General features: G+C 62.1%; 85 protein-coding genes. 45 read left to right on the top strand and 40 right to left on the bottom strand.

The window, feature by feature from the left end; genetic code table 11:
• Window positions 1-365: 365 nt before the first annotated feature.
• The 8 genes from ASD64_RS05925 to sppA form a co-directional block, all read right to left on the bottom strand.
• Window positions 366-1,355: an MDR family oxidoreductase gene (locus ASD64_RS05925; RefSeq protein WP_056102182.1), complete on the bottom strand. Its 990-nt coding sequence runs from the start codon at window positions 1,353-1,355 to the stop codon at window positions 366-368.
• A 48-nt stretch (window positions 1,356-1,403) separates the two neighbouring features.
• Window positions 1,404-1,901: a signal peptidase II gene (gene lspA, locus ASD64_RS05920; RefSeq protein ID WP_082549868.1), complete on the bottom strand. Its 498-nt coding sequence runs from the start codon at window positions 1,899-1,901 to the stop codon at window positions 1,404-1,406.
• On the bottom strand, window positions 1,898-2,767 hold the full coding sequence (locus tag ASD64_RS05915; protein WP_056102177.1) for a TrmH family RNA methyltransferase: 870 nt from the start codon (window positions 2,765-2,767) through the stop codon (window positions 1,898-1,900). Before ASD64_RS05915 ends, lspA begins: the two co-directional genes overlap by 4 nt.
• Window positions 2,764-3,708, bottom strand: a complete 945-nt coding sequence (locus ASD64_RS05910; RefSeq protein ID WP_413813584.1) for an RsmD family RNA methyltransferase — start codon at window positions 3,706-3,708, stop codon at window positions 2,764-2,766. The genes ASD64_RS05915 and ASD64_RS05910 overlap by 4 nt, the downstream gene beginning before the upstream one ends.
• Before the next feature lie 196 nt (window positions 3,709-3,904).
• A complete protein-coding gene (locus ASD64_RS05905) occupies window positions 3,905-4,870 on the bottom strand; it encodes an ornithine cyclodeaminase family protein (RefSeq protein ID WP_056102170.1) in 966 nt (321 codons plus the stop codon).
• 37 nt (window positions 4,871-4,907) lie between these two features.
• Window positions 4,908-5,243, bottom strand: coding sequence for a hypothetical protein (locus ASD64_RS05900; RefSeq protein WP_056102166.1), 336 nt, complete (start codon window positions 5,241-5,243; stop codon window positions 4,908-4,910).
• Window positions 5,244-5,265: 22 nt separating this feature from the next.
• Window positions 5,266-5,550, bottom strand: a complete 285-nt coding sequence (locus ASD64_RS05895; protein WP_056102164.1) for an integration host factor subunit beta — start codon at window positions 5,548-5,550, stop codon at window positions 5,266-5,268.
• Window positions 5,551-5,633: 83 nt separating this feature from the next.
• Window positions 5,634-6,590 (bottom strand): signal peptide peptidase SppA, encoded by a 957-nt coding sequence (sppA, locus tag ASD64_RS05890; protein ID WP_056102161.1) that lies wholly within the window; start codon window positions 6,588-6,590, stop codon window positions 5,634-5,636.
• A 278-nt stretch (window positions 6,591-6,868) separates the two neighbouring features.
• On the opposite strand from sppA, the gene lptC reads away from it, so the two are divergent.
• The 6 genes from lptC (at window position 6,869) to ptsN (ending at window position 12,032) form a co-directional block, all read left to right on the top strand.
• Window positions 6,869-7,603 (top strand): LPS export ABC transporter periplasmic protein LptC, encoded by a 735-nt coding sequence (gene lptC / locus ASD64_RS05885; protein WP_413813582.1) that lies wholly within the window; start codon window positions 6,869-6,871, stop codon window positions 7,601-7,603.
• The gene (locus ASD64_RS05880) at window positions 7,590-8,162 is read left to right on the top strand and encodes an LptA/OstA family protein (RefSeq protein ID WP_056102155.1); all 573 of its coding nucleotides are present in this window, start codon (window positions 7,590-7,592) and stop codon (window positions 8,160-8,162) included. Before lptC ends, ASD64_RS05880 begins: the two co-directional genes overlap by 14 nt.
• The gene (lptB, locus tag ASD64_RS05875; protein ID WP_056102152.1) at window positions 8,162-8,974 is read left to right on the top strand and encodes an LPS export ABC transporter ATP-binding protein; all 813 of its coding nucleotides are present in this window, start codon (window positions 8,162-8,164) and stop codon (window positions 8,972-8,974) included. The genes ASD64_RS05880 and lptB overlap by 1 nt, the downstream gene beginning before the upstream one ends.
• Window positions 8,975-9,141: 167 nt before the next feature.
• On the top strand, window positions 9,142-10,668 hold the full coding sequence (gene rpoN, locus ASD64_RS05870) for an RNA polymerase factor sigma-54 (protein WP_056102149.1): 1,527 nt from the start codon (window positions 9,142-9,144) through the stop codon (window positions 10,666-10,668).
• Window positions 10,669-10,920: 252 nt separating this feature from the next.
• Window positions 10,921-11,499 carry a ribosome hibernation-promoting factor, HPF/YfiA family gene (gene hpf, locus ASD64_RS05865; RefSeq protein ID WP_056102147.1) on the top strand — a complete coding sequence of 193 codons (579 nt, stop codon included), beginning with the start codon at window positions 10,921-10,923 and terminating at the stop codon, window positions 11,497-11,499.
• 68 nt (window positions 11,500-11,567) lie between these two features.
• Window positions 11,568-12,032: a PTS IIA-like nitrogen regulatory protein PtsN gene (gene ptsN, locus ASD64_RS05860; protein WP_056102144.1), complete on the top strand. Its 465-nt coding sequence runs from the start codon at window positions 11,568-11,570 to the stop codon at window positions 12,030-12,032.
• A 72-nt stretch (window positions 12,033-12,104) separates the two neighbouring features.
• On the opposite strand, the gene ASD64_RS05855 is transcribed toward ptsN, so the two are convergent.
• Window positions 12,105-12,374, bottom strand: coding sequence for a DUF1150 family protein (locus tag ASD64_RS05855; protein ID WP_056102141.1), 270 nt, complete (start codon window positions 12,372-12,374; stop codon window positions 12,105-12,107).
• A 63-nt stretch (window positions 12,375-12,437) separates the two neighbouring features.
• Window positions 12,438-12,863, bottom strand: a complete 426-nt coding sequence (locus tag ASD64_RS05850; protein ID WP_056102221.1) for an Hsp20 family protein — start codon at window positions 12,861-12,863, stop codon at window positions 12,438-12,440.
• A 128-nt stretch (window positions 12,864-12,991) separates the two neighbouring features.
• On the opposite strand from ASD64_RS05850, the gene ASD64_RS05845 reads away from it, so the two are divergent.
• The gene (locus tag ASD64_RS05845) at window positions 12,992-13,933 is read left to right on the top strand and encodes a nucleoside hydrolase (protein WP_056102139.1); all 942 of its coding nucleotides are present in this window, start codon (window positions 12,992-12,994) and stop codon (window positions 13,931-13,933) included.
• Window positions 13,934-13,935: 2 nt separating this feature from the next.
• On the opposite strand, the gene ASD64_RS05840 is transcribed toward ASD64_RS05845, so the two are convergent.
• The 4 genes from ASD64_RS05840 to ASD64_RS05825 all read right to left on the bottom strand — a co-directional run bounded on the left by ASD64_RS05840 (window position 13,936) and on the right by ASD64_RS05825 (window position 17,850).
• Complete coding sequence (locus ASD64_RS05840; protein WP_200957802.1) at window positions 13,936-15,396, bottom strand: amidase; 1,461 nt, start codon at window positions 15,394-15,396, stop codon at window positions 13,936-13,938.
• Between the two features lie 4 nt (window positions 15,397-15,400).
• Window positions 15,401-16,297, bottom strand: a complete 897-nt coding sequence (locus tag ASD64_RS05835; RefSeq protein WP_056102136.1) for a ribokinase — start codon at window positions 16,295-16,297, stop codon at window positions 15,401-15,403.
• 84 nt (window positions 16,298-16,381) lie between these two features.
• Window positions 16,382-17,278: a methylated-DNA--[protein]-cysteine S-methyltransferase gene (locus ASD64_RS05830; protein WP_056102135.1), complete on the bottom strand. Its 897-nt coding sequence runs from the start codon at window positions 17,276-17,278 to the stop codon at window positions 16,382-16,384.
• 77 nt (window positions 17,279-17,355) lie between these two features.
• Window positions 17,356-17,850: a DUF2244 domain-containing protein gene (locus ASD64_RS05825; RefSeq protein ID WP_056102130.1), complete on the bottom strand. Its 495-nt coding sequence runs from the start codon at window positions 17,848-17,850 to the stop codon at window positions 17,356-17,358.
• A gap of 22 nt (window positions 17,851-17,872) precedes the next feature.
• Here ASD64_RS05825 and nth point away from each other — a divergent pair, with 22 nt between their 5' ends.
• Window positions 17,873-18,679 carry an endonuclease III gene (gene nth, locus ASD64_RS05820; protein WP_056102127.1) on the top strand — a complete coding sequence of 269 codons (807 nt, stop codon included), beginning with the start codon at window positions 17,873-17,875 and terminating at the stop codon, window positions 18,677-18,679.
• On the opposite strand, the gene ASD64_RS05815 is transcribed toward nth, so the two are convergent.
• Window positions 18,674-19,129, bottom strand: a complete 456-nt coding sequence (locus ASD64_RS05815; RefSeq protein WP_056102125.1) for a DUF2214 family protein — start codon at window positions 19,127-19,129, stop codon at window positions 18,674-18,676. The genes nth and ASD64_RS05815 overlap by 6 nt on opposite strands.
• A gap of 119 nt (window positions 19,130-19,248) precedes the next feature.
• Between ASD64_RS05815 and ASD64_RS05810 the strand changes: the two genes are divergently transcribed.
• Both ASD64_RS05810 and ASD64_RS05805 read left to right on the top strand, forming a co-directional pair.
• Window positions 19,249-19,479, top strand: a complete 231-nt coding sequence (locus ASD64_RS05810) for a YdeI/OmpD-associated family protein (protein ID WP_056102122.1) — start codon at window positions 19,249-19,251, stop codon at window positions 19,477-19,479.
• A gap of 33 nt (window positions 19,480-19,512) precedes the next feature.
• Entirely contained in the window at window positions 19,513-20,055 is a 543-nt protein-coding gene (locus ASD64_RS05805) for a GNAT family N-acetyltransferase (protein ID WP_156460027.1), read from the top strand.
• A 107-nt stretch (window positions 20,056-20,162) separates the two neighbouring features.
• Here the strand turns inward: ASD64_RS05805 and ASD64_RS05800 are convergent, their stop codons facing one another.
• Window positions 20,163-20,936: an IclR family transcriptional regulator gene (locus tag ASD64_RS05800; RefSeq protein ID WP_056102115.1), complete on the bottom strand. Its 774-nt coding sequence runs from the start codon at window positions 20,934-20,936 to the stop codon at window positions 20,163-20,165.
• A gap of 206 nt (window positions 20,937-21,142) precedes the next feature.
• Between ASD64_RS05800 and ASD64_RS05795 the strand changes: the two genes are divergently transcribed.
• The 5 genes from ASD64_RS05795 (at window position 21,143) to ASD64_RS05775 (ending at window position 26,281) form a co-directional block, all read left to right on the top strand.
• Window positions 21,143-22,084 carry a Bug family tripartite tricarboxylate transporter substrate binding protein gene (locus ASD64_RS05795; RefSeq protein WP_413813583.1) on the top strand — a complete coding sequence of 314 codons (942 nt, stop codon included), beginning with the start codon at window positions 21,143-21,145 and terminating at the stop codon, window positions 22,082-22,084.
• A gap of 129 nt (window positions 22,085-22,213) precedes the next feature.
• Window positions 22,214-22,717 (top strand): tripartite tricarboxylate transporter TctB family protein, encoded by a 504-nt coding sequence (locus ASD64_RS05790; protein WP_056102109.1) that lies wholly within the window; start codon window positions 22,214-22,216, stop codon window positions 22,715-22,717.
• 3 nt (window positions 22,718-22,720) lie between these two features.
• Complete coding sequence (locus tag ASD64_RS05785) at window positions 22,721-24,244, top strand: tripartite tricarboxylate transporter permease (protein ID WP_056102107.1); 1,524 nt, start codon at window positions 22,721-22,723, stop codon at window positions 24,242-24,244.
• A 13-nt stretch (window positions 24,245-24,257) separates the two neighbouring features.
• Window positions 24,258-25,436, top strand: coding sequence for a CaiB/BaiF CoA transferase family protein (locus tag ASD64_RS05780; protein WP_056102105.1), 1,179 nt, complete (start codon window positions 24,258-24,260; stop codon window positions 25,434-25,436).
• The gene (locus ASD64_RS05775) at window positions 25,433-26,281 is read left to right on the top strand and encodes a citryl-CoA lyase (protein ID WP_056102102.1); all 849 of its coding nucleotides are present in this window, start codon (window positions 25,433-25,435) and stop codon (window positions 26,279-26,281) included. Before ASD64_RS05780 ends, ASD64_RS05775 begins: the two co-directional genes overlap by 4 nt.
• A 95-nt stretch (window positions 26,282-26,376) precedes the next feature.
• On the opposite strand, the gene ASD64_RS05770 is transcribed toward ASD64_RS05775, so the two are convergent.
• The 6 genes from ASD64_RS05770 to ASD64_RS05740 all read right to left on the bottom strand — a co-directional run bounded on the left by ASD64_RS05770 (window position 26,377) and on the right by ASD64_RS05740 (window position 31,686).
• Window positions 26,377-27,621: a saccharopine dehydrogenase family protein gene (locus ASD64_RS05770; protein WP_056102099.1), complete on the bottom strand. Its 1,245-nt coding sequence runs from the start codon at window positions 27,619-27,621 to the stop codon at window positions 26,377-26,379.
• A gap of 73 nt (window positions 27,622-27,694) precedes the next feature.
• A complete protein-coding gene (gene nspC, locus ASD64_RS05765; protein WP_056102213.1) occupies window positions 27,695-28,792 on the bottom strand; it encodes a carboxynorspermidine decarboxylase in 1,098 nt (365 codons plus the stop codon).
• Between the two features lie 410 nt (window positions 28,793-29,202).
• Window positions 29,203-29,664, bottom strand: a complete 462-nt coding sequence (locus ASD64_RS05755; protein ID WP_056102091.1) for an NUDIX hydrolase — start codon at window positions 29,662-29,664, stop codon at window positions 29,203-29,205.
• Between the two features lie 119 nt (window positions 29,665-29,783).
• Entirely contained in the window at window positions 29,784-30,101 is a 318-nt protein-coding gene (locus ASD64_RS05750) for a hypothetical protein (RefSeq protein ID WP_056102088.1), read from the bottom strand.
• 182 nt (window positions 30,102-30,283) lie between these two features.
• Window positions 30,284-30,481, bottom strand: a complete 198-nt coding sequence (locus ASD64_RS05745) for a Flp family type IVb pilin (RefSeq protein WP_056102087.1) — start codon at window positions 30,479-30,481, stop codon at window positions 30,284-30,286.
• A 278-nt stretch (window positions 30,482-30,759) separates the two neighbouring features.
• Window positions 30,760-31,686, bottom strand: a complete 927-nt coding sequence (locus tag ASD64_RS05740) for a phosphatase PAP2 family protein (protein ID WP_082549867.1) — start codon at window positions 31,684-31,686, stop codon at window positions 30,760-30,762.
• Window positions 31,687-31,835: 149 nt separating this feature from the next.
• Here ASD64_RS05740 and ASD64_RS05735 point away from each other — a divergent pair, with 149 nt between their 5' ends.
• From ASD64_RS05735 to ASD64_RS05725, 3 genes are all read left to right on the top strand, one after another.
• Window positions 31,836-32,159 (top strand): hypothetical protein, encoded by a 324-nt coding sequence (locus ASD64_RS05735; protein ID WP_056102203.1) that lies wholly within the window; start codon window positions 31,836-31,838, stop codon window positions 32,157-32,159.
• Window positions 32,160-32,199: 40 nt separating this feature from the next.
• Complete coding sequence (gene msrA / locus ASD64_RS05730; RefSeq protein WP_056102200.1) at window positions 32,200-32,865, top strand: peptide-methionine (S)-S-oxide reductase MsrA; 666 nt, start codon at window positions 32,200-32,202, stop codon at window positions 32,863-32,865.
• A gap of 208 nt (window positions 32,866-33,073) precedes the next feature.
• Window positions 33,074-34,063, top strand: coding sequence for a BMP family lipoprotein (locus tag ASD64_RS05725; RefSeq protein ID WP_056102084.1), 990 nt, complete (start codon window positions 33,074-33,076; stop codon window positions 34,061-34,063).
• 88 nt (window positions 34,064-34,151) lie between these two features.
• Here ASD64_RS05725 and ASD64_RS05720 read toward each other — a convergent pair whose 3' ends face one another.
• Window positions 34,152-34,562 carry a hypothetical protein gene (locus ASD64_RS05720; RefSeq protein ID WP_056102081.1) on the bottom strand — a complete coding sequence of 137 codons (411 nt, stop codon included), beginning with the start codon at window positions 34,560-34,562 and terminating at the stop codon, window positions 34,152-34,154.
• A 37-nt stretch (window positions 34,563-34,599) separates the two neighbouring features.
• A complete protein-coding gene (locus tag ASD64_RS05715; RefSeq protein ID WP_200957803.1) occupies window positions 34,600-34,806 on the bottom strand; it encodes a SlyX family protein in 207 nt (68 codons plus the stop codon).
• Window positions 34,807-34,989: 183 nt separating this feature from the next.
• Here ASD64_RS05715 and ASD64_RS05710 point away from each other — a divergent pair, with 183 nt between their 5' ends.
• From ASD64_RS05710 to deoA, 6 genes are read left to right on the top strand one after another with little or no spacing between them, the layout of a single operon-like run.
• Window positions 34,990-36,522: an ABC transporter ATP-binding protein gene (locus ASD64_RS05710; RefSeq protein ID WP_056102076.1), complete on the top strand. Its 1,533-nt coding sequence runs from the start codon at window positions 34,990-34,992 to the stop codon at window positions 36,520-36,522.
• Window positions 36,519-37,658: an ABC transporter permease gene (locus ASD64_RS05705; RefSeq protein WP_056102073.1), complete on the top strand. Its 1,140-nt coding sequence runs from the start codon at window positions 36,519-36,521 to the stop codon at window positions 37,656-37,658. The genes ASD64_RS05710 and ASD64_RS05705 overlap by 4 nt, the downstream gene beginning before the upstream one ends.
• A 1-nt stretch (window position 37,659) precedes the next feature.
• Window positions 37,660-38,631 carry an ABC transporter permease gene (locus ASD64_RS05700; RefSeq protein ID WP_056102070.1) on the top strand — a complete coding sequence of 324 codons (972 nt, stop codon included), beginning with the start codon at window positions 37,660-37,662 and terminating at the stop codon, window positions 38,629-38,631.
• 60 nt (window positions 38,632-38,691) lie between these two features.
• Complete coding sequence (cdd, locus tag ASD64_RS05695) at window positions 38,692-39,084, top strand: cytidine deaminase (RefSeq protein ID WP_056102067.1); 393 nt, start codon at window positions 38,692-38,694, stop codon at window positions 39,082-39,084.
• Window positions 39,081-39,887 (top strand): purine-nucleoside phosphorylase, encoded by an 807-nt coding sequence (locus ASD64_RS05690; protein WP_056102064.1) that lies wholly within the window; start codon window positions 39,081-39,083, stop codon window positions 39,885-39,887. Before cdd ends, ASD64_RS05690 begins: the two co-directional genes overlap by 4 nt.
• A gap of 33 nt (window positions 39,888-39,920) precedes the next feature.
• Complete coding sequence (gene deoA, locus ASD64_RS05685; protein ID WP_056102061.1) at window positions 39,921-41,240, top strand: thymidine phosphorylase; 1,320 nt, start codon at window positions 39,921-39,923, stop codon at window positions 41,238-41,240.
• A 4-nt stretch (window positions 41,241-41,244) separates the two neighbouring features.
• Here deoA and ASD64_RS05680 read toward each other — a convergent pair whose 3' ends face one another.
• From ASD64_RS05680 to ASD64_RS05670, 3 genes are all read right to left on the bottom strand, one after another.
• The gene (locus ASD64_RS05680) at window positions 41,245-41,808 is read right to left on the bottom strand and encodes a TIGR02281 family clan AA aspartic protease (RefSeq protein WP_056102057.1); all 564 of its coding nucleotides are present in this window, start codon (window positions 41,806-41,808) and stop codon (window positions 41,245-41,247) included.
• 117 nt (window positions 41,809-41,925) lie between these two features.
• Window positions 41,926-42,555: a uracil phosphoribosyltransferase gene (gene upp / locus ASD64_RS05675; RefSeq protein ID WP_056102054.1), complete on the bottom strand. Its 630-nt coding sequence runs from the start codon at window positions 42,553-42,555 to the stop codon at window positions 41,926-41,928.
• A gap of 92 nt (window positions 42,556-42,647) precedes the next feature.
• A complete protein-coding gene (locus ASD64_RS05670; protein ID WP_056102051.1) occupies window positions 42,648-43,625 on the bottom strand; it encodes an adenosine deaminase in 978 nt (325 codons plus the stop codon).
• Between the two features lie 102 nt (window positions 43,626-43,727).
• On the opposite strand from ASD64_RS05670, the gene ubiE reads away from it, so the two are divergent.
• The 3 genes from ubiE to coaBC are packed head-to-tail and all read left to right on the top strand — an operon-like array spanning window position 43,728 to window position 47,628.
• On the top strand, window positions 43,728-44,504 hold the full coding sequence (gene ubiE, locus ASD64_RS05665; RefSeq protein WP_056102049.1) for a bifunctional demethylmenaquinone methyltransferase/2-methoxy-6-polyprenyl-1,4-benzoquinol methylase UbiE: 777 nt from the start codon (window positions 43,728-43,730) through the stop codon (window positions 44,502-44,504).
• 13 nt (window positions 44,505-44,517) lie between these two features.
• A complete protein-coding gene (ubiB, locus tag ASD64_RS05660; RefSeq protein WP_056102046.1) occupies window positions 44,518-46,095 on the top strand; it encodes a 2-polyprenylphenol 6-hydroxylase in 1,578 nt (525 codons plus the stop codon).
• A gap of 51 nt (window positions 46,096-46,146) precedes the next feature.
• Complete coding sequence (gene coaBC, locus ASD64_RS05655; RefSeq protein ID WP_056102197.1) at window positions 46,147-47,628, top strand: bifunctional phosphopantothenoylcysteine decarboxylase/phosphopantothenate--cysteine ligase CoaBC; 1,482 nt, start codon at window positions 46,147-46,149, stop codon at window positions 47,626-47,628.
• Between the two features lie 85 nt (window positions 47,629-47,713).
• Here the strand turns inward: coaBC and ASD64_RS05650 are convergent, their stop codons facing one another.
• From ASD64_RS05650 to ASD64_RS05635, 4 genes are all read right to left on the bottom strand, one after another.
• Window positions 47,714-48,190 carry a DUF992 domain-containing protein gene (locus ASD64_RS05650; RefSeq protein ID WP_056102043.1) on the bottom strand — a complete coding sequence of 159 codons (477 nt, stop codon included), beginning with the start codon at window positions 48,188-48,190 and terminating at the stop codon, window positions 47,714-47,716.
• Between the two features lie 240 nt (window positions 48,191-48,430).
• Complete coding sequence (locus ASD64_RS05645; RefSeq protein WP_056102039.1) at window positions 48,431-49,276, bottom strand: tetratricopeptide repeat protein; 846 nt, start codon at window positions 49,274-49,276, stop codon at window positions 48,431-48,433.
• A 255-nt stretch (window positions 49,277-49,531) separates the two neighbouring features.
• The gene (gene rpsU / locus ASD64_RS05640) at window positions 49,532-49,789 is read right to left on the bottom strand and encodes a 30S ribosomal protein S21 (protein WP_056102195.1); all 258 of its coding nucleotides are present in this window, start codon (window positions 49,787-49,789) and stop codon (window positions 49,532-49,534) included.
• A gap of 154 nt (window positions 49,790-49,943) precedes the next feature.
• Window positions 49,944-51,452, bottom strand: coding sequence for a helicase HerA domain-containing protein (locus tag ASD64_RS05635; RefSeq protein ID WP_413813581.1), 1,509 nt, complete (start codon window positions 51,450-51,452; stop codon window positions 49,944-49,946).
• A 223-nt stretch (window positions 51,453-51,675) separates the two neighbouring features.
• Between ASD64_RS05635 and ASD64_RS05630 the strand changes: the two genes are divergently transcribed.
• The 5 genes from ASD64_RS05630 to ASD64_RS05610 all read left to right on the top strand — a co-directional run bounded on the left by ASD64_RS05630 (window position 51,676) and on the right by ASD64_RS05610 (window position 57,097).
• Window positions 51,676-52,929 carry a sarcosine oxidase subunit beta gene (locus tag ASD64_RS05630; RefSeq protein ID WP_056102192.1) on the top strand — a complete coding sequence of 418 codons (1,254 nt, stop codon included), beginning with the start codon at window positions 51,676-51,678 and terminating at the stop codon, window positions 52,927-52,929.
• 9 nt (window positions 52,930-52,938) lie between these two features.
• Window positions 52,939-53,235 carry a sarcosine oxidase subunit delta gene (locus ASD64_RS05625; RefSeq protein WP_056102031.1) on the top strand — a complete coding sequence of 99 codons (297 nt, stop codon included), beginning with the start codon at window positions 52,939-52,941 and terminating at the stop codon, window positions 53,233-53,235.
• Complete coding sequence (locus tag ASD64_RS05620; protein ID WP_056102029.1) at window positions 53,232-56,225, top strand: sarcosine oxidase subunit alpha; 2,994 nt, start codon at window positions 53,232-53,234, stop codon at window positions 56,223-56,225. Before ASD64_RS05625 ends, ASD64_RS05620 begins: the two co-directional genes overlap by 4 nt.
• The gene (locus ASD64_RS05615; RefSeq protein WP_056102027.1) at window positions 56,218-56,805 is read left to right on the top strand and encodes a sarcosine oxidase subunit gamma; all 588 of its coding nucleotides are present in this window, start codon (window positions 56,218-56,220) and stop codon (window positions 56,803-56,805) included. The genes ASD64_RS05620 and ASD64_RS05615 overlap by 8 nt, the downstream gene beginning before the upstream one ends.
• A gap of 64 nt (window positions 56,806-56,869) precedes the next feature.
• Window positions 56,870-57,097 (top strand): hypothetical protein, encoded by a 228-nt coding sequence (locus ASD64_RS05610; RefSeq protein ID WP_056102024.1) that lies wholly within the window; start codon window positions 56,870-56,872, stop codon window positions 57,095-57,097.
• 87 nt (window positions 57,098-57,184) lie between these two features.
• On the opposite strand, the gene ASD64_RS05605 is transcribed toward ASD64_RS05610, so the two are convergent.
• The 6 genes from ASD64_RS05605 to ASD64_RS05580 form a co-directional block, all read right to left on the bottom strand.
• Complete coding sequence (locus ASD64_RS05605) at window positions 57,185-57,418, bottom strand: hypothetical protein (protein ID WP_056102189.1); 234 nt, start codon at window positions 57,416-57,418, stop codon at window positions 57,185-57,187.
• Window positions 57,419-57,612: 194 nt separating this feature from the next.
• Window positions 57,613-58,257, bottom strand: a complete 645-nt coding sequence (locus tag ASD64_RS05600; RefSeq protein WP_056102021.1) for a TetR/AcrR family transcriptional regulator — start codon at window positions 58,255-58,257, stop codon at window positions 57,613-57,615.
• A 119-nt stretch (window positions 58,258-58,376) separates the two neighbouring features.
• The gene (locus ASD64_RS05595) at window positions 58,377-58,856 is read right to left on the bottom strand and encodes a MaoC family dehydratase (protein WP_056102018.1); all 480 of its coding nucleotides are present in this window, start codon (window positions 58,854-58,856) and stop codon (window positions 58,377-58,379) included.
• Between the two features lie 111 nt (window positions 58,857-58,967).
• Window positions 58,968-62,096, bottom strand: coding sequence for an efflux RND transporter permease subunit (locus ASD64_RS05590; RefSeq protein ID WP_056102186.1), 3,129 nt, complete (start codon window positions 62,094-62,096; stop codon window positions 58,968-58,970).
• A gap of 13 nt (window positions 62,097-62,109) precedes the next feature.
• On the bottom strand, window positions 62,110-63,267 hold the full coding sequence (locus ASD64_RS05585) for an efflux RND transporter periplasmic adaptor subunit (RefSeq protein WP_056102015.1): 1,158 nt from the start codon (window positions 63,265-63,267) through the stop codon (window positions 62,110-62,112).
• A gap of 160 nt (window positions 63,268-63,427) precedes the next feature.
• Window positions 63,428-64,255 (bottom strand): MurR/RpiR family transcriptional regulator, encoded by an 828-nt coding sequence (locus ASD64_RS05580; RefSeq protein ID WP_056102010.1) that lies wholly within the window; start codon window positions 64,253-64,255, stop codon window positions 63,428-63,430.
• Between the two features lie 156 nt (window positions 64,256-64,411).
• Here ASD64_RS05580 and ASD64_RS05575 point away from each other — a divergent pair, with 156 nt between their 5' ends.
• The 11 genes from ASD64_RS05575 to ASD64_RS05525 all read left to right on the top strand — a co-directional run bounded on the left by ASD64_RS05575 (window position 64,412) and on the right by ASD64_RS05525 (window position 76,593).
• Entirely contained in the window at window positions 64,412-65,269 is an 858-nt protein-coding gene (locus tag ASD64_RS05575; protein ID WP_082549866.1) for an N-formylglutamate amidohydrolase, read from the top strand.
• Window positions 65,270-65,288: 19 nt separating this feature from the next.
• On the top strand, window positions 65,289-65,792 hold the full coding sequence (locus ASD64_RS05570) for a TRAP transporter small permease subunit (protein WP_056102007.1): 504 nt from the start codon (window positions 65,289-65,291) through the stop codon (window positions 65,790-65,792).
• Window positions 65,789-67,114, top strand: a complete 1,326-nt coding sequence (locus ASD64_RS05565; protein WP_056102004.1) for a TRAP transporter large permease — start codon at window positions 65,789-65,791, stop codon at window positions 67,112-67,114. Before ASD64_RS05570 ends, ASD64_RS05565 begins: the two co-directional genes overlap by 4 nt.
• Window positions 67,115-67,245: 131 nt before the next feature.
• Entirely contained in the window at window positions 67,246-68,310 is a 1,065-nt protein-coding gene (locus ASD64_RS05560; RefSeq protein ID WP_056102001.1) for a TRAP transporter substrate-binding protein, read from the top strand.
• A 96-nt stretch (window positions 68,311-68,406) separates the two neighbouring features.
• A complete protein-coding gene (locus ASD64_RS05555) occupies window positions 68,407-69,777 on the top strand; it encodes a glutamine synthetase family protein (protein ID WP_056101999.1) in 1,371 nt (456 codons plus the stop codon).
• 68 nt (window positions 69,778-69,845) lie between these two features.
• Window positions 69,846-71,234 carry an aldehyde dehydrogenase family protein gene (locus tag ASD64_RS05550; protein ID WP_056101998.1) on the top strand — a complete coding sequence of 463 codons (1,389 nt, stop codon included), beginning with the start codon at window positions 69,846-69,848 and terminating at the stop codon, window positions 71,232-71,234.
• Window positions 71,235-71,252: 18 nt separating this feature from the next.
• Entirely contained in the window at window positions 71,253-72,425 is a 1,173-nt protein-coding gene (locus tag ASD64_RS05545; RefSeq protein ID WP_056101994.1) for an iron-containing alcohol dehydrogenase, read from the top strand.
• 217 nt (window positions 72,426-72,642) lie between these two features.
• Window positions 72,643-73,749 (top strand): ABC transporter substrate-binding protein, encoded by a 1,107-nt coding sequence (locus ASD64_RS05540; protein WP_056101992.1) that lies wholly within the window; start codon window positions 72,643-72,645, stop codon window positions 73,747-73,749.
• A gap of 59 nt (window positions 73,750-73,808) precedes the next feature.
• A complete protein-coding gene (locus ASD64_RS05535; RefSeq protein WP_056101989.1) occupies window positions 73,809-74,723 on the top strand; it encodes an ABC transporter permease in 915 nt (304 codons plus the stop codon).
• On the top strand, window positions 74,720-75,511 hold the full coding sequence (locus ASD64_RS05530; protein ID WP_056101986.1) for an ABC transporter permease: 792 nt from the start codon (window positions 74,720-74,722) through the stop codon (window positions 75,509-75,511). The genes ASD64_RS05535 and ASD64_RS05530 overlap by 4 nt, the downstream gene beginning before the upstream one ends.
• Window positions 75,512-75,528: 17 nt before the next feature.
• The gene (locus tag ASD64_RS05525; protein ID WP_056101983.1) at window positions 75,529-76,593 is read left to right on the top strand and encodes an ABC transporter ATP-binding protein; all 1,065 of its coding nucleotides are present in this window, start codon (window positions 75,529-75,531) and stop codon (window positions 76,591-76,593) included.
• A 138-nt stretch (window positions 76,594-76,731) separates the two neighbouring features.
• Here ASD64_RS05525 and ASD64_RS05520 read toward each other — a convergent pair whose 3' ends face one another.
• Window positions 76,732-77,388: a class I SAM-dependent methyltransferase gene (locus ASD64_RS05520; RefSeq protein WP_056101979.1), complete on the bottom strand. Its 657-nt coding sequence runs from the start codon at window positions 77,386-77,388 to the stop codon at window positions 76,732-76,734.
• Window positions 77,389-78,250: 862 nt separating this feature from the next.
• Entirely contained in the window at window positions 78,251-79,366 is a 1,116-nt protein-coding gene (locus tag ASD64_RS05515) for an ABC transporter ATP-binding protein (protein WP_056101976.1), read from the bottom strand.
• Window positions 79,367-80,082: 716 nt separating this feature from the next.
• On the opposite strand from ASD64_RS05515, the gene ASD64_RS05510 reads away from it, so the two are divergent.
• Window positions 80,083-80,346, top strand: coding sequence for a hypothetical protein (locus tag ASD64_RS05510; protein ID WP_056101974.1), 264 nt, complete (start codon window positions 80,083-80,085; stop codon window positions 80,344-80,346).
• A gap of 47 nt (window positions 80,347-80,393) precedes the next feature.
• Entirely contained in the window at window positions 80,394-80,558 is a 165-nt protein-coding gene (locus tag ASD64_RS20915) for a hypothetical protein (RefSeq protein WP_156460026.1), read from the top strand.
• A gap of 655 nt (window positions 80,559-81,213) precedes the next feature.
• Here ASD64_RS20915 and ASD64_RS20910 read toward each other — a convergent pair.
• A complete protein-coding gene (locus ASD64_RS20910; RefSeq protein ID WP_156460025.1) occupies window positions 81,214-81,603 on the bottom strand; it encodes a hypothetical protein in 390 nt (129 codons plus the stop codon).
• Window positions 81,604-82,287 lie beyond the last annotated feature (684 nt).

Below are 82,287 nucleotides of genomic sequence, written 5' to 3'. Positions count from 1 at the left end.
GCCAGGGCCGAAAAGGCAGCGTGGCAATGAATAAGTATGCCTTCCCTTCGTCATCCTAGGGCGGAGCAGGCCGAAGGCCGTCGCGCAGACCCTGGGATCCATGCCGTGATGAAGCGGCAGCGCAATACGGTGCAGAACATCCCTCGTTCTGACGCCCCCGAGCCTCCCGGCCATTACGGCATGGATCCTCGGGTCACGCCTTTCGCTGCGCTCAGGCTTGCTCGAGGATGACGAAGGAAAAAAGCGATGTGTCCCTATCGCTCCCCAAGTGGCACGAAGAAGCGTCCCCGCCAGCGACGAGCGCAGCGGGCAGTCAAAAGGGAAGAGATGGCCGGCCTCATCGAAATGCGGCTACGGCACCCGCCTCACATATCGACGACGACGCGGCCCCGGATCTTGCCCTCGACGATGTCGCGCGCCGCACCGATGATGCCGTCGAAGCCGATCGTCGTCGACAGGGCGGCAAGCTTGCCGACGTCGAGGTCGGTTCCGATGCGCCGCCAGGCTTCCAGCCTCAGCTCCTTCGGCGCCATGACCGAGTCGATGCCGAGCAGCGAAACGCCGCGCAGGATGAAAGGCGCGACCGACGACGGCAGGTCCATGCCGCCGGCCAGCCCGCAGGCGGCGACCGCGCCGCCATAGGAGGTCATCGACAGCACATTGGCCAGCGTGTGGCTGCCGACCGCGTCGATGCCGCCGGCCCAGCGCTCCTTGCCGAGCGGCTTGCCCGGCCCCGACAGGTCTTCACGCGCGATGATCTCGGCGGCACCCAGTTCACGCAGATAATCGGCCTCGGCGCTGCGTCCGGTCGAGGCAATGACGTGATAGCCAAGGCTGGACAGGATCGACACGGCGACCGAACCGACGCCGCCCGCCGCTCCGGTGACGATGACCGGGCCGCGCTTCGGCACGATGCCGTGGCGCTCCAGCGCCATGACGGACAGCATCGCCGTATAGCCGGCGGTGCCGACGGCCATGGCGTCGTGAGCGCTCATGCCGTCTGGCAAGGGCACCAGCCAGTCGCCCTTCAGCCGGGCGCGTCCGGCATAGGCGCCATGATGGGTCTCGCCGACACCCCAGCCGTTGAGGATGACCTTGTCGCCCTTGCGCCAGTCGGGGTGGTCGGACGACAGAACCGTGCCGGCCAGATCGACGCCGGGAACGAGCGGCCAGCGGCGCACCACAGGGGCCTTGCCGGTGATGGCCAGGCCATCCTTGTAATTCACCGTCGTCGCCTCGACGGCAACGGTGACATCGCCCTCCATCAGGTCGGCTTCGGTCAGGTCCGTCACCGCGACGGACTGGTTCTTGTCCGCGTCGCGCGACACGAGGATGGCTTTGAATGTATCCGGCATTTCTTGACCCTTGTTTGCGGCAGACAGTGCGTCGCCGAAGGTCTGAAATCAATCGTTCGATGGTCTAGTTTCGCGCCGCCAGCCGATGAATTCCTCGATCACGACAAGCGCTGCGCCAACGGAGATGAACGCGTCGGCGAGGTTGAACACGGCAAACGACCAGCTTGGCGTGTGGAACAGGATATAATCGATGACATGTCCGTAGACGCTGCGGTCGATGAGGTTGCCGAGCGCGCCGCCGACAATCAGGGCAAAGCCGGTGCGGGCCAGCACCTGTCGGGGTTCGGTACGGGTTGCGAGGTAGATGACGAAGGCCGAGACCAGAACCGACACGACGATCAGGCCGGTATCGCCGAAGGACGACAGCATCGAAAAGGCGATGCCGGTATTGTAGGTGCGGTAAAGCGCCAGGAACGGAACGAGGTCGATCTTCTGCTGGAATTCAAGGCCGGTCTCGACCAGGTACTTGATCCACTGGTCGAGCGCCATCGCAACGACCGCCATCACGGCATAGGGCATAAGCGATCTAAGGATGCTCGACTTCACTGGAAGGCCGCCTCCAGTTTCAGCGCGCCGCGCCGGATCTCGAACAGCATGACACCCGTTGCAACGGCCAGATTGAGCGAATCGGCGCGGCCTGCCTGCGGGATGCGCAAGAGACGGTCGCAACTGGCCGCGAGATCGTCGGGCAGGCCCTGCTGCTCGTTACCCATCAAAAGCAGCACCGGCCGGCCGGAAAAATCGACTGATCGATAGTCGACCGCACCTTTCAGATGCGTGCCGGCGACAAGGCCGGCAAAGCCCTTGCGCCAGGCGAGGAAGGCCTCGACGCTGACCTTGGCGACGGGCACGGCGAAGATCGAGCCCATGGTGGCGCGCACCGTCTCGACCGAAAACGGGTCGGTGGTGTCGCCGACAAGGATGATGCCCTTGGCGCCGACTGCATCCACGGTGCGGATGACGGTGCCGAGGTTGCCCGGATCGCGGACCCGGTCGAGCGCTACCCAGACATCGCCGCCCTTGGGGTGGATGTCCTTCAGCGGCACGAGCCTTTGCGAAAAGACGCCGACCACCATTTGCGGGTTGTCGCGGCGGGTGATGGCGGAGAGCACCTTCTCGGAAACTTCGAGTACGGTGCCGCCGCTGGCGACGGTACGGGCCGCGACCTTCTCGACCGCCGGATTGCCGCGCCCCGCCTTGGCGAAGACCAGTGTGCGGATTTCCCAGCCGAGATCGAGTGCGTCGATGACAAGCTTCAGGCCCTCGGCCATGAAGGCATTTTGGCTATCGCGGAATTTCTTGAGCGCCAGCGCCTTGATGTCTTTCACCAGCGGGTTGGCCAGGCTGGTAACCTCCTTCACCTGTCCAACGGCGCGGCGGCCTTGATGTTCGCTCCCATGATGGTTGCTCATTGGGCCACCCAACGCGAAAAGAGGGATGTGGAAAGCGCCCGTCCGGCCGATTGCTCTCGGATGATCAGTTCGCCCGATTCCACCCGCCCGCCCATGCCGGCGAAGGTATCGCGCATCAGCGCATGAATGGCGAAGAACGAAGCCCTGATGGAATAGGCGGTGAGCACGACGGCGAGCGGCTTCGGCGTCAGGATCGAGCGGCAGATGTCGGTCAGCGCCGGCAGGTGTTCGAACAATTGCCACACCTCGCCCTTGGGGCCGCGGCCATAGGCGGGCGGGTCGAACAGGATGATGTCGTAGCGGCTGCCGCGGCGCTCCTCGCGCTCGGCGAATTTCATCGCATCCTCGACGATCCAGCGGATCGGCTTGTCGGCCAGCCGGGCAATCTCCTGGTTCTCGCGCGCCCAGCCGATCGCCTTTTTCGAAGCGTCGACATGGGTGACTTCGGCCCCGGCGCGGGCGGCGACCAGCGAGGCAAGGCCGGTATAGCCGAACAGGTTGAGCACCTTCACCGGACGTTTCGCCGCTACGATGAGGGAAGCCATATGGTCCCAGTGCGAAGCCTGTTCGGGAAAGACGCCGACATGGCGGAAAGACGTGAACCGGCCGAGGTAGTCGAGACCGTCATGCTTCATCGGCCAGGTTTCGCCGAGGGGCGTCTTCGGAAAGCGCCAACGGCCCATGCCTTCCTCGTCGGTATCACCGGTGAAGACGGCATCGGCGCGGTCCCATTCCCTGGCCGGCAGGGCGCGTTGCCAGATCGCCTGGCCTTCGGGGCGGACGATGCGATAGGGGCCGTATTGCTCGAGCTTTTCGCCGCCACCGCTGTCCAGCAGGGCATAATCGGCGTTGGGTGCGACTTCGAGGACCAGCGGCAATCTTTCGCCGGGTAAGGCGCCTTCGCGACGTGCAAGGACGCGCAGTTCCGGCTTGGGTTGCAGGCGCTCCTCGCGCTTTGGCTTAGGGCCTCCCTGCTGCGGGCCGGCGTCGCGCTGACCAACCTGACCGGCGCGCGGCTTGACGGCCTGGTGCTGGCGGTTGTCGCGGCGTTGATCGCGAAAGGATTTCAAGGGCGTACATCTCCCGGACGACAGCGCCGCTTTTGGCACAGGCGCCGAGCCTCCGCAACAAACTGCGTCAGGAACGCAGGGCCTTGTAGACAGCGATACCGGCGGCGAGGTCTTCGAGTGCGGCCCCTACCGATTTGAACAGGGTGATCTGGGCAGCGTCCGTGCGGCCCCTCTTTTCGCCGCGCGCCAGTTCGTGCAGGTCGGCGACGATGCCTTCCGACTTGAGGATGCCGGAAGCCAACGGCTGGACAATGTCGCCGGCTTCCTTGGTCGCACCGGCGCGGGTATCGACAAAGACAGCGGCGCGCGAAATGGCGGCATCGTCGCTCTCTCGCATGTCGGGCGTAAAGCCGCCAACCAGATCGACATGCACGCCGGCCTTCAGCAAAGCGCCCTTGACCAGTGGGGTGGTCGAGATCGTCGCGGACGAGATAATGTCGGCCTTGGCCAGTTCGCTATCGAGGTCGGTAGCGGCTTCTGCGGGCAACCCTTCGGCGCGCAGTTGCGTTGCAACCTTTTCGGCGTTGGCCGGCGTGCGGTTCCAGATGCGGATCGTCTTGATCGGGCGCACTGCGGAATGCGCCCTGGCGAGGAAATGCGACAGGGCACCGGCGCCGATGACCAGTAAACGCGAAGCATCTTCTCGCGCCAGATAGGACGCGGCTAGGGCGGAAGCACAAGCGGTGCGCCACTGCGTCAGGCGCTGGCCGTCGATCAAGGCCTCCGGTTCGCCGGTCGCACCGTTCAAAAGCAAGTAGAGCCCCATCACGGCTGGCTTGCCGACGGCGTTGTTGTCGGTCGACACCGTCACGATCTTGACGCCTATATGGCCGTTGGCCGAGGTGCCGGCTGCGTTGAAATCCGTCCAGGCCGGCATCAGCAGCAAGGTCGAGGCAGCACCATCGGGCCGCTCGACGGTATGGTGATGGCGCACCGGCTGCACGGCGCCTTCACGAAAAGCCGTGCGCAAGGTCTCGACCAAGGTTGGGAACGTCAGGGCGCGATCCACATCGGCGGCCGAGATTGTGAGCATTGAAAACTCCGCGACGGATGGACTGGCGGCTACCGTATCAGTTGGCTGGCCCCGGCAAAGCCGGACCTTGCCGAGGGGCGGCAGCCGGCCGGACGGCGGCTTGCCTGAGGCTTTCGGCCTCGACGCCGCGCTGGCGTGCCAGCTTGCGGTAACGCCCCTGTCTAACCCAGGTGGCAAGGCTGCCGACGAGCATACCGAGAGCAAGAGCGGCGAACAGGAAAACAAAGAAAGGCAGCGTGTAGGTCAGCGCCGGATTGCCGGGATTGAACGGATCGACGGTGAAGGCGACCAGTTCGCGGTTGGCAACCGCCAGCGCGATCAGGATAATCGCCAGCGGCACGATGATAACGACCAGTGCAACACGGTTGACCATGGATTTCCCGCCGGTTCGGCGCCTACTTGGCGCCGTTCAGCTTTTCACGCAACTCCTTGCCGGTCTTGAAGAACGGCACCCACTTCTCTTCCACGTCGACGGATTCGCCGGTGCGCGGGTTGCGGCCAGTGCGGGCAGGGCGGTTCTTGACCGAAAAGGCTCCGAAGCCACGCAGCTCGACGCGGTTGCCTTCGGCGAGAGCATCGGTGATCTCATCGAACACCGCGCCGACGATATTTTCGACATCGCGCAGGAAAAGATGCGGATTGCGCGTGGCGATAATTTGCACGAGTTCAGACTTGATCATGCGAGCGATCCCCTTCCTCAAAATACGCCATTTAAAATTATGCGAATGATTTTATTTGCTTTTTTCACTCCGCAGAGGGCCTGTCAAGGGTGCCAGACCGAGACGAGACCGTCAAGGAACAAGCGGTCGGCTCCCAATTCCTGAAGCACCTCCCCACTGTATTCTGGCAATCCGAGCGCGCGCGAGACAGTGCGGGACAACGCCTTGGAAAACAGCAGCCCCGTTCCGCTACCTGTGTCCTTCCACTCGATTACCTTGAGCTTGGTATCGACGCCCTTGGTGGCAAGCCAGTCAAGCGCCACGTCCTCGCCGCCGACAGCATCGACCAGCTTGTTTTCAAGCGCTTGCCTGCCGGTGAAGATGGAGCCATCGGCCAGGGCAAGCACCTGCGGCCTCGTCATCTGCCGCCGCTCCGCGACAATGCCGACAAACCAGTCGTAGCTGTCCATGATGAGTTTGCGCACCATCGTGCGCTCGTCTTCGGTTGTCGGATTGAAGGGCGACGGTTCGGCCTTTAGCGGTGAGGATTTCACCTCTTCGAGCTTGACGCCGATCTTGTCCATCAAGCCGGTCACATCGGGAAACTGGATGAGGACGCCGATCGAGCCGACGATCGAGGACTTGCGGGCCACGATATGGTCGGCGGCGCTGGCGATCATGTAGCCGGCCGACGCCGCCAGCGTGCCGACCGATGCCACGACAGGTTTTTCTGCCGCGATCTTGCGCACTTCTTCATAGATTGCTTCACCACCGGCGGTGGTGCCGCCGGGCGAATCAATCTGGAGGATCACGCCCGCCACGCGCGGCGACTGTCGAATCTTCTCCAGCCGTCCGAGCAATTCCTCGTCTTCGGTGATGGTTCCTTCGATCTTGACCTTGGCAATATGGGTGGCGCCGGTTCCGGTGAACTCGTCGTCGTAGACCCATGCCGCGAAGGCGATCAGGCCGATGGCGGCGACGGCCATTGCGGCTGCGCGCCAGAAGGTCAGCTTGCGCCGCAACCTGCGGCGGTCGATCAAGTCATCGGCTCTCAGCGGCATGTCTAGCCTCGTTCGGAACTTGGGCCAACACATCTAGTGCATGCGCAGGCCTGCCGCCACCGCTTTCCGCCATCAACATTCCGCGCAGCCATCCGCACCACCCTCTTGCGCGGGTTTTTGAGCATCGTGTATCCTTGCAGGCGATAATTCCTGTGCGAGTGCACGGGCAAACGTCATATTTTTGCAGTTTTAGTTCGCTTGTGGTTGTTTGAAAGCCTCGGCGTGCCGAACTATAGGTCGGCATTCGAGGGGCTTATTCGCTTGAGAAAGCAGCAATAGTGGCGCGATCGACAAAACCGGCCAGCCAGGATGGCGCGCACATCGCGCCATCGGCCAATGGCGATTTTGAGGACGGTTCAGCGGCGGATCGTGCCGCTGCATTCGGCCGCGCACAGCAGCACTCACGCCGGGTGAGGCGGCTGAAGTTCGTTTTGCCGCTGGTGGCGTTGGCGATCATGATCGCTTTTCCGATTTATTCCTATCTGGTCACGCCGGTCACCGTTGTGGTCAAGACCGATGACAGTGCGTTTTCCGACGGCAAGCTGGTGATGGCCAATCCCAAGCTGGAGGGCTTCACCAAGCATAACCTGCCTTATGCCATGACCGCGGTCAGGGCGATCCAGGAAGTCTCGAAGGAAAGCGTCATTGCGCTGGAGGGCATCAGCGCCCGGCTTCCAATCGACGCCGAGACCACGGCTGTCGTCGACGCCTCGACGGGGATATATGACCGCGAGAAAAATACGCTCGATCTCAATAGCGCAATCACCATCACCACGACGGACGGAATGGTTGCGAAACTGAAATCGGCCTTTCTCGACATGGGCAAAGGCAATATGAAGACAACCGAACCCGTCGACATCAGCCGCGCCGGATCGCGCATCACTTCGCAGGCGATGTCGGTCGAAGACAACGGCAAGGTGTTGATCTTCGAGAAACGTGTTCGCGTCAATATCGACCCCGCCAAAGCCAAGGCGGCCAACAAGACAAGCGGAGAGCCGAATGCAACGCAGTGATTCGATGAGGCGTGCAGCCCTTGCATCGGTCTTGTCCCTTGTTGTGATGGCGCCGGCATTGGCTCAGTCGAGCGCAACCAGCAAGATGTCCGGCCTCAAGCTCTCGGGCGACCAACCCATTCAGATTGAAAGCGACAAGCTCGAGGTGCGTGAAGGCGACAGCGTCGCCATCTTCACCGGCAATGTGAACGTCGTCCAGGGTGCGACGGTGCTCAAGGCCGGCAGCATGAAGGTCTATTATGCCAAGGACCAGGGGGCTGCCTCCGGCTCCAGCGCCGCTGGCTCGGCCACCACCGGAACCGCCAGCATCGATCACCTCGAGGTCGACGGCAAGGTCTACATCAAGTCCGACACCCAGGTCGCCACCGGCGACAAAGGCACGTTCGACATGAAGAGCGAGGTACTGGTTCTTTCCGGCGAAAAGGTCGTTTTGTCCGATGGCGCCAACGTGCTGGTGGGTTGCAAGCTGACCGTTCAGATGAAAACCGGGTTGGCGCAGGTCGATGCCTGCGGCGGCCGCGTCATGATGTCGATCACCCCGGGTTCGCAGAAACCCTGATGATTTCATTTCCCAAGTTGCGCCTGCCGACGTGGGGAGCCTCAAGGTCGGCCACCCCTGCGAAGGCCCAGTCCTCGTCTCCCAAGCTGAAGGGCACCCTGATCGCCAGGGGTCTGTCGAAGAGCTACAAGGGCCGCAAGGTGGTGAGCGGCGTGTCGCTCGGCGTGCGGGCTGGTGAGGCTGTCGGGCTGCTTGGCCCCAACGGTGCCGGCAAGACGACTTGCTTCTATATGGTGACGGGCCTTGTGCCGGTCGATGAGGGCACCATCGAGATCGATGGCTACGATGTCACCTCGATGCCGATGTACCGGCGTGCAAGGCTTGGCATCGGCTATCTGCCGCAGGAAACCTCGATCTTCAGGGGTTTGACTGTCGAGCAGAACATTCGGGCTGTCCTCGAAGTGGTGGAGAAAAGCCGCAAGGAGCGCGAGAAGAACCTCGACGAACTGCTTGAGGAATTCCACATCAGCCATCTGCGCAATGCGCCGTCCATGGCTCTTTCGGGCGGCGAGAGGCGGCGGCTGGAAATCGCCCGCGCGCTGGCCAGCCGGCCCGCCTACATGCTGCTGGACGAGCCTTTCGCCGGCATCGATCCGATTGCCGTGGCTGACATCCAGCAGCTTGTGCGCCATCTTACGGCGCGCGGTATCGGTGTCCTGATCACCGACCACAATGTGCGCGAGACGCTGGGTCTCATCGACCGGGCCTACATCATCCATGCCGGCGAGGTGCTGACGCATGGACGTGCGGAGGAGGTTGTCGCCAATCCGGACGTGCGGCGGCTCTATCTTGGCGAGGGTTTCACGCTGTAGGCTGTTCCTGCGCGGCCAGTCCCAGGCGTCCTGTCCCGGCTAACGCTCCGGTAAGCCTCATCTGCTAAGCCTTCTCTTGACAAGCAAAAGACGGGCCAATTTCATCGCTCGACCCAAATTGCTCGGTTGCCGGCCAACTGCCGACAAGGAGGCATTGACCTTACACGATGGCACTCGCGGCCAAGCTACAGCTGAGACAAGCACAGTCGCTGGTGATGACGCCGCAACTGATGCAGTCGATTCGGCTGCTGCAATTCACACAGGTCGAGCTTGAACGGTTCATCGACGAGGAGATCGAGCGCAATCCCTTGCTTGAACGAGCCGAATTGCAAGACGCCGCGCCAGGCGAAGCAGAACCAGGAGCCGAAGCCACCCCTGCCGCCGCGAGTGACGGCGATTGGTTCGACAACGAGACGGAATGGACCTCCGAGGCGATTTCGCAAAAGCTGGATACCTCGCTGGAAAACCTGTTTCCGGACGATCCGGGCACCAGAGAACGTCTCGGCCCGGACCTTGCGGCCCAGTGGAAATCGACCTCGGGTAGCGGATCTGGCGGAGCGTCCGAGGGTTTTGACATGGAGGACATGGCGGCTGCAGCGGTGACGCTGCGCGACCATGTCGGCGAACAGATCGCTTTTGCCTTCATTGATCCCGCCGCTCGGCTGATCGCCGCCGAATTGGCCGACGCCCTCGACGAAATCGGCTATCTGCGCGCCGAGCTTGTCGAAATTGCCGAACGGCTTGGCACCGACGAGGCAACGGTCGCCGGCGTGCTCGCCACCTGCCGGACCTTCGATCCCGCCGGCATCTTCGCACGGGACCTGGCCGAATGCCTGTCCCTGCAGCTTGCCGCGCGCAATCGGCTGGACCCCGCGATGCAGGCGCTGGTGGCCAATCTCGATCTGTTGGCACGCCGCGACTTCCAGGCGCTCAAGCGCATCTGCGGCGTCGACGAGGAAGACCTGCTCGATATGCTGGCCGATATCAAGGCGCTCGATCCGCGTCCGGGCCTGGCCTTTTCCAGCGGCGTCAGCGACGCCATCGTTGCCGATGTCGAAGTGCGGCCCGCCAGCGACGGCAGCTGGGCGGTCGAACTCAATCCCGACACCTTGCCGCGTGTTCTTGTCGACCAGGTCTATTTCGCCCATGTCTCCAGCCACGCGAGGAACCAGGCGGAGAAGGATTTCCTCAGCGAATGCCTCCAAAGCGCCAATTGGCTGACACGCAGCCTCGACCAGCGCGCCAAGACCATCCTCAAGGTGACCTCCGAGATCGTACGCCAGCAGGATGCCTTCCTGGTTCATGGCGTACGCCATCTGAAGCCGCTTAACCTGAAGGCGGTGGCAGACGCCATCGGCATGCATGAATCCACGGTCAGCCGGGCAACGGCCAACAAATACATGCTGACGCCGCGTGGCGTGTTCGAACTGCGCTATTTCTTCACAACGGCGATCGCGGCGTCCGGAGGAGGCGACGCGCATTCGTCGGCGGCGGTGCGCGATCGCATCAAGCAAATGATCGATGAGGAACCGGCAAGCGATGTGCTGTCGGACGATATAATTGTCGATCTGCTCAAGGACGATGGCATCGATATCGCCCGACGTACGGTCGCCAAGTACCGGGAAGGCATGAATATTCCGTCATCGGTGCAGCGCCGTCGCGAAAAAAAGGCGATTGCCAAGGCTGCGCGCTGATCGGTCCTACTTTCCACAACCCTTGCGTTTCGTTGACAAGCCGCGGTGAAGTGGCTAGAAGCCCGCCCGCATGGAGCGGGCAAGACGTCCGCCACTGGGATGGCCAGCGAAGCGTGGGCAACGGGCTGTCTGTAACCGTCAGGAAGTTCGGACGTAAATTCGGCGCAAGGGGCGCCGCGCGGCTTGTACGAACAAACCACGGGTATAAACTCCAGATAGCTTGAAGCCTGAACAAGGAAGGTCAGTATTCAGATGGTACTGCGCATAGCGGGAAAACATATGGATATCGGCGATGCGTTCCGTACGCGCATCAACGACCGTGTCGGTGAAGCGATCGGCAAATATTTCGATCGCGGATTTTCAGGGCAGGTCACTGTCATCAAATCGGGCTCGCGCTTTTCAGCCGATTGCATGATTCGGTTGGATTCGGGCACCTCGCTGCACGCGACGGGAGAGGCTCAGGATCCTTCCCTGGCTTTCGATGCGGCTGCTGAGCGCCTTGAAACGCGGCTTCGACGCTACAATCGCCGGGTGAAGTCACATTCGCCTGTGAATTCAGCGGCTGTTTCCACCGACATGGCTTATGCGGTGATGGAACCGCTTGCCGATGACGACGAGGACATTCCAGCGGATTTTGCTCCCACGATCGTCGCCGAATCGACCATGGCGCTGAAGACCATGTCGGTCGCCTCAGCGGTCATCGAACTCGACACCACGGGCATTGCGGTCCTGGTGTTCCGCAATGGCGGCAACGAACATCTCAACATCGTCTATCGTCGGCCCGATGGAAACATCGGCTGGATCGATCCGGCAGCGGTCAAGACCGCGTAAGGATAGCAGAGACAGCCGGTACGCTAAGGGCGGCCGGCTGCGGCAGGCGAAGCAGAGGAATTTCAAGAATGGCTCTGAACGATCTTGTCGACGTTCCGGCAATCATGCCGGCGTTGAAGGCGAACTCCAAGAAGCAGCTCTTGCAGCTCTTGTCGGAGCGTGCAGCCGCGATTTCCGGTATTCCGGAGCGCGATATATTCGACACGATCCTGCAGCGCGAGCGGCTGGGCTCGACCGGCGTCGGCAACGGCATCGCCATACCGCACGGCAAGCTGGCCGGCGTGAAGCGCATTACCGGCGTGTTCGCACGTCTCGAGACCCCCGTTGATTTCGAGGCGCTCGACGACCAGCCCGTCGATCTGGTGTTCCTGCTTCTGGCGCCGGAAGGTGCAGGCGCCGATCACCTCAAGGCGCTGTCGCGCATTGCGCGCGTGCTGCGTGATGGCGACACCGTGGCCAAGATTCGCGGCACGCGCGATGCGACCGCCATCCACGCGCTTTTATCGGATACGCCGGCCTCGCACGCCGCTTGAAAAGCCGATTGGAATTAAAGGCATCTCAGGGCCGCCGACAGCGGCCCTCTTTCGTTGCGCACCAGCGCATCTCTAATGGATCGCGACCGTGGTCAGGTCGTTTTCCATGGCGCCGGCCAGGGCGCGATCACGCGCATCCGACAAAAGAATGGGCTGGCCGTTGGCAGAAAAGAGAGCCCAAAGCTCCATGCCGGGTGCTATTTCGTCGAGGCCGGGAAAGCGCCCGCGCAGGTCGTCGCTCGACACTTTTCTCAAGTAAGCCACCGACCCTTCGCCGAGATGGGCGAATTCACCGTTGGTCATGGCCATTTTCTCGATGCTTCTTGCAGCAGTCCTGGTCATTTCAAGCCTCCTATCCGCGAGGCGCCAACATTGGCCGTCTCGCCTGAGAGCCATCGGCAAAGATCAGTCTTTCACCGATATGTTTATTTTTCGTACCAGTCTTTCGGCCTCCGGGCGGTCCAGGTCGATCGACAACAGACCGTTCTTCAGTTCCGCCGCGATGACGCGCATGCCGTCGGCCAGCACGAAACAGCGCTGGAATTGGCGTGCGGCGATGCCACGGTGGAGAAAATCGCGCTCTGTGTCGTCGCTTTGGCGGCCACGCACGACCAACTGGCTTTCCTCGGTGGTGACGTCCAGGTCGCTCTCAGCAAAGCCTGCCACCGCCAGCGTGATCCTTAACCGTTCAGCGGCGCCATCGGTTCCACGCAGGCGTTCGATATTGTAGGGCGGATAGCCGTCGCCGGATTTCGCCAAGCGCTCCAGCGTCTTTTCCATCGCATCGAAGCCCAGCAGAAGCGGGCTGGAAAAGGGCGTCATTCGAGTCATCACTTCCTGTCCTCTTGAGAGCGACATCGTCCGAAAAAACCCTGTTGGCATTTTTCCGTTTGTTGTTGATATGGTCCGCCGCGCCGACAAGTTCAAGCGGCCACGGTTTCGCTGCACAAGGAATTGAAATGTCCCAGAAACGCAGGATCATCATCGACACCGACCCCGGCCAGGACGATGCCGTCGCCATCATGCTGGCGCTGGGAAGCCCTGAGCTTGAAGTGACCGGTATCACGGCTGTCGCAGGCAACGTGCCGCTGAAACTCACCGAAAAGAATGCACGCAAGATCTGCGAACTGGCGGGGCGGCCTGAGATCAAGGTCTATGCGGGCGCGGTCAGGCCGCTGATGCGCCATCTCGTCACTGCCGAGGAAGTGCACGGCAAGACCGGGCTGAACGGGCCGGAACTGCCGGAACCCAGGATGAAGCTGCAGGACGAGCATGCGGTCGATTTCATCGTGCGCACATTGATGCACGAAGAAAGCGGCACCATCACGCTCTGCCCGCTGGGGCCTCTCACCAACATCGCGCTGGCCTTGATCCGCGAGCCTAAAATCGCGCCGCGCATCAAGGAAATCGTGCTGATGGGCGGCGGGTTCTTCGAAGGCGGGAACGTCACCCCAGCGGCGGAATTCAACATCTATGTCGATCCTCACGCCGCCGATATTGTGCTGCGATCCGGCGTGCCGATCGTCATGATGCCGCTCGACGTCACCCACAAGGCGCTGACGTCGGCGAAACGGACCCAAGCCATTCGCGCGCTTGGCACAAGGGTCGGAGAAGCAACCGCACAGATGCTGGAGTTCTTCGAGCGATTCGACGAGGAGAAGTACGGCACCGACGGCGGCCCGCTGCACGACCCTTGCGTCATCGCCTATTTGTTGAAGCCGGACCTGTTCAAGGGCCGTTCTTGCAATGTCACGGTGGAAACCGCTTCGGAACTCACCATGGGCATGACCGTCATCGACTGGTGGGGCGTGACCAAGCGGCCGAAGAATGCGCTGGTCATGCGTCACATCGATTCCGATGGTTTCTTTGCGCTGCTGACAGAAAGGCTGGGCAGGTTGTAGGTTCAGGCAGGTCGGGCGCCTGTTTGCCACGGCAAGACGGTCTCGTAGGCAGCGGCAGCCTTGAGTACCGCCAGATCGCCGCGTGGCGGCCCGATCAGTTGCATGCCCATCGGCCTGCCTTGCTCGTCGAACCCCACCGGCACGTTGACAGCCGGACAGCCGCCAAGCGTGGCGAACGCCGAAACCTGCATCCAGCGATGGTAGCTGTCCATGGCGCGTCCGGCTAATTCGCTCGGCCAATGCATGGCCCCATCGAACGGGAACACCTGCGCAGTCGGCAATGCCAGCAGATCGAACCGCTCAAACAGCGACAACAGGGTCCGGTACCAGGCCGAACGGGTGACCGAGGCGGCATAGATTTGCGGAGCCGTCAGGTTTCGCGCGCGCTCGGCCTCCCATATTGCTTCGGGCTTCAGCAAGCGGCGACGGGCCGGATCGCCACAAAGAACGTTGAGCGCCGAACCGCTCGATGCCTGTCGCAATGTGACGAATGCCTGCCACAGGGCTTCGAAATCGAACTCCGGCAGCAGTGGCTCGGTTGAAGCGCCCGGAAAGCGGGCCAACGCCGCTTCGCACAGGTCGAGGATGCCGGTCTCCAGCGGCAAATGTTCGCCGAGGTCGCCCAGCCAGCCGATATGGCCCTGCAAAGCAGGTTCCCGCAGTTCGACGAGGAACGAAGCTGGATGAACGTAGGAGAGCGGTGCTAGCGGATGGTAGCCGCACTGCACATCAAGCAGCAGTGCCATGTCGCGGACGCTGCGGCCCATCGGCCCTTCCACGCCCATCTGGGCGTAGAACAAATCCGGGCTGCGACCCGCAGGCACCAAGCCTTGCGAGGGGCGGAAGCCGAAGATATTGTTGTAGGCGGCCGGATTGCGCAGCGAACCGCCGAAATCGCTTCCGTCGGCCAGCGGCAGCATGTCGAGGGCGAGCGCCACAGCAGCGCCGCCGCTCGAACCGCCTGCCGTCAGGGCCGGATCGAAAGCGTTCAAGGTCGGTCCGAACACCGGATTGTAGGTGTTGGAGCCGAGCCCGAATTCCGGCACGTTGGTCTTGCCAATGATGATGGCGCCGGCATTGCGGATTCGCTCGACGAAAATTTCGTCTTGATCCGGCACGAAATCGGCGAAGATCAGCGAACCGAACGTCGTGCGCAAACCCTTGGTAAGCGCCAAATCCTTGATCGCGATGGGCAGGCCGAACAGAGGTCCGGGCTCACCGCCCCCGGCCAGATGAAGGTCGGCTGCATCGGCTTCGCGCAGGATATCGTTGCGGTCGCGGAGCGAGACGATGGCGTTGACCTTGGGATTGACCGCCTCGATGCGGTCGAGAAAAGCCGTGACCACCTCCCGGACCGAAAGGGCGCGATGCCTGATCGCTGCCGCCAATTCCACCGCCGGCATACGGCAAACCGCATCGGCCTGCGGGATGTCGTGCTTTGTCGGCGGAGATATGATGCTCATGTTGCTAGCCAATAGCCTTGTCCACATCGGCTGCCAGCGGGATTGCCGGCTGGGCGCCCGGCTTCAGGCACGCCAGCGAACCTGCCGCAGCCGCGCGCCTCAACGCCTGTTCCAGAGGCAAGCCGGCGGCAAGCGCTGCTGCGAAATAGCCGCAGAACGTGTCACCGGCCCCGACCGTATCTACGGGCGTTATCTTGAGCGCCGGCACCTGACGGAAGCCATCGGGAGTGGCGGCCAGCACGCCGTCGCCGCCCAAGGTGACAACGACTGCATGGCCGGTCCGGGTAGCGAACGCGCGCATGCGCTCGGCGCGGTCGCCGCCGCTAAGTTTCAGCAAGGCGCAGTTCAGGTCGAACTCGGTTTCGTTGGCGACGACATAATCGGCCTTGGCCAGATAGGTCGCCGCCTCGCCGCGGTAAGGGGCTGTGTTGAGCACGCTGACTGCGCCCGCCTCTCGCGCGGCATCGAGCGCGACCTCCACCGTGTTCAGTGGGATTTCGTGTTGGAGAAGCACGATATCTCCCTTGCCGAGGCGTGCCTTGGCTAGGTCGCCCGGCAGCACGGCGCCATTGGCGCCGGCCACGACCGCGATCATGTTCTCGCCATCGCCGCCAACCAGGATCAGGGCTGTTCCGGTCGAAGCGGAGCTTTCCATCACGCCGGTCAGGTCGACCTTGCCGGTTTGCAGGAGGGAAAGCGCCTCGGCAGCGAAGCTGTCCTTGCCGACTGCGCCGATCATGCGCACGTCAGCCCCGGCTCGTGCCGCAGCCAACGCCTGGTTGGCGCCCTTGCCGCCGGGAGCCGTGGCGAAGCTGGTTCCTTGCAGCGTTTCGCCGGGAGCGGGCAGGCGCTCGACATTGGCAATCAGGTCGAGGTTGATCGAGCCGATGACGATGATCATGGACGAGAAAGCCTCCAGGGGTTTCCTGAAGGCTTATCGCGTGGGAAGCGGATTGGAAATATGGCGCGTGCAAAGCCGGGTATTTCAACCGGCAGTCAGTTGCCCCGCTTCCCAGCCAAGGATCGCCCGTTTGCGGGTCAAGCCCCAGTGGTAGCCGGTCAGCGCGCCCGACTTTGCCAGCGCCCGGTGGCAGGGCACCACGAAGGAGATCGGATTGGCGCCGCAGGCAGCCCCCACGGCGCGTGAGGCCTTCGGTTCGCCGATATCGGCGGCAAGGGCGGAGTAGGTGCGGGCTTGGCCCAAGGGAATCCTGAGCAACGCTTCCCAGACGCGGACCTGGAAATCCGTGCCGATCATGACGACGCGCAATGGCTGGTCGTTCCGCCAGCGCGTCGGATCGAAGATGCGCGCCGCATAGGGCTGGGTAGCGCCCATGTCCTCGACATAGTTGGCGTTTGGCCAGCGGCCCGACATGTCGGCGAAGGCGACTTGTTCTTCGCCCGGATCGTTGAACGACAGGCCGGCGAGGCCGCGGTCGGTGACCATGATCAGCGCAATGCCGAAGGGCGAGATGTGATAGCCGTAGCGGATGGTGAGCCCCGCGCCGCGGGTCTTGTAGTCGCCGGGCGACATCGCCTCGTGGGTCACGAACAGGTCGTGCAGGCGGCCGGGCCCCGACATGCCGACCTCGAGCGAAGCTTCCAGCAGAGGTAGGCCCGAATCCAATAGCCTGCGGGCATGATCGAGCGTCACCGCCTGCAGGAATGCCTTGGGCGACAGGCCGGCCCAGCGCGTGAACAGCTTCTGCAAGCCGGTCGGCGTCTCGCCGACCGCTTCGGCCAGTGCCTCGAGGGAAGGCTGGTCGCGGTAGTCGAGGCTGATCTTTTCAATCGCCTTGCGCACGACCTCGTAGTCGTTGCCCGAAGGCGTGATGTCCTTTTCGAGAATGGCGGATGGCTTCATCTGGGTCTGGGCGTTCATGGGATTTTCTCCTTGAATGCCAATATCGTTGGGATGAGGAGCTTTCTCCACCCGTTTCCTGCAAGGACGCGGAATATTCAGCGCATTTTCGCTTTCGCCAGCGCGCGCGAAAAGGCGGTTGCGAAGCTTTCGCGGTCGTCCGGATTGAGGAAGCCGCCGATCGGCACGCTTTGGCCACGGGCTTCCACGGCCATTTGGGTAATACCGATCTCGGAATGGCGCGCCACCGAGAAGCGGGCCCAGAACGGATTGAAATGGTGTGCTTCCGATTTGCCGGAAGGGGCGACCTTGCGGATATCGAGCGCGGTGCGTGACACCGACACCTCTTCGAGCGCGCGGGCGGCACGATAGTTGAGGCGGAACGCGACATACACGGCGAGCACGTCCAGCCCGAAAAAACCGAACACCGGCCAGGCGCCATGGGCCAGGAAGAACGCGCCGGTGATCGCCCAACTGAACAGCAGCGCGCCGATCAGGATCGTGAAACCGGTGCGGCCGAGCGACCTGTGCGGCGTCAGAAGCGCCTTGAAGAAGGGTTCGTCAGCGGCGAAGTCGGCATTTGTCTCGGTCATGCGGCGATACTATAGGAAGGGCATGACCAAGCCCAAGTCAAAAGATCGACCTGTATCCAAAGAAGGACATGCACTGGCCCCACGCACCACGCCAAAGGCCAGGCCCCGTTTCCGTCCGGTCCGCTCGAAGTCGCTCTACAGTGCGGCCGAAGTGCATGAGATATTCCGGCGCTTTTCGGTGCAGAGGCCGGAGCCCAAAGGCGAGTTGGAACATGTCAATGCCTACACCTTGCTGGTCGCCGTGGTGTTGTCGGCGCAGGCGACCGATATTGGTGTCAACAAGGCGACGCGCTCCTTGTTCAAGGTTGCCGATACGCCGCAAAAGATGCTGGCCCTCGGCGAAGCCAGGGTTGGCGAGTTCATCCGCACCATCGGCCTGTGGCGCAACAAGGCCAAGAACGTGATCGCGCTATCCGAAGCTCTCATCCGCGATCACGGCGGCATGGTGCCTGACGACCGCGAGGCGCTGGTCAAGCTGCCGGGCGTCGGGCGAAAGACCGCCAATGTCGTGCTCAACATGGCTTTTGGGCAGCATACGATGGCCGTCGATACCCACATCCTGCGCATCGGCAATCGCTTGGGGCTGGCTCCGGGCAAAACGCCCGAACAGGTCGAGCGGGGGCTGGTCAAGATCATCCCGGACGAGTTCATGCGTCATGCGCATCACTGGCTGATCCTGCACGGACGCTATGTCTGCAAGGCGCGCAAGCCCGATTGCCCTTCCTGCGTCATTGCCGACATCTGCAAGGCGGCGGAAAGGACCACCAGCATACCGGCGCCGCTTGTCGAGATCGCAACGCTGGATCAGATGGCGGCGGAAGCCTTATAGACCGAAGCCGCGCGCCATTGCCGCCGCGAAGATCGGGATGAGCAGGAAGACGATCGCTTGCGCCAGAATGGTCTTGCGCACCGCCGCAAGCTCGCCAGCCGGCACATTGAAGGCGGCATCGGCGGCAGTTTGGCGGCTCCACGCGATGAAGCGCCTGGTCGGTTTGATGGACAGAATTCCGACGATGGCGAAGGCGACCATCTTTGCCCAGAACACCCAGTTGTAGACGTAGAATTCCCACCCCTTGAGGCCGTAGACGACGCGTGCCGCGCCGGCGAGGATGACCAGCATTGCAATCATGCCGTAGTGGCGGTCGATGCGCGCGAGCCGCCTTATGGTCGAGGCGTCCATGGTGTTGCGCACCAGCACGAATTCCGCCGCGATGATGCCTGCCAGCGAAAACACCAGAAGATGATGCAGGATTGCGAGTATGAGTTCGGTCGTGTCCATGGCTTGCTCCAGCTTGGCTTTGAACCGGCCGTAAACTAGCAGCCGTTATTGAAAAGCCCATGCGCCGAATGCGGATTGGCGCACATTGACGCCATCTCCTGACAGGCTACCTTTGATCCATGAGCGGGTTGAAGCGAGCCATCAATCCCATGCCGGATGACGTGCGTGCCCTACTTGATGCGCACGCACTGGCGCAAGCCTATGCCGAGCGTCCGGCCTATCAACGCAACGACTATCTCGGCTGGATCGCCAGTGCCAAACAGCGCAAGACGCGGCAAAGGCGCATCGACCAGATGCTGGACGAATTGCAGCGCGGCGGCGTCTACATGAACATGGCCTGGCGCGGGTGAATCCTGCCTGCTTCCATTTGGAGACTGAATTCCATGACGGTTTCGCATGCCAGCGCTCCCATCTTGGAAACGGAGCGAACGGTCCTTCGCCCGCACAAACTCGAAGACTTCGACGCGTATTGCGCCATGGGGGCCGATCCGGCCTTTTTCCGCTTCATCGGCGGCAGGGCAAGGACTCGCGAGGAAAGCTGGCAACGCCTGCTGAGGCACGCAGGCATGTGGTCGCTGATTGGCTTCGGTTTCTGGGCCATCGAGGAAAAAGCCAGCGGCCGCTTTATCGGGGAAGCCGGGTTGCATGATTTGAAACGCGACCTTGTGCCTTCGATCGAGGGGGTTCCCGAGGCAGGCTGGGGCTTTGTCTCCGATGTTCACGGCAAGGGAATTGCCACGGAGGTGGTCAACCGATTTGTTGCCTGGAGTGATGAGGTTTTCGGTCCGTCACGCACCGTTTGCATCATCGATCCTGAAAACGGTGCGTCGCTGAACGTTGCGCAAAAATGCGGCTATCGGGAAGTGCTGCGCACCGTCTACCACGAGCACGATACGATCCTGCTCGAAAGGAACAGCCTCAACTGACCTGCTTGGAAGCCCGAGGCGAACAACACCGCTCATCGGGCTTTTCCTCGCATTTCTCGCCACCTCGAACGCCCTTCCAGTCAAATTGACAGGTCCTGACGCTGGCGTCACTCGTTCGCGAGTTTTGCCTTTGCGTGTTGGGCCGCCTCGTCGAGATCATGCGCGTCGTTGCCGAAGGCGCGTGTCGCGCGCGCCGCCGCCGCTAGTAGTGGAGGGGTCATGCGCCGCAGGAAGGCTTCATCGACCCGCGAGCGCGGCCCAGCCAGAGTCATGGCTCCCAAGAGTGCGCGGCCCGGACCGAAGACCGGTGCTGAAATACCTGAGGTCTCCGGGTCACGGTCGCCGACCGACAGCCAGCAAAATGCCGAGCGGATAGCGTCGTATTCTGCACCCGGCTCGCCTGAAAAGGCCGACAGCACCCGTCCGCCGGAGCCGGCGCCAAGCGGCAGGATGTCGCCTTCGCGCACCGTATAGCGGATCGGGTGTTTGGACTCGACCCGATACAGGCACGTTCTGACGTCGCCGGCGCGGACATAGAACGCGACGCTTTCCCAACTCAATTCCGCCAGATCGCGCATGACGGGCAGCAGGACATCAGCCGTCACGACCGAGCGCTGATAAAGGGTTCCGAGCCGAAACGCCGCCTGGCCTACGCGGTAACGGCCGTCGTCCGATCGTTCCAGCAATTGTCCCCGCAACAGGGACCTGCAAATCCGCAGGATTGTACTTTTGTAGAAGCCCGTGCGCGCCGCGATCTCTGCAAGGCCGAGCGAAGGCTCGGACGCCGTGAAGGCGCCAAGTATGGCGATGGCGCGGTCCAGGGCCGCGACGCCGTCGCTCGGCGGCTGTGTGACGGGTTCGGATTTGCGGGACACGCTCATGTCGTTTCCTCGGGTTCTCATACTTTTCCTGCAAATAAATCATTCTGTCCAGCAGAATGATGTTGCGCTTGACAGAATGCAGCCGAGATTGCACAATTTTTGACGACGCGCCCTATCGCGGGTACGTTTCGAAGGCGCCGGCAGGAGGCGCCGCAGATTGGAGGAACCTCATGTTGAATAGACGCCGTTTTCTGGCTGGCACCGCTATGGCGGGCGTAGCCGGGCTGGTAGCATCGCATTCCACGCTCGCACTTGCGCAAAATGCGCCGCAGCTTTCGATCTTCGTGCCCGCCGCGCCGGGAGGCGGCTGGGACCAGACGGCCCGCACGATGGATCAGGTCATGCGCAAGGAAAACCTGATCTCGGGTTCGCAGATCACCAATGTCGGCGGCGCCGGCGGTGCGGTTGGCCTGCCGCAGTTCGTCAGCCAGTGGAACGGCAAGGGCAATTCGCTGATGGTGGCGGGCATGGTCATGGTTGGCGCCTTGCTGACCAACAAGTCGCCAGTCACGCTGGACCAGGTAACGCCGATTGCGCGTCTTACCGGCGAATTCGAGGCGATCGTCGTTCCGGCGGCCTCGCCGTTCAAGACGGTGCAGGATTTCGCAGCCGCACTTAAGGCGGACCCGACCAAGGTTCCCGTCGCTGGCGGTTCCGCCGGCGGATCGGATCACATCCTGTTCGGCCTCATCGCCAAGACCGTCGGCGTTCCGGCGACCAGCCTGTCCTACGTGCCGTTCGCCGGGGGTGGGGAGGCGCTGGCGGCCTTGCTTGGCAATCAGGTCGCGGCAGGTATTTCCGGCTATGGCGAGTTTGCCGAGCAGGTGAAGGCGGGAACGCTGCGGCTGCTCGCGGTTTCGTCCGGTGAGCGCCAGGAAGGTATCGATGCGCCGACACTGAAAGAGTCCGGCATCGACGTCGAACTGTTCAATTGGCGCGGCGTCTTTGCACCTCCCGGTGTTTCGGACGACGACAAGGCGGCCATGGTCGCGCTGGTTGAGAAGATGGCTGGTTCCGCAGCGTGGGCGGAAGAGTGCAAGAACCGCAATTGGTCGTCCATTCTGCTTACCGGTGACGACTACGCCAAATTCCTTGCCGAGGATACGGCGCGCATTCAAACGATCCTGAAGGATCTTGGCCTCGCTTAAGCATATTGCCGGGGCGGCTTCACGCCGCCCCGCGTTCTCTGTCTTGCAATCGCCAGGCGATGCGTCGTCCGGCTTCGTCGGTCCGGCGCCAGACACTGAGCCAAGGCGCGGTCGTCATGGGAGGTGAGAATGAGCAACGGCGAACAGCCTGCCGTGCGTCCGCGACTTGCGGTTCCTGAACTCCTGATTGGCCTCGGCATGCTGGCGGCCTCGGGCGCCGCCCTTTGGCAAACCCTGGCGATCCCGGTCTCCCCGCTTTACTCGAAGGTAGGCCCGACCGTTTTTCCGTATATAACCACCCTCGGCATGACGGTGCTTTCCCTGCTGCTGGTCTTGAAGGCTGTGCGCGGCGGGTGGCAGCCCGAGGAAGAAAAAGAGACCCCGACCGACTGGAAGGCCATGGGCTTCGTCGTCGCGGGCCTGATTGCCAATCTGGTCCTCATACAGCCCCTCGGCTTCACCGTGGCATCCGCGGCGATGTATGTGCTTGTCTGTTACGGTTTCGGCAGCCGCAATCCATTGCGCGATGTGCTGATCGGACTGGTGCTGGCACTCGCCGCCTATTTCGGCTTTGCCAAGGCGTTGGGCGTCAATATCGGCGCCGGCTTCATCGAAAACCTGCTGGGAGCCTGATGCATGGACACTCTCAGCCAGCTTGCACACGGCTTCACTGTTGCGTTCACGCCTGTCAACCTGCTGTGGTGCCTGCTTGGCACCACGCTTGGCACGGCCATCGGCGTGCTGCCCGGCCTTGGCCCTGCGCTCACCATCGCGCTGTTGTTGCCCATCACCTATCAGGTGGCGCCAGAAGCTTCGTTCATCCTGTTTGCCGGCATCTACTACGGCGCCATGTATGGAGGCTCGACCACCTCGATCCTGCTCAACACGCCCGGTGAAAGCGCCACCATCGTCACGGCGCTGGAAGGCAACAAGATGGCCCGCTCCGGCCGTGGCGGGGCGGCATTGGCGACATCCGCCATTGGCTCCTTCGTGGCTGGCACCATCGGCACGCTCGGCGTCGCCTTCCTTGCACCCGTCGTTGTCGGGATCGCGCTGGCTTTCGGACCGGCCGAATATTTCTCGCTCATGGTTCTGGCCTTCATCACCGTCTCTGCCGTGCTCGGCTCTTCGGCAGTGCGCGGCCTCACCAGCCTGTTCATCGGTTTCGTCATCGGGCTGATCGGCATCGACCTGCAGACGGGGCAGCCGCGTTTCACCTTCGGCTCGACGGAACTGCTCGACGGGGTGGACGTCATCATCGGCGCGGTCGGGCTCTTTGCGGTTGGCGAAACGCTTTACGTCGCTTCACGCCGCTATGCAGGCAAGGACGAGATCGTTCCGCTGCGCGGTTCGCTCTATATGACCGCGCAGGAATGGAAACGTTCATGGAAGGCCTGGATCAGAGGCGCCTTGATCGGCTTTCCCATCGGCGCAATGCCGGCGGGCGGCGCAGAAATCCCGACATTCCTGTCCTATGCGCTGGAAAAGAAGCTTTCCAAGCACAAGGAAGAATTCGGCACGGTGGGCGCCATTGAGGGCGTCGCAGGCCCGGAAGCCGCAAACAACGCCTCGGCTGCCGGCGTGCTGGTGCCGATGCTGACGCTCGGCCTGCCGACATCGGCGACGGCGGCCATCATGCTCTCGGCATTCCAGAGCTACGGCATCAATCCCGGGCCGCTTCTTTTGACCACGCAGGGCAATCTGGTCTGGGGCCTGATCGCCAGCCTGTTCATCGCCAACGTCATCCTCGTCATCCTCAACCTGCCGCTGATCGGCCTGTGGATCCGGCTGCTTAAAATCCCTGCTCCGCAGATGTATGCCGGCATTCTGGTGTTCGCCACGGTCGGCACCTACGGCATATCGCGTTCGGTGACCGACCTGGTGGTGCTCTATCTGCTTGGGGCGGCAGGGTTCCTGATGCGGCGTTTCGACTTCCCCACCGCCCCGGTCATCATCGGCATGATCCTCGGTCCGCTGGCGGAAGCGCAGTTCCGCCGCGCCATGACCATCGCCAATGGCGATTGGACGGTGTTCTTTACCCAACCCCTGTCGTTGTCGCTGCTTATCCTTGCGGCACTCGGCATGCTCGGGCCGATGGTCTGGTCCTATTTCGACCGCAAGCGCATGCGCGGGCCTGAGAATGTCCCCGGCGACGCCTGAACGGTGAATTGAAGTGATCGACCTGCTTTCCGGCATCCGTGTCCTCGACCTGACCAATGTATTGGCAGGGCCTTATTGCGCTTATCAACTGGCGCTGCTCGGGGCCGACGTCATCAAGGTCGAAGCGCCGTCCGGCGGCGATCTCGCCAGGCAACTCGGTGCTTCGCCCAAACTCAACGAAGCCCGGATGGGCGCTTCCTTTCTGGCTCAAAACGCCGGCAAGCGCTCGGTCGTGATCGACCTGAAGAATGCCGCCGACCGCGACCGTTTCCTCGACCTTGTCGCCACGGCGGACGCGCTGGTCGAGAATTTCCGGCCCGGCGTCATGACGCGGCTTGGCCTTGGCTACGAGGCGCTGAAAGAGGTGCGGCCCAGTCTCGTCTATTGCGCGATTTCGGGCTTCGGACAAACCGGCCCGATGCGCGACAACCCGGCCTACGACCAGATCATCCAGGGCCTGTCCGGCATCATGAGCATCACCGGCACGCCGGAGACGGCGCCGCTGCGTGTCGGCTATCCGGTAGCCGATACGCTGGGCGGCCTGGTCGGGGCGTTTTCGATTGCGGCAGCCTTGGTGCGGCAGAAGGCGAGCGGGAAGGGCGCCTTCCTCGACGTGTCGATGCTGGAATGCACGCTGTCGGCGCTGGGCTGGCCGGTCTCCAACTATCTCACCGCCGGTGTCGATCCGCGCCCGATGGGCAATGACAACATGACGGCCGCCCCTTCCGGCACGTTCCGCACGGCCGAGGGGCTGCTCAACATTGCGGCAAACAAACAGGAGCAGTTCGTTGCGCTTTGCCGCCTCATCGGCGAGCCGGAACTGGCCGAGGACCCCCGTTTTTCCGAGCGCGAGATACGCAAGCGCAACCGCAAGGCGCTGACCGAGCGGATCGAAGCCGCTCTTGCGGTGGCGCCGGCGGCGGTGTGGGAAGAACGGATGAACCGGGCCGGCATTCCGGCTGGCCGGGTCCTCACGATCCCGCAGGTGCTTATCGAGCCGCAAGTGGTCGAGCGGCAGCTTACGACCCGTTTCGAATCCGTTGCCGGTGTCGATGGCCCCCTGACTGTCGTACGCGGCGGGGTGCTCGTCGACGGAGATGCGCCGTCGCCGGCCATGCCGCCGCCGGCACTTGGCCAGCATATGGACGAGATATTCTCGAATTTGCCGAAGCGCGGCGAGGCGTCGGCATGAGTGAACAGGACAAGGACGCAGGCCGTGCGCACGGCGAGGGGTGGTGGGAAACGTCCATCATCGAGATGTACCCCGGCGTCATCCGTCTGCGCGGCTATGAAATCCAGGATCTCATCGGGCGCGTCAGCTTCCCGGCAACGATCTGGCTGATGCTGCGCGGCGAACTGCCGAGCGAGGACCAGGCGGACCTTCTGGGCATCGCCTTGGCGGCGGCGGTGGATCACGGCCCGCAGGCACCCTCGATTGCCATTGCCCGCATGGCGGCAACCTGTGGAGTCGGCATCAACAGCGCCATGGCCTCGGCCATCAATGTTCTTGGCGACGTGCATGGTGGGGCTGGCGAACAGGCGCTGTCGTTCTACGGAGATATCGCCGCTGCGATGGACGCCGGAACAGCGATCGAGCAGGCTGTCGTCGCTCGGCTCGACCGGTTCTTTGCCGAGGAGCGCGGCTATGTGCCGGGCTTTGGCCATCGCTTCCATCCGGTCGACCCGCGTGCGCCGCGCCTCCTGGAAGTTACGCGCGATTTTGCCGCTCGCGGTGTCGTCGGCGGCCGCTTCGCCGCCATTGCCGAAGCGATCGAAGCAGAAATCTCGCGCCGGAAAGGCAAGACGATCCCGCTCAATATCGACGGTGCCACAGCCGTCATCTATGGCGAGCTTGGTTTCCCGCCGCCGCTGACGCGCGGCCTGTTCGTTCTGTCGCGCTCGGTCGGCATCCTTGCCCATGCGTGGGAACAGTCGCAACGCGGCGAGCGCAACAAGGGGCCGCTGCCGCGCGAGTGGCTCTGGGCCTATACCGGCGCGCCGAAGCGCCCGCTGCCGCAAGACGACGCTTCCGGCTGAACGGACAGGCGCTTCGGTGCTGTGCATAAAAACAAGCACTTGGAGCGCGCCAGCGAACTGAAAGATCGCGACGCGCTCAAGCCTGCTGCCTGTGGTCAGGTTGTCGGTGCAAGGGCCTCGTCGCGGTCGCCTTCACGGACACGGGTCGGAAGACCGATCCGGCCAAGCAGATCCAGGAATGGCCGCGGCGGCAGTTCCTCGATATTGGCCATTTTCCTCACGTCCCATTCGCCTGTGGCAATCAGCATGGCCGCCGCCACCGCCGGCACGCCTGCGGTGTAGGAAATGCCTTGGGAGCCGACTTCCTCGAATGCCTCCTTGTGATCGGCGACGTTGTAGATGAAGACCTCGCGCTCCTTGCCGTCCTTCATGCCCTTGACCAGGTCGCCGATGCAGGTCTTGCCCGAATAATTAGGCGCCAGCGAGGCCGGATCCGGCAGCACGGCCTTCACCACCTTGAGCGGCACCACTTCGAGCCCCTCAGCGGTCGTGACTGGCTGCTCCGACAAGAGGCCGAGGTTCTTGAGCACGGTGAAGACGTTGATGTAATGGTCGCCGAAGCCCATCCAGAAGCGGACATTCGGCACGCCCAGGATCTGCGAAATCGAATGCACCTCGTCATGGCCGGTGAGGTAGCTCTGGCTCGTTCCAACCACCGGCAGGTCCCAATCCCTGCGGATTTCGAACATCTTGTTCTCGGTCCACTTGCTGTCCTGCCACGACCACACACGGCCGGTGAACTCGCGGAAATTGATCTCCGGATCGAAATTCGTCGCGAAGTAGCGGCCATGGCTGCCGGCGTTGATGTCGATGATGTCGATGGAATCGACGCGGTCGAAATAATCGTCAACGGCAAGCTTGGCATAGGCGTTGACGACGCCCGGATCGAAGCCGGCGCCGAGGATGGCGGTGATGCCCGCCTTCTCGCACGCCTCGCGCCGCTTCCATTCGTAGTTGGCATACCATGGCGGCGTTTCGCACACCTTGGCAGAGTCCTCGTGAATGGCGGTATCGATATAGGCGGCGCCTGTTTCGATGCAGGCGGTCATCACCGACATATTGAGAAAGGGCGAGCCGACATTGATGACGATTTCAGCGCTCGTCTTCTTGATCAGCGCCTTGGTTGCCTCGACATCCATGGCGTCAAGCTGGTGCGCCTCGATGGCGCCGCCTGTCTTGAAGCTGTTCTTGTCCCGGACGGATTGCGCCATCTTCTGGCACTTCGCAAGGGTGCGCGAGGCGATATGGATGTCGCCGAGCACATCGTTGTTCTGCGCGCACTTATGCGCCACGACCTGCGCCACACCGCCAGCGCCGATTATGAGCACGTTCTTTTTCATTCCGGGGGACAATTCCTTCTTGGTTGGGGGAGTGCCTGCGTGTTTCACGCAATTGCAGGCGGAAAGCCGTCTCCTAGGACAGGCTCTGCTCGTAGTCCGCGAAGGTGAACTCGCGAACGACCTTGATCGATCCGTCGATCTCGCGGATCGCGATCGCCGGCATTTTCACGCCATTGAACCAGTTCTTCTTGACCATGGTATAACCGGCGGCATCCTTGATCGAAATGCGGTCGCCGACCTTCAGTTCGTTCGGGAAGGCGAATTCGCCGAACACGTCGCCCGCCAGGCACGACTTGCCGCACACCATGTAGCTGTGCGGCCCTTCGTTCGGGGCGACCTTGGCGCTTTCGCGGTAGATCAGCAGATCGAGCATGTGGGCTTCGATCGAACTGTCGACGATGGCCAGTTGCTTGCCGTTGTAGAGCGTATCCAGCACGCTGACCTCCAGCGTCGTGCTGTTGGTGATCGCAGCTTCGCCGGGTTCCAGGTACACTTGCACGCCGAAGCGGTCTGCAAAGGCCTTCAGGCGCTCGCAGAAGGCGTCGACCGCATAGCCTTCTCCGGTGAAATGGATGCCGCCGCCGAGGCTGACCCAGTCGGCGCGCTTCAGCAGCGGCCCGAATTTCTCCTCGATCTGGCCGAGCATGCGGTCGAACAGGGTAAAATCCGTGTTCTCGCAATTGTTGTGGATCATGAAGCCGCTGATGCCGTCCATGACCGCTTCGACCCTGGCGGCATCCCATTCACCCAGGCGGCTGAACGGACGTGCGGGATCGGCGAGATCGAAAGTGGAGGACGAAATGCCGGGATTGAGCCTCAACCCGCGCGCAATGGCGCCAGTCCGGCCTTCGAAACGCTGCAACTGGCCGATGGAGTTGAAGATGATCTTGTCCGCATTGGAGACGACCTCGTCGATCTCGTTGTCGGCATAAGCGACACTATAGGCGTGCGTTTCGCCTCCGAACTTTTCGCGGCCGAGCTTGACCTCGAACAGCGAAGACGATGTCGTGCCGTCCATGTAGTCGCGCATGAGGTCGAAAACAGACCATGTCGCGAAGCATTTCAGGGCAAGAAGAGCCTTGGCGCCGGATTGCTCGCGTATGCGCGCAATGGTCTCCATGTTCTTGAGCAGCCCGGATTTGTCGATCAGGTAGTATGGGGTGGTGATCATCGAGGTTCCGTTTGAAGGAAGAACGAGTATGCCGGCTGTCGCGTCGGCCGTGCCGGACACGGATAGGGTGCGAGATTTCCGTACAATGTTAAGGCTGGTTCCGGTTACGCCGGAACGTCTGGCGTCAAGTCAGACGCTTGACCTGGCGGAATTTGGCTGCGAGCAGCGAGGCTCGAGCCGCCTTGTGGCGTATACCTTCATCATGGCGCGCCACCCTAAGGGTCCGGCCGCCCATGTCAAGGATGGAAGGGGCCATGGTGCCGCGACTTAAAGCGCGTTGCGCCTGAAAGGCCTCGCTTTACGCATGCTTAGAGCGCGTCGCGATCTTTCAGATTCGCCGGCGCGCTCTAAGTGTTTGTTTTTATGCATGTCGTTATCCCGAAATCGGTTCCCACTCTCGGGCGACATGCTTAGAGTTCTTCGGGCACTTTCAATGTCTTCATCAGTGTCGACAGGTCGGGCTCATCGATCAAAGTGGCTGCCTGCGGGGCGGACAGCCACGCGCGCTGGCGCTTGGCCGTCTCCTTCCATTTCGACAATTCCTCCTGGACCTCCAGCAGGTAGACGGTGACATCGACGCGCACGAAGCCTGCCGGCAAGCGTTTCCAGTAAGAATAGCTGCCCGCCGGGGCCTTGAGCGTCTTGCCGGCAACTCCGGCTTCCTCCAGCGCTTCGATCGTTGCCGTCTTGCGCCCGCTCTTACCCTTCATCGGCCAACCCTTCGGCACGATGAAGCGCTTCGTCTCCCGCGAGGTGACCAGCATCACCTCGATCTCGCCGGTCTCGCCGATCCGGAACGGAATGGCGGCCACCTGGCGGACCCTTTGTCCCTTCTTGGCCTTGCGGATCGCACGTTTCTTGGGTGTCGGCATTAGCTGTCTCATTTTGCCGTGCTTATAGCGCACGGTTCTGTGTCATCGGAACAAGGCGATTCGGCTTTGTTTCTCGCGCGATAAGATAGACGGCTAATGAATTCAGGCAAGCCGGTGCGTCAGCGGCATTTCTTTACGTAGCTGTTGCCGAACACTTCGATCCGGCAGTTCAGCCCCAGCGCCGGTACTTCGGGGCGCTGCACTTGCGGCGGCACGACCTGCTGCCTGTCTTGCTGGCGGAACTGTTGCTGCTGCTGCTGGAATTGCTGCCGCTGCAGCCGGTTCTGCAGGATCATCATCTCGGTTGTGCGATCCTGAGCGCCTATTGTGCCCTGATTGATCGCGGGCAGCGGTTCCGTCGCTCCGGGCCCGGCCGTAGCCGGCAACAGGGCGAGGGCTGCTGAAAGAACAATCGCCAGCTTGTGGGTTCGTGACATGGCCGATCCGTCGCTATTCTTGTTGTATGTAGGGACATCTCGCGCATGTTCCAGTCGCAGGTTGTGCGTTCCGAGTCTACGGTAGAAGAATCTTGTGGCTTGCGGCTTCGGTGGGCTTCAAAAAGAAAAAGGCCACCCCTGAGGGGTGGCCTTTCTACAGTTGTTACTTTTGCTACCGCTAATCAGTTAGCAGCCGCTTCAGCGCAAGCCTCTGCATCGCCAACGCACGTTGCGATTTTGCCGAACTGCGTATTGAGCGAAGAGCCGAGCGCGCCGGCGCCGACGATGATGGCCAGAGCGATCAGGGCAGCGATGAGGCCGTATTCGATTGCCGTGGCGCCCGACTCGTCCTTGGCGAAACGCGAAAGAAGCTTGGTCATGACAGTATTCCTTTTGCCCAGGTTGTGACTTCCGTAGACGGTCTCTTGTCGAACCGTGGCCCAACCATGCCGGGAACCAATTTCGGTTGCGTTAAAAGGAATGGTAAAGGAATAGTTGTGGCTGTGCGTGCTTAACAAATGCCGAACAATGCGGCTGCTTTTCTAAGCAAATAAAGTGGTTGAGGCTGATATGGCCGACCACGCAACCATTGCGATTTCGGCGTTCACTGCGCTATCGGACGCCTTGGCGTAAATAAACGGCTGAGGGGCCGTGCGCTTTAAGCGGTTGCCAGTGCGGGCCGACGCCTGCGAACCGCCAAGCGCGCGCAAACAACTGCAAAGGCGAATACGGCCATGCCAGCCGGAATGTCGGCAAGGTGATGGCCACCATGAACGAGAACAGCCGGTAGTACGATGAGGTTGATGACCAGATAGGGCGCAAACAACCACCGCACATTGCGCGCATAGTAGGTGGCCGCGAATGCTAGCACGATGTGGAAAGACGGGAACGCGATCAATCCGCGGAGTTCGTTCGGACTGAGAAAAGGCGCGCCATTTTTCAATAGCGCCAGGATTTCCGCGCCATAGTCAGGACCGACTATTGGCCGGACGGTATGCAGAGTTTGCGCTGGAAGGTCATAAAATGCGCTCGGACCGAGGCTAGGAAACAGACCCCAAAACATCACGGAGATTGCTCCAGCCGTGACCACGGTGACCATCAACGCCTGCAAATCGTCAAGACGGGAACTCAGGCCAAGCACCACGAGCAGCAGTGCAATCTGCGGCAAGGTAGATGCATAGGAAAGGCGCATGAATTCGTTGAACCACGGATGGTGCGCGGCCCATCCGAGCATTCCCGGCCAATCAAAACCGAGTGCGGCATCGACCTGCATGAGCCAGTGGTCGATCGTCGGGTTGGAGTTCGGCGTCAGCAGATAATTGAACAGCGACATGACCGCTGTGAAAGCAATGAAAAGCCCGGCACTGGTCGCCACAGCGCCGATGGTGTCGCTGCGTCCCGACCGGCGATAGAAAAGACCCAGAACCAAAAGCGCCGTCACCAGTCCGGCAAGCGTTCCGTAGGCAATAAAATCGACCTTCGAACCGCGCAGCAGGATCAACGCGACATCGATCAGTGCCGCAGTCGCAGTCACCCTGAAGACGAAAACCTCTGCCGGAAGAAGATGCGTCGTTGCCGGTTTCATGGCCTTGCTTTGCACAAGAAACTCAAGAATTCGCTAATTGATGCGCTGTCGGCCTGACCGGATGACAGCTCAATTTCTCGTCTGGACGATTGCACCTGGGCGTCGTCCGCCATATCTGTCTATCCGAAACAGACATTGGAAAGATCTGGATGTTTCGCTTTGTGTTCCGGTTGGCCGCGATGGTTTCGCTTTCGATTGCCGTCATCATGGCGGTGCTTGATGCGACGCGCACTGTCGCCGCCTCGCAATTGGTGCTGACGCCGCTCAAAACGAGCTGGAACGCCGTGTCGCCGCAGACGATGGCTGCCGCGGAAATGTTCGTGCGCGAAAAGTTGTCGCCGATTTTGTGGGACATGGGTGCCAACTGGCTGCTCAGCCTGCCGGGCTTTGCCGTTTTCTGTGGCCTTGCGCTGCTTTTCTATGCCGTCGGCTACAGGCGCGAGCGGGCCGCCGGGCGATACGCTGCGACTTGATATCTTTCCGGTGCCTCGGCACAACGAAAGGAAGACCGCGATGTTTTTTCTAAGCGACATCTTGAACAAGAAGCTCGCCTTGCCGAAAGCCGGTGAGGCGCTGCCCGGACGTGCCAAAGCCATTCCGACAGCGGCGAAACACTATGTATCCAAGCACCCGCTCAAGGGGCCATATCCGGACGGGCTGGAGGTGGCCCTGTTCGGCATGGGATGTTTCTGGGGCGCCGAGCGGCTATTCTGGCAAACCGAAGGTGTGTGGGTGACGGCGGCGGGGTATGCCGGCGGTTTCACGCCCAACCCGACCTATCAGGAAACCTGCACAGGTTTGACCGGTCACGCCGAGGTCGTGCTCGTTGTCTTCGATCCCAAGATCGTCTCCTACAGCGAACTGCTCAAGTTGTTTTGGGAAAGCCATGACCCGACGCAGGGCATGCGCCAGGGCAATGACGTCGGCACGACCTACCGTTCGGCGATCTTTACCTATGGTGAGGCTCAACATCAGGCGGCAATCGCCTCGCGTGACGCGTATGAGACGTCACTGCGCAACGCCGGTCGCGCCAGGATCAGCACCGAGATTTCACCGGCGCCCGAATTCTACTTCGCCGAGGAAGAACATCAGCAATATCTGGCCAGGAATCCGAACGGCTATTGCGGACTGCAGGGAACGGGCGTGTCCTGTCCGATTCCGGCTTCCGCCCCTGCCTGAATGTTATTCGGATAACACCGGGTCGCCGTTTGGCAATCCGTTGGCGGTGATTTTCCAAAAGGTCAAAAATTCCGGATGAATTTTGTTTGCGGCCATGCCAGATTGACTTTGGCAGGGGCCGCAAGCTCCCGCCCAAGCGGCGTGCCGGCGCGGAAACGACCGACACGCTGCACGACAACGGAAAAACAACCGACAGGGTGTGGACCACATGAAACGCATCGTCCTCGGCCTTTTGGCCGCTACAGCCATGATTTTCCCGGCCTTTGCCGCAGACATCCAGCCGGCTCTGCTCTACGATCTCGGCGGAAAATTCGACAAATCCTTCAACGAGGCTGCCTTCAACGGCGCCGAGAAGTTCAAGACCGAAACCGGCATTGCCTATGTCGAGTTCGAGGTCTCCAACGCCTCGCAGCGCGAGCAGGCGCTGCGCCGCTTTGCCGAGGACGGCCGCAGCCCGATCGTCATGGCCGGCTTCTCCTGGGTGGATTCCCTGAAGAAGGTTGCCGCCGAGTATCCCGAACTCAAGTTCGCGATCATAGATGACGCGGTCGACCTGCCCAACGTGCGCTCGCTGGTGTTCAAGGAGCATGAAGGCTCCTATCTGGTCGGCGTCATGGCTGCGATCGCTTCCCAAAGCAAGAAAGTCGGCTTCATCGGCGGCATGGACATTCCGCTGATCCGCAAGTTCGGCTGCGGCTATGTCGGTGGCGCCAAGGCTGCCGGCGCGACCGAGGTGATCCAGAACATGACTGGCGATACCCCGGCGGCATGGAACGACCCGGCAAAGGGCGGCGAAATCGCCAAGACCCAGATCGATCAGGGCGCGGATGTCATCTATGCCGCAGCTGGCGGCACAGGCGTCGGCGTTCTGCAAGCTGCGGCTGATGCCGGCAAACTCGGCATCGGCGTCGATTCCAACCAGAACGGTCTGCAGCCCGGCAAGGTGCTGACCTCGATGCTCAAGCGGGTCGACGTTGCCGTCTACAACTCGTTCATGGATGCCAAGGACGACAAGTTCACCGCCGGTCTCAACAACCTTGGCCTCAAGGAAGGTGGCGTCGACTATGCTATGGACGACAACAACAAGGACCTCGTCACGGCCGACATGAAGGCCGCTGTCGAAAAGGCCAAGGCCGACATCATCGCCGGTACGGTCGAGGTTCACGACTACACCTCGGACAGCGCCTGCCCTTACTGACCGCAATTGTGTTGAGGCGGACCGCCGGGATCGTTCCCGGCGGTTTTCGTTTGCCGGAGTGCCGATGTTTACGGCGCGCGACTGGCGCTCATAATTTCCCTACGAGATAGCCGAGGGCGAACATCAGGATCAGGCCCAGCGCCACGATCGGGCCAAGCTTGCCACCCGTCGGGCGAAGACCCGCACCGTGGACCCCGTGGCGCAGGCTGGAGATTGGCGGCCTGACGGCCGCGCCGTTTGCACTGGCCCCCTGGGCGCCGGCTTGAACCTGCGGCAATTCCGATATCCGCTGGAGAATGGCACGCCACCCCGCATCGGCTTGATTGGCAGGCGTTTCGCCGAGGTCGAATACATGCGCCCGTTCGGCCAGTTGCAACACGGCGTCGCGAAATGCCGGGTCGATCTCGAGATCGCGCTCGGCGCGTTCCCTCTCTTCATCGTCCAGCAGGCCAAGCACATAATTGCCGGCCCGCCTGATGCGGTCGCGTTCACCTGTCATTGCGGTTGTCCCCCCAACGCGCGACAAGTCGCGCGTTTTACCAATGAGGCGGTTTCGTTACCGGTATCTCACCGGCCGACTGCTCTTCCAATTCCAGGAAGCGCTCCGTCAGCGCGTTGAGCTTATGCTGCAGGCGTTCGATCACTTTCCATTGTTCGGCTATCTGGCCGGATAGCTCTTCGATGGCTTTTTCCTGTTCGGCGGACCGGATTTCCAGCGCCGTCTGTCGGTCGTCTGTCGTGATCATCCGCTTATTCCCTTGTCTTGTCATCTGCCCGGCACAAAAGAGCTATCGGTGCGTCCTGCGCAAATATCACGACAGGGTGTGGTGAGGGAAATTGACAAGCGGTCCGCCTTTTGTCGAGAGTGGGCATGATTGGCATGCTAGTCATTTTGACCAAGCGATAAAAACAATGGGAACGCCCGCATGGGACAGGCCGCCATCGAATTGATCGGCATCAACAAGAGCTTTGGCGCTGTCCATGCCAATCGCGACATTAACCTCGAAATCCCGCGCGGAACCATCCATGGCATCGTTGGCGAGAATGGGGCCGGCAAGTCGACCCTGATGTCGATCCTGTACGGCTTCTATCAGGCCGACAGCGGCGAGATCCGGGTCAACGGCCAGCCGACGACGATCAGGACTTCCAACGACGCCATCGCGGCCGGCATCGGCATGGTCCACCAGCACTTCATGCTTGTGGAGAACTTCTCGGTTCTGGAAAACATCATCCTCGGAGCCGAAGGCGAAGCGCTGCTCAAGAAGAGCATCGCCAAGGCGCGTTCCGAACTCGATCGATTGGAGCGCGAATACGGGCTGGAGGTCGATCCCGATGCGATCATCGAGGAACTGCCGGTCGGCATCCAGCAGCGCGTGGAAATCCTGAAAGCACTCTATCGCGGCGCTGAAATCTTGATCCTCGACGAGCCGACGGGCGTTCTCACCCCGGCCGAGGCCGACCATCTGTTCCGCATCCTCAAGCAGTTGAAGGAGCAGGGCAAGACCATCGTCCTGATCACCCACAAGCTGCGCGAGATCATGGCGATTACCGACAATGTCTCGGTCATGCGGCAAGGCACCATGGTGGCGACCCGTCAGACGAAGCAGACGACTGTCGAGGAACTGGCCGAACTCATGGTCGGGCGGCGCGTCCTGCTTCGGGTGGAAAAGGGTGCGGCCAATCCTGGTGGCGTCAAGCTCGCGGTGAACAATCTCGTCGTGCGGGACCAGCGCGGCGTCACCATGGTGGATGATGTCTCTTTCGAGGTGCGCGCTGGCGAGATCGTCGGCATCGCCGGTGTCGCCGGCAACGGCCAGTCCGAACTGATCGAGGCGATTTCCGGGATCAGGCGCGCGGTCTCGGGCACCGTCCTGCTCGACGGCAAGCCGATCGACGTGACCGGCACAGCCGATCCCGGCGAATTGCGCGACCGTGGTCTTGCCCATGTGCCGGAGGACCGCCATCACGTCGGGTTAGTGCTGGCCTTCGAGGAGAACGAGAATTCGATTCTCGGCTATCACGACGATGTACGCTACCTGAAAGGTTTCCTTCTCGATGTCGACGCCATTCGAAACGATGCGAAATCCAAGATCGACGGCTACGATATCCGTCCACCCGACTGTCGGCTGAGGACCGCCAATTTTTCCGGCGGCAACCAGCAGAAGATCGTGCTGGCGCGCGAGATGGAGCAGGACCCCGGCGTTCTCATCGTCGGCCAGCCGACGCGCGGCGTCGATGTCGGCGCCATCGAGTTCATCCACAAGCGTCTCATCGCCATGCGCGATCAGGGCAAGGCCGTTCTTCTGATTTCGGTCGAACTCGACGAGATCCGTTCGCTGTCCGACCGTATCGTGGTGATGTTCGCCGGCCGTATCGTCGGCGAGCGCGGCCCGGAGGCGAGCGAAGGCGAACTTGGCCTGCTCATGGCCGGCGTCGAACAACTGGAGGCTGCGGAGTGAGCACCCCTTACGCCAAGCTTCCCGCCTGGGCCGACTATGGGCTCATTCCGTTGATCAATCTTCTGGTCGCTTTCCTCGTCGCCGGCTTCGTCGTGCTTCTGGTCGGCGAGAATCCGTTGCGGGCTGCCGCTATCCTCGTCGAAGGGGCGTTCGGACGCGGGCAGGGCATTGCCTTTACCCTCTACTACGCCACGACCTTCATCTTTACCGGCCTTTCCGTGGCGGTGGCCGTGCATTGTGGCCTGTTCAACATCGGCACCGAAGGGCAGGCCTACATCGCCGGCCTTGGTGTCGCGTTGGTGTGCCTGACATTCGATGCCACCTTGCCGTGGTGGCTGACCTTTCCGCTGGCCATCCTGGCGGCTGCGGCTTTCGGCGCGTTCTGGGCATTGATCCCCGCCTACCTGCAGGCAAAGCGCGGCTCCCACATCGTCATCACCACCATCATGTTCAACTTCATCGCCGCCTCGATCATGGTTTATCTACTGGTCGGCGTGTTGAAGCCGGCGGGCTCGATGGCGCCGCAGACGCGCATTTTCCTCGAAGGCGCTCAGTTGCCGAAGCTCAACTGGATCATCGAGCTGTTCGGCGCCAGGGTGCGCTCGGCTCCGCTCAATATTTCCTTCCTGCTCGCTCTGGTCATGGCCTTCCTGACATGGGTGCTGATCTGGCGCACGCGGCTCGGCTACGAAATCCGCACCTATGGGTTCAGCCCCAAGGCTGCACGCTATGCCGGCATTTCCGAAACGCGCATTATCGTCATCACCATGATGATTTCGGGTGCGCTGGGCGGCATGATGGCGCTCAACCCGACCATGGGCGATCAGCACAATGTGGCGATCGATTTCGTCGCCGGTGCCGGTTTCGTCGGCATTGCGGTGGCGCTGATGGGCCGCTCGCATCCCCTCGGCGTCGTACTGGCGGCGATCCTGTTCGGTATGCTTTACCAGGGCGGGGCGGAACTCGCCTTCGAAATGCCGGCGATCAGCCGCGACATGATCGTCATCATCCAGGGGTTGGTCATCCTGTTTGCCGGAGCGCTCGAACATATGTTCAGGCCGTCGATCCAGGCGCTTTTCGCCTCGTTCAGTCCCAGGTCGGTCGGCATGGCTCCGGCCAAGGGAAAGGGGGCGTAGGATGGATATCTTCAACGCCGTTATCCAGACGCTCGATTCTACGCTGAGGCTGTCGGTGCCGCTGCTGCTTGCCTGCCTCGCCGGCCTTTATTCGGAGCGCTCCGGCATTTTCGACATCGGGCTGGAAGGCAAGATGCTGGTCGGCGCTTTTGCAGGCGCGGCGGCTGCCTCCGTGTTTCATTCGGCCTTTATCGGCCTTGGCATGGCGATCCTCATCTCCATTGCCTTTGCGATGATCCATGGCTTCGCCTCGATCACCCATCGCGGCAACCAGATCGTGTCGGGCGTGGCCATCAACTTCATCGCAGCCGGGTCGACCGTCATTCTCGGGCAGGCGTGGTTCCACCAGGGTGGCCGCACGCCGGCTCTGTCCGAAGGCGAGCGGTTTTCGTCAATCACCTTGCCCGGCGCCAATGCGGTCAAGGACGTGCCGGTCATCGGTCAGCTCTATTCCGAACTTTTGTCGGGGCATTCGCTGATCGCCTATATCGCCTTTGCCATGGTTCCGATCACTTGGTGGGTGCTCTACCGCACGCGCTTCGGTTTGCGCCTGCGCGCGGTGGGCGAGAACCCGGCCGCCGTCGATACCGCCGGCATTTCGGTGACGTGGCTGCGCTATCGTGCGCTTTTGTGCACCGGCGTGCTGACCGGGCTGGCAGGCGCCTATCTGTCGATGACGCAGAATGGCGGCTTCGTGAAGGACATGACTGCCGGCAAGGGCTATATCGCACTTGCCGCACTCATCTTCGCCAAGTGGAAGCCGGTCAACGCGATGTTCGCTTGCCTCCTGTTCGGCTTCCTCGACGCATTGGCGATCCGTCTCCAAGGCACGCCCTTACCGATCATCGGCAAGGTGCCGGTGCAGTTCATGCAGGCGCTGCCCTACATCCTCACCGTCGTGCTTCTGGCCGGCTTCATCGGCAAGGCGATCCCGCCGCGCGCCGGCGGCGTGCCCTATGTGAAGGAGCGGTAAGCATGATCCCAAAAAGGGGATGCCGGCTTTTGGTCAAGATCATGCGCAAGGAAACAAGTAATGTCGCATGACCTTTATCTTGCCGCCAGGGCTGCCATGGCCAAGGCCTATGCGCCCTATTCGAAATTCCCGGTCGGTGCTGCGATCCGCACCGAGGATGGTCGTATCTTTGCCGGCGCCAACATCGAGGTCGCTTCCTATCCGGAAGGCTGGTGCGCCGAAACCACGGCGCTCGGCCACTACATCATGGGCGGCGGCGGCAAGATCGTCGAGGTCGCGGTGATTGCCGAGCGCATGGCCAGATGCACGCCGTGCGGCGGCTGCCGCCAGCGGCTGGCCGAGTTCACCCGGCCCGACACCAGGCTCTATCTGTGCGACGAAACCGGCGTCGCCGAAACCGTGACGATGGGCGACATGCTGCCCTACGGCTTTCGCGGCGATATGCTGAAATGAAGCAAGCCGTCGATCGTCTCACCGAGCGTCTCGGCGGTTTGATGCCGACAACCGCCCTGGTGCTGGGGTCCGGCCTCGGCAACCTGGCCGAACAGGTCGAGGATGCCATTCGGGTTCCGCATGCCGAACTGCCTGGCTTTCCCAAAAGCGGCGTCACCGGGCATGTCGGCGAGGTTGTGGCAGGCAGGCTTGCCGGCCAGCCGGTGCTGATGCTTTCCGGCCGCGCCCACTACTATGAGAGCGGCAACGCCGCCGTCATGCGCCCGGTCATCGAGACGCTTGCCGGCCTCGGCGTGACCAGGCTCATCCTCACCAATGCGGCAGGCTCGCTCGACCCCGACATGCCGCCCGGCTCGGTGATGCTGATTACCGACCACATCAATTTTTCCGGCTCCAATCCCTTGTTCGGTGAGCCGAGCGACCGCCGCTTCGTCGGGCTGACCGAGGCCTATGATGCCGGTATGCGCGCGGCCTTCGAAAAGGCGGCGAAGGCCACCCGCACCAAGCTGCACAAGGGCGTCTATATGTGGTTCTCGGGGCCGTCCTTCGAGACGCCGGCCGAAATCCGCATGGCTCGGCTGTTTGGTGCCAATGCAGTCGGCATGTCCACCGTGCCCGAGGTCATCCTCGCCCGGTTTTTCGGGGTCAGGGTCGCGGCTTGCTCGGTCATCACCAATCTTGCCGCCGGCATGACGGGAGCCGAGCTATCGCATCAGGAAACCAAGGACATGGCGCCGCTTGGCGGGGCGCGCCTGGCCAAGGTGCTGAACCATCTCTTCCGCAAAGGGCTGCTCGATGGATAGTGTTCTGTCGGCCAGAGGGGGTGAAGGCCTTTAATGATTCCTCAGGAGATCATCCGCGCCAAGCGCGACGGCCGCAAGCTGACTGAAGAGGAGACGGCAGGCTTCATTGCCGGACTGGCATCGGGTGTGGTGACGGAAGGGCAGGCGGCGGCTTTCGCCATGGCCGTGTTCTTCAACGGCATGAGCCGCGACGAGGTTGTGGCGCTCACCTTGGCCATGCGCGATTCTGGCGACGTGCTCGACTGGTCCGACCTGCCAGGCCCGGTCAGCGACAAGCACTCGACCGGCGGCGTCGGCGACAATGTCTCCTTGATGCTCGCGCCCATCGTTGCCGCCTGTGGCGCCTATGTGCCGATGATTTCCGGGCGCGGCCTTGGTCACACCGGCGGCACGCTGGACAAGATGGATTCCATTCCGGGCTATGTTTCGCAGCCCGATCTTGCCCTGTTCCGCAAGGCGGTCCTTGAGTCAGGAGCGGCGATCATCGGCCAGACTGCCGATCTGGCCCCCGCCGATCGGCGGCTCTACGCAATTCGCGACGTCACCGCGACCGTGGAATCGGTGCCGCTGATCACGGCTTCCATCCTGTCGAAGAAATTGGCGGCCGGCCTTGGATCGCTGGTGTTCGACGTCAAGGTCGGCAACGGTGCCTTCATGGAAAAGTCGCGCGATGCGACGGCCTTGGCGGCCAGTCTGGTCGAGGTGGCGAATGGCGCCGGCCTGAAGGCGTCCGCCCTGATCACCGGCATGAACGAGCCGCTCGCGTCGGCAGCCGGCAACGCGGTCGAGGTCAAGAACGCGGTCGATTTTCTCACCGGGCGTCTGCGCGACAGGCGGCTGGAAGACGTCACACTGGCGCTTGCCGCCGAGATGCTGCAACTGGCCGGTCTTGCGTCGTCCAACCAGGACGGTTTTCGCCGCGCTGGCGAGGCGCTGGAAGGGGGCCGCGCGGCTGCGGTGTTCGCGCGCATGGTGAGCGCGCTGGGCGGTCCTGCCGATTTCGTCGAGAAGCCCGAAAAATATCTGCCGAAGGCGCCGATCGAGCGGCAGGTCAAGGCACGGCAGGGCGGCTTCGTGACTGGCGTTGCGACGCGGTCGGTTGGTCTTGCCGTGGTCGAACTTGGTGGCGGGCGTACACGGCCCGACGACGGCATAGATCACGCCGTCGGCCTCACCCGCCTGTTGCCGGTCGGCGCCGAGGTCCATGTCGGCGACGCCCTTGCCTTGGTGCATGCGCGCACCGAAGATGAAGCAGACAGGGCATGCGCCTCCGTGCTTGCCGCCTATGCAATCGGACCGTCGCGGCCCTCGCCGGACAAGGCGATCCTGCGCCGGGTGCTGACGCGCGAATAACGTACTACTGTGCCAGCAGCAGCGTGCCGTTTTCGGCCTTGTAGCTCGCCAATCGGCCAAGAAAGCTCATGCCGATCAGGTTGGTCTGTAGCGCCTTGTCGTCAAGCACGATCGCCTGAACGTCGTCCAGGTTGATCTTGCCGATCTGCAGCCGCTCGATGATGACGGCTGCACCCCTGATCTTGCCGTTGGCTGTGCTGACCTCATGCCTGAAATCGGATGGGTTCAGTGAAATTCCAACCCGACGCGCCGTTGATGTATTGAGCGCGACCAGCGTCGCGCCGGTGTCCACGAGAGCGTCGATCTGGCGGCCGTTCACCCTGAAGGGCGCCGAGAAATGGCCGAGTTGATCCTGCTTCAACATGACCTTGCGGCCGAGCGGCTGTTCGATCGGTGGTTCTTGCATGGCTGTCAGCTTCACCTCGGAGACGGTTGCCCCTGCCGGTTCGCCGTGGCCTGTCAGCGACCTGACCACTTCGTCGAACGCTTGCGGGTTCGATTGGTAAAGCATCGGGATCGCCGAGGAGACGCCGACGACAATGCCGAGAAAGATGAGACTGCGCAGCATGGGCTTGCCCCGATCGGAGGCACACAGCCTACGCTGGTCTTGGTATCCAGCCCTTTAAAGACGGGCCAATTGGCTGTTTCGACCGGCCGATTGCGTAAATGTCCGGTAAACGGCCGTCTATTTGGTGCCGTACATGCGGTCGCCGGCGTCGCCGAGGCCGGGCATGATGTAGCCTTTTTCGTTGAGTTGCCGGTCGATGGATGCGGTGAACACCGGCACGTCCGGGTGTGCGGTGGTGAAGCGTTCGATGCCCTCAGGCGCGGCAAGCAGGCACAGGAAGCGGATATTGGTGGCGCCGCGCCCCTTCAGCTTGTCGACCGCGGCAATTGCCGAATTGGCGGTCGCCAGCATCGGGTCGACGACGATCACCAGCCGGTCGGCGAGGTCGCTCGGCGCCTTGAAGAAATATTCGATCGCTTCCAGCGTGTCGTGATCGCGGTAGAGCCCGATATGAGCGACGCGCGCCGCAGGCACGAGATCGAGCAATCCTTCCAACAAACCGTTGCCGGCGCGCAGCACCGAGGCAAACACCAGCTTCTTGCCCTCGAGGATCGGCGCGTCCATTTCCTCGATCGGCGTCTGGATCTTGGTTGTGGTCAATTCCAGGTTGCGGGTCACTTCGTAGCACAGCAACAGCGAAATCTCGCGCAGCAGCCGCCGAAAACTGGCCGTCGAGGTCTCCTTGTTGCGCATGATGCTCAGCTTGTGCTGCACAAGCGGATGGTCGACGACGGTGACGCCCTGCATGAATCTTCTCCGTGTTTGGCAGCGATACTAGCGGGCGGCGCTTGTGCAAGAAACCGTCAGCCCGATGCCAATCACAGCTTTCACCGTCAGAATCAACGACTAGTACTGCTGTTCAACCGGGAAAGCAGTTCCGATCGCGTCTTCCTGTCGACGAAGGCGGCCTCGATTGCCGTGCGCGTAACGGCAGTGAGTGCCTTGTCGTCCATCCCGAAATGCTCGCGCCCGATGTCGTACTCGCGCTTCAGCGAAGTCCAGAAATAGGGCGGGTCGTCGGAATTCAGCGTCACCTTGCAGCCGGCGGCCTTCAGGGCCGGAAAAGGATGGGAGCCGAAATCCGAGAACACGGAGAGCGCGATGTTGGAGCCTGGGCAGCACTCCAGAACGACACCCTCTTCAGAGATGCGGCGCACCAGGTCGGCATTTTCGATAGCGCGCACGCCATGGCCGATGCGGGACGGGCGGATGTGGTCGAGAGCTGCGGCAACGCTTTCCCACCCCATCAATTCGCCGGCGTGGATGGTGATGCCGAGCCCCGCTTCGCGGGCGATCTCGAAGGCGCGCACATAGTCCTCGAAGTCGCCCATGCGCTCGTCGCCGGCAACTCCGAAGCCGGTTACCAGCGGATGGCCGCATCTGGCGGCAAAGCGCGCTGCCTGCTCGATTGCCTCGATACCGACATGGCGCACGCCGGTGACGATCATGCGGCCTTCGATACCGGTCTTGGCCTTGGCGCGCAGCATGCCTTCGCCCAGCGCATCGGTATAGGCTTGCGGCGACAGGCCCGCCCGCTTGGCGTGATCGGGCGAGGTGAACACTTCCGAATAGATCGCGCCGTCGCGGGCGAGACTGGTCAGGTAGTGCTCGGCCAGCAATGCGTAGTCGTCTTCGCTGCGGAAAAGGTCGGCGGAAAAATCATAGGCGGCGAGGAAACTGGTGAAGTCATGCCACACGAACGAGCCGTTCTGGATGAAAGGCGAGGGGTCCCTGCCGTACTTCCGCGCCTGCCGGATGACCAGTTCGGGCGATGCGGCCCCTTCGATGTGGCAGTGCAGTTCCGCTTTCAAAGGCATCAGCTTTTCCCGTCCTGCAGCGGCTGACAGCCGCGCCTTAAACCATAGCGCCCGGTATCCTGATCGGCTATGGTCCCGCCGGTTTTAAGGCGGATCGAAGTCATGTCAGTTGAAAGAACGACCGCGCAGGGCGGCATGGAAACCTCCTACGGTTTCAAGCAGGTCGACGTCGGCGACAAGCAGCCGCTGGTCAACGAGGTTTTCCATAAGGTTGCCAACCGCTACGACCTGATGAACGACCTGATGTCGGCGGGCCTGCACCGTTTGTGGAAGGACGCCATGGTCGCCTGGCTGAATCCGCCCAAGCGGCCCGGCTGGAAGGTGCTCGACGTTGCCGGCGGTACCGGCGACATCGCCTTTCGCATCATCGAGGCCAGTCACCGCAACGCGCACGCAACGGTGCTCGACATCAACGGCTCCATGCTCGGCGTCGGTCGTGACCGTGCCGAGAAGAACGGCCTTGCCGCAAATACCGACTTCGTCGAGGCCAATGCCGAGGAACTGCCGTTTGCCGATGCGACTTTCGATGCCTATACGATCGCTTTCGGCATCCGCAATGTGCCGCGCATCGACGTGGCGCTGACGGAAGCCTATCGCGTGTTGAAACCCGGCGGCCGTTTGCTGTGCCTTGAATTCTCCGATGTCGATATGCCGTTGCTCGACCGGGTCTATGAAGCGTGGTCGTTCAACGCCATCCCGCGCATCGGCAAGATGGTGACGGGCGACGCCGAACCCTATTCCTATCTGGTCGAATCGATCCGAAAGTTCCCCAACCAGAAGAATTTTGCCGAAATGATTTCCAAGGCCGGCTTCGACCGGGTCACGTTCCGCAACTATTCCGGCGGCATAGCCGCGCTGCATTCGGGCTGGAAACTTTGACGGGACCGGCCTTATGAGCAGTATCGGCGCAGCGTTCCGCCTCGTTCGGGCCGGTTGGGTGCTGGTGCGCGAAGGCGTGGTGGCGGCGGTTCCCGGTGACCAGCTTACAGGCCTGCCCAAGTTCGGCTGGCGCGCCGCGGTCTTGTTCACGCGCCGCCGCGCGCTCAGGCAGCAACGCACCGACCGGCTGGCGCATGCGGTGGCGCGGCTCGGTCCTTCCTATGTGAAGCTCGGCCAGTTCCTCGCCACGCGCCCCGATGTCGTCGGCAACGACATCGCGCTCGATCTCGCGCTCTTGCAGGACAAGATGCAGACCTTCCCGAAGACCGAGGCCGTTGCGGCAATCGAAGCTTCGCTCGGGCGCTCGGTCAGCGAACTTTATTCAAGCTTCGGCGATGCGGTTGCCGCCGCGTCCATCGCCCAAGTGCATCCGGCGGACGTCTATGAGGCGGGAGCGAACAAGCGCGTCGCGGTCAAGGTCATCCGGCCTGGCGTGCGCCGCCGCTTCCAGCACGATCTCGAAAGCTACTTCCTCGCCGCCCGCCTGCAGGAAAGATACATACCTTCGTCGCGCCGTCTGAGGCCCGTTGAGGTCACCCAGACCCTTGCCCAGACAACGCGCATCGAAATGGATCTCAGGCTTGAAGGGGCGGCCCTTTCTGAGCTTGGCGAAAACATCAAGGAAGATCCGGGCTTCCGGGTCCCAGCCGTCGATTGGGAACGCACCGGCCGCGATGTGCTCACCATGGAGTGGGTCGACGGCATCAAGATGAACGACATCGCGGCGCTCGATGCTGCCGGTCACGACCTCAAGGCCATCGCCACCAATTTGATCCAGTCGTTCCTGCGCCACACGCTGCGCGACGGCTTCTTCCATGCCGACATGCATCCGGGCAATCTGTTCGTGGAAGCCGACGGCACCATCGTGGCGGTCGATCTCGGCATTGCCGGCCGCCTCGGCAAGAAGGAACGCCGTTTCCTGGCCGAAATCCTCTATGGCTTCATTACCCGCGATTATCTGCGCGTTGCCGAAGTGCATTTCGAGGCCGGCTATGTGCCGGCGAAGCACGATGTCGCCGCCTTCGCCCAGGCCATCCGCGCCATCGGCGAGCCGATCCACGGCCAGCCGGCCGAGACCATCTCGATGGCCAAGCTACTCACGCTGCTGTTCGAGGTGACCGAGCTTTTCGACATGCAGACGCGAACGGAACTGGTCCTCCTGCAAAAGACCATGGTCGTGGTGGAGGGCGTCGCCCGCACCCTCGATCCATCCTTTAACATGTGGAAGACTTCGGAGCCTGTGGTCGGCAACTGGATTCGCGACAATCTCGGCCCGCGCGGCATGCTGGCCGACGCCCGCGATGGCCTGCATGCACTGTCGTCGCTGGCGCGGCACCTGCCGGACATGGCACTGCGAACCGAACGGCTGTCGCGCGAGATCGACCTCATGGCCGAAAACGGCTTGCGCTTCGACGAGGCCACGGCTCACGCCATCGGCAAGGCCGAGGCGCGCCACACGCGCTCAGGGCGGCTGGCGCTTTGGGTGATTGCGCTGACCCTTGTCTTTATCGCCTGGAAGGTGGCGATTTGACTGCATTGACAGCAATGCTTACATTGCTTTCAATGCATGCAGGAGGCTGCCATGGCCACACTTACTGTCCGCAACCTGGATGACGGCACGAAACAGCAGCTCAAAGTCAATGCTGCCAGAAGGGGTGTATCGCTTGAGGAGGAGATACGCTCCATCCTGCGGCGTGAAGCAAGGCATCCCGAGAAACCTGTGCCATTCGACAATCTCCATGATGCGATCCGCGACATGGTTGAACCCCACGGCGGCTTCGAACTGGATATTCCCCCGCGAAGCTTGGCTGAGCGCGATCCGCCTTTCAAGCTCTCCAACAAGCGCATCCTTCTCATCATCGGCGGCGGCATTGCCGCCTACAAGGTACTCGACCTCATCCGCCGCCTGCGCGAGCGAGGGGCTGCCGTGCGGCCGGTGATGACTGCGGCAGCGCAGGAATTCGTCACGTCTCTGTCGGTCGGCGCGCTTGCGGCGGACCATGTCTTCACCGATCTGTTTGACCGCAAGGATGAGCATGACATCGGCCATATCCGCCTGTCGCGCGAGGCCGACCTGATCGTGGTCGCCCCGGCGACGGCCGACTTGATGGCCAAGCTTGCCAATGGGCTTGCCAACGATCTGGCCTCGACCGTGCTTCTGGCCACCGACAAGCCGGTGTTGATGGCGCCTGCCATGAATCCGAGAATGTGGAGCCACCCGGCGACGCGCCGCAACCGCGCCACGCTTGAGAAGGACGGCGTCGGGTTCATCGGGCCGGCGCGCGGCGAAATGGCCGAAAGCGGTGAATCCGGCGAGGGGCGCATGGCCGAGCCGCTGGACATCGTAGCCGCGGTCGAAACGATGCTCGACCAGAGTGCGAAACCGTTGACCGGCCGCAAGATCATCGTCACGTCAGGCCCCACGCATGAGCCCATCGACCCGGTCCGCTACATTGCCAACCGCTCGTCGGGAAAGCAGGGCCACGCCATCGCCGCGGCCTTGGCGAAGCTCGGCGCGGACGTGCGGCTCGTCTCTGGGCCAGTGACGATCCCCGACCCCGCAGGCGTCAACACCACCCACGTGGAAAGCGCCCGCGAAATGCAGGCCGCCGTCGAGCAATTGCTGCCGGCAGACGCTGCCGTGTTCGTGGCTGCTGTGGCCGACTGGCGCACGGCCAATTCGGCGGATGAAAAGATCAAGAAGGTCGTGGGGGAAGGACCGCCGGCGTTGCAGATGGTGGAGAACCCCGACATCCTGGCCGGCGTCGGCCATCACGCCAAGCGGCCCTTCCTGGTCATCGGTTTTGCCGCCGAAACCCAGAACATTCAAAAGAATGCCGAAGCCAAGCTGAACAAGAAGGGCGCCGATTTCATCGTCGCTAACGACGTTTCGCACGACAGTGGCGTCGGGCCGTCCGGTGTCATGGGCGGCGACCGCAACAGCGTGCGCATCGTTTCGCGCACCGGCGTCGACGCATGGCCCGAGATGACCAAGGCAGAGGTGGCGGAGCGGCTTGCCGCCGTGATTGCCGAGAAATTGGAAAGCGCGGAAGCCAAGGCCTGAGCCTGCCTCCTTGAACGAGAAAAAGGCGGCGTATCAGCGCCGCCTTTGCGGGATCGGGCCTTGCCAGGGCGATGCCCATCGCTGGTTATTTCAGCGAATGCATCAGTTCGAGCGACGTTACCGCGACAGCCAGGTTCAGCCCGGTCTGAGCCTGCACGCTCAGCGGCTGCAAGGCATAGGAGCGCTGGAAGCCGCCGAGCATCAGGTTGGCGCCGCCGCCGGTCACGACGCTCGCCTCGGCGTTGACGCCATAATAGTTGCCGGCAAGGTTGCCGCTGTCATAGTCGCGCGTGGCGGCAAGGACCGCCCACACCAGTTGGCCCTGATGGGTGGTGCCGAGGTCGACGCCCAGCTTGGAAATGACGCCGGTGTAGACTTCGGACGCGCCGCCGTTCGACGGGCGGAATGTGCAAGACACGCCCTTGTTGGATGTCACGACGTAGGCCGTACCTCCATCGATCGAGCAGTCGAGGACGCCGAGTTCGAAGCGGCCGGTGGCGTTCGCCGAGGTTGCCAGGCCAAGGGCGGCAAACGTCGCGGCGAGGGCAAGTTTCTTGATCATGAAATCTCTCCTGAAGCAGGATCCAGTAACAGGTGGGGCGTTGGACGATTGAAAAACGCCCCAGGCAGGCAAAGCGTTCCCTGCAACCATGGCGTGATGATGGCATGGCGAAAACGCAACCGTCGAAAACGGCTGCGCATCTGCCCGCAAAGCCAAAAACAAATACTTGGAGCGCGGCCGGCGAATCTGGGAGGTCGCGACGCGCTCTACTCAGCCTTCAGTGGAGATCGAACGCCGCGATCAACCCGTCTGGGTGCGTGAAAGGCCGTCCTTGGCCGGCTGGTAGGTCGGATTGAGCCGCACGGCTTCGCGATAAGACTTCGCCGCCTTCGCCTTGTCGCCGCGCCGCTCATAGACGAGCGCCTGGTTGGTCCAGGCTTCGGCGTTCTTGGCGTCTAGCTTGATCGCCATGTTGAAGTCGGCGAAGGCGTTGTCTTCCTGATTCAGCGCCAGATAGGAAAGGCCGCGGCCGTTGTATGGCTCGGATGCATCGGGCGCCAGCGAAATCGAGGTCGAGAAATCCTCGATGGCATATTTGTGCTGGCCCTGGCTCTGATAGATCAGGCCGCGATTGTGGTAGGCGCGGGCGTCGGTCGTGTCGAGCTGGATGGCCTTCTGGAAATCGTTGAAAGCTTCCTGCGTGCGTCCCGCCCTGCGGTAGAGGTTGCCGCGGCCGATATAGGCGGCATCGTAGCTCGCATTGATCTGGATCGAACGGTTGTAGTCGGCCAGTGCCTTGTTCTGGTCACCAAGGAAGCGATAAATCAGCGCGCGGTTGGAATAGGCCTGGTAGAAGTTCGGATTGAGTTCGATCGCCGTGTCGAAATCCTTCAGTGCCTGCTGATACTTGCCGCCGCGGCCATAGGCGGAGCCGCGTACGTTGTAGCCCTCCGGATCGCGCGGATTGCTGCTGATCACCTGGGTCAGCGAGGAAATGTTTTCGGCCGAACCTTGCGCCGTGTCGATGCTGGCGAGTTCGCCCACGGGACCTGACTGGCATGCGGCCAGCGCCAACAGGGAGGCAAAGGCCATCGCCAAGGCAAAGCTGTGACGCGCGGTTGTGCGCCTTTCGGTCAAAGCATCCATCGCTGTCATGTCCTCGTCTCGTTAGCTGGCTTGGCGCATCACCCTGAAAATCGGAATCGATCCTCAAGAAATCATGCGCAGATTCATAGTACTACAACGTCGTTTGCGCGTCCTGCCGGACGCGCCGCTGCAGCCCCACGCCGCCTGGTGCTGGTTCATTTCCGCTCCAAATGCCAGACCAAAATAAAAAGGTGGCCGCGATCGAGCATCGCGCCACCTCAAATATCCCCCGAAAGGGGCGAAAAACTGACGTGGTCAGCGCGGCGCGCGTGCAGCGCCGGGAGCAGCGACCGGGCGCGGCGTCATCGGCAGCAGGCCTTCGCGCTGGGCGCGCTTGCGGGCCAGCTTGCGGGCGCGGCGAACGGCTTCGGCCTTCTCGCGCGCACGCTTTTCCGACGGCTTCTCGTAATGTCCGCGCATCTTCATTTCACGGAAGATGCCTTCGCGCTGCATCTTCTTCTTCAGTGCGCGGAGCGCCTGGTCAACGTTATTGTCGCGGACGAGTACCTGCACGGGCAATCCTGTCTTTCGGGTTCAAAGCCATCCAACAAACGGCGATAGCCGCTCGCCTCCGTGGCAGACCCCACCACGAATTTTGGCGGCTGATAGCAGAATCAACATCGGATGTCCACACAAAGAGTCGAGAACCCGATCGAATCTGCCGTCGCTATTCCGCGGCGTCGCGCGCGCTTGCCGCGTCGTCCGGCGCATTGGGGTCGCCGGGTGCGGTTTCGCAGCCGAGGTCGGGAAAAGCCAGCACCCGCTTGCCGTGGAAGTCGGTGCGCACCACGAGCAGGTTGCGTTCCTCGAAATAGGTGAGCAGCCGGCGCGCCCGGCGCGGCGAATGGCTGCCATAGGTGCGGGCCAACGTGGCGTCCGACGGGCAGGGCGCGCTGGAGATGGCCGCTTGCGCCACCACCAGGAACACGCCTTGCAGGTCTTCCGGCAGGCTTTCAGACAGGCTGAGCGCCGTTGCCCAGTTTTCGCCGCCAGCCGTCTCGCGGTCGACGCCGGCGCGCGCCACCGCCAGCTTGCGGCGGAAAGCGGAAAGCTGGACAGGTTCGCCGGCAACGCGGCGGATGCGGCAGCGCACCAGGAAATCCTGGTAAAGAACAGCATCTGTACGGAACGCCGCGTCGGGGTCTTCGAGGATTTCGTGCATCACCGCATCGATGCCCGCCGCCCGCTCGGCCTCGTCGATGATGGCGAACACCGGTTCCGCCGGCGGTTCCGGCGCCGGCTGCGGGCGCGACAGCTGGGCGATGATGTCGGCGGTCGGTGTCGGGGCGGGCGGCGGCGCACGCCGCACCGGCTGCCTCGTCTCCTCGGGGCCGGGCGTGAAGATCAGGTCGCGGGTGTCCTCCGTCGTTTCGGGCAGCGGCATCAGTTTGGGGCTGACCGATCGGGCCGAGGTCTCGACCGCGCCGATCGTCACCGGCAGCGGCCTGCGCGAGATCGCGGGGCCTAGCGCCACGAAATGGCCGCGTGCAAGGTCGCGGAACATCTCGGCTTGCCTGCGGTCCATGCCGAGCAGGTCGGCGGCGCGGGCCATGTCGATGTCGAGGAAGGTGCGGCCCATCAGGAAATTCGAAGCTTCCGCCGCCACGTTCTTGGCGAGCTTGGCCAGCCGCTGCGTGGCGATGACGCCGGCAAGCCCGCGCTTGCGGCCGCGGCACATCAAATTGGTCATGGCGCCGAGCGAAACCTTGCGCGCTTCGTCCGAAACTTCACCCGCCACTGCCGGTGCAAACAGCTGCGCCTCGTCGACCACGACAAGCACCGGATACCAGTATTCGCGCTCGGCATCGAACATGCCGCCAAGGAAGGCTGCGGCAGCGCGCATCTGCTGCTCGACGTCGAGGCCCTCGAGGTTGAGCACCACCGACACCCGGTGCTGGCGGATGCGGCCGGCAATACGCGTCAGTTCGTTCTCGGTGCGCTGCGCGTCGACGACAATATGGCCGAACTTGTCGGCCAAGGTGACGAAGTCGCCCTCCGGGTCGATGACGCATTGCTGCACCCACGGCGCGCTCTGTTCCAGCAAACGGCGCAGAAGGTGCGACTTGCCGGAACCCGAATTGCCCTGCACGAGCAAGCGGGTGGCCAGCAATTCCTCAAGATCCAGCATGGCAGGCTTGCCCGGCGCGGCTGCTCCCATGTCTATATCTACCTTCACGCGTCCCTCCTTTGTGGACCTTATGCCTCTAGCACCGCCATGCTCCCCTTGCGAAGCTTCAAGCGGCAATACCCACAGGCCGTTTGCCGCGCCGCTTGCGTATCGCGCAAAGCGGCACTAGTCGTCGCAAACAGCGCAAGGATGGCCGCACGGTTTCGCTAGTGGTACACCTCGCGCACCAGGCGTATCGAGCGCCGCTCGTCATCCGCGAGGCTTGGAACACGTGAAAAAATATTCAGTATTCGCCATCGCCCGCGAGGCCATGCGTGCCCACAAGGGCTGGGAGGAACAATGGTCCTCGCCCGAACCCAAGAAAGAATATGACGTCATTATCATCGGTGCCGGCGGCCATGGACTGGGCACCGCCTACTATCTTGCCAAGGAACACGGCATCACCAATGTGGCCGTTCTGGAAAAGGGATGGCTGGGCGGCGGCAACACCGGCCGCAACACCACCATCATCCGTTCCAACTATCTCTATGACGAATCGGCCGGCATCTACGACCATGCACTGAAGTTGTGGGACGGGCTTTCCCAGGACCTCAACTACAACGTCATGTATTCGGCCCGCGGCGTCATGATGCTCGCCCACAACATCCATGACATCCAGGTGTTCAAGCGCCACATCCATGCCAACCGGCTGAACGGCATCGACAATGAGTGGCTGACGCCGGAGCAGGCCAAGGAATTCTGCCCGCCGCTCAACATCTCGAAGGACGCCCGTTATCCGGTTCTGGGGGCTGCCCTTCAGCGGCGTGGCGGCACCGCCCGCCACGACGCGGTGGCGTGGGGCTATGCGCGCGGCGCTTCGGCGCGCGGCGTCGACATCATCCAGAATTGCGAGGTCACCGGCATCAAGCGCGGACCGAACGGCGAAGTTGCCGGCGTCGAGACGGCGCGCGGCTTCATCGGCGCGAAAAAGGTCGGAGTCGTCGCTGCCGGCCACACTTCGGTGCTGATGAACATGGCCGGCGTTCGCATGCCGCTTGAAAGCTATCCGCTGCAGGCGCTGGTGTCCGAACCGGTCAAGCCGATCGTGCCCTGCGTGGTGATGTCCAACACCGTGCACGCCTATATCTCCCAGTCCGACAAGGGAGAACTGGTCATCGGCGCCGGTACCGACCAGTACACCTCCTATTCGCAGACCGGCGGCCTGCACATCCTTGAACACACGCTCGACGCCATCTGCGAGATGTTCCCCATGTTCACGCGCATGAAGATGCTGCGCTCGTGGGGCGGCATCGTCGACGTCACGCCGGATCGTTCGCCGATCCTCGCCAAGACGCCGGTCAAGGGCCTCTACGTGAACTGCGGCTGGGGTACGGGCGGCTTCAAGGCGACGCCGGGCTCGGCCAATGTCTTTGCCCACACCATCGCCCGGGACGAACCTCATCCGATCAATGCGCCCTTTACGCTGGAGCGCTTCCGCACCGGCCGGCTGATCGACGAGGCGGCAGCCGCCGCCGTGGCGCACTGAGGGGAAACCATGCTTCTGATCCATTGCCCTTACTGCGAAGAAGAGCGTCCGGAACTCGAATTCCGCAATGCCGGCGAGGCGCATATCGCGCGCCCGGCCAACATCGTTGCGGAAAGCGACGAGGATTTCGAGAAATTCTTCTTCATCCGCGCCAATACCAAGGGCCTCGTCTACGAGCGCTGGCGGCATGTGCACGGCTGCGCCCGCTTCTTCAATGCGGTGCGTGATTCCGTGTCCGACAAATTCATCATGACCTACAAGGCGGGCGAGCCGAAGCCCAAAAAACTGCCGGGAGCGGGCAAATGAGTGCATCCTTCCGCATCTCCGGCAAGGGTCGCCTGACCCAGGCCAGGACGGCCCGTTTCACCTTCGACGACAAGGCCTATTCCGGTCTCGCCGGCGATACATTGGCGTCGGCGCTTCTAGCCAACGGCGTCCATCTCGTCGGCCGTTCGTTCAAGTATCACCGTCCGCGCGGCATTCTGTCGGCAGGTGCGGAGGAGCCGAATGCTCTGGTCGGCATCCATCGCGATGCCGCACGCAAGACGCCCAATGTGCGCGCGACCGTGCAGGAACTCTATGACGGCCTGACGGCGGTGTCGCAAAACCGCTGGCCCTCGCTTTCCTTCGACGTCGGCGCGGTCAATGATGTTGCCTCGCCGCTGTTTTCCGCCGGTTTCTACTACAAGACCTTCATGTGGCCGAAGGCCGCCTGGAAGAGCCTTTACGAGCCGAAGATCCGCGCCGCCGCCGGCCTTGGTGTTTCGCCCGACCTGCCGGACCCGGACCACTACGCCGCGCGTTTTGCTCATTGCGAGGTGCTGGTGCTGGGGGGAGGAGCCGCCGGCATCGCCGCCGCCCTTGCCGCCGCCGAAACGGGACTTCGCGTCATACTGTGCGACGAACAGGCCGAGCTTGGCGGTGCGCTGCGCTTCGAAAGCGGCTCGACCATTGACGGCCGGAACGGCTGGGATTGGGCCCAGGCCGCCATCGCTAGGCTCGTCGCCATGGACAATGTGCGGGTTCTGCCGCGCACAACCGCCTTCGGTTATTATGCGCAGAACTTCGTCGGGCTGGTCGAACGCGTCAGCGACCACTTGCAGAGCCCCGATCCCGACCTGCCGCGCGAGCGGCTTTGGCAGGTCAGGGCCAAGCGCGTCGTCATTGCCACCGGCGCCATCGAGCGCCATATGGTGTTCGCCGACAACGACCGCCCCGGCGTCATGCTGGCCTCTGCTGCACGCGCCTATCTCAACCATTATGGCGTCGCGGTTGGCCGAAATGTCGGTGTCTACACCGCCAATGACAGCGCCTATGCCGCTGCCATCGACCTGAAGAAGGCGGGCGTCAACGTCGCCGCCATCGTCGATCTGCGCGACAATCCGGCAGGCAGCGTCATCGACGAGGCGCGCGCGCTCGGCATCGAAATCCATGGCGGGCGCGCGGTCGTGCGCGTCGGCGGTAAGCTGCGGGTCAATTCGATGACCGTTCAGCCCAAGAATGGTGGCGGCGAGCGCACCATCCCTGTCGACGCTGTGTTGATGTCTGCCGGCTGGACGCCTTCGGTGCATCTGTTCTCGCAGTCGCGGGGCAAGGTTGCCTTCAACGACGAGGTCAAGCGCTTCCTGCCCGGCACCTATGCGCAGGACTGCATTTCAGCCGGCGCCTGCAACGGCACCGACGGTCTGTCGGCCTGCCTCGACGAAGCCTATGCGGCTGGCGCCAAGGCGGCCAAGGAAGCCGGCGGCAAGGCCGCGAAACCCGCCAAGCCGAAAGTCGAGGCCAGCGAAAGCTGGTCGCGCGGCATGCTGGGTGCTGCCCCCGGTGCTGGCTCCGGCACCACGGTCAAGGCGTTCGTGGATTTCCAGAACGACGTCACGGCCAAGGATATCCGCCAGGCAGTCCATGAAGGCATGCGCTCCATCGAGCACGTCAAGCGTTTCACCACCAACGGCATGGCGACCGACCAGGGCAAAACCTCCAACATGCACGGTCTGGCGATTGCCGCCGACGAACTCGGCAAGCAGATTCCGGAAGTCGGACTGACCACCTTCCGTGCGCCCTATACGCCGGTCACCTTCGGCGCAATCGTCGGCCATGCGCGTGGCAAGCTGTTCGATCCCACCCGCCGCACCACAACCCATGGCTGGGCGGAGCGCAACGGCGCGGTGTTCGAGGATGTCGGCCAGTGGAAGCGCGCCTGGTACTTCCCCAAGGAAGGCGAGGACATTCACGCCTCCGTCAACCGCGAATGCGTCACCGTGCGCAAGGCGGCCGGCCTGTTCGACGCCTCGACCCTCGGCAAGATCGAAGTCGTCGGGCCGGATGCGGCAAAATTCATGGAGCTTCTCTACACCAACCCGTGGGAGAAGCTGGAAGTCGGTCGCTGCCGCTACGGCGTCATGCTGCGCGAGGACGGCTTCATCTATGACGACGGCGTCGTCGGCCGCCTTGCCGCCGACCGCTTCCACGTCACCACGACCACCGGCGGTGCCGCCCGAGTCATGAACCATATGGAGGATTACCTCCAGACCGAGTTTCCTGACCTCAATGTCTGGCTGACCTCCATTTCGGAGCAATGGGCCGTCATTGCCGTGCAGGGGCCTAACTCCCGCAAAATCATCGAGCCGCTGGTCGAAGGCATCGACATGTCGGACGCGGCGATGCCGCATATGTCGGTGCGCGAAGGCAAGATCTGCGGCGTGCCGACGCGCCTGTTCCGCATGTCGTTTTCGGGTGAGCGCGGCTTCGAGGTCAATGTGCCGGCCGACTACGGCGAGGCGGTGTGGGAAGCGCTTTGGGCCGAAGGCCAGAAGCACGGCGCCTGCACCTACGGCACCGAAACCATGCACGTTCTGCGCGCCGAGAAAGGCTACATCATCGTCGGCCAGGACACGGACGGCACGGTCACGCCGAACGATGCCGGTCTCGACTGGGTGGTCGGCAAGAAGAAGACCGACTTCGTCGGTATCCGCGGGCTGAGGCGCCCCGATCTGCTCGCCAGGGGCCGCAAGCAACTGGTCGGCTTGAAGACGAAGGATCCGAACACCGTGCTGGAAGAGGGCGCCCAGATCGTCGCCGATCCCAAGCAGCCGATCCCGATGAAGATGATCGGCCACGTCACGTCGAGCTATTGGTCGGAGAACTGTGGCCGCTCAATCGCACTGGCGCTCGTCGCCGGCGGACGTGGGCGCATGGGCGAAACGCTCTACGTGCCGATGCCGGACCGCACCATCGAGGTCGAGATTACCGGCATGGTGTTCTTCGATGAAAAGGGAGAGCATCTCAATGGCTAAGGCGGCTGTGAAAAAAGCGGCTTCCGCGCAGGCGGTGGCGTCCGTCGAGCGCCGGCCGGCGCTGGCTGGGAACGACGTGTCGGGGCCAAACGTCAAGATCACCGTACTGCCGCCGGCCGAGCGCCTGTCACTGAGGGCGCCCGAGGCGTCGGTTGCCTCGCTGTCGAGAGCGCTTGGGCTGACTTTGCCGCAAAAGCCCAAGACGTCGGCCAGCAAGAATGGCCGCACCGCTCTATGGTTGGGGCCGGACGAATGGTTCATCTTCGATGAGGCCGGCGGCGATCTGCTTGCCGATTGCGCCAAGGCGAAAGCCATGCACTCCGCGGTCGGCGTCTCACACCGCAACGTTGCCTTTGCCGTTTCCGGTCCGGGGGGCGAGGCGACGGTGAGTGCCGGTTGCCCGCAGGACCTGTCGCTCGATGCCTTCCCGGTCGGCGCCTCAACCCGCACCGTGTTCGGCAAGTCCGAAATCCTGCTCTATCGCCCGGCGGCGTACACCTTCCGGGTCGAATGCTGGCGTTCCTTCTCGGACTATGTCTTTACTTTCCTCAAGGACGCAGCACGTGACGCGGCAGTCTGAGCCGGATTTGGGTTTGCCCGGCTGCCACCCTATCTAAGGGGTGATGTTCGGGGAGATTTTAACGATGGCCGTTCAAGCAAAACCAGGTGTCGCCAGGCGCGGCAAGACTTCGGCGGTAAAGTCGCTCGAAAAGGAGCGGAGCGAGGGCATTGCCGAAGACGAACTGGAGGAGGGGCTTGAAGACACCTTTCCGGCCAGCGATCCGGTTTCCGTCACCTCCAGCGCCATTCCTGGCGGACCGGCCAATCCAGGCAAGGCCAAGACCGTGAGAGGCCGCAAGCTGGGACGATAATCCGGCTTCCAAAGCGCTTTTCAAGCAAAACGGGCGGCCATGACATGGCGCGCCCGTCGATCTGCGTCGCTAGTCGAACGCAGGTGATCAGAAGGCAGACGGCATGATCCATGGATTGACGTCGATGCCTACCTTTGGCTTGCCGGCGGATACGGCGGTATTCGGCCTCTCGACCGTTCCAGTCGTCGCGCAATCGAGATTGGTGGTGGTTTGCGTGCAGGCAGGGGCCGGTTTGGCCTTCGACTTCGACGCGGATTGAGCAGCCATTGCGCCGCTCGGCAGGATCAGCAGGGCCGCGAGGGCGAGAGCGGTCTTCTTCACCGTCAATTCTCCATCAGGCTGGTTGATTGTTCGTACGTGTACGCAATACACCTACCCTTACGGAAGGTCGATTTCAAGTAAAATTGTACATGTACGGCTTTTGATCTAGGCACAACCTGAAGTAACGCTCAAAGGCCGCCATTCGCGCAAGCGGGTTGAACGTGGGTGCCGGCAAGCAGGGCGTCTTGCCGCGATCAGCAGGTGGCGGGTTCGTCGCTCAATGGCGCGATGTGTTGGGCGGTCAGGCCTGCGAGGGTGAGATCGTACATGCGTTCTGCGAAGACCTTCGCCTCGCCGAACTGATAGTGAGGAAATGTGATCAGCAAGGCGATCGTGCCGTGCCCCACCGCCCACAGCATGGTGGCGATCGCGCGGGCGTCGCCGCTCAGCTTGCCGGCTTTCACGCACGCCTCGACGCGGCCGATCAGCAGTTCCATAGCCGGATTGCGCTCTTGCGGCTGGCCCGCCTCCAGTTTTTCCGCAGGCGTGACATGTTCGGTCATGGCGACGATGCGGTATTCGTCGGGGTTGCCGAGGCCGAAGGCGGCATATTCGACCATCACGGCGCGCAATGCCTCCAGCGGATCGTCGGACTGGTGTTGCTCGATACGCTGGGCCAGCGCTTCGAACGCGTCTTCGGCCAGGGCGTAGAGGATGTCCTGCTTGTCGGCGAAATAGGAATAGACCGACATCGGCGCGAGGCCGACACGCTGTGCCAATTTTCGGATGGTCAGGGCGTCATAGCCCTCTTCCTGGACGAGCTTGTGGGCTGCGGCGATCAGTTCGGAACGCAAACTCGCCCTGCGCAGCTCACGACGCTGCTTGGCGTTGTGCAACAACAGCTGACCTTTCTCACTCCCGTCCCCGATTCCTATATAAAGCCCGTGGGCGAGGGAGCAAGATGCCGCAAGGGAACATGGTTGACGCGCAACCGCTGCCCGCTACGCCGCTCGGGAAATCAGGCGGGCTGCCGTTGCGGCTCGACAAAGGTCAGCGTCAGCCAGCGTGCGGTGAGCGCCGGCTTCCTGGCGCCTTCGATTTCGACGGTAACGTCATGCGTTACCTGCACCCAGCCGGAGGGGCGGGCCTTGACGTCGGCCAAGACGAAGCGGGCGCGGATGCGCGACCCGGTCTTGACCGGTGCCAGGAAGCGGATCTGGTCGAAGCCTTGATTGACGCCCATCTTGCCGTTTTCCAGGGGCGGCAAAGTCTCGAAGGTCATGGCGGACAACAGCGACAGAAGCAGGAATCCGTGGGCGATGGTGCCGCCGAAAGGCGTTTCGCGCGCCGCGCGTTCCGGGTCGCAATGGATGAACTGGTGATCGTCGGTGGCGTCGGCGAATTGGTCGATCATGGTCTGCGAGACCACCCGCCATGGCGAAACGCCGACTTCCTTGCCGGGGCTGTCCAGTAACTGCTCGAGCGTGATCGGGGTCATTCGGATCGGTTCTCGTCTTGGGTCGCGCCCAGGTCACTGCGACCTGATGCGGCACCAATAGAGGGTTGAGCCCGCCTTGTCATCCGGCGGCGACAGGCCTACGGCCATGCCTTATTCGGCCGGCTCCACATTGGTGTAGGCGGCTTCCTCCAGTTCGCGCTTCAGGCGGGCCTCTTCGTGCGACTTCGGCTGGACGAAACGGCCGAGCAGGAGATAGGCGACCGGCGTCAGGAACAGCGTCGAGATCGCCGCAAGGCCGAGACCCCCGACGATCACCCAGCCCAGCGCAATGCGCGCCTCGGCGCCGGCACCGCTGGCCAGCACCAGCGGCAGGCCGCCAAGCACGGTACAGATCATCGTCATCATCACCGGCCTGAGCCGGATGTTGGATGCTTCTTCGATCGCTTCGCGCACGCCAAGCCCCCGATCACGCAACTGATTGGCGAACTCGACGATGAGGATGCCGTTCTTGGCCATCACGCCGACCAGGAGCACAAGGCCGATCTGGCTGTAGGCGTTGAGGCTGGTGCCGGTCAGGATCATGGCCAGGATGGCGCAGGCCAGCCCCAGCGGCACCGTCGCCATGATGATGATTGCCGAAACGAAGCTCTCGAACTGCGCCGCCAGCACCAGGAGGATGATGACCAGCGCGAAGCCGAAGATGGTGACCATGCCGCTGTTGGTTTCGCCAAGCGTCGCGGCCTCGGCCTGCGGCAGCAGCCGCGCGCCTGCGGGCAGCAGCGGATTGGCGATCTCCTTTACCCGGCTCAGCGCGTCGCCCAGTGCGAAATCGTCGGCGAGGTTGGTGGTGACGGCGACCGAAGGCTGCCTTTGCTCGCGTGTCAGCGTCGGCGGCACCGCCTTCTCGGTCAGCGTGGCGATGGTCGACATCGGCACGTAGCGTCCGTCGCCGGTCTTGAGGAACACGTTCTCCAGATCGGTCGGATCGTTGATCGGATTGGTGGTCGACACCAGCTTCACGCCATAGGCGCGGTCGCCGATATAGACGTCGCCGATGTCGTTGCCGTCCAGCATGGCTTGCAAGGTGTTGGCAAGGCCGGTGATGTCGATGCCGAGATCGGAGGCGCGCTCCCGGTCGATGGCCACGGCAAGCTGCGGCTGGGTCGGGTCGATCGACAGCCGGGGCTGCTGGAAGCGCGGGTCGTTGCGCAATTCGTCGATGATCTTGTTCGCCGCCTCGCTCAAAGCCGTGCGATCGTTGCCGACCAAAGCGAACTGCAGGCCGTTGCCGGCGCCGCGAATGCCGAGGCTGTTCGGCTGCATGGTGAAGACCTGCACGCTTGGCACGGCCGCGGCAAGCGCCCTGATCTCAGCCATGATCTGCTGCTGGGTGCGGCTGCGCTGATCCCACGGCGCCAGCGTCACCACCATGAAGCCGCTGTTGTAGGAACCGCCGTTACCGGCAAACTGGAAGGTGCTTTCGATCTCGCCCGATTTGCGCATCGGCTCCAGGAGCGCTTCGATCTGGCGGATCTGCGAGGCGGTATAGTCGAGGCTCACGCCTTGCGGTGCGTTGATGCGCATCAGCACGACGGAGCGGTCCTCGGTAGGCGTCAATTCCTGGCGGATGGTGCCGAACAGGGCAAAGGCGGTGCCGGCAAACAGAATTGCCGCCAAAACGACCAGCCACGGTGCGTCGAGGCAGGCGCGCAGGCAGCGCCGGTAGAGATTTCCCAGCGCCCTGCCGATCCTGCCGACGATGCCGCGATTGCCGCCGGGATGAAGCGAGGCGCCGGTCAGCATGCGCGATGCCAGCATCGGGCAGAGCGTCAGCGCCACGACGCAGGACAGAAGCACCGCGATGGCGAGCACGAAGCCGAATTCGCGAAACAGGCCGCCGGTCTGGCCGGGCAGAAAGGAGATCGGCACGAACACGGCGACCAGCGTGGCGGTGGTGGCGATGACGGCGAAGAACACTTCCTTGGCGCCGAGCACGGCGGCAGCGCGCGGCCCCAGCCCCTCGTTGCGGCGGCGCACGATGTTTTCCAGCACTACGATGGCGTCGTCCACCACAAGTCCGGTGGCAAGCACCAGCGCCAGCAAGGTCAGGATGTTGATCGAGAAACCGGCAAGATAGATGGCCGCGATGGTCCCGATCATCGCCACCGGCATCGACAGGGCGGGGATCAGCGTCGCGCGCCAGTCGAGCAGGAACACGTAGATGACGATCAGCACGATGGAGATGGCCAGCATCAGCGCGATCTCGACTTCGTGCACGGCGCCGCTGACGAACACCGCGTCGTCGCTGGTCACCTTGATGGTCATGCCTTGCGGAAGATTTTCCTGAATTGAGGCGACGGCTGCCTTCACGCCGTTGGAGATATCCAGCGTGTTGGATTCGGCGGCGCGCACGATGCCGATGCCGATGCCGGCCTTGCCGTCCGAGCGCAACGTGCTCTGGCCGGTGTCGGGGCCCAGCGTCACCGTCGCCACGTCGCCGATATGGGTCGTGCCGTCGATGACGATCTGCTCGAAGGCCTCTGGCGTGTTCACTTCAGCGGTGGTGCGCACGATCAGGTTCTGATCGCTGGTGGTGATCGATCCGGACGGCGAATCGAAGGCGACCGAAGCAAGCACGCGGCGCAGGTCGGCGACGGTGTAGCCAAGGCTGGCCAGTTTGGCCTGGTCGACGTCGATGCGGAATATCTTTTCGCGGTCGCCGTAGATCTGCACGTCGGCCACGCCGGATACCGAAGCCAGCGTATCCTCGATCTGGTCTTCCACGATGGTCGTCATGTCTTCGACCGACATGGTGTCCGAAGTCACGGCAAGGCGTATCACCGCATCGGCATTGGCGTCGGCCTTGACGATGCGGGGCGCATCCGCCTCGTCCGGTATCTGGCTGGTGATGCGCCCGACCGCGTCGCGCACGTCGGAAGCCGCAACGTTCAGGTCCACGCCGTCGTTGAATTCGACGGTCACGCGGCTGGAGCCGTAAGAGGATCGCGACGATATCGACTTGACGCCGGAAACGCGGGCGACGACGCCCTCGATCACATCGGTCAGTTCCCGGTCCACGGTTTCGGCGGCGGCGCCCGAGAAGTTGGTGCTGACCGAAATCACCGCCCGGTCCACGTCCGGCAGTTCGCGCACCTCCACGCCGTAGAAGGCGGCGAGGCCGGCAACGGCGATCAGCGTATTGATGACGAAGGCCATGACGGGACGGCGGATGAACAGCGCTGTCAGGCCGGTTTCGCCGTTTTGGGTTTCGTTCTTCATCGTGGCATCCCGCTCACGAGCCGCCGGCTTCGGCAGCTTGCGGTTCGCCGCTCGCCGCAATGCTCACGCCGCTGCCTTCACGAACGCTTTGCACGCCCTCGGTCACGACGATGGCGCCGGCCTTGACCGGGCCGTCTACGAGGACGTTTTCAGTATTGCGCTGGATGATGCGTACGGGAACGCGCTTGGCCTTGCCGCCCTCCACCGTCCAGATGAAGGCGCCGTCGGTGCCCCACTGCACCGCCAGCGGGCTTACGGCAGGATAGGTGTTGCCGGCAAATTGCATGCCGATCTGGAAGGCCATGCCGGCGCGCAACGAATCGGAGGGGTTGTCGATCGTCGCCTGCACCCACAGCGTGCGGCTCTTCTCGTCGATCCTGTTGTCGATCGCCGAAACCGCACCGTCATAGCGGTTGTCGGGGTTGGCCAGCGGTGTCGCGGTGATCGGTGCGCCGATATTGATTGCCGGGGCGAAGCGCTCCGGCACGTAGAAATCAACCAGGATGCTCGAGCGGTCGTCGATGGTGGCGATGGACGACTGGCTGGTGACGTAATTGCCGGCTTCGATCGGCAAGATGCCGACGATACCGGAAATGGGCGAGGTGATGGAGCGGCGTTCGAGCGCCACCTCGGCGTCATGCAGGGACAATTCGGCGTTGCGCTGCGCCAGTTCGGCATCCGTCAACTGCACCTGCGTCGCCGCGTTCGAGGCCCGCAACTGGCGCATGCGCTCGGCCTTGGCAACAGCATCGTCGCGCTCGGCGCGGGCGCGTTCGACGGCGATTTCCTCGGTCGCCGAATCGAGCTTGGCGATAATCTGGTCCTTCGCGACATGCGCGCCGGACTGGACAAGAACCTCCGTCAGCCGGCCGGAGCCGTAGGGGGTTACGCCGACGGTCGCCTTGGCGCGGCCGGTGCCGATTGCCTGCAGCCTGTCGTTGATGGTGGCGGCCGTTGCCGGGGCCGTGACGACGATGACCTTCTGGTGCTCGCCTGCGCCCTGCGCGTTGCGCCGGATCGAACCGGTCTCCGTCGCCGGCGTCGAGGCATGCGCCCATTCGATGCCCCAGCGCGCGAGCACTTCCGGCGCGCCCGGAAAAAAGCGAACCCAGGCGGCGGCGGCCGCGACAAGGATCACGAGGGCCAAAACTAGCTGCTTCCAGGCGGTCATCGGAGCTCCGGTATGCAATCTGATATTGCGCCTGCCGGCTTCACAGCGCCGGGATAGCTGGGCACATTATACCGAGAATTTGCAAGGAATGCTCGATATGGAGCCCTTATGCCAAGTGTCTGGTCCCAAAGCACATTAAATCTGCGTAACGTTCGCGTGGTTAGCGCAGCTCTTCCATCTCGCGGATGCGGCGTGCGCCTTCCGTATCGAGTTGGCGCGTAACCGCGTCGATCAGCGTTTCGGCGATGACGAAGAGCGAAGCCGAAGAGTCCCAGGCCGAGGGCATGGCCGTGCGGCCGGCGACGACATGCCTGGCAAAGCGGGCGATCGGCGACAGCCACTGATCGGTGACCAACACGATCTGGACTCCGCGGTGATGGGCCTTTTCCGCAAAGCGGACCAGGCTTTCCTGGTAGCGGCGGATGTCGAAGATCAAAAGCACGTCATGCTTGCCCATGTCGATCAGCCGGTCGCGCCAGATGCTTTCCTGCCCGGAGAGGTGAAAGACGTTGGGGCGGATGATCGCCATGTGGGCCGCCATGTAGCGGGCCAGCGGATCGGTGAAGCGTCCGCCGATCAGGTACATGTGGCCGCGCCGGTCCGAAAGCTTGGCGGCGATGCCGGCCAGCTGGCGGTCGGAAATGTGCCGGAACGTTTCGCGCAGATTGTCGAGCGTCGCTTCCAGTGTCGGCGACACGATGCCGTCGCCGGATGCGGCCGGAGCAAACGTGCGCGAGGCCGGCGACTGCAGTTGCGCGGCAAGCTCGTCCTGAAGCGCCGACTGGAATTCGGGGTAGTTGTGGAAACCGAGTCGGGCGACGAAGCGCAGGATCGTCGGCGACGATACACCCGCCTGCTGCGAGAAATCGGCGACCGTCTTCAGCCCGATCAGCGGATAATTGGCGATCAGCGTCTGGGCGGCCCGGCGCTCGCTGGCGGGTAGGGTGTCTATGCGTTCGGAGATCAGCTCGGCGATGCTGGAGGCCATCTTATCCTCATTCCGCAGGCGAAGGGCCGCAAACCGGCCCGCTGCTCACAAAACACGTTTGACAAACTCGAACAATGTGTATGAAATCATCCACGTTGGCGCAACCAAGTAAAATCCGTAACATATGATACGGCGCCTAGGGGAGATTTTTTGGCTATGGGGAGACAGCCAGACAGCCTTGTTCCGGCCGGGACGGTCAAGGTGACGAATCCGGGCGGATCGAGTCCGTATCTGTTCACCTGCGACCATGCCTCCAATTTCATTCCCGCCGAATTCGGTACGCTTGGTCTGGCTTCAAGCGAACTCACCCGCCACATCGCCTGGGACCCCGGCGCGCTTCCCGTGGCAAGGCTCATGGCGCAGGCGCTTGACGCCACGCTCATCGAAACCTGCGTTTCGCGCCTTGTCATCGACTGCAACCGTCCGCTCGATGCGCCGAACCTGATTTCGGAAGTCAGCGAGACCACCGCCATTCCGGGCAATGCCGAACTCACACAGGCGCAGCGCCAGGCCCGCATCGATCTGGCCTGGCTGCCGTTCCACGAGACCATCGAGCGTACGATCGAGGAGCGCAGCGCGGCCGGCCGCGAGACGCGCCTCGTGTCGGTCCATTCCTACACGCCCGTCTACCTCGGCAAGGCGCGGCCTTGGCATATCGGCATCATCCATGACGAGGACGAACGCATCGCGGTCCCGCTTCTGCGGGCGCTGAACGGCGTCGCCGGCATCGTCGTCGGCGACAACGAGCCGTACTCACCGGCCGATCTGGTGTATTTCACGCTGGAGCGCCACGCACGTTCGCGCGGGCTTGCCTGCGCCATGATCGAAATCCGCAACGACGAGATTTCGACCGGTGCGGGACAGCGCAAATGGGCGCAACTGCTGGGAACCATGCTGGGCGCCATTACTGTTTCCGCAGAGAATACGGCTCCCGTTGTTTCTGAAAAGTCGGTCGCACCGCACATTGGCGATGCCGCCGGCAATGTGAAGAGTTTCCTTCGACCAACCCGTTGACTCGGCAAGAAAGACCCGAATGGCAAAGCTCTTCGTCAGATATGTCGACGCCCTCAACTATCGAGTTGGGCGGGTCGCCATGTACCTGTTCTTCGTCATGGGCGCGATTTTGCTCGCCTCCACGGTTTCACGTCTCGTTCTTGGCATTCCCATCAACTGGGCGCTGGAAATGTCGCAGTTCCTGCTCTCGGCCTATTATCTTCTTGGCGGGGCCTACACCCTTCAACTCGACCAGCATGTGCGCATGGATCTGTTCTATGGCCGGCTGTCGGCGCGAAAGCGGGCTGTCACCGACGCCTTTACCATCCTGTTCGTGATCTTTTACCTGGTAGTGCTGTTCGGCGGCGCCCTGTCGAGTACGAACTATGCGATCGTCTACGGTCAAAAGAATTATTCGGCCTGGGGGCCGCCATTGTGGCCGATCAAGGTCGTGATGACGGTGGGCATCTTCCTGATGCTTTTGCAACTCATCTCGACATTCATCAAAGATGTCGCCATCGCACGCGGAAAGCCGATCGCATGAGCTCGGAACTCATTACCCTTTTCATGTTCGGCACCATGATGGTGCTGCTGTTTACCGGCCAGCGCGTCTTCGGTGTCATCGGCTTCGTCGGCTCTGCCGCGGCCTTGTGGCTGTGGGGGCAGGGCTCGTTCGAAATGCCGTTCAACGCCTCGTTCCAGGTGCTGAACTGGTATCCGCTGATCACCGTGCCGTTCTTCGTGTTCATGGGCTACATGCTTTCGGAATCGGGCATCGCTTCGGGCCTGTACCGCATGTTCCATGTGTGGTTCGGGCCGGTGCGCGGCGGTCTGGCGCTCGGCACTATCGGGTTGATGGTTCTGGTCGCGGCGCTCAACGGCCTTTCGGTCGCCGGCATGGCGATCGGCGCGACGATCGCGCTGCCGCAGCTGCTGCGCCACGGCTACGACAAGGTCATGGTGACGGGCGTTATCCAGGCAGGGTCGTCGCTGGGCATCCTGATCCCGCCCAGCGTGGTGCTGGTGCTTTATTCCATGATCGCGCGCCAGCCGGTGCTCGATCTGTGGCTGGCGGGCGTCGGCCCCGGCCTTTTGATGGCGGTCGTCTTTGCGGGCTACGTCTATATCCGGTGCCTGTTGCAGCCCGACGTTGGGCCGGCGCTGCCTGCGGAAGAGCGCGCCCAGATCACGCGGGCCGAAAAATACAAGCTTCTGCGTGAAGGGCTGCTGCCGCTCGCCATCTTCTTCATCATGATGGGCCTGTTCATGACGGGTACGACGAGCCTGGTCGAAAGCTCCGCCGTGGGAGCGGGCCTTGCTACGCTGGCCGCGTGGTGGGGTGGCAATCTCAACCGCAAGGTCTTCGAGGATTCGACGCGCAACACGCTGGCCATCAGCTGCATGTTCATGTGGATCATTCTCGGCGCGCTGTGCTTCAGCGCGGTCTATGACGGTCTGGGCGCGGTCAAGGCGGTCAAGACGCTGATGCTCGACACCTGGGATTTCCAGCCCTGGACGATCCTCTGCCTGATGCTGCTTTCGTTCATCATCATGGGCATGTTCCTGGACGACACCGCGATGCTGGTCATCGTCGCGCCGCTCTATATTCCGCTGGTCGTCAGCCTCGGCTTCAACGCGATCTGGTTCGGCATCCTCTACACGATCACCTGCCAGATCGCGTATATAACGCCGCCGTTCGGGTACAATCTATTTCTCATGCGGGCCATGGCTCCGCCTGAAATTTCGCTGATGGACATCTATCGGTCGATCGTGCCGTTCTTCTTCCTGATGGTATTGTCGCTGATCATCATAATGATCTTTCCGCAGATCGCGCTGTGGCTGCCGCATGTCATTACAGGCCGCTAGCGGTGGGGGAATGTGAATGGACCAGGTGAAAGGGGAGCGATGCAGAGTTTTCGAAAGTCCGACCAGACCACTTGCCGGCGCCTTTGCCGGGGGTGACAACTTAACGTTGATGATGATGGGAGAGTTGTGAAATGACGATAAAAGAAAAGATGAACAAGCGCGATTTCCTGCGCAAATCCATCCTGACGGGAGCCGGCGCAGTCGGTGCGACCACCTTGGCCGCGCCCTACGTGAAGGCGCAGGCGCCGATCAAGTGGCGCCTCCAGACCTATGCCGGCCCGGCGCTGGCCGAGCATGTGTGCAAGACCGGTGTGGATGCCTTCAACAAGGCCGCGCATGGCGAGATGGAAATCGAGATGTACACGGCCGACCAGCTCGTGCCGCAGGGCGAGTTGTTCCGCGCCGTGCAGGCGGGCACCCTCGACGCAGCACAAAGCGACGACGATTCGGCTGCGGCTCCGGTCGATGTGCGCGTGTTCGGGGCCTATTTCCCGCTCGCTTCTCGCTATTCGCTCGACGTGCCGGCGCTTTGGCACTGGCATGGACTCAAGGAAGTCTGGGAAGAGGCCTATGCGGAGATCCCCGGCGTCACCTGGCTTTCGACCGGCGCGTGGGATCCGTGCAACTTCGGCACCACCAAGCCGATCAAGTCGATCGAGGATTTGAAGGGCCTGCGCGTCTACACCTTCCCGACGGGTGGCCAGTTCCTGTCGAAGTTCGGCGTGGTGCCGGTGTCGTTGCCCTACGAGGACGTGGCGCCTGCGATGCAGACCGGCGAACTGGATGGTGTGTGCTGGTGCGGTATCACCGAAATGCACACCGTCGGCTGGGCCGATGTGTTGAAATACTTCCTCACCAACCCGCTGTCGGGCGCCTGGGCCGGTTCCTACTTCGTCAACACCGACAAGTGGAAGGCAGTGCCGGAGCATCTCCAGCAACTGTTCATGATGTCCATCGACACCTCGCACTACTACCGCCAGCATTGGTACTGGGCAGGCGAGGCCAAGTACCGCAACGAAGGCAAGCTGGAACTCACGACGATTCCTGAATCCGAGTGGAAGCAGGTCGAAACCGAGGCCGTCAAGTTCTGGGACGAGGTGGCCAGCCAGAGCCCGCGCTCCGCGAAGGTGGTCGAGATCATCAAGAAGTACAACGAGTCGATGGTCAAAGCCGGCGCGCCGTATCGTTACAGCTGAGTCGGTTCTGGATTGAAAGTACAAGCCGGCCGCTTCGGCGGCCGGCTCTCGTGTTGAAACCCGATGCGTCAAGGGTGGCGTTGGAGCGGAAAAAGAATGGCCGGAAATCTTTCATTCGATCAGTTGAAGAAGCTGGTGGCGTCAGGCGACATCGACACGGTGCTGACGGCTGCCGTGGACATGCAGGGCCGGTTGATCGGCAAGCGATTCCTGGCCCAGTTCTTCGTCGAGTCCGCACATGACGAGACGCATGGCTGCAACTATCTTCTGGCCGACGACATCGATATGGAGCCGGTTCCGGGCTACAAGGCGGCAAGCTGGTCGAAAGGCTATGGCGACTTCGTCATGAAGCCGGACCTTGCCACCATCCGCCTCGTTCCTTGGCTGGAAAAAACCGCGCTGGTGCTGTGCGACCTGCTTGACCATCATACCCACGACGACCTGCCGCATTCGCCGCGCGGCATCCTGAAGAAGCAGATCAAGCGCCTGACCGACCGCGGCTACATGGGCTATTTCGCCTCCGAGCTGGAATTCTACCTGTTCTCCGAAACCTACAAATCGGCGCGCGCCAAGCACTGGCAGGACCTCGATACGGCTTCGCCGCATATTGGCGACTATCTGATCGGCATCACCACCAAGGAAGAAGGTTACATGCGCCGGCTGCGCAACGACATGAATGCGGCCGGAATTCCGATCGAGAACTCCAAGGGCGAGTGGGGGCCGGGGCAGGAGGAGATCAACGTGCGCTATGCCGAGGCGCTCGAAATGGCCGACCGCCACGTCTTCCTCAAGAACGGCGCCAAGGAGATCGCCGACATCGAGGGCAAGGCGGTTTCCTTCATGGCCAAGTACAATTACGGCCTCGCCGGAAATTCCAGCCACATCCACAATTCACTGTGGAGCGCCGACGGCAAGACGCCGCTATTCTTCGACAAACAAGCACCGTGGACGTTGTCGGAACTCGGCCAGCAATGGTCGGCAGGGCAGCTCAAATACGCCAGGGAATACACGCTGCTTTTGGCGCCCTACATCAATTCGTACAAGCGATTCCAGTCCGGCACTTTCGCACCGACCAAGATCATGTGGTCGGAAGACAATCGCACCGCCGGCTTCCGGCTGTGCGGCGAAGGCACCAAGGGCATCCGCATGGAGTGCCGCATCGGCGGTGCCGACCTCAATCCCTATCTCGCCTTCGCGGGTCTGATCGCGGCGGGGCTCGCCGGCATTGACGAGAAGCTGGAACTGCAAAAGCCGTTCGTCGGCGACGCCTACCAGGCATCGCGGCTGCAGGACGTCCCGAAAACGCTGCGCGATGCCACCGAAGCCATGGCAAAGTCGAAAATGCTGAAAGAGGCTTTCGGCGAGGACGTTGTCGAGCACTACGTGCATACGGCGCGCTGGGAACAACTCGAATACGACCGCCGCATCACCGATTGGGAACTGCATCGCGGTTTCGAGCGGTACTGATTGATCAACGACAATGGGCAGCAACGCCTCCCGCGCTGCCCGCAAACTCTGACTGAAGGACAAGGACGATGACCGAAACGGTCAAGCTCAAATCTCCCATCGACGGCTCGATCTATGTCGAGCGGCCAGTCGCAACGGACCAGGCCATCAATGCCGCAGTCGAGCGCGCGCGCGCCGCACAGGTCGCCTGGGCGCAGACCTCGATCGCCGAGCGCGGCAAGTACATGCTGGCCATGCTGGAAGCATTGGTCGCCATGACCGACGAGATCGTGCCGGAGATCGCCTGGCAGATGGGGCGTCCGGTGCGCTATGGCGGCGAATTCGGCGGCGTCAAGGAACGCGTCGGCTATATGGTCGAGATTGCCGAACAGGCTTTGAAGCCGGTGCTGGCGTCCAATCCGAAGGATGGTTTCCGCCGCTATGTGAGGAAGGACCCGCTTGGCGTCGTCATGGTCATCGCGCCGTGGAACTATCCCTATTTGACCGCCGTCAACACCATCGTTCCGGCGCTGATGGCCGGCTCGACGGTGATCCTGAAACATGCGGCGCAGACGTTGCTTGTCGGCGAGCGTTTTGCCCAGGCCTTCGACAAGGCCGGGCTGCCGAAGCATGTGTTCCAGAACCTCGTTCTCAACCACGCCCAGACCGAGAAACTGCTTGGCTCGGGCAAGATCGACCACGTCAATTTCACCGGTTCTGTCGGTGGCGGCCGCGCCATCGAGAAGGCTGCGGCGGGCACCTTCATGACGCTTGGGCTCGAACTTGGCGGCAAGGATCCGGCCTATGTGCTGCCCGATGCCAGGCTCGACCATGCGGTAGCCAATCTGGTCGACGGCGCCTTCTTCAATTCCGGCCAGTGCTGCTGCGGCATCGAGCGTGTCTATGTGCACGAGAAGGTCTATGACGAATTCGTAGAGGGCTTCATTGCCGAGACAAAGAACTATGTCGTCGGCAATCCGCTCGAACAGGCGACCACGATGGGACCGATGGCGCAGGCGCGCTTTGCCGACCTGATCCGCGAGCAGAAGGCCGAAGCGCTGCGCAAGGGCGCCACGGCACACGTCAACATGAAGGTCGATCAGGACAAGGCCGGTTCGCCCTATCTCGCACCGGAAGTCCTGACCAATGTCGATCACCAGATGAGCGTCATGCGCGAGGAAAGTTTTGGCCCGATCGTCGGCATCATGAAGGTGCGCAATGACGAGGAGGCCATCGCCTTGATGAACGACAGCCCCTACGGGCTGACGGCCTCGCTCTGGACCAGCGATACCGATCGTGCCGTCGCCATCGGTGACCGCGTCGAAACCGGCACCGTGTTCATGAACCGCTGCGACTATCTCGATCCGGCGCTGGTGTGGACCGGGGTCAAGGACACCGGCAAGGGCGCCGCCCTTTCGGCCATCGGCTACGACAACCTGACAAGGCCGAAATCCTATCACCTGCGCGAAACGATCTGATTTTCGAAAGAACAAGACATGTCCAAGCTCGTCTCCAAATGGAATTACCCCACCACCGTTCGCTTCGGCGCCGGCCGCATCAAGGAACTGCCGGAGGTGCTTGCCGCCACCGGCATCAAGCGGCCTTTGTTCGTCACCGATCCGGGCCTGGCCAAGCTGCCGGTCGTCGCCTCGACGCTGAAGATCCTCGACGACGCCAAGGTGCCTTACGGAGTCTTCTCCGACGTCAAGCCGAACCCGGTCGAGTCGAACCTCACCGCGGGCATCGTCGTCTTCAAGAAAGGCAAGCATGACGGCGTCATCGCCTTCGGCGGCGGCTCGGCGCTCGATCTCGGCAAACTGATCGCATTCCAGGCCGGCCAAACCCGCCCGGTCTGGGACTTCGAAGACGTCGGCGACTGGTGGACGCGCGCCAATGCCGACGTGATCGCGCCGATCATCGCGGTGCCCACCACTGCCGGCACCGGCTCGGAAGTCGGCCGCGCCGGCGTCATCACCAATGAAGAGACCCACACCAAGAAGGTCATCTTCCATCCGAAGCTGCTGCCGGAAATCGTCATCGCCGACCCCGAATTGTCGGTCGGCATGCCGGGCTTCATCACCGCCGGCACCGGCATGGATGCGCTCGCCCACTGCCTCGAAGCCTATTGCGCGCCCGGCTATCATCCGATGGCCGACGGCATCGCGGTGGAAGGCATCCGGCTGGTGTTCGAGAACCTGCCCAAGGCCTTCGCCAACGGCAAGGATCTGACCGCGCGCGCCAACATGATGGCCGCCGCCGCCATGGGCGCCACCGCCTTCCAGAAGGGGCTCGGCGCCATCCATTCGCTGTCGCATCCGATCGGCGCGCTCTACGACACCCACCACGGCATGACCAATGCCGTGTTCATGCCTTACGTCATCGCCTTCAACCGTGACGCCATCGAGGAGCGCATCGTTCGCCTTGCCGCCTATTGCGGCATCAAGGGCGGCTTCGACGGTTTCGCCAAGGCCATCATCAAGCTCAGGAAGGAACTCAAGGTTCCGCATGCGCTGCCGGGCCTCATCAAGGGGCTCGACATGGACAAGAAGCGCAAGGGCCTGATCGCCGACATGGCCGTTGTCGATCCAACCGCCGGCGGCAACCCCGTCAAGCTGACCAAGAAGGCGGCGCTTGGCCTGCTCGAAAACGCCATCGAAGGCACGATCTGACCACCGGCAGGTAACCCGAAAGTGAACAAAAGGGTTAGGCAGGAAGCCAAATAATTAGCCGGAAAAACAAGCTCTGGCTAATTGCTTCAATCGCTTAAAAAGAGTTAGATTTTCGTACTGCGGCGGGTTGGCTTCATTTGGGTTTCATCTAACCGTCACATGAACCCGATACCGCGTCGCAGGCGTCTTACGGCGTCAGTTCAACGGAGAGAACCCAATGTTCAAGTTTACGGGAAAGGTACTTTCCCTTACGGCGGCCACCCTCATGGTGACCTCTGCCATTTCGTCCGCCCAGTCGATGGACGAACTGGTTGCCGCCGCCAAGGCGGAAGGTCAGCTCACGACCATCGCCTTGCCGCATGATTGGTGCGGCTATGGTGCAGTCATCGATGCCTTCAAGCAGAAGTATCCGGAAATCACCGTCAATGAACTCAATCCCGACGCTGGCTCCGGCGACGAGATCGAGGCGATCAAGGCCAACAAGGACAACAAGGGTCCGCAGGCGCCCGACGTCATCGACGTCGGTCTCTCCTATGGCCCGCAGGCCAAGGCAGATGGCCTGATCCAGCCCTACAAGGTGTCGACCTGGGATTCGATCCCCGACAGTGCCAAGGATGCCGAGGGCTACTGGTACGGCGATTACTACGGCGTTCTCGCTTTCGAGGTGAACAAGGACCTCGTCAAGGAAGCGCCGAAGGACTGGGCGGACCTGTTGAAGCCCGAATATGCAAACTCGATCGCACTGGCGGGTGATCCGCGTGCTTCGAACCAGGCCATCCAGGGCGTCTACGCCGCCGGCCTGTCGAAGGGCGCTGCCGCTGGCGAGGCTGCCGGCACTTCCGGGCTCGAGTTCTTCAAGGAACTCAACGCCAAGGGCAACTTCGTGCCGGTCATCGGCAAGTCGGCAACGCTTGCCCAGGGCCAGACTCCGATCCTGATCACCTGGGACTACAACGCCCTTGCGGGTCGCGATACGCTGAACGGCAATCCGCCGATCGACGTCGTCGTTCCTGCCACTGGCGTTGTCGCGGGCGTCTACATCCAGGCCATCAGCGCCTATGCGCCGCATCCCAATGCAGCCAAGCTGTGGATGGAGCATCTCTACTCCGACGACGGCCAACTCGGCTGGCTGAAGGGTTATTGCCACCCGATCCGCTTCAACGATCTGGCCAAGAACGGCAAGATTCCGCAGGAGTTGCTCGACAAGATGCCGCCGGCCGCTGCCTATGAACAGGCCGTGTTCCCGACGCTCGACGAACAGGCCGCTTCCAAGGAAGCGATCACCAAGAACTGGGATACGGTGGTCGGCGCCAACGTCCAGTAATTGACCACATAATCCGGGCGGCTTGACGGCCGCCCGGCCTCTCAAACGGTAGCCGGCGCATGAGCGATCTCAGCCTTACCAATCCGGCGGTTGCCGGCAAGACGGCTCCTCCAGCCGGGGCCCGCGGTTTCAGGCTGCCGACCCAATGGCTCGGCGTGGCGCCGTTCTTCATTTTCGCGCTGATGTTCCTGATCTTGCCGACAGGCTATCTGATCGTCGGCGCCTTCCAGAACGATGCCGGCGAATACACGCTGGAAAACATCGTCGCGCTGTCGCAGCCGTCCATCCTCGCCGCCTACTGGATATCGATAAAGGTCAGCCTCGCCTCGGCCCTGATCGGTGCCTTTGCCGGGTTGGCCATCGCCATTGCCATCGTGCGCGGGGGCCTGCCCAATTGGGTGCGCGCCACCACCCTCACCTTTTCCGGTGTCGCCTCGAATTTCGCCGGCGTTCCGCTGGCTTTCGCCTTCCTCGCCACGTTGGGCCGCCTCGGCCTCGTCACCGTCATCCTCAACACCGTGTTTGGCGTCAACCTTTATGCCCACGGCTTCAACATACTGTCGTTCTGGGGCCTGACGCTGACCTATATCTACTTCCAGATCCCGCTGATGGTGGTCATCATCACGCCGGCCATCGACGGCATCAAGCGCGAATGGGGTGAAGCCGCCGCCACGCTCGGCGCAACCCAGTCGCAATATTGGCGCATGGTCGTCATCCCGGTGCTGTGGCCGAGTTTCCTCGGCACGGTCATCTTGTTGTTCGCCAACGCCTTCGGCGCCATCGCCACCGCCTATGCGCTCACCGGTTCGTCGCTCAACATCGTGCCGATCCTGCTCTATGCGCAGATCCGCGGCGACGTCCTGCACAACCCGCATCTGGGTTACGCGCTGGCCTTCGGCATGATCTTCATCACGGGCCTCGCCAACATCTTCTACATCTGGTTCCGGACCCGTAGCGAAAGGTGGCTCACATGAAGTCGGGACGCTTCTGGGCCTGGGTCACCTTCATCCTGGGCGCCGCCTATTTCTTCATCCCGCTCATCGCGACCGTGGAATTCTCCATGCGCATGCGGCGCGGCACCTATTCCTTCGACGCCTACAAAGTCGTGCTTGGCGACGACCGCTTTCAGGCGACGTTCGGCTATTCCGTCATCGTGGCCGTGTTCACCATTCTGCTCGGCGTGCTGATCGTGGTGCCCACCGCCTACTGGATCAGGCTGCGCATGCCGCATCTGCGGCCGGTCGTCGAGTTCATCACGCTGTTGCCGCTGATCATTCCGGCCATCGTCATCGTGTTCGGCTATATCCGCATGTATGGCTCCAACTCGCCCTTGCCCTTCCTTGGTTCGACGCGAGGGACCGACGCCTTGCTCATCATCGGCTACGCCATGCTGGCGCTGCCCTTAATGTATCGTGCCGTCGATACCGGGCTCAGAACCATAGACGTGCGCACGCTGACCGAAGCGGCGCAAATCCTCGGCGCCGGCTGGGCGACCATCATCGGCCGCATCATCCTGCCCAATGTCCTGATCGCGGTTCTGTCCGGCGCTTTCCTCACCTTCGCCATCGTCATCGGCGAATTCACCATGGCAAGCCTGCTCAACCGGCCGGCGTTCGGCCCTTATTTGCAGAACATCGGTGCCAACCGGGCCTACGAGCCGGCGGCGCTCGCCATCATCGCCTTTGCCATAACCTGGGGCTGCATGTCGGTCATCCAGGTGTTGTCGCGCTTCGCCCCAAAATCGGCTAACCATCGGAACTGACCTGGAGATACTGACCCATGGCCGATCCATTTCTCAGCATCCAGAGCGTCAACAAGGCGTTCGGCCAGACCACGGTGGTGGAAAACTTCAACCTCGAGGTCGAAAGAGGCGAGTTCGTCTCGTTCCTCGGGCCGTCCGGCTGCGGCAAGACCACCGTGTTGCGCATGGTGGCCGGCTTCGAGGAGCCGACCGGCGGCCGCATCTTCGTCGGTGGCAAGGACATCACCTTTCTCAAGCCGAACCAGCGCAATGTCGGCATGGTATTCCAGGCCTATGCGTTGTTTCCCAACCTGACGGTGGCGCAAAACATCGGCTTCGGCCTCAAGGTCGCCGGCGTTCCGAAAGCAGAGGCCGATGCGCGCGTTGCCGAAATGCTGGAGATGATCAAGTTGCCGCAGTTCGGCGACCGTTACCCCTATCAGCTCTCCGGCGGCCAGCAGCAGCGCATTGCGCTCGCCCGCGCTTTGGCGCCGAAGCCGAAGCTGCTTCTGCTCGACGAGCCGTTGTCGGCACTCGACGCCAAGGTGCGCGTGTCGCTGCGCGAGGAGATTCGCGCCATCCAGAAGCGACTCGGCATCACCACCATCTTCGTCACCCATGACCAGGAAGAGGCACTGTCGATCTCCGACCGCATCGCGGTCATGTATAGCGGCAAGGCCGAGCAGGTCGGCACGCCGTTCGAGATCTACAACCGGCCGGCCACCAAGTTCGTCGCCAATTTCGTCGGCACGCTGAACGTGCTTGAAGGCACCGTCAGTGACGCCGGTGCGGGCAAGGTCAGGGTCAATAGCGAAGAGATCGCGCTGAAGGGCAAGCTCAACGGTTCGAAGACCGGGGACACGCTCTCCCTGGCGCTCAGGCCCGAAGCCATTTCGCTGGGACGCCGGCCCGGGAACGACGCCAGCCTGTCCGGGGAAATATCGGACGTTCATTTCCTCGGCTCAGTCATTCGGGTTCGGGTTGGCGTCGGCGAAAACAGCATTTCGCTCGACACTTTCAACAGCCCCACGACACCGCCCCCGGCGGTCGGCGAAAAGGCCGAAATCAGCTTCTCATCCGGCGACGTTCTGGTCCTGCATTAGAGCCTTTCATGGCTACATGGATCATTCTGTTTCTCGGGCGCCGCCCGGAAACCCGAAGGGTGGGCCGGATTGGGCAAAATCCGTCGGCCTTCGTCTCGACCGCAGCACCAGTGCCGCGTCAGAAAAACCCTGCTTAGGTCAATCCGGTTTCCGGCGCAGTACGCTGAACTGGAACGCCTGCCTCGATCCCCATGGCGTCGTGTGGACATGGCGGCGGGAGCCAACGGGTTCAAATGCAGCACCGATCGTTTCAGCAAGCGCTTGCGGATCGTAGCGCATCACGGACAGGCCGCTGCAACGCTCGGGTCCGTCCGGCGCAAATGTGGCGATTATGGCGTGGCCGCCCGGCGCGAGCGCCGACCGGAGTTTGTCGATATAGGCTTCCCGATCGGCAGGTTCGGTCAGGAAGTGAAAAGCGGCACGGTCGTGCCAGACGTCATAGCTGCGCACCGGCATCCAGCGCGTCACATCGCTGACGATCCAATCGACCTGCGCTGCGCTTTTGCCGAGACGCGCCTGAGCCGTTTCGATGGCGGCCTGCGATATGTCCAGCACGGCGACCGATTTCCAACCCTCCAGCAATAGTGCATCGACGAGGCGCGAAGCCCCGCCACCGATATCGATCAGCGAAGATGTCCGTCCGGCCCCGGTCTGCGCAATCAGTTCCAGCGACAGCTCCGGTGTTTCCTCGAACCAACTGACGCCCGTTTCACCCTTGGCGAGGTATGCCGAATTCCAGTGCCGTTCTCGTTCATCCGTCACTGCGGCACTGTTACTATCCGGTGTAGAAGGCATGGCGGCACCCTTGCCAGAATGGCCCTGTCGTCAGTTTAACGCCTGCGGGTGATTTAAGACAGATTTTAAAACCGGCGTGCTGCAAAGTCTGGCCCGCTCTCGATTGGTTGAAGGCGTAGTGTAGCGCTGATCTTGCGGCCTGCCGCCGTTCGCAAACCGAAGCGCAACCTCTCCGCTTCGTCATCCCGGAATTCTCTTTCGAGCGGAGCGGGATGGCAATGTCCGGGATCCATTCCGTGACGAAGCGGCAGCCTATCTACGGTGCGGAATGGGGATCAAACAGCCCGGTAACTTCGCCAAGCCATTGATTGCGCTTGCTATCGCAAGAACATTCATCCACGCCCTCTCAATCCCTTCCATACTCCGCCCATCGCTTCTGCGGGAAACTCGGTGCGCACCGGGTATCGAGGGGAAGTGTGCGGCTGGGTGATGAGCCCCCAAGTCCGGGCCTCGACTGGGCCAGCGGGCCGCATTGAAGCGGCAGCGCCCCCCGGTGAGGCAAGACCACCGGACGGGCGGCCGCAAGGTCGCATTACTTACTAAACGAGCGTCCGAACGGCCGCCCGTCTTCCCGACCTTTCGCGCAACAAGCAGAGGTCAGTTCTTTGACAATGGCCAGACGGCAAAGCCGGGCGTGGCAACCATACAGCACGAACTCCGACAGCCGTCTGGTCATCCGGGGTCCCCGCCAGCGACGAGCGTAGCGAGCGAGCTTAAGAGCAATTCCAGGAAAAGTGGGAATCGGTTTTCCGTTCGGAATTGCGAAACCAAAAAACCAGCGGGGCAAAGACGCTCAGACGGCAATGCCGGGCGTGGCGATGATGAAACGCGCCCGTCAATAACGGCGCCGGGCGGGCCCGCTTCAGACGATGCGGCCTTCGGTGGCGGGATCGAAGAACACCGCCTTGGCCAGGTTGAAGGCCAGCGGCGTATCCGTGCCCGGCCGGATGCTCGCGTCGGCGCGCAAGCGCGCCACCACGCCCTTGCCGCCCAGATTGGTCACCGCGAAAGTGTCGGAACCCGCCGGTTCGACGACCTCGATATGGCAATCGGCCGTGGCGATGTTGGTGGCGTTGCGCTCGGCGCCTTCCGGATCGGTCAGGGCTTCCGGGCGAACCCCGAACACCACCGGCTTGCCCTTGAATGCGGAAAGGCCGTTCGGTGCATTGGCCAAAGGCAGGATGATGGGTGTGCGCGCCTCGCGTTCGAGGACGATGCTGAGATCGCCGCCACTGCCGCCGACCGTGGCCGGGATCAGGTTCATGGCAGGAGAGCCCATGAAATCGGCGACGAACAAATTGCCGGGGTTGTTGTAGATTTCCGCCGGCGTGCCGAACTGCTGCACCTCGCCGTCACGCATCACGGCGATCTTGGATGCCAGCGTCATTGCTTCGATCTGGTCGTGGGTGACGTAGACAATCGTCGTGCCGGTGGCGGCGTGCAGGCGTTTGATCTCGATGCGCATGTCGACGCGCAGCTTGGCGTCAAGGTTCGACAGGGGTTCGTCGAACAGGAACAGCTTGGGATCGCGCACCAGCGCGCGCCCCATGGCGACGCGCTGCCGCTGGCCGCCGGACAATTGCGAGGGCTTGCGTTGCAACAGATGCTCGATCTGCAGGGTCTTGGCGACCTTGGCCACGGCCACCTCGCGTTCGGCTGCGGCAATGCCGCGCATCTCCAGGCCGAAGGCGATGTTGCCGGCCACCGTCATGTTCGGATAGAGCGCGTAGCTCTGGAAAACCATGGCGATGTCGCGCTTGGACGGATGCAGGTCGTTGATCGCCCGCCCGTCGACGCGGATCTGGCCGGAGGTGACCGTTTCCAGCCCGGCAATGGTGTTGAGAAGCGTGGACTTGCCGCAACCCGATGGCCCGACCAGAACGAGGAAACCACCCTTTTCCAGTTCGAGATCGATGCCTTTGAGGATTTCCACCGAGCCGAAACGCTTCCTCAGCCCGTCGATCTCAAGAAATGCCATGGCTCCATCCTCTCGGCGACTGGGCGTCTCGACATTGGCGCGACTACCCCGGCGCACAAACAATAGGACCTGTTGCCGGCTTTGCGCAACGCCTCTTCAATCGGTTTAAATGCTTTGCGACTAAAGAACGATGGCAAGCAGATGCATAAGGCAACCTTGGTTGCGGCGAGGCGTTGAGCGTTTTTGGGGCTCAGCCGGTTGCTCGAAAGCCCGAATTGCCAATGAAGATAGAGCCTTGAGCACATGGTGCCGCAAACGATATCTGCGAAAGCTTGTTTGTCCCATTCGCAGCAGCGGCGAATCGCCGGTGGTTCGCCCTTTGCGGGCTGTTTTTCTCAATATCTTCAAGGGATTGGATGGTGGGCGTAACAGGGATTGAACCTGTGACCCCTACGATGTCAACGTAATCAGAGATCGCAAAAAGCCCGGTATTCTGCGGTTTACCGCCTGCAACCCCTTGAGAACCGGGGGCGAACGTCGGTAGAACGAAAGCGGTCCAACGTGCAAGGAACGTGCAAGAGGAACATACGTTGCGCACTTGTTCACGTTTGGAGCCGGAGCGATTTTTGTCTCTTTGACAGCCCGTTTTGAGATGATTGACGAACAGGGCAGGGCGCTCCATCTATTCCAAGCGGCGGACCTGAAAAGGAACGTCGGGCCGGCGCTGGTTCCCCTCCAAGATCCACAACCGCGTCGGCCACCTTTGAAGGCTCGCTATGTCCGATGACGTATTGCCCCAACGCAAGATGCCGAAGCTCATTGTCGTCATGGCGTTCGACAAGGATGACGACGGCAATCTGCTCACTGCTTTCGGCCCTGCCGATCAGCGGACAGAGGAACGTGCCGTAACGCTGGCTCGCTCACTTGCCGACAAGCACGTCGGCGTCATTGCATGGAGCCGGGAAGCAAATCCCGATCTGGGCGAGTATGGACCGCCCACCACGCTGTTCACTGCAGGCGACGTGCCGGACATGGAGTAAGGCTTGCAGAGGAGAAGCTATGCCCGGTAGAAGGTGGCATGGCAGACATGACAGAACTAGCATCCGAACTCGCCTATATGGCCGAGCATCCCGAACTGTTCACCAAGGAAGAACTGGCAGGCAGGCTGGGAGAGGCCTCAAAGGCCATCAGCAAGGCGCGAACGCTTCGGCGTTACCCAAGCAAGAAGAAACCGGCGGGCAGCGCTTTATGATTGATATGTAGCTCTGGGGGCTTGGGGCATGGTCAAGAAGCCGAAAAATCTGCGCGAAACGGCGGCGCGTCACCGGCTCTGGATTTTGCTGGCTCTTCTGGCGCTGCTCATCCTCTTGGGCGCGCTGGCGAGATAACCCCGCAGCGGCTTGTGATGAGCGGGGAAAGACGGTTAGATCGGCTATGGCGAAGAAACCGCAGACTGACTGGGAGAAAGCCGCCCGCGCGCTGTGCACGTTCGACGGCCACCCCGAGAACATTCTGATGAAATGGCCGGCCTATGTGGATGAGCTACCTTGCTGAAGCAAAAGCCGTGCTGGTGGCGATAGGGCGGTTTGAGGATGTTGAGCCGGAAGGCAACGCCTGAGCTCTCTATGGTCGATATGTGGGGCGACGAACGTAACAATGCCGGAACGGGTATAGAACGACCTGCGGCAACCCATTGGAATGGAAGTAGAAAAAATGTGATCGTGTAACGGATTGTTTATAAGGAACAGTTAGCGTATCTATCACGTTGAAAGTCAGCATGTTCGCAGAGGTGAGAACGGCCTTCTCACGCTCCTGGAAACAGGGAAGTAGCCGCAAGGTGAAGAGATCCGGGACTTGGCATCCGGCTCGAACATGCACAAAACCCCGCCCTGTGCGGGGTTTCTGTTTTAAAGCTCGAAAAGATGGCCCTTTTTGAGCCGGGAAGTTAGCTTCTTCTCGTCTAGCGGATATGTGCTTGTCGCAAAATAAATGCCGTTATTTGAAGGCTTTAAATAGATCGACACCAGCACAATAAGGCCGGACGCCCTCACTTCCTTCACCAGTTCAAAGCCATCATTCTTGTGCAAGGGCGACTGGCCGGCATGACTCGGGTTTTGAACGGCGTCCGACAGAAATGGCACGCATGTCATATAGGTTGTCGGGTGCCTGGTGAATGCATGGCGCTGTGCCGGGATACGGAAATGCACTTCACCGTCTGGGAGGACCAGCCCGGCTGCTTTCAGTTGATCGCAAGGGAGGGCACCTAGCACGAGGTGCTTAAATTTGGGAGGCTTCAAGATATGCGTCTCGATTTGATCCGCTGAATCTATTCGCCGACTTATCTAAACGCAACGCCCCTACCCCCTCCCTGGCTCGACCGGGCTTTTTCTTGCGCTCGCTGTCCTATATTGTAGCGGGTGCTGGCCACCCATAGTCAGTGCGGGGCACGGCACGCACCCCCCCCCAAGTCCATAGTGCCGGGCCTCACCTTCTACCATCAACTCAGCCTCGCTTCGGCGGGGCTTTTTTGTGCTTTCATAAAGAGATGATGCGTGTATTTTGTTTTGGTGCAACCTTTCGTGGTGGCATGAATCAAAGCAGCTTGGCCGTCCTTCGGGGCGGCTTTTTTTTGCAGCAGTGAAAAGTAGCCCAGCTTCCGCCATAACAGGTAAAATTGCCAACACCGGCTTTGTGCTTATGACCTGCCGTGCTAAAATTCTCCTCAGGAAGATTATATCCTTGACAGTGAACGAAGCCCCGCCAAACGACGGGGCATTATTTTTAGGGTGAGCACGAGATCACATGAAGCGAAAGCCGAGCAAGACTGGCTTCAACAAGGTGTTGGGAGGAACGTGTCAGGCGAAATGAGAAATTGACCCCCGAACTGTTGGTTTCCACGCGGAACTGAGCCGGTTAGGCGCATAATTTCCATTGAGAATTGAGCCATGTGAACCTTCCCCCAACGCGGTGAGTGGCGGGGG

It is taken from the genome of Mesorhizobium sp. Root157, assembly GCF_001427385.1.
Lineage (GTDB): Bacteria > Pseudomonadota > Alphaproteobacteria > Rhizobiales > Rhizobiaceae > Mesorhizobium.
The sequence above is the reverse complement of the archived record's forward strand: the minus strand, read 5'-3'. Positions and strand labels throughout refer to the sequence as shown.

Coding starts and splice junctions, on each gene's coding strand:
- deoA (WP_056102061.1), top strand. CDS start 39,921: ATGATTCCTCAGGAGATCATCCGCGCCAAGCGCGACGGCCGCAAGCTG.
- ASD64_RS05805 (WP_156460027.1), top strand. CDS start 19,513: ATGACGGTTTCGCATGCCAGCGCTCCCATCTTGGAAACGGAGCGAACG.
- ASD64_RS05810 (WP_056102122.1), top strand. CDS start 19,249: ATGAGCGGGTTGAAGCGAGCCATCAATCCCATGCCGGATGACGTGCGT.
- ASD64_RS05535 (WP_056101989.1), top strand. CDS start 73,809: ATGAGCGATCTCAGCCTTACCAATCCGGCGGTTGCCGGCAAGACGGCT.
- ASD64_RS05750 (WP_056102088.1), bottom strand. CDS start 30,101: ATGTCACGAACCCACAAGCTGGCGATTGTTCTTTCAGCAGCCCTCGCC.
- ASD64_RS05830 (WP_056102135.1), bottom strand. CDS start 17,278: ATGAACGCCCAGACCCAGATGAAGCCATCCGCCATTCTCGAAAAGGAC.
- ASD64_RS05840 (WP_200957802.1), bottom strand. CDS start 15,396: ATGAGCATCATATCTCCGCCGACAAAGCACGACATCCCGCAGGCCGAT.
- ASD64_RS05800 (WP_056102115.1), bottom strand. CDS start 20,936: ATGAGCGTGTCCCGCAAATCCGAACCCGTCACACAGCCGCCGAGCGAC.
- ASD64_RS05845 (WP_056102139.1), top strand. CDS start 12,992: ATGTCCCAGAAACGCAGGATCATCATCGACACCGACCCCGGCCAGGAC.
- ASD64_RS05925 (WP_056102182.1), bottom strand. CDS start 1,355: ATGCCGGATACATTCAAAGCCATCCTCGTGTCGCGCGACGCGGACAAG.
- ASD64_RS05525 (WP_056101983.1), top strand. CDS start 75,529: ATGGCCGATCCATTTCTCAGCATCCAGAGCGTCAACAAGGCGTTCGGC.
- ASD64_RS20915 (WP_156460026.1), top strand. CDS start 80,394: ATGACAGAACTAGCATCCGAACTCGCCTATATGGCCGAGCATCCCGAA.
- ASD64_RS05620 (WP_056102029.1), top strand. CDS start 53,232: ATGAGTGCATCCTTCCGCATCTCCGGCAAGGGTCGCCTGACCCAGGCC.
- ASD64_RS05785 (WP_056102107.1), top strand. CDS start 22,721: ATGGACACTCTCAGCCAGCTTGCACACGGCTTCACTGTTGCGTTCACG.
- ASD64_RS05550 (WP_056101998.1), top strand. CDS start 69,846: ATGACCGAAACGGTCAAGCTCAAATCTCCCATCGACGGCTCGATCTAT.
- ASD64_RS05825 (WP_056102130.1), bottom strand. CDS start 17,850: ATGACCGAGACAAATGCCGACTTCGCCGCTGACGAACCCTTCTTCAAG.
- upp (WP_056102054.1), bottom strand. CDS start 42,555: ATGCAGGGCGTCACCGTCGTCGACCATCCGCTTGTGCAGCACAAGCTG.
- nth (WP_056102127.1), top strand. CDS start 17,873: ATGACCAAGCCCAAGTCAAAAGATCGACCTGTATCCAAAGAAGGACAT.
- ASD64_RS05650 (WP_056102043.1), bottom strand. CDS start 48,190: ATGATCAAGAAACTTGCCCTCGCCGCGACGTTTGCCGCCCTTGGCCTG.
- ASD64_RS05835 (WP_056102136.1), bottom strand. CDS start 16,297: ATGATCATCGTCATCGGCTCGATCAACCTCGACCTGATTGCCAATGTC.
- lptB (WP_056102152.1), top strand. CDS start 8,162: ATGATTTCATTTCCCAAGTTGCGCCTGCCGACGTGGGGAGCCTCAAGG.
- nspC (WP_056102213.1), bottom strand. CDS start 28,792: ATGATCACCACCCCATACTACCTGATCGACAAATCCGGGCTGCTCAAG.
- ASD64_RS05915 (WP_056102177.1), bottom strand. CDS start 2,767: ATGAGCAACCATCATGGGAGCGAACATCAAGGCCGCCGCGCCGTTGGA.
- ASD64_RS05555 (WP_056101999.1), top strand. CDS start 68,407: ATGGCCGGAAATCTTTCATTCGATCAGTTGAAGAAGCTGGTGGCGTCA.
- ASD64_RS05900 (WP_056102166.1), bottom strand. CDS start 5,243: ATGGTCAACCGTGTTGCACTGGTCGTTATCATCGTGCCGCTGGCGATT.
- ASD64_RS05565 (WP_056102004.1), top strand. CDS start 65,789: ATGAGCTCGGAACTCATTACCCTTTTCATGTTCGGCACCATGATGGTG.
- ASD64_RS05850 (WP_056102221.1), bottom strand. CDS start 12,863: ATGACTCGAATGACGCCCTTTTCCAGCCCGCTTCTGCTGGGCTTCGAT.
- ptsN (WP_056102144.1), top strand. CDS start 11,568: ATGGCTCTGAACGATCTTGTCGACGTTCCGGCAATCATGCCGGCGTTG.
- ubiE (WP_056102049.1), top strand. CDS start 43,728: ATGTCAGTTGAAAGAACGACCGCGCAGGGCGGCATGGAAACCTCCTAC.
- ASD64_RS05585 (WP_056102015.1), bottom strand. CDS start 63,267: ATGACCGCCTGGAAGCAGCTAGTTTTGGCCCTCGTGATCCTTGTCGCG.
- ASD64_RS05575 (WP_082549866.1), top strand. CDS start 64,412: ATGGGGAGACAGCCAGACAGCCTTGTTCCGGCCGGGACGGTCAAGGTG.
- ASD64_RS05720 (WP_056102081.1), bottom strand. CDS start 34,562: ATGACAGGTGAACGCGACCGCATCAGGCGGGCCGGCAATTATGTGCTT.
- ASD64_RS05645 (WP_056102039.1), bottom strand. CDS start 49,276: ATGGATGCTTTGACCGAAAGGCGCACAACCGCGCGTCACAGCTTTGCC.
- ASD64_RS05775 (WP_056102102.1), top strand. CDS start 25,433: ATGAGTGAACAGGACAAGGACGCAGGCCGTGCGCACGGCGAGGGGTGG.
- cdd (WP_056102067.1), top strand. CDS start 38,692: ATGTCGCATGACCTTTATCTTGCCGCCAGGGCTGCCATGGCCAAGGCC.
- ASD64_RS05590 (WP_056102186.1), bottom strand. CDS start 62,096: ATGAAGAACGAAACCCAAAACGGCGAAACCGGCCTGACAGCGCTGTTC.
- ASD64_RS05725 (WP_056102084.1), top strand. CDS start 33,074: ATGAAACGCATCGTCCTCGGCCTTTTGGCCGCTACAGCCATGATTTTC.
- msrA (WP_056102200.1), top strand. CDS start 32,200: ATGTTTTTTCTAAGCGACATCTTGAACAAGAAGCTCGCCTTGCCGAAA.
- ASD64_RS05515 (WP_056101976.1), bottom strand. CDS start 79,366: ATGGCATTTCTTGAGATCGACGGGCTGAGGAAGCGTTTCGGCTCGGTG.
- ASD64_RS05790 (WP_056102109.1), top strand. CDS start 22,214: ATGAGCAACGGCGAACAGCCTGCCGTGCGTCCGCGACTTGCGGTTCCT.
- sppA (WP_056102161.1), bottom strand. CDS start 6,590: ATGCCGCTGAGAGCCGATGACTTGATCGACCGCCGCAGGTTGCGGCGC.
- ASD64_RS05580 (WP_056102010.1), bottom strand. CDS start 64,255: ATGGCCTCCAGCATCGCCGAGCTGATCTCCGAACGCATAGACACCCTA.
- ASD64_RS05680 (WP_056102057.1), bottom strand. CDS start 41,808: ATGCTGCGCAGTCTCATCTTTCTCGGCATTGTCGTCGGCGTCTCCTCG.
- ASD64_RS05710 (WP_056102076.1), top strand. CDS start 34,990: ATGGGACAGGCCGCCATCGAATTGATCGGCATCAACAAGAGCTTTGGC.
- rpoN (WP_056102149.1), top strand. CDS start 9,142: ATGGCACTCGCGGCCAAGCTACAGCTGAGACAAGCACAGTCGCTGGTG.
- ASD64_RS05625 (WP_056102031.1), top strand. CDS start 52,939: ATGCTTCTGATCCATTGCCCTTACTGCGAAGAAGAGCGTCCGGAACTC.
- ASD64_RS05795 (WP_413813583.1), top strand. CDS start 21,143: ATGGCGGGCGTAGCCGGGCTGGTAGCATCGCATTCCACGCTCGCACTT.
- ASD64_RS05770 (WP_056102099.1), bottom strand. CDS start 27,621: ATGAAAAAGAACGTGCTCATAATCGGCGCTGGCGGTGTGGCGCAGGTC.
- ASD64_RS05610 (WP_056102024.1), top strand. CDS start 56,870: ATGGCCGTTCAAGCAAAACCAGGTGTCGCCAGGCGCGGCAAGACTTCG.
- ASD64_RS05545 (WP_056101994.1), top strand. CDS start 71,253: ATGTCCAAGCTCGTCTCCAAATGGAATTACCCCACCACCGTTCGCTTC.
- ASD64_RS05530 (WP_056101986.1), top strand. CDS start 74,720: ATGAAGTCGGGACGCTTCTGGGCCTGGGTCACCTTCATCCTGGGCGCC.
- ASD64_RS05690 (WP_056102064.1), top strand. CDS start 39,081: ATGAAGCAAGCCGTCGATCGTCTCACCGAGCGTCTCGGCGGTTTGATG.
- hpf (WP_056102147.1), top strand. CDS start 10,921: ATGGTACTGCGCATAGCGGGAAAACATATGGATATCGGCGATGCGTTC.
- ASD64_RS05880 (WP_056102155.1), top strand. CDS start 7,590: ATGCAACGCAGTGATTCGATGAGGCGTGCAGCCCTTGCATCGGTCTTG.
- ASD64_RS05895 (WP_056102164.1), bottom strand. CDS start 5,550: ATGATCAAGTCTGAACTCGTGCAAATTATCGCCACGCGCAATCCGCAT.
- ASD64_RS05745 (WP_056102087.1), bottom strand. CDS start 30,481: ATGACCAAGCTTCTTTCGCGTTTCGCCAAGGACGAGTCGGGCGCCACG.
- ASD64_RS05560 (WP_056102001.1), top strand. CDS start 67,246: ATGACGATAAAAGAAAAGATGAACAAGCGCGATTTCCTGCGCAAATCC.
- ASD64_RS05700 (WP_056102070.1), top strand. CDS start 37,660: ATGGATATCTTCAACGCCGTTATCCAGACGCTCGATTCTACGCTGAGG.
- ubiB (WP_056102046.1), top strand. CDS start 44,518: ATGAGCAGTATCGGCGCAGCGTTCCGCCTCGTTCGGGCCGGTTGGGTG.
- ASD64_RS05670 (WP_056102051.1), bottom strand. CDS start 43,625: ATGCCTTTGAAAGCGGAACTGCACTGCCACATCGAAGGGGCCGCATCG.
- coaBC (WP_056102197.1), top strand. CDS start 46,147: ATGGCCACACTTACTGTCCGCAACCTGGATGACGGCACGAAACAGCAG.
- ASD64_RS05520 (WP_056101979.1), bottom strand. CDS start 77,388: ATGCCTTCTACACCGGATAGTAACAGTGCCGCAGTGACGGATGAACGA.
- ASD64_RS05740 (WP_082549867.1), bottom strand. CDS start 31,686: ATGAAACCGGCAACGACGCATCTTCTTCCGGCAGAGGTTTTCGTCTTC.
- ASD64_RS05905 (WP_056102170.1), bottom strand. CDS start 4,870: ATGCTCACAATCTCGGCCGCCGATGTGGATCGCGCCCTGACGTTCCCA.
- ASD64_RS05510 (WP_056101974.1), top strand. CDS start 80,083: ATGTCCGATGACGTATTGCCCCAACGCAAGATGCCGAAGCTCATTGTC.
- ASD64_RS05755 (WP_056102091.1), bottom strand. CDS start 29,664: ATGCCGACACCCAAGAAACGTGCGATCCGCAAGGCCAAGAAGGGACAA.
- ASD64_RS05735 (WP_056102203.1), top strand. CDS start 31,836: ATGTTTCGCTTTGTGTTCCGGTTGGCCGCGATGGTTTCGCTTTCGATT.
- ASD64_RS05855 (WP_056102141.1), bottom strand. CDS start 12,374: ATGACCAGGACTGCTGCAAGAAGCATCGAGAAAATGGCCATGACCAAC.
- ASD64_RS05540 (WP_056101992.1), top strand. CDS start 72,643: ATGTTCAAGTTTACGGGAAAGGTACTTTCCCTTACGGCGGCCACCCTC.
- ASD64_RS05595 (WP_056102018.1), bottom strand. CDS start 58,856: ATGACCCCGATCACGCTCGAGCAGTTACTGGACAGCCCCGGCAAGGAA.
- ASD64_RS05815 (WP_056102125.1), bottom strand. CDS start 19,129: ATGGACACGACCGAACTCATACTCGCAATCCTGCATCATCTTCTGGTG.
- ASD64_RS05570 (WP_056102007.1), top strand. CDS start 65,289: ATGGCAAAGCTCTTCGTCAGATATGTCGACGCCCTCAACTATCGAGTT.
- ASD64_RS05615 (WP_056102027.1), top strand. CDS start 56,218: ATGGCTAAGGCGGCTGTGAAAAAAGCGGCTTCCGCGCAGGCGGTGGCG.